General features: G+C 72.3%; 85 protein-coding genes, 2 tRNA genes and 2 pseudogenes (1 of these 89 only partly in view). 52 read left to right on the top strand and 37 right to left on the bottom strand.

Features of this window, described 5'->3' with window-relative positions:
* Window positions 1-388, top strand: the 3' portion of a protein-coding gene (locus ANAEK_RS17150; RefSeq protein WP_012527397.1) for a hypothetical protein. 71 nt of this gene lie to the left of the window's left edge; 388 of the gene's 459 nt are visible here — the last part of the coding sequence; its start codon lies beyond the left edge, outside the window; it ends in the stop codon at window positions 386-388.
* Window positions 389-401: 13 nt separating this feature from the next.
* On the opposite strand, the gene ANAEK_RS17145 is transcribed toward ANAEK_RS17150, so the two are convergent.
* Complete coding sequence (locus ANAEK_RS17145; protein ID WP_012527396.1) at window positions 402-2,663, bottom strand: type VI secretion system protein; 2,262 nt, start codon at window positions 2,661-2,663, stop codon at window positions 402-404.
* Window positions 2,664-2,728: 65 nt separating this feature from the next.
* Here ANAEK_RS17145 and ANAEK_RS17140 point away from each other — a divergent pair, with 65 nt between their 5' ends.
* Entirely contained in the window at window positions 2,729-3,094 is a 366-nt protein-coding gene (locus ANAEK_RS17140) for a TIGR02266 family protein (protein WP_012527395.1), read from the top strand.
* Between the two features lie 52 nt (window positions 3,095-3,146).
* Here the strand turns inward: ANAEK_RS17140 and ANAEK_RS17135 are convergent, their stop codons facing one another.
* Together ANAEK_RS17135 and cglC are read right to left on the bottom strand one after the other, a co-directional pair.
* Window positions 3,147-3,605, bottom strand: a complete 459-nt coding sequence (locus tag ANAEK_RS17135; protein WP_012527394.1) for a DUF192 domain-containing protein — start codon at window positions 3,603-3,605, stop codon at window positions 3,147-3,149.
* Complete coding sequence (cglC, locus tag ANAEK_RS17130; RefSeq protein WP_012527393.1) at window positions 3,602-4,021, bottom strand: adventurous gliding motility lipoprotein CglC; 420 nt, start codon at window positions 4,019-4,021, stop codon at window positions 3,602-3,604. The genes ANAEK_RS17135 and cglC overlap by 4 nt, the downstream gene beginning before the upstream one ends.
* A gap of 165 nt (window positions 4,022-4,186) precedes the next feature.
* Here cglC and ANAEK_RS17125 point away from each other — a divergent pair, with 165 nt between their 5' ends.
* The 8 genes from ANAEK_RS17125 (at window position 4,187) to cglE (ending at window position 15,602) form a co-directional block, all read left to right on the top strand.
* On the top strand, window positions 4,187-5,041 hold the full coding sequence (locus ANAEK_RS17125) for an outer membrane beta-barrel domain-containing protein (RefSeq protein WP_012527392.1): 855 nt from the start codon (window positions 4,187-4,189) through the stop codon (window positions 5,039-5,041).
* The gene (locus ANAEK_RS17120) at window positions 5,038-5,823 is read left to right on the top strand and encodes an outer membrane beta-barrel domain-containing protein (protein ID WP_012527391.1); all 786 of its coding nucleotides are present in this window, start codon (window positions 5,038-5,040) and stop codon (window positions 5,821-5,823) included. The genes ANAEK_RS17125 and ANAEK_RS17120 overlap by 4 nt, the downstream gene beginning before the upstream one ends.
* A gap of 6 nt (window positions 5,824-5,829) precedes the next feature.
* Window positions 5,830-7,572, top strand: coding sequence for an adventurous gliding motility protein GltC (gene gltC / locus ANAEK_RS17115; protein WP_012527390.1), 1,743 nt, complete (start codon window positions 5,830-5,832; stop codon window positions 7,570-7,572).
* Window positions 7,573-7,596: 24 nt separating this feature from the next.
* Window positions 7,597-11,175, top strand: coding sequence for a tetratricopeptide repeat protein (locus ANAEK_RS17110; RefSeq protein WP_012527389.1), 3,579 nt, complete (start codon window positions 7,597-7,599; stop codon window positions 11,173-11,175).
* Window positions 11,172-12,533, top strand: coding sequence for an adventurous gliding motility TPR repeat lipoprotein GltE (gltE, locus tag ANAEK_RS17105; RefSeq protein WP_012527388.1), 1,362 nt, complete (start codon window positions 11,172-11,174; stop codon window positions 12,531-12,533). Before ANAEK_RS17110 ends, gltE begins: the two co-directional genes overlap by 4 nt.
* An 89-nt stretch (window positions 12,534-12,622) precedes the next feature.
* Entirely contained in the window at window positions 12,623-12,892 is a 270-nt protein-coding gene (cglF, locus tag ANAEK_RS17100) for an adventurous gliding motility protein CglF (protein ID WP_012527387.1), read from the top strand.
* Window positions 12,893-12,922: 30 nt separating this feature from the next.
* Window positions 12,923-14,971: an adventurous gliding motility protein GltG gene (gene gltG / locus ANAEK_RS17095; protein WP_012527386.1), complete on the top strand. Its 2,049-nt coding sequence runs from the start codon at window positions 12,923-12,925 to the stop codon at window positions 14,969-14,971.
* A 13-nt stretch (window positions 14,972-14,984) separates the two neighbouring features.
* Window positions 14,985-15,602 carry an adventurous gliding motility protein CglE gene (gene cglE, locus ANAEK_RS17090; RefSeq protein ID WP_012527385.1) on the top strand — a complete coding sequence of 206 codons (618 nt, stop codon included), beginning with the start codon at window positions 14,985-14,987 and terminating at the stop codon, window positions 15,600-15,602.
* Between the two features lie 52 nt (window positions 15,603-15,654).
* Here cglE and ANAEK_RS17085 read toward each other — a convergent pair whose 3' ends face one another.
* Both ANAEK_RS17085 and ANAEK_RS17080 read right to left on the bottom strand, forming a co-directional pair.
* A complete protein-coding gene (locus ANAEK_RS17085; RefSeq protein WP_012527384.1) occupies window positions 15,655-17,328 on the bottom strand; it encodes a CotH kinase family protein in 1,674 nt (557 codons plus the stop codon).
* Window positions 17,329-17,491: 163 nt separating this feature from the next.
* Window positions 17,492-18,835, bottom strand: a complete 1,344-nt coding sequence (locus tag ANAEK_RS17080; protein WP_012527383.1) for a metallophosphoesterase — start codon at window positions 18,833-18,835, stop codon at window positions 17,492-17,494.
* 285 nt (window positions 18,836-19,120) lie between these two features.
* Between ANAEK_RS17080 and ANAEK_RS17075 the strand changes: the two genes are divergently transcribed.
* The 9 genes and pseudogenes from ANAEK_RS17075 (at window position 19,121) to ANAEK_RS17040 (ending at window position 39,307) form a co-directional block, all read left to right on the top strand.
* Window positions 19,121-20,350, top strand: coding sequence for a hypothetical protein (locus ANAEK_RS17075; protein WP_012527382.1), 1,230 nt, complete (start codon window positions 19,121-19,123; stop codon window positions 20,348-20,350).
* A 1-nt stretch (window position 20,351) separates the two neighbouring features.
* Window positions 20,352-21,023: a VTC domain-containing protein gene (locus tag ANAEK_RS17070; protein ID WP_012527381.1), complete on the top strand. Its 672-nt coding sequence runs from the start codon at window positions 20,352-20,354 to the stop codon at window positions 21,021-21,023.
* Between the two features lie 4 nt (window positions 21,024-21,027).
* Complete coding sequence (locus ANAEK_RS17065; RefSeq protein WP_012527380.1) at window positions 21,028-22,731, top strand: dTMP kinase; 1,704 nt, start codon at window positions 21,028-21,030, stop codon at window positions 22,729-22,731.
* Window positions 22,719-23,240: a DUF4956 domain-containing protein gene (locus ANAEK_RS17060; protein WP_012527379.1), complete on the top strand. Its 522-nt coding sequence runs from the start codon at window positions 22,719-22,721 to the stop codon at window positions 23,238-23,240. The genes ANAEK_RS17065 and ANAEK_RS17060 overlap by 13 nt, the downstream gene beginning before the upstream one ends.
* Window positions 23,241-24,117: 877 nt before the next feature.
* A pseudogene (locus ANAEK_RS23695) lies at window positions 24,118-26,406 on the top strand (hypothetical protein); the annotation flags it as partial.
* A 1,267-nt stretch (window positions 26,407-27,673) separates the two neighbouring features.
* Window positions 27,674-35,920, top strand: a complete 8,247-nt coding sequence (locus tag ANAEK_RS17055) for a tetratricopeptide repeat protein (protein WP_232288256.1) — start codon at window positions 27,674-27,676, stop codon at window positions 35,918-35,920.
* Between the two features lie 58 nt (window positions 35,921-35,978).
* Window positions 35,979-37,811, top strand: a complete 1,833-nt coding sequence (gene gltJ / locus ANAEK_RS17050; RefSeq protein ID WP_012527378.1) for an adventurous gliding motility protein GltJ — start codon at window positions 35,979-35,981, stop codon at window positions 37,809-37,811.
* A 180-nt stretch (window positions 37,812-37,991) separates the two neighbouring features.
* Window positions 37,992-39,113: a TIGR04552 family protein gene (locus ANAEK_RS17045; RefSeq protein ID WP_012527377.1), complete on the top strand. Its 1,122-nt coding sequence runs from the start codon at window positions 37,992-37,994 to the stop codon at window positions 39,111-39,113.
* Window positions 39,110-39,307 (top strand): hypothetical protein, encoded by a 198-nt coding sequence (locus tag ANAEK_RS17040; RefSeq protein ID WP_012527376.1) that lies wholly within the window; start codon window positions 39,110-39,112, stop codon window positions 39,305-39,307. Before ANAEK_RS17045 ends, ANAEK_RS17040 begins: the two co-directional genes overlap by 4 nt.
* A 3-nt stretch (window positions 39,308-39,310) precedes the next feature.
* On the opposite strand, the gene amrB is transcribed toward ANAEK_RS17040, so the two are convergent.
* Together amrB and ffh are read right to left on the bottom strand one after the other, a co-directional pair.
* A complete protein-coding gene (gene amrB, locus ANAEK_RS17035; protein WP_012527375.1) occupies window positions 39,311-40,210 on the bottom strand; it encodes an AmmeMemoRadiSam system protein B in 900 nt (299 codons plus the stop codon).
* A gap of 13 nt (window positions 40,211-40,223) precedes the next feature.
* Window positions 40,224-41,876, bottom strand: a complete 1,653-nt coding sequence (ffh, locus tag ANAEK_RS17030; RefSeq protein ID WP_012527374.1) for a signal recognition particle protein — start codon at window positions 41,874-41,876, stop codon at window positions 40,224-40,226.
* Between the two features lie 55 nt (window positions 41,877-41,931).
* Here ffh and ANAEK_RS17025 point away from each other — a divergent pair, with 55 nt between their 5' ends.
* Window positions 41,932-42,393 (top strand): DUF2203 domain-containing protein, encoded by a 462-nt coding sequence (locus ANAEK_RS17025; RefSeq protein WP_232288254.1) that lies wholly within the window; start codon window positions 41,932-41,934, stop codon window positions 42,391-42,393.
* Here ANAEK_RS17025 and ANAEK_RS17020 read toward each other — a convergent pair.
* The 3 genes from ANAEK_RS17020 to ANAEK_RS17010 all read right to left on the bottom strand — a co-directional run bounded on the left by ANAEK_RS17020 (window position 42,386) and on the right by ANAEK_RS17010 (window position 46,560).
* Window positions 42,386-44,407, bottom strand: a complete 2,022-nt coding sequence (locus ANAEK_RS17020; RefSeq protein WP_012527372.1) for a M48 family metallopeptidase — start codon at window positions 44,405-44,407, stop codon at window positions 42,386-42,388. The two genes, ANAEK_RS17025 and ANAEK_RS17020, sit on opposite strands and share 8 nt — an antisense overlap.
* A gap of 3 nt (window positions 44,408-44,410) precedes the next feature.
* Window positions 44,411-44,992, bottom strand: a complete 582-nt coding sequence (locus tag ANAEK_RS17015; RefSeq protein ID WP_012527371.1) for a LemA family protein — start codon at window positions 44,990-44,992, stop codon at window positions 44,411-44,413.
* 134 nt (window positions 44,993-45,126) lie between these two features.
* Entirely contained in the window at window positions 45,127-46,560 is a 1,434-nt protein-coding gene (locus tag ANAEK_RS17010) for a carboxypeptidase-like regulatory domain-containing protein (protein WP_012527370.1), read from the bottom strand.
* 340 nt (window positions 46,561-46,900) lie between these two features.
* Between ANAEK_RS17010 and ANAEK_RS17005 the strand changes: the two genes are divergently transcribed.
* Both ANAEK_RS17005 and ANAEK_RS17000 read left to right on the top strand, forming a co-directional pair.
* Complete coding sequence (locus ANAEK_RS17005; RefSeq protein WP_012527369.1) at window positions 46,901-47,104, top strand: hypothetical protein; 204 nt, start codon at window positions 46,901-46,903, stop codon at window positions 47,102-47,104.
* Window positions 47,105-47,252: 148 nt separating this feature from the next.
* On the top strand, window positions 47,253-48,851 hold the full coding sequence (locus ANAEK_RS17000) for an NAD(P)/FAD-dependent oxidoreductase (RefSeq protein ID WP_012527368.1): 1,599 nt from the start codon (window positions 47,253-47,255) through the stop codon (window positions 48,849-48,851).
* Here the strand turns inward: ANAEK_RS17000 and ANAEK_RS16995 are convergent.
* Window positions 48,787-49,533, bottom strand: coding sequence for a tetratricopeptide repeat protein (locus tag ANAEK_RS16995; protein ID WP_012527367.1), 747 nt, complete (start codon window positions 49,531-49,533; stop codon window positions 48,787-48,789). The two genes, ANAEK_RS17000 and ANAEK_RS16995, sit on opposite strands and share 65 nt — an antisense overlap.
* A gap of 72 nt (window positions 49,534-49,605) precedes the next feature.
* On the bottom strand, window positions 49,606-50,991 hold the full coding sequence (locus ANAEK_RS16990) for a cystathionine beta-synthase (protein WP_012527366.1): 1,386 nt from the start codon (window positions 50,989-50,991) through the stop codon (window positions 49,606-49,608).
* 210 nt (window positions 50,992-51,201) lie between these two features.
* On the opposite strand from ANAEK_RS16990, the gene ANAEK_RS16985 reads away from it, so the two are divergent.
* Window positions 51,202-51,804 (top strand): DUF4440 domain-containing protein, encoded by a 603-nt coding sequence (locus tag ANAEK_RS16985; RefSeq protein WP_012527365.1) that lies wholly within the window; start codon window positions 51,202-51,204, stop codon window positions 51,802-51,804.
* Window positions 51,805-51,858: 54 nt separating this feature from the next.
* On the opposite strand, the gene ANAEK_RS16980 is transcribed toward ANAEK_RS16985, so the two are convergent.
* Window positions 51,859-54,255, bottom strand: a complete 2,397-nt coding sequence (locus ANAEK_RS16980; protein WP_012527364.1) for a multicopper oxidase family protein — start codon at window positions 54,253-54,255, stop codon at window positions 51,859-51,861.
* Window positions 54,256-54,661: 406 nt separating this feature from the next.
* On the opposite strand from ANAEK_RS16980, the gene ANAEK_RS16975 reads away from it, so the two are divergent.
* Window positions 54,662-55,069, top strand: coding sequence for a CBS domain-containing protein (locus tag ANAEK_RS16975; RefSeq protein WP_232288253.1), 408 nt, complete (start codon window positions 54,662-54,664; stop codon window positions 55,067-55,069).
* Window positions 55,070-55,197: 128 nt separating this feature from the next.
* Window positions 55,198-55,566, top strand: a complete 369-nt coding sequence (locus ANAEK_RS16970) for a GFA family protein (RefSeq protein WP_012527362.1) — start codon at window positions 55,198-55,200, stop codon at window positions 55,564-55,566.
* Between the two features lie 268 nt (window positions 55,567-55,834).
* Here the strand turns inward: ANAEK_RS16970 and ANAEK_RS16965 are convergent, their stop codons facing one another.
* Both ANAEK_RS16965 and ANAEK_RS16960 read right to left on the bottom strand, forming a co-directional pair.
* Window positions 55,835-57,322, bottom strand: a complete 1,488-nt coding sequence (locus ANAEK_RS16965; protein ID WP_012527361.1) for an Ig domain-containing protein — start codon at window positions 57,320-57,322, stop codon at window positions 55,835-55,837.
* A 117-nt stretch (window positions 57,323-57,439) separates the two neighbouring features.
* Window positions 57,440-57,526 (bottom strand) — tRNA-Leu (locus ANAEK_RS16960).
* Between the two features lie 185 nt (window positions 57,527-57,711).
* Between ANAEK_RS16960 and ANAEK_RS16955 the strand changes: the two genes are divergently transcribed.
* Complete coding sequence (locus ANAEK_RS16955) at window positions 57,712-58,608, top strand: hypothetical protein (protein ID WP_012527360.1); 897 nt, start codon at window positions 57,712-57,714, stop codon at window positions 58,606-58,608.
* On the opposite strand, the gene ANAEK_RS16950 is transcribed toward ANAEK_RS16955, so the two are convergent.
* From ANAEK_RS16950 to ANAEK_RS16925, 7 genes are all read right to left on the bottom strand, one after another.
* A complete protein-coding gene (locus ANAEK_RS16950; RefSeq protein WP_012527359.1) occupies window positions 58,605-59,627 on the bottom strand; it encodes an L-erythro-3,5-diaminohexanoate dehydrogenase in 1,023 nt (340 codons plus the stop codon). The genes ANAEK_RS16955 and ANAEK_RS16950 overlap by 4 nt on opposite strands.
* Before the next feature lie 63 nt (window positions 59,628-59,690).
* Window positions 59,691-59,870, bottom strand: coding sequence for a hypothetical protein (locus tag ANAEK_RS23185; RefSeq protein ID WP_232288473.1), 180 nt, complete (start codon window positions 59,868-59,870; stop codon window positions 59,691-59,693).
* A complete protein-coding gene (gene feoB, locus ANAEK_RS16945; protein ID WP_012527357.1) occupies window positions 59,867-62,089 on the bottom strand; it encodes a ferrous iron transport protein B in 2,223 nt (740 codons plus the stop codon). The genes ANAEK_RS23185 and feoB overlap by 4 nt, the downstream gene beginning before the upstream one ends.
* Window positions 62,086-62,319, bottom strand: coding sequence for a ferrous iron transport protein A (locus tag ANAEK_RS16940; protein ID WP_012527356.1), 234 nt, complete (start codon window positions 62,317-62,319; stop codon window positions 62,086-62,088). Before ANAEK_RS16940 ends, feoB begins: the two co-directional genes overlap by 4 nt.
* Window positions 62,316-62,543 carry a FeoA family protein gene (locus ANAEK_RS16935; protein ID WP_012527355.1) on the bottom strand — a complete coding sequence of 76 codons (228 nt, stop codon included), beginning with the start codon at window positions 62,541-62,543 and terminating at the stop codon, window positions 62,316-62,318. The genes ANAEK_RS16940 and ANAEK_RS16935 overlap by 4 nt, the downstream gene beginning before the upstream one ends.
* Window positions 62,544-62,568: 25 nt before the next feature.
* Window positions 62,569-63,408, bottom strand: a complete 840-nt coding sequence (locus ANAEK_RS16930) for a hypothetical protein (protein ID WP_012527354.1) — start codon at window positions 63,406-63,408, stop codon at window positions 62,569-62,571.
* A gap of 190 nt (window positions 63,409-63,598) precedes the next feature.
* On the bottom strand, window positions 63,599-66,955 hold the full coding sequence (locus tag ANAEK_RS16925; RefSeq protein ID WP_012527353.1) for a BTAD domain-containing putative transcriptional regulator: 3,357 nt from the start codon (window positions 66,953-66,955) through the stop codon (window positions 63,599-63,601).
* 76 nt (window positions 66,956-67,031) lie between these two features.
* On the opposite strand from ANAEK_RS16925, the gene ANAEK_RS16920 reads away from it, so the two are divergent.
* The 3 genes from ANAEK_RS16920 (at window position 67,032) to ANAEK_RS16910 (ending at window position 70,513) form a co-directional block, all read left to right on the top strand.
* Window positions 67,032-68,786 (top strand): M61 family metallopeptidase, encoded by a 1,755-nt coding sequence (locus ANAEK_RS16920; RefSeq protein WP_012527352.1) that lies wholly within the window; start codon window positions 67,032-67,034, stop codon window positions 68,784-68,786.
* A 101-nt stretch (window positions 68,787-68,887) separates the two neighbouring features.
* Complete coding sequence (locus tag ANAEK_RS16915; RefSeq protein ID WP_012527351.1) at window positions 68,888-70,207, top strand: aminopeptidase P N-terminal domain-containing protein; 1,320 nt, start codon at window positions 68,888-68,890, stop codon at window positions 70,205-70,207.
* Between the two features lie 232 nt (window positions 70,208-70,439).
* Window positions 70,440-70,513: transfer RNA gene (locus ANAEK_RS16910), tRNA-Pro, on the top strand.
* A 402-nt stretch (window positions 70,514-70,915) separates the two neighbouring features.
* Here ANAEK_RS16910 and ANAEK_RS16905 read toward each other — a convergent pair.
* Window positions 70,916-71,821 carry a LysR family transcriptional regulator gene (locus tag ANAEK_RS16905; protein ID WP_012527350.1) on the bottom strand — a complete coding sequence of 302 codons (906 nt, stop codon included), beginning with the start codon at window positions 71,819-71,821 and terminating at the stop codon, window positions 70,916-70,918.
* A gap of 123 nt (window positions 71,822-71,944) precedes the next feature.
* Between ANAEK_RS16905 and ANAEK_RS16900 the strand changes: the two genes are divergently transcribed.
* The 3 genes from ANAEK_RS16900 to ANAEK_RS16890 all read left to right on the top strand — a co-directional run bounded on the left by ANAEK_RS16900 (window position 71,945) and on the right by ANAEK_RS16890 (window position 74,325).
* Entirely contained in the window at window positions 71,945-72,961 is a 1,017-nt protein-coding gene (locus ANAEK_RS16900; protein WP_012527349.1) for a zinc-dependent alcohol dehydrogenase family protein, read from the top strand.
* Between the two features lie 67 nt (window positions 72,962-73,028).
* On the top strand, window positions 73,029-73,328 hold the full coding sequence (locus ANAEK_RS16895; protein WP_012527348.1) for a hypothetical protein: 300 nt from the start codon (window positions 73,029-73,031) through the stop codon (window positions 73,326-73,328).
* Between the two features lie 70 nt (window positions 73,329-73,398).
* On the top strand, window positions 73,399-74,325 hold the full coding sequence (locus ANAEK_RS16890) for an NADP-dependent oxidoreductase (RefSeq protein WP_012527347.1): 927 nt from the start codon (window positions 73,399-73,401) through the stop codon (window positions 74,323-74,325).
* Window positions 74,326-74,493: 168 nt separating this feature from the next.
* On the opposite strand, the gene ANAEK_RS16885 is transcribed toward ANAEK_RS16890, so the two are convergent.
* Window positions 74,494-75,261, bottom strand: a complete 768-nt coding sequence (locus ANAEK_RS16885; protein WP_012527346.1) for an SDR family NAD(P)-dependent oxidoreductase — start codon at window positions 75,259-75,261, stop codon at window positions 74,494-74,496.
* A gap of 102 nt (window positions 75,262-75,363) precedes the next feature.
* Between ANAEK_RS16885 and ANAEK_RS16880 the strand changes: the two genes are divergently transcribed.
* On the top strand, window positions 75,364-76,305 hold the full coding sequence (locus ANAEK_RS16880) for a LysR family transcriptional regulator (protein WP_012527345.1): 942 nt from the start codon (window positions 75,364-75,366) through the stop codon (window positions 76,303-76,305).
* A 19-nt stretch (window positions 76,306-76,324) separates the two neighbouring features.
* Here the strand turns inward: ANAEK_RS16880 and ANAEK_RS16875 are convergent, their stop codons facing one another.
* The 5 genes from ANAEK_RS16875 to ANAEK_RS16855 all read right to left on the bottom strand — a co-directional run bounded on the left by ANAEK_RS16875 (window position 76,325) and on the right by ANAEK_RS16855 (window position 80,515).
* Window positions 76,325-77,356, bottom strand: a complete 1,032-nt coding sequence (locus ANAEK_RS16875) for an aldo/keto reductase (protein WP_012527344.1) — start codon at window positions 77,354-77,356, stop codon at window positions 76,325-76,327.
* 86 nt (window positions 77,357-77,442) lie between these two features.
* Entirely contained in the window at window positions 77,443-78,459 is a 1,017-nt protein-coding gene (locus ANAEK_RS16870) for a zinc-dependent alcohol dehydrogenase family protein (RefSeq protein WP_012527343.1), read from the bottom strand.
* 22 nt (window positions 78,460-78,481) lie between these two features.
* Window positions 78,482-78,958, bottom strand: coding sequence for a cyclophilin-like fold protein (locus ANAEK_RS16865; protein WP_041454107.1), 477 nt, complete (start codon window positions 78,956-78,958; stop codon window positions 78,482-78,484).
* Window positions 78,959-78,962: 4 nt separating this feature from the next.
* Window positions 78,963-79,511, bottom strand: a complete 549-nt coding sequence (locus ANAEK_RS16860; protein WP_232288251.1) for a cupin domain-containing protein — start codon at window positions 79,509-79,511, stop codon at window positions 78,963-78,965.
* Window positions 79,508-80,515, bottom strand: coding sequence for an NAD(P)-dependent alcohol dehydrogenase (locus ANAEK_RS16855; RefSeq protein ID WP_012527340.1), 1,008 nt, complete (start codon window positions 80,513-80,515; stop codon window positions 79,508-79,510). Before ANAEK_RS16855 ends, ANAEK_RS16860 begins: the two co-directional genes overlap by 4 nt.
* Before the next feature lie 460 nt (window positions 80,516-80,975).
* Between ANAEK_RS16855 and ANAEK_RS16850 the strand changes: the two genes are divergently transcribed.
* On the top strand, window positions 80,976-81,881 hold the full coding sequence (locus ANAEK_RS16850) for a LysR family transcriptional regulator (RefSeq protein WP_012527339.1): 906 nt from the start codon (window positions 80,976-80,978) through the stop codon (window positions 81,879-81,881).
* A 103-nt stretch (window positions 81,882-81,984) separates the two neighbouring features.
* On the opposite strand, the gene ANAEK_RS16845 is transcribed toward ANAEK_RS16850, so the two are convergent.
* Together ANAEK_RS16845 and ANAEK_RS16840 are read right to left on the bottom strand one after the other, a co-directional pair.
* A complete protein-coding gene (locus ANAEK_RS16845) occupies window positions 81,985-82,809 on the bottom strand; it encodes a nucleotidyl transferase AbiEii/AbiGii toxin family protein (protein ID WP_012527338.1) in 825 nt (274 codons plus the stop codon).
* Window positions 82,806-83,609: a type IV toxin-antitoxin system AbiEi family antitoxin gene (locus ANAEK_RS16840; RefSeq protein WP_198137445.1), complete on the bottom strand. Its 804-nt coding sequence runs from the start codon at window positions 83,607-83,609 to the stop codon at window positions 82,806-82,808. The genes ANAEK_RS16845 and ANAEK_RS16840 overlap by 4 nt, the downstream gene beginning before the upstream one ends.
* Before the next feature lie 1,050 nt (window positions 83,610-84,659).
* Here ANAEK_RS16840 and ANAEK_RS16835 point away from each other — a divergent pair.
* Window positions 84,660-85,610: a hypothetical protein gene (locus ANAEK_RS16835; RefSeq protein WP_012527336.1), complete on the top strand. Its 951-nt coding sequence runs from the start codon at window positions 84,660-84,662 to the stop codon at window positions 85,608-85,610.
* Window positions 85,611-86,022: 412 nt separating this feature from the next.
* Here ANAEK_RS16835 and ANAEK_RS16830 read toward each other — a convergent pair whose 3' ends face one another.
* Window positions 86,023-86,391 carry a hypothetical protein gene (locus ANAEK_RS16830; RefSeq protein WP_041454104.1) on the bottom strand — a complete coding sequence of 123 codons (369 nt, stop codon included), beginning with the start codon at window positions 86,389-86,391 and terminating at the stop codon, window positions 86,023-86,025.
* 489 nt (window positions 86,392-86,880) lie between these two features.
* Here ANAEK_RS16830 and ANAEK_RS16820 point away from each other — a divergent pair, with 489 nt between their 5' ends.
* From ANAEK_RS16820 to ANAEK_RS16810, 3 genes are all read left to right on the top strand, one after another.
* Window positions 86,881-90,582, top strand: a complete 3,702-nt coding sequence (locus ANAEK_RS16820) for a hypothetical protein (RefSeq protein WP_012527334.1) — start codon at window positions 86,881-86,883, stop codon at window positions 90,580-90,582.
* 336 nt (window positions 90,583-90,918) lie between these two features.
* On the top strand, window positions 90,919-91,653 hold the full coding sequence (locus tag ANAEK_RS16815) for a hypothetical protein (RefSeq protein WP_012527333.1): 735 nt from the start codon (window positions 90,919-90,921) through the stop codon (window positions 91,651-91,653).
* A gap of 221 nt (window positions 91,654-91,874) precedes the next feature.
* Entirely contained in the window at window positions 91,875-92,900 is a 1,026-nt protein-coding gene (locus tag ANAEK_RS16810; protein ID WP_198137444.1) for a PIN domain-containing protein, read from the top strand.
* Between the two features lie 89 nt (window positions 92,901-92,989).
* Here the strand turns inward: ANAEK_RS16810 and ANAEK_RS22680 are convergent, their stop codons facing one another.
* A complete protein-coding gene (locus ANAEK_RS22680) occupies window positions 92,990-93,643 on the bottom strand; it encodes a helix-turn-helix domain-containing protein (protein ID WP_012527331.1) in 654 nt (217 codons plus the stop codon).
* Between the two features lie 494 nt (window positions 93,644-94,137).
* Here ANAEK_RS22680 and ANAEK_RS16800 point away from each other — a divergent pair, with 494 nt between their 5' ends.
* From ANAEK_RS16800 to ANAEK_RS16780, 5 genes are all read left to right on the top strand, one after another.
* Entirely contained in the window at window positions 94,138-94,605 is a 468-nt protein-coding gene (locus ANAEK_RS16800) for a hypothetical protein (protein ID WP_012527330.1), read from the top strand.
* A 32-nt stretch (window positions 94,606-94,637) separates the two neighbouring features.
* Window positions 94,638-96,839 carry a helix-turn-helix transcriptional regulator gene (locus tag ANAEK_RS22675; RefSeq protein WP_012527329.1) on the top strand — a complete coding sequence of 734 codons (2,202 nt, stop codon included), beginning with the start codon at window positions 94,638-94,640 and terminating at the stop codon, window positions 96,837-96,839.
* A 501-nt stretch (window positions 96,840-97,340) separates the two neighbouring features.
* The gene (locus tag ANAEK_RS16790; RefSeq protein ID WP_012527328.1) at window positions 97,341-97,571 is read left to right on the top strand and encodes a hypothetical protein; all 231 of its coding nucleotides are present in this window, start codon (window positions 97,341-97,343) and stop codon (window positions 97,569-97,571) included.
* 289 nt (window positions 97,572-97,860) lie between these two features.
* Entirely contained in the window at window positions 97,861-98,655 is a 795-nt protein-coding gene (locus ANAEK_RS16785) for a hypothetical protein (RefSeq protein ID WP_041454101.1), read from the top strand.
* A gap of 144 nt (window positions 98,656-98,799) precedes the next feature.
* On the top strand, window positions 98,800-101,088 hold the full coding sequence (locus ANAEK_RS16780) for a hypothetical protein (RefSeq protein WP_012527326.1): 2,289 nt from the start codon (window positions 98,800-98,802) through the stop codon (window positions 101,086-101,088).
* Window positions 101,089-101,274: 186 nt separating this feature from the next.
* Here the strand turns inward: ANAEK_RS16780 and ANAEK_RS16775 are convergent, their stop codons facing one another.
* Together ANAEK_RS16775 and ANAEK_RS16770 are read right to left on the bottom strand one after the other, a co-directional pair.
* Window positions 101,275-102,702: a UvrD-helicase domain-containing protein gene (locus ANAEK_RS16775; RefSeq protein ID WP_083779849.1), complete on the bottom strand. Its 1,428-nt coding sequence runs from the start codon at window positions 102,700-102,702 to the stop codon at window positions 101,275-101,277.
* On the bottom strand, window positions 102,689-103,597 hold the full coding sequence (locus ANAEK_RS16770; protein ID WP_012527324.1) for an ATP-dependent endonuclease: 909 nt from the start codon (window positions 103,595-103,597) through the stop codon (window positions 102,689-102,691). The genes ANAEK_RS16775 and ANAEK_RS16770 overlap by 14 nt, the downstream gene beginning before the upstream one ends.
* Window positions 103,598-103,691: 94 nt before the next feature.
* Between ANAEK_RS16770 and ANAEK_RS16765 the strand changes: the two genes are divergently transcribed.
* The 3 genes from ANAEK_RS16765 to ANAEK_RS16755 are packed head-to-tail and all read left to right on the top strand — an operon-like array spanning window position 103,692 to window position 106,030.
* Window positions 103,692-104,066, top strand: coding sequence for a hypothetical protein (locus ANAEK_RS16765; protein ID WP_012527323.1), 375 nt, complete (start codon window positions 103,692-103,694; stop codon window positions 104,064-104,066).
* A 2-nt stretch (window positions 104,067-104,068) separates the two neighbouring features.
* On the top strand, window positions 104,069-104,470 hold the full coding sequence (gene tnpB, locus ANAEK_RS16760; protein WP_012527322.1) for an IS66 family insertion sequence element accessory protein TnpB: 402 nt from the start codon (window positions 104,069-104,071) through the stop codon (window positions 104,468-104,470).
* 15 nt (window positions 104,471-104,485) lie between these two features.
* Window positions 104,486-106,030 (top strand): IS66-like element ISAnsp3 family transposase, encoded by a 1,545-nt coding sequence (locus tag ANAEK_RS16755; protein WP_012527321.1) that lies wholly within the window; start codon window positions 104,486-104,488, stop codon window positions 106,028-106,030.
* A 590-nt stretch (window positions 106,031-106,620) separates the two neighbouring features.
* Here the strand turns inward: ANAEK_RS16755 and ANAEK_RS16750 are convergent.
* Window positions 106,621-107,571, bottom strand: a complete 951-nt coding sequence (locus ANAEK_RS16750) for a hypothetical protein (protein ID WP_012527320.1) — start codon at window positions 107,569-107,571, stop codon at window positions 106,621-106,623.
* A 102-nt stretch (window positions 107,572-107,673) separates the two neighbouring features.
* Here ANAEK_RS16750 and ANAEK_RS16745 point away from each other — a divergent pair, with 102 nt between their 5' ends.
* Complete coding sequence (locus ANAEK_RS16745; protein ID WP_012527319.1) at window positions 107,674-108,369, top strand: hypothetical protein; 696 nt, start codon at window positions 107,674-107,676, stop codon at window positions 108,367-108,369.
* Window positions 108,370-108,584: 215 nt separating this feature from the next.
* Window positions 108,585-109,172 carry a hypothetical protein gene (locus tag ANAEK_RS16740; RefSeq protein WP_012527318.1) on the top strand — a complete coding sequence of 196 codons (588 nt, stop codon included), beginning with the start codon at window positions 108,585-108,587 and terminating at the stop codon, window positions 109,170-109,172.
* 205 nt (window positions 109,173-109,377) lie between these two features.
* Here the strand turns inward: ANAEK_RS16740 and gcvA are convergent, their stop codons facing one another.
* Complete coding sequence (gene gcvA / locus ANAEK_RS16735) at window positions 109,378-110,289, bottom strand: transcriptional regulator GcvA (protein WP_012527317.1); 912 nt, start codon at window positions 110,287-110,289, stop codon at window positions 109,378-109,380.
* 199 nt (window positions 110,290-110,488) lie between these two features.
* On the opposite strand from gcvA, the gene ANAEK_RS16730 reads away from it, so the two are divergent.
* The 4 genes and pseudogenes from ANAEK_RS16730 (at window position 110,489) to ANAEK_RS16720 (ending at window position 115,265) form a co-directional block, all read left to right on the top strand.
* Window positions 110,489-110,770: a hypothetical protein gene (locus tag ANAEK_RS16730; RefSeq protein WP_012527316.1), complete on the top strand. Its 282-nt coding sequence runs from the start codon at window positions 110,489-110,491 to the stop codon at window positions 110,768-110,770.
* 1 nt (window position 110,771) lies between these two features.
* Window positions 110,772-110,936, top strand: a pseudogene (locus ANAEK_RS22835) (SDR family oxidoreductase); the annotation flags it as partial.
* A 59-nt stretch (window positions 110,937-110,995) separates the two neighbouring features.
* Window positions 110,996-111,955: a homocysteine S-methyltransferase family protein gene (locus ANAEK_RS16725; RefSeq protein WP_012527315.1), complete on the top strand. Its 960-nt coding sequence runs from the start codon at window positions 110,996-110,998 to the stop codon at window positions 111,953-111,955.
* 250 nt (window positions 111,956-112,205) lie between these two features.
* Window positions 112,206-115,265: an alkaline phosphatase family protein gene (locus ANAEK_RS16720; RefSeq protein ID WP_012527314.1), complete on the top strand. Its 3,060-nt coding sequence runs from the start codon at window positions 112,206-112,208 to the stop codon at window positions 115,263-115,265.
* The last annotated feature ends 78 nt before the right edge of the window (window positions 115,266-115,343 follow it).

Genomic DNA, 115,343 nt, shown 5'->3' with positions numbered 1-115,343 from the left:
GCCGCTGGCTCGCGGCGCGCGCGTGAACCTGGCGCTCGACGGCGGCCCGGCCCGCTTCACCATGGCGAGCGGCGGGCCCGCGGTGGAGGACGGCGCGGCGCCCGACCCGGACTTCACGCTCACCCTGCCGGCCGCGGCGGTGGAGCGGATCACGGGGCTGCGCTCCGACGACGTGGGCGAGTTCGGCGTGGAGTTCTTCAAGCTGGTGATCGAGCGCGACCCGGCCGTGAAGGTGCGCGTTCGGGTGGACGCGTCCACGGCGCGGCTGCTGGAGCACGGGTACCTGGGCGTGCTCGCGGTCGGCGGGATGAAGGTCGGCTGGTGGCTGCTGAAGAAGGGCGTGAAGAACCCGAAGGCGGCCATCGACCGGCTGCGCGGCGGCGTCTGATCGCGCCCGCGCGTCAGCGCGCGGCGGCTCGGTCCGCGGCCACGAACGCGCAGCGGCGCAGCCCCGCCTCCAGGCGCTCGCGCTCCGCCTCCGAGCCGGCGCGCGCCAGCGCCGCCCGGAGCGCCTCCTCGCCCGCGCCGACCTCGCCGGCGGCGCAGGCCGCCTCGCCGCCGGCCGCGCGCGCCTCGGCCGCGAGCTCGGGCGGGAGGCCGCCCGCCGCGGCGCGGGCGAGCAGGGCCGCCGCCGGCGCCGCCTCGCCGCGGATCCCGTGCGCGCGCCCGACCAGGTACGCCGCGAGCGGCGCGTCCACCGCCGCGGTGCGGGCGAGCGCGAGCGTCGCGTCGCCGAGGCCGAGCAGGTAGGGCAGGGCGGCGGCGGCGAGCCGCGGGTCGCGCAGCGCCGCGAGCTTGGCCGAGAGGAGCCGCGCCTCGCCGCGGTCCGGGCCCGCGCCGAGCGCCGCCGCCCAGCCGGCCGCGGCCGCGGCGGCGTCGCCCTGCCGCCAGCGGACGTCCGCCTCGGCGGCGGCGAGCGCGCCCTGCAGCGCACCCTGGCCCTCGCCCTGGGCCCGGGCCTCCGCGTACGCCGCGAGCGCGCCCGCGAGGTCGCCGGACCGCGCCCGCGCGTCGCCGCGCGCCTTCGCGGCCCACGGCGAGCCGGTCAGCGCGCCGGCGCGGCGGTACAGGTCGCAGGCCTCCTCGGTCCGCCCGGCGGCCGCCGCGGCGCCGGCGCCCGCCTCCAGCGCCGCCGCCTCGCGCGCGCAGCGGCGCGTGAACAGGCTGCCGCGCGCGAGCCGCGCCTCGGCCTCGCGCCGGAGCCCCTCCGGCACGGCCACGCCGTCGAGGAAGCGCTGCCACTCGTCCACCAGCGCCGGCAGCGGGCGGCCCAGCGCGGCGGCGACGTCGCCGGTGGCGTAGGCGCGCGCCACCGGCGCCGGGCCGTGCCGCGCGAGCAGGAACGCGAGGAAGCTCCCGGCCGCGGTGTACGCCCGCGCCGGCGCCTGGCTCCAGAAGCCGCCCGGGCCCACGATCGCCGGCAGGTCCGGGAGCCGGCCCTGGTCGCGCGCCGCCCGGGACCACTCGTGCACCGTCCAGGCGCCGCGCGGCACCTCGAGCGCCACCGCCAGCCCTTCCACCAGGCCCGCGGACACCAGCACGCCGGCCCGCGCCGGGACGCGCAGCGGGCCGGGCGCGAGCGCCGAGGCGACCGCGTGGACCACCTCGTGGCGCAGCACCGGGTGCGGGAGCGGCGCGTCGCCGAGGTGGATCTCGGCGCGCCAGGGCTTGGTGAAGTCGGTGCCGGCCGCGCCCACCAGGCGCCGCTTCTCCTCGGCGCTCCGGTACACGTACACCGTCACCCGCGGCGGCCGCTCGATCCCGAGCGCGCGCGCCACCTCGGCCACGTGGAACTCGCACTCCGCCAGCAGCTCGGCGGCGGCCGCCTCCGGCTTCTCCGAGGGGAGCACGAGCGTGCAGCGCGGGCCCTCGCGGACGCCGCCCAGCGCGCGCGCCACCGTCTCGCGCGAGCCGTCCAGCCCGAGCGCGGCGCGGGCGCCCCGCGCGGCGGCGACCGCGCCCGCCGCCGCGGCGAGCGCGAGCAGGACCCCGGCCAGCCGGCGCCGCGTGCGCCGCGGCCGGAGCGCGAGCTCGGCCGCCGCGGCCACCGCCGCGGCGAGCGCGGTGGCCTCGAGGGCGCCGAGCACCACCCGCCCGTCCACCCGGAGCGCCTCGTCGTAGAGCGGGCCGGGCCAGGCGCCGAGCAGCGGGCTCCAGGCGAACGCGGCCGGGCCGGCGTACGCGCCCCGGAGCGCCACGCCCAGCGCCGCCAGCACGACCAGCGCGTACAGGGCCGCGGCCGGGCCGGCGCGGCCGCGGGCCAGGAACGCGGCCGCGGCGCCCAGGGCGGCGGCGAGCAGCGCGGACGGGACGGCGAGCAGCGGGAAGAAGCCGGCGGCGGCGAGGGCGCTGCACGGCCCGAGCGCGGCCCGGAGCAGGGCGCCCGCGAGCAGCAGCCCGAGCAGGCCCGCCGCGACCGCGCCCGCCGCGGCGGCGGCGGCCGCGGGCGACGGCTCCGGGCGGGCCCGGGCGGCGCGCCCCGCCGCGATCCCGAGCCAGGGGCCGAGGACGAGCGCCGCGAGCAGCGCGCCGGCCTCGCCCAGCTCGTACCCCGGCGCGTCGAGCAGCGGGAGCGAGCCGCTCGCCAGCCCCAGCGCCGCGAGCAGCGCCGCGGCGCCGCGCACCGCGCGCCGGCGGATCAGCGCCTGGAGGAGATCGAGCATCGCGTCCCGCCGATATCGGCGCCGCCGCTACCGGCCGCGCCAGCCCCGGGATAACATGGCGCGCGATGCCGGAGAACCGCGAGCACGCGCGCGCGCCCATCGAGCTGAAGGTCGACTACAAGAAGCTGAACAGCTTCTTCGCCGACTACACGAAGAACATCTCGAAGGGCGGCACGTTCATCAAGACCCGGAAGACGCTTCCCGTCGGGACGCGCTTCGTGTTCCGGCTCGCGGTGCCGGGGCGCCCGGCGGCGTTCGAGCTGAACGGCGAGGTGGTGCACGCGAGCGCGCAGGGCGAGGAGGCGGGGATGGGCATCCGCTTCGTCTGGTCCGACGAGCGCCTCCGCGCCGACTTCGAGAGCACGGTGGAGCGCCTGATGTCCGAGAGCCTCGGGCCGCTGCTGGCGAAGCGGCTGCTGAGGAAGGGCTAGCGTCGCGGCCCGGCGCGGCCTCGCCGCGCCCGCGAGGTCACGGGCCCCGCGCTCAATACAGCACGTTCTCGAAGCGCACCCGGTCGCCGGCCTTCACGCCGTGCGCCGCGGCCCAGCCGCCGTTCACCTCGAGCACGTAGCGGCTCGGCACGCCCACGTCGCGGGGCGAGAGGGTGAGGGGCTCGGCCCGCTCCACCACGCCGACCACGCGGCCGGCGTCATCGACGAAGATCATGTCGAGGGGGATGAGCGTGTTGCGCATCCAGAACGTGTGGAGCTCGCTCTCCTCGAACACGAACAGCATCCCGGCGTCCGCGGCGAGGGAGGAGCGCTCCATGAGGCCGCGCGTGCGCGAGGCCTCGTCGCGCGCGACCTCGACGCGGACCGCGTGGCTCGCGCCGGCCGCGGTCTCGACGATGACGCGCGGGGCGGGGCGCGCCGGCTCGGGTGCCTTGGGAGAGGCACACGCCAGCGCGGCGGCGAGCACGACCACGGCGCGGGCGCCGATCACTGCCGCGGGACGACGCAGTAGGACGAGTACTGCGTCTCGCCCAGGTAGCGCTGGCGGGTCGTCTCGTCGAGGCTGGCCAGGAACGCCGGGTCGAGCACCACCTGGTCGCAGACCAGGCCGGTCTCGGACTTGTAGCAGTCCTGATCGGAGACGCACGGCTTCGAGCAGTATCCGCACGAATCACCGGAGCAGCCGCCGTACTTGGAGCCTTCCGGGGCCGGTGAGACGATGCAGATGAGGTCCTCGCAGCCGATGTTGCCGGACTCGAAGTAGTCGCCGGAAGCGGTCTGCGGGCTCGGCGGGTCGCCGCTCCCCCACGAGAGCTTGCAGCGCTCCCCGACGTTCGGGTTCTGGCAAGCGGTGAGCGCTGCGGCAGAGGCGAGCGCGGCGATCAATCGGATGACCTGGGGACGCATGATTGTGGGAATCGTTAGCACGCACCTCGCGACTCGACAAGGAAGGCTCTCGACCCGCTACAAGCGCCTACAGACGCACAGAATCACGCATTTCTGCGCGGTACGCTCCGTTGCTCCTCCCATTTGCTTTGGCTAGGATGCCCCGTGTACGTGGGACGCCATCGAATGAGAAAACATCTCGCATATGCCTGGTTGCTCGTCGTGGTGGTCCCGCTGTCCGGGGCCGCCCAGGACCTTCCAGGGCTCGATCTGAGCCAGCCACCTCCGCCCGCGAAGGACGCGGACCCGGTGCGCACGGATGACCTTCCACCGCCCAAGCCGGCCACGCCACCGCCCACCGAGGGCGCGGCGAAGGCCGAGCCGGCGCCGGTGCTGCCCTTCTCCGAGAAGGACGTGGCGCTCGGCGACAAGGTGAAGGCCGTCCAGCGCAAGGGGTTCATGAAGCGCGGGCGCTTCGAGATCGCGCCGATGTTCTCGGCCACGGTGAACGACGCGTTCTACCAGAAGCTCGGCGTCGGCCTGCGGCTCGCGTACAGCGTGCACGACTCCTTCGCCATCGCGGTGCGCGGCGCCTGCTACCGCGAGGACTGGGGCTGCGGCACCTCGCTCCGCACCGACAACGTGCGCGAGGGCAAGCTCGCCTTCCAGAGCCAGCTGCTCACCTCCGATCTGTACGGGCAGGCGATGCTGGCCGGGGTGTGGTCGCCGATCTACGGCAAGGCGGCCTTCCTCAACCAGAGCATCATCCACTTCGACCTGTTCCTCACGGCCGGCTTCGGCGCGGTGTGGACCGCGACCAGCGTCGCGCCGCGCAACGAGGGGCCGCACCTGGCCACCGACCTCGGCGGCGGCGTCCGCTTCTACCCGCGGGAGTGGATGGCGTTCGAGCTCGGCATGCTCGCGACGCTCTACCCCGATCAGCCCGTCGCCTCGGTCCCGAGCACGCTCCAGAAGGTGTTCACCGCGAACGTGGGCTTCTCGTTCTTCTTCCCGACGACGTTCGAGTACGTCCACCCATGACGACCGACGGCCTGACGATCCGATCCCTCGCCGCACGCGCGCTCGCCGCGCTCGCGCTGGCGCTCCTGCTGGCGCCGCTCGCGGCGCGGGCGCAGAGCAAGTCCGACGCCTTCGCCGGCAAGATCCCGCCGGTGTCCGGCGCGCTCTTCCAGAAGGCCGGACGGTTCGAGCTCTCCCTCACCGGCAACCTCTCCCTGAACGACGCGTTCTACGCGAAGCGCTGGGGCGGCCTGAAGCTCGGCTATCACCCGGCGGAGTGGCTCTACGTGGGCGCGGCCGTGGCGGCGGGCAGCTCCACCCGGACCGGCTCCGCGGTGGTGTGCCCCTCCAACGGCGGCTGCCAGGACGCCGCCGACACCCAGCTCTACCAGGTCCCCGGCAACCTCAAGATGGTCACGGGCCTGGAGGTGGGCTGGTCGCCGGTGTACGGCAAGCTCAACGTGTTCGCGGAGCGCGTCGCGCACTTCGACCTCTCGGTGATCGCGGGTGCCGACTGGATCTCCTACGAGGAGGTGCTGTCGGCCACGCAGGCGGAGGCGCTCGCCGTCTCGGGCGGCAAGCCCGGCACGAAGAGCACGATCGGCGGCCACGTGGGGCTCGGCTTCCGCGTGTTCTTCGCCGAGTGGATCGCCGCCCGGCTGGAGTTCAAGGACTACATCTACTCGGTCCCGGTGCCCAACTGGCAGGAGGGCGGCGCGGCCCGGGACGACATCCAGAACCAGCTGTTCACCGAGATCGGGCTGTCGTTCTTCTTCCCGTTCCACAACCGGGCGGGGCACTAGGCCACCATGGCGCGCGCCACCTCCAAGATCCTCCTCGCCGTCGCCGCCCTCGCCGCCGCTCCCGCGGCCGAGGCGCAGCTCGGCATCGATCTCACCGCGCCGGACAAGAAGCCGGCCCCTCCCGCCGCGCAGAAGCGCGACGAGTCGCTCTCGCTCCCCGCGCTCGAGCTCGGCAAGGCCGCGCCCGCCGCCGAGGCGAAGGCGCGGCTCGACGCGGCCAAGCGGCTCCTCGACGAGAAGGCCACCGAGACGGCGGCCCTCGCGTTCGACCAGATCCTGCGCGAGCCGGCGCTGGCCGCCGCGCACGACGAGGCGCGCTACCAGCTCGGCAAGTCGCTCGCGCGCATGGGCCTGCTCCACTCGGCGCTCGCCACCTTCGACGAGATCCTGGCGAAGGGCCCGAGCGGCTCGCGCTTCTACGGCTCCTCGATGGAGTGGCTGTTCTACGCGGGCAACAAGCTCAAGAACGAGCAGCCGCTGCTCTCCCGCGTGGCGAAGCACGCCCGCGACTCGTTCCCGCCCGGCTTCGAGGACCGCTTCCACTTCCTCCTCGCCAAGTACGAGTTCGAGCGCGGCCGCGCGCTCGCCGACGCCGGGCGCGCCGACGAGGCGCGCGGCGCCTGGGGCGAGGCGCGGCGGCTGGTGTCGCTGGTGCGCGAGCAGGCCGGCGCCGCGGCGCCGAAGGGCGACGCCCCGCCGAACGAGCAGGGCGACGTGTACGCGAAGGCGCGGTTCGTGGACGGCCTGGTGCTCTACGCGTCCGGCGACGACGTCGGCGCGTCCGAGGCGTTCAAGCAGGTGGTCCGCCTGACGAACCCGAAGCGCGGCCGGGCCGCCGATCCGCAGCTCCGCGAGCTCGCGTTCCTGCAGCTCGCGCGCATCCACTACCAGAACCGGCAGAACCGCTACGCGATCTTCTACTACGGGAAGATGCCGTGGGGCGGGGAGAGCTGGCTCGAGGGGCTGTGGGAGGCGTCGTACGCCCATTACCGCATCGGCGACTACGAGAAGACGCTCGGCAACCTGCTCACGCTGCAGTCGCCGTACTTCAAGGACGAGTACTTCCCCGAGTCGTACGTCCTGAAGTCCATCGTCTACTACGAGAACTGCCGCTACCCCGAGGCGCGGCGCGTGCTCGAGACGTTCGCCGGGCTGTACCAGCCGGTCTACGACGAGCTGGTGAAGACCACCGCGGCGCAGCGGCCGCCCGCGGCGTACTACGACCTGCTCGACGCGGGCGTGCGCGCCGGCGCCCTCCCGCGCCGCATCATGAAGCTCGCGTTCACCGACCAGAACGTCCGCCAGCTCGCCCAGAGCGTCGCGGAGGTCGAGGACGAGATGGACCGCGGCATCGGCGGGCGGCGCTCCGAGTTCCGCCAGTCGGCGCTGGCCAAGCGGCTGGGCGACCAGCTCCGGGCCGAGAAGGTGGCGCTGGTCGAGGAGGCCGGGGCCCGCACCCGCGCGAAGCTCGAGTGGGAGCGGGACCAGCTCCGCTCGCTGCTGGCGCAGGCGCTCCGCATCAAGATCGAGGTCTCGCGCAAGGAGCGCGAGGCGCTGGAGGGCTCGCTGGCCCGCGGCAGCCAGGTCGAGGTGGTGAAGGACCTGAAGTACTCCTCGGCCGTGTCCGACGAGCACCTGTACTGGCCGTACGAGGGCGAGTTCTGGCGCGACGAGCTCGGCACCTACTCGTACACGCTCACCCGCGGCTGCAAGGACCGCCTCTCGCGGCCCGGCACCGCCTCGAAGTAGGGCTTCACCAGGAGAGACCGAAGCATGACCCGTGCTCTCGCCCTCGGCGCCGTGGTGGTGGCGCTCGCGGCCGGTCCCGCGCGCGCCGCGGATCCGCGCCCGCAGCCCAAGGAGGCGGACCTCGGCCAGAAGCGCCAGGTCGCGCCCGACGCGTCGCTGGGCGGGAGCCTCCAGGCCGCGAAGAAGGTCGCCGAGCCGGGCGGCCCGAAGCTGGACTTCGAGACCTTCCGCAAGAAGGTCGAGGTGGACATCTCGGCCAAGCGCCGCGAGGAGATCGCCAGCCTCCAGCAGCTCATCCAGCTCGGCGGCGGGTCGGCCACCGAGACGCCGCAGTGGTACTTCCGGCTGGCCGAGCTGCTCTGGGAGGAGTCGCAGTACTTCTTCTTCGAGGCGAACCGCCGGGACGACCGCATCATCGAGATCGGCACGTCGAACCCGGGCGAGGTGGGCCGGCTGCAGGAGGAGAAGAAGGGGCTCGACCAGCAGTCGCGGCGCCTGCAGGAGCAGGCGGTGGCGCTCTACAAGGCCATCATCTCGCGCTACCCGAGCTACCCGCGCCTGGACGAGGTCCTCTACTTCCTGGGCGAGAACCTCTCCCGCCGCGACCGCAACGACCCCGACGCGCTGAAGGCGTACCGCGCCCTCATCCAGAAGTTCCCGAGCTCGCGCTACGTGCCCGACGCGTGGATGGCGTTCGGCGAGTACTACTTCGAGCGGGCCAACAAGAACGACCGCAACGGCAACCTGCGCAAGGCGCTCGAGTCCTACCGCAAGGCCGCCGAGTACCAGGAGAGCTCGGTCTACGGCTACGCGCTCTACAAGCAGGGCTGGGTCCACTACAACCTCGGCAACTGGAGCGAGGCGCTGGAGCTGTTCCGCGGGGTCATCTTCTTCGGCGAGATGCCCACGAGCACGGTGCCCGCCGACCGCAAGCTCGCGCTGGTGAAGGAGGCGCGGAAGGACTACGTCCGCACCTACAGCCACGTCGGCTCGGCCGAGGGCGCCTGGGACGACTTCCGGCGCGTCGGCGGCCAGACCGGCTGGTGGGACATGCTGAAGTCCCTGGCCGGCCTGTACTTCGACGAGGGCAAGGATCGCGACGCGGTGCTGGTCTACCACCGCATGATCCAGGAGAAGCCGCTCTCGGTGGAGGCGCCGTTCTTCCAGTCGCGCATCGTCACCTGCGCCGGCCGCATGGGGCGCAAGGACGCCGCGGTGGCCCAGGCGCACGTCTTCGTGCGGATGCTCCGCGACATCGAGGCGTCGGCCGAGGGCAAGGACCCGAAGAACGCGAAGGTGCTGAAGGACGCGCGGCGCGACGCCGAGTCCACCCTGCGCATCCTCGCGGTGCAGTACCACAACGAGTGGAAGAAGACGCGCGACGACCCGGTCGCCGGCTACGCCGCCGCCGTCTACAAGGACTACCTCGACGTCTTCCCGGGCGAGCCGCCCGCCTACGAGATGCGGTTCTTCCACGCCGAGCTGCTCTACGCGCTGGCGGACTTCGAGGCCGCCGGCGCGGAGTACGAGCGCGTGGCGCTCGCCGACGTCCAGGCGCTCAAGGCGAAGCCGCAGGCCGGGCAGCCGGCGCCGAAGCCGGGCAAGTTCTTCAAGGACGCGCTCGAGAACGCGGTGTTCGCCTACGACCTCGTCGCGAAGAAGCTCGACGAGACCGAGAAGCGCCAGCCCTCGGACCCGAAGAAGAAGCTCGCGATGGCGCCGCAGCGGCAGAAGCTGGCCGAGGCGTGCCAGCGCTACCTCGAGTACCAGCCCCGCGGCGAGAAGTGGGTGGAGGTCGCCTACAAGCTCGCGAACCTGCACTACCGCCACAACGCGTTCGGCGAGGCGAGCGACCTGTTCACGCGCATCGCGCTCGACCACCCGCAGCACGAGCTGGCCGGCTACTCCGCGAACCTGGTGCTGGACGCGTACAACCTGCTCGGCGACTGGCGCAACGTGAACGGCTGGGCGAAGCGGTTCTACGACAACCGCGCGCTCATCGCCGCCCACCCGCAGCTCAAGGACGACCTCTCCCGCGTCATCGAGCAGAGCGCGTTCAAGGTGATCGAGGAGAAGGAGAAGGCCCAGGACTTCGTGGGCGCGGCCGAGCAGTACCTCGCGTTCGCGCGCGACTGGCCCACCTCCCGCCTCGCCCCCACCGCCTACTACAACGCGTCGGTGGACTACGTCCGGGCCCACCGGCTCGACCGCGCCATGGAGATCCGCGAGCAGTTCCTGCAGCGGTACCCGACGCACACGCTCGCGCCGAAGTCGCTCTACGACAACGCCGAGGCGTACGAGGCGGTGGCGGACTTCGGGCGCGCCGCGGACCACTACGAGCGGTACTTCCAGGCCTGGCGCGCCGCCAGCCGGCGCGAGCCGCCGCCCGCCGCGAAGGGCAAGGCCAGGGCGCGCGGCAAGGCCGCCGCCGCCGTCGCCGAGGCGCCGGCCGGGCCGCCCGCGGTGTACGAGGAGAAGAAGGCGAACGACGCCATCGTGAACGCGGCGGTGTTCCGCGCCGGCCTGCGCGAGTGGGCCAAGGCCGAGGCCGCCACCCGGGCGTACCTCGACACCTGGCCGAACGGCCCCGACGCGCGGCGGATGTTCCGCTCGCTCGCCGACCTCTACGGCAAGCAGGGCCAGGCCAGCCGCGAGCTGCGCCAGCTCGAGGAGTTCCAGCTGAAGTACGCGCGCGACCCGGAGGACTGGATGGACGCGCAGCAGCGCATCGCCGCGATCCAGGAGAAGTCCGGCAACGGCGCCGCCGCGCAGCGCACCTACCAGGCCGGCTACGCCTACTGGCGGCGGAACCGGGACAAGGTGAAGGAGCGCGGCCTCGGGCTGGTGGCGCAGGCGATGTACCTCGAGCTCGAGGACGACTTCGGCAAGTACGACAAGATCACGCTCGACGTGGCGCCGAACTACCTGAAGGCCCAGCTGCAGGTGAAGGGGCGCAAGCTGAAGCAGCTCGAGGACGCCTACGGCGAGGTGGTGAAGCTGAAGCAGGCCGGCCCCGCCATCTGCGCGCTGTACAAGATCGGCCTCGGGTACGAGCGCTTCGCCCGCGCGCTCCACGCCGCGCCCATCCCCCGCGAGATCCGCGGCAACAAGGCGTTCGTGGAGGAGTACCGGGCCCAGCTCACGCAGGCGTCCGAGCCGCTCGAGCGCAAGGCGGTGGAGGGCTTCGAGCTCGCCGCGAACGCGTCGCGCGACTACGGCGTGGTGAACGCGTGCGCCCGCGACGCCTCGGCCATGCTCGCGAAGGCGAAGCCGGATCAGGCCGGCGCGGCCTCGGCCGAGGTCGTCCCGCCGGTCCCCGCGCCGCCGATCGCCGAGGCGCCGAAGGGCTACGGCATCCTGGCCGAGATCCAGCCGGTGCAGTCCCGCCCCGCGGCCGGCGCGCCGCGCGCCGCCGAGGCGCCGCTGCCGGTGCTCCGCCTCCAGCCGGCCGGTGCCCGCAGCGCCGCGGCCGAGCCCGGCGATCCGCGCCCCGGCCGCACGGCCGCCGAGCCCGCCGACGCGCGCTCCGGCCGCGCCGACGCCGAGCCGCAGCTCCCCCGCCGCAAGAAGGGCGGCGACGAGGACGAGGACCTCCTGCCGTGACCCACGCGCGCACCGCTTCCCTGCTGCTCCTGCTCGCCGCCGCCGGCTGCGCCGGCTCGCGCGCGAGCGCCCCGGCGCCGGCGTCCGGCGCCCGCCCCGCGGGGCTCCCCGCCGACGCGGCCGAGGCGCTCTCGGCGCGCGCGCAGCGGCTCTACGCCGAGGCCGTCCAGGCGCAGGAGGACCAGCGCCGGCTCAAGGTGCCCACCGACTGGGCGGTCCTCGAGCGCAAGTGGCGCGCGGTGCTCGACGCGGGCGAGGTCGCCGAGGCGCGGCACAACCTGGGCGTCGCGCTCGAGGCGCAGGGGCGCGTGGACGAGGCGCGGGCCGAGTACCAGAAGGCCCTCGCGGCGAAGCCCGGCCTGCGCCAGTCGGCGGTGAACCTGGGCGTGCTGCTCGAGAAGCAGGGCGACCTGGCCGGCGCGCAGTCGATCTACGCGGCGGTGGTGCGCGACTTCCCCGAGGACGCCCGCGCGCGCGAGCGGCTCGCCGCGATGTACCGCGACGCCGGCCAGCTCGACGAGGCGTGGCGGCTGGCCCGCGAGGCCCTGCTGCGCGACTCGCGCTCGGTGGGCGCGTACGTGGTGATGGCGCGGGTCTCGCTGCAGCGCGGCAACCTGGACGTCGCGCAGCTCATCCTGCTGCGCGCGCAGAAGCTCGCGCCCTCCGAGCCGGAGCTGCCCTTCCTCGCCGGCGAGGTGCTCGCGAAGCAGGGCGACGTCGAGGCGGCCGCCGTGCAGTGGCGCAAGGCGCTCGCCCTGGACGACGGGTACCTGCCGGCGCGCCGCGCGCTGCTCGACGCCGCCGTGAAGGGCCGCCGCTGGCCGGTGGTGGCGGAGCACGCGCAGGCCATGGTGCACGCGGATCCCAAGAACGCGGCGGCCTGGCTGGCGCTGGGCGTCGCGAAGCGCCACCAGGACAAGCCGGACGAGGCGCTCGCCGCGTACGCGAAGGCGCAGGAGGCGTCCGGCGACGCGCTGCCGGAGGTGCACCTCGCCCGCGGCGTCCTGTTCATGCGCGTGAAGAACGAGTGCGAGCCGGCGCTCGAGGAGCTCCGCGCCTACGGCCGGATGGTGGGGCCGGTGGCGTCCGCCGACTCGCCGGCGCTCAAGCTCCAGCGGGAGTGCGAGCAGATCGTGGCCGAGAACAAGCGGGCGCAGGAGGCCGCGAAGGAGATGCAGCGGGACGCGGAGCGCAAGGCGGCGGAGGCCGCCGCGCGCAAGGCCGCGGCGGCCGCGCCCGCCGTCGCGCCTGCCGCCGCCGGGGCAGGGGCGGGGGCGGGGAAGAGCGAGCCGGGGGAGCCGGGTACCGGTGCGGGCGGAGGTGCCGCGCCCACATCGCCCCCGAACCCGTCACGGTGAGCGCGAAGGTCGGTTCCGGAGCACAGCCGTTGCTACTTGCACCACCGGCCGCGGTGATAGCCTCGGCCAACGAGAATCGGGGTTCCAAGATGCGAATGCTTCTGCTCACGCTGGTGCTCGGCCTTCCCCTCGCGACGTCCGCCCAGTCGACGGGCCAGGGGGCGGCCCAGCAGCCTCAGGGCAAGGTCGAGTACGAGAAGAAGACGGTGATCAACTTCGAGGACGACACCATCGAGGGCGACCTGAAGCGGCCCGACGGCGAGTACGTGGAGTCGCGCCAGAAGGTGGACCACTCCAACCTCATCAAGATCCGCGAGGACTGGCGCGACAAGGTGATGCAGGCATCCGGCGACCTGTAGCCGGCACCCACGGCGACCACCCGGGAGACCATGGCCACCCCCATCACCCTCAAGGTGTTCCGCGGCAACGAGCTCGTGCGCAGCGAGCAGTTCAGCCGCGAGATCATCAAGATCGGACGCCTCGCGTCGGCGCACCTGGTGCTCGACGACGAGAAGGTCTCGCGCATCCACTCGGTGATCGAGGTCTCGCCGGACGGCGCCATCTCCATCATCGACATGGGCAGCGCCGAGGGGACCTTCGTCAACGGCAAGAAGGTCAGCCGCGGCGCGCTGCGCGCCGGCGACCAGATCACGCTCGGCGGCCTCCTCATCGTGGTGGAGGGCGCGGCGGCGGAGGTGCCGGCGCCGGCGAACGCGGCGGTGCCCGCGGCCGAGACGGTGAACCACGCGGTCGCCGCGCCCGCGGCGGCCCGCCCGGCCAAGGTGAACGGCAACGGCGTGAACGGTCACGGGCACGCGCACCCCGAGCTGCCGGCGCCCGCCCCCGCTGCGGCGGTCGGCGCCGCCGAGGTGGCGCCGGTCGCGGCCGCCCCGCTCGTCGCCGCGGCCGCTGCGGTCGCCGCGGCCCCCGCGACGTCGCCGCGGCCGGAGCCCGAGCCCGCCGCGGCCCCCGCGCCCGCGCCCGCGCCGCGACGGTCCGCCGAGCCGCGCCGCCGCGCCGCGCTCCGTCCCGCCGACGCCGCCGCCGCCGAGGATCTCTCGGCGGTCGCCGACCTCGGGGTCGAGCTGCGCGTGCTCTGGGGCGACACGCTGCTCGACGCCGCCACGTTCGTGCGGCCGAAGCAGCCGGTGCTGGTGGGCGACGGCGAGAAGTGCAGCCTGCGCGTGGAGGGGCTGCCGCTCGCCGAGTTCCCGATGCTCCGCTTCGAGGACGGCGACTACAAGTTCGCGTTCGGCTCCGGGATGACCGGGGTGGTGGACGAGCGCGGGCAGCGCACGGCGTTCGGCGAGCTGGTGAAGTCGCGCAAGGCCGCCAGCGACGAGAAGGTGAAGGGCGCCTACTGGATCCCGGTGCCCCGCGCCGGCGCGGTCCGCGCCGAGGTGGGCAGCCGCCTCGCCATCGAGGCGCGCCCGAAGAAGCCGGAGCCGGTGAAGCCCGTCCCGCTCTGGGACCGCGTCAACTACCGGCTGCTCAACCTGTTCCTGGTGCTGTTCTTCATCCAGTCCGGGTTCATCGTCGCGGCGAACAACTTCCCGTACGACACCGACGTCCTGGCCGACGACCTGTTCAAGAACCCGTCCCGGATGGCGAAGTTCATCATCAAGCCCCCCGAGGCGAAGCCGAAGAAGCTCGAGAAGCTCGCCGGCGGCACGCAGAAGGACGATCCGGGCGAGATGGCCGAGAAGCACAAGGGCGACGAGGGCAAGATGGGCAAGCGGGACGCGCCCAAGTCGAACGCCCGGTCCGCGCCGCGCGCCATCGACCCGAACGCCAAGGACGTCGTGAAGAGCACCGGCCTGCTCGGCGCGCTCGGGCGCGGCGGCGGCGGGCTCTCCACCGTGTTCGGCTCGGGCGGCCTGGGCGGCGACCTGAAGGGCGCGGTCGGCAACATGTTCGGACCGGTGGTCGGCGACGCGCAGGGCCTGGGCGGCCTGGGCATCCGCGGCTCCGGCTCGGGCGGCGGCGGCTCCGGCGAGACCATCGGCATCGGCGCCGTCGGCACGAAGGGCCGCGGCGGCGGGCTCGGCACGTACGGCACCGGCGTGGGCGGCCTCGGCAAGAAGGGCGACCGCGACATCAGCATCGGCACCGGCGCCGCCCAGGTCATGGGATCGATCGACAAGGAGCTGGTCCGCAAGGTCATCCAGGACCACGCCGCGCAGATCCGCTACTGCTACGAGCAGCAGCTCGCCATCAACCCGCGGCTCGCGGGCAAGGTGTCGATCAAGTGGGTCATCCAGGCCGACGGCAGCGCCACCAGCCCGCAGGTGGACTCCGGGGCGACCACGCTCGAGGACGCCAAGGTCCACGACTGCATGATGAGCCGCATCACCAGCTGGCAGTTCCCCAAGCCCAAGGGCGGCGGCATCGCCGTCATCACCTACCCCTGGATCCTCCGGTCCGCCGGCGGCGAATAGGAGGGACATCTCCGTGAAGAACATCCTCGCCATCCTGGCGCTCAGCGCGCCGCTCCTCGCCGGCGCCCAGGAGTCGGCGCCCCGGCTGCAGGAGGACCCGCGCGCCGCGCGCTTCCGCGACGTCGAGCGCGGCCTCTTCGTCGGCATGGAGGCCGGCTACATGGGCTTCACCGACACGCCCACCGAGGACCCGGCGAAGTATCCCTACGCCGGCAAGGGGGGCGGATCCGCCGGCGGCCTGATGGTCGGGCTCACGCTCGGCATGGACTTCGGCAACCGGCTCTCCATGGCCGTGTACGGGCAGGGCGGCAACCAGAAGGGCAGCTCGAGCTACGGCGCGTTCAGCCTGTTCGCCGGCGGCCTCGACCTGCGCGTGGCGCTGCTCGGCTGGACCGACCGCAACGACTGGGAGCGCTTCTACCTCTACGTGCACGGCCGCGGCGGCTACGCGAAGAGCTGGCCCGAGGGCCTGTTCAGCACGAACGACGTGGTGGTGCAGGGCGGCCCCGGCATCGAGTACTTCACGCGCCTGCGCCACTTCTCGGTGGGCCTGGCCGCGGACTACGTCTACGCGACGAAGGCGAAGGCGAGCGGGTACGCGGTCTACCCGACGGTCCGCTACACGTTCTGATCCAGGCGGCGGGCGCGCGGTCCTCGCCGCGCGCCCGCCCCGGCTCCCCCGCTCATCGCCAGGCCCACGTCTCCGCGCCGTCCGGCGTGCGCGCGTAGGTCCGCCCGCCGGGCGGCCCGTAGTAGACGGCGTCCACCGGCAGCTGGCTGGCGACGTCGAAGATCCCGACCTCGCCGCCCTCGGCCGCCACCGGGAACGGGAGCCGCAGCGTCCCGTGCGGCGGCACCACCGTGCCGGCGGGCAGCAGCGTCGCGAGCCGCTGGCGCAGGTCGCCGGTCAGGGCCAGGCCGCCCAGGTCGCGCGGCGCGTCCTCGCGGTTGTAGAGCTCGATCGCGTCCGGCGCGATCGCGTTCACGACCAGGCCTCCCTCGCCGCGGTGGCGCTCGAGCGCGATCTGCTCGCGCAGGAACCCGGTCCGGCGACGGACGTAGTCCTTCAGCACCTGCACCGAGGCGTCCGCGTGCGCCGGATCCACCCAGGGATCGGCCGGGAGCAGCCCGGCGATGAGCGCGCGCAGCCCGTCGATGCGCGGCGACGTCTCGGCCTCGGCGAACGGGCCGTCGAGCATCGCCTCCACCTCGTCGAGGATCCTGTTCCGCAGCGCCGGCCGGTCCCAGATGCGCTGGAACAGCACCACGAACGGCGGGTGCGCGCCGCCGTAGCGCGCCTCCTTGCCGGCCGCGACGCCGAGGGTGCCCGCGTCGTACAGCGTGTAGAACGGGATCGCGTAGCGGAACGGCACGCCCCACTCCACCGGGTTGTCGCGCCAGAACACCAGCTTCGCGTTGTTGAGATCCCACGGCACCCACAGCCACTTGTCGCGCGTGCGGTCGTGGACGAGGTAGCTGCCGGAGTCGTCGATGCCGGACAGGCTGATGAGGATGCCCACCGCGTAGAAGCGGAAGAAGCGCGGCAGGTCGACGTGCTGCTCCAGCCACGCCTCGATCTCTCCCTCGGGCGTGCGGTTCAGGCCGATCAGGAACGCGTCGAGGTCGTCGGAGGGCTCGCTCTCGTTCGTCTTCTTCTCCCACGGGCCCTGGTAGTGGGCGGGCGGGGTGAGCTTCAGCTCGCAGTCGCGCAGCCCGCAGCGGTAGACGTTGGCGTTCGAGTCGATGCCGTTCTCCAGGAGGAAGTGCTTCTCGTCCGGCTCCTCGAGCTCGACGTACACGCCCTGGTGCTCGCCGTTCACGTCGAGCGTCACGAACTGCGCGCGCGGCGTGGGGACGCCGGCGCCCTTCATGAGCCCGTAGGAGAACGGGTCCGACAGGTACCCGCCGTCGGGCCACTCCGCGAGCAGGTTGCGCGTGCGCTCGCCGTCGAGCGGCGCGTCCTTCGGGCGGCGCACCTTCCAGCTGTGCTTGGGGTGCTCGCGCGAGCCGTCGCCGCGCTGGCGCAGCTCCACGTCCCACCAGGCGCCGTGGTAGTGGAACCGGCCCGGCGCGTACTCCTTGCTCCACATCGTGTAGACGATGGCCGCCGTCGCGTCGTCGAACGCGAGCGCGTACGGCTCGACGCTGGTCTGCAGCGGAGGCCAGGCGGGCGCGGCGAGCGGGGCATCGGGGTTCACCGCCCCGGCGCCGCCGCCGCCACCGCCTCCGCCCGGCTGGCCGCCCGGTCCACCACCGCCCGGCTGGCCGCCCAGCGAGGCGTCGGGGAGGGGCGCGCCGTTGCAGGCGAGCAGGAGGAACGGAAGCAGGAGAACGGCGGCCGCCGAGGTGCGTCGCATGAGCACATGCAGCGCAGCGGTCGGCGCGCGGGGAAGCGGGCACGCGGGGGCTTCCCCTTCTACGGGGCGGCGCCCCGCCCGGCGGGGCGGAGCTGCGGGGGGGCCCGTGCACGCGTTCGCGGGCTCGCGCGAGCTCCCCGCGAGCGCGGCCGCGCGACGCTCGCTAGCGCTGCCGCCGCCGCCGCAGCGCCGCGGCCATGACGACCGCCAGCGGGGCGAGCAGCGCCCAGCCCGAGCCCGCGCCGGCCTGGCAGCCGACCGCCACGGCGCCGTTCGCGGGCGGCGCCTCCGGGGTGCCACCCGCGCCGCCGCCGTCCCCGCCACCGGGCGGCTGGGCAGGCAGCGGCGGGACGTCCTTCACGATGGTGAAGGTGTCGTGGATGACGCCGTCGCCGCGGATCGAGTCCACCTTCAGCGTGCCGCCCTCGAGCGTCAGCCGGAGGTGCTGGTCGATCTTCTCGCGGTACGCGGTCCAGGGCTCGGCCGGGAGGGCGAAGTCGTACAGCCAGCCGCCCGCGCCGCCGCTCGTCACGTACACCGGCGCGGCGGGGTGGTCGTAGTCCTTCTGCACCGGCTGGCCCTGCCGCGTCGGCCAGCTCCGCTCGTACAGGTGGTTGTGGCCCTGCAGCACCAGGTCCACCCCGGCGCCCTCCAGCACCCCGAGCAGCGCCGCCGGGATCTGCGGGTACACGCCGTACTTCCCGGTCGCGACCACGGGCCGGTGGATGAGGACGATCTTCCACGGGGCGCGGCTGGCGGCGAGGTCGGCGGTGAGCCAGCCGACCATGGTCTTCGCGTCGCAGCCGGCGGTGGCCGCGTCCATCGGGACGATGCAGTTCGAGTCCAGCGCGGCCACGTGCACGTCGCCCCAGTCGAACGCGTAGTAGCGCTCGCCCTGGGGTCCCTCGGGCAGCTCGAACGCGTCGAGGTACGGCTGCGCCCAGGCCTGCCGGTACTCGTGGTCCCCGAGCGCGGGCCACATCGTCACGTCCGCGAGGAGCGCCGCCATCGGGCGGAACAGCTTGGTGAGGAAGTCGGCGGTGGTGGCGTCCGGATAGGCGTTGTCGCCGACCGTCAGGATCGCCTGCGCGCCCTCCTCGCGGATGCGCGCGATGTGGTTCATCTCGGCGGGATCGCCGGTGCCGTAGTCGCCGACGACCGCGAGGATGGCGGCGCGGCCCTCGGCCGTGTCGGGCCGGCCCGGCGTGTGGAGCGTGCCGCCCGGCCGCTCGACGCCGTCCACGGTGAGCCGGTACGGCACCGCGCTCGCCGCCGGCAGCCCCTCGAGGCGGAGCAGGTGATGGGTGCCGTCGCTCGCGGCGCGCGCCGTCCCGCCGCCCGGGAGGTCCGCGACCGCCTGCACCGTCGCGGCGGCGTCGGTGTCCACCACCACCAGCGCGGAGGACGGGCCGGTCTGCTGCAGGAAGGGGCCGCGCGTCACGCTCGCGGCGAAGGCCGCCGAGGGCAGCGCGGCGAGCGCGAGGAGCAGGCGGGGGAACGAGCGCATGTGGCATCTCCGTGCGCCCGAGGGCGCGGGCCGCAGGACGGCGCTTGAGGGGATCAGCCCGTCTGAACACGCGCGGGGCGCCGCACCATTCCGTCGGGGTGCGCGCCGCGGCGATCCGGTGCCGATCGCGTGGCGGTGCGCGGGCGCGGGTGGGAACCGCGCTTCCACGATCGGCGCCGCGCGGCCGCCCTGGGGGCGGGGGAGCGTGGGCGCGGATGTACGGGCATCGCCGTTGCACCGCGGCCGGCCGTGCTCGCATACCGACCCACGCGCCGTGCGCTTCCGTTGCTGCTGCTGCTCTCCAGTCCGTGTGCCGCGCTCGCGGCGGAGGGGAGCGCCGCACCGGCGGCGCGGGGCGAGCGCGAGGTGGCGGTCGCCACGCCGGCCGCCGTGCCGGGCACCGACCGGCCCCTCGCCGGCCAGGCGGATGTGCCGGCGGCCCCGGCGACGTCCGGGGCGGCGAGCGCCCGCGAGGCCACCTACTCGCCGCCCGACGCGCCGGCCGGCACGGCGCGCGTCGAGGTGGTGCGCGCCGCCCCGCTGCCCGCGGCGCCGGCGCCTGCGCCGAGGTCCGCGCCGCCGGCGCCGGTCGCGCCGCCCCCGAGCCCGGTGGCGGAGCCGATCCGCGCCCGCCGCGAGGGGCTCCAGATCGAGGTGGGCGGGCAGGTGTTCGTCGGCGGCGCGGCGGACGCGCGCGACGGGTGGAAGCGCGACGTGGCGCTCGACCGGGCCCGCATCGAGGTGCGCGGGAGCATGCCGGGCCTGCTCACCGTCATCGAGGCGGACGTCGCCGACACGAAGCCGCTGAAGGACGCGTTCGTGCGCCTCGACGGCCCCTCCTCGACGCGGCTCACCGCCGGCCGGTTCAAGCCGCCGTTCCTCGAGCGGGAGACGGCCTCCGCGTGGAAGCTCCCGCGCATCGGGCGCGGCGTGGTGAACGACTACCTGGTGGACCGGAACGAGCTGGGCGGCCGGCGCGTCGGCGCGGTCGGCGCGCTGCGCCCGTGGGACGGCGCGGTGGAGCTGTCCGCGGGCGTGTTCCAGGGCACGCCCAACGGCGACGAGAAGCCGCCGCAGGACTACGTGGCGCGGGCCGCGGTCCGGCTCGCCGGGGCGCTCGAGCTCGGCGCCTCCGGCTACCGCGCCGGCCGCTCCACCCCGGACGTGCCCCGGCGCGAGGCGGCCTCCGCCTTCGCGGCGCTCGACGCGGGGCCGCTGGCGGTGAGCCTGGAGGGGCTCACGGGGCACATCCAGCAGGGGACGTTCACCGCCGGTCTCGGCCTGGTCGAGTACACGATCCCCCTCGGGAAGCGGCTCCGCGTCACGCCGATGGCCGGCCTGGAGGCGCTGCGACTCCGCGCGCCCGCGCAGGGCACCGGATCGTCCGCCGTGGCCGGGGCGGTGCTCGGCTTCGGGGAAGGGCTCAAGCTGAAGGTGCAGGGGGAGCGGGCGCGCCGCCCGGGGGAGACGGCGCCGGCCAACGCGATCGCCGTCCAGCTCGCGACGAGGTTCTAGCGTGGTGCCCTACGCGGAGGGACCGGTGACGCTCCTGCGGCGCGAGCACAAGGTGCTGCTCGCGCCGGGGGAGGCCCGGGACATCGCGGCGCGGCTCGGCGCCGGGGGAGCGGTCACCACCCGCGTGGCGACCGTCTACTTCGACGCGCCCGGCGCGCCGCTGGCGCTCCGGGCGCTCGCGTCGCCCGGCGACTGCGTCAAGGTGCGGGCGAAGGCCTACCTCCCGGATCGCTCCGGCCGGCCCGGGCACGTGGTGCTGGAGCTGAAGCACGAGCGGGGAGGGCTCACCACCAAGGATCGCACCTGGATGCCGCGCTCCGCGCTGGCGCGCGCGCTCGCGTGCCTGCCGTTGCCGGGGCCGCTCGCGCCGCTCGTCGCGACGTCGTACCGGCGCCGCGTGTGGCAGCCGTGCGAGGGGTGGCGCGTCACCCTCGACGACGGGCTGCGGTTCCACCCCGCCGGCTGGCCGCTGCTCGAGCCGGGCGCGCCGCCGTGGCCGGACGGGCTGCCGCCCCCGCTCGGCGCCGAGCCGCGCGCGGTGCTGGAGCTGAAGCTCGGGGCGGACGCGCCGCCGCGCTGGCTCGTCGCGCTCGTCACCGCGCGGGCCCAGCCGTACAGCAAGCTCGCCGAGGCGTTCTCGCGCGCCGCGCCGGCGCGCACGCGCAGGGCCTGACCCCATGCTCGTCTCCTTCGAAGGCATCGACGGCAGCGGCAAGACCGCGCTCTCCAACCTGGTCTGCGAGCGCCTCCGCGGCGCGGGGCGCGAGGTCGTCCACGCGCGCGAGCGCGGGGTCCTCGCCACCGCCGCGGCGCGCCGGGTGCGCGAGCTGACGCGCGACCCGCGCCTGCTCGAGCTCTCGCCGCGCGCCGAGCTGTTCCTGAACCTGGCCCGCGAGGCGCAGCAGCTCGAGGAGGTGGTGCGGCCGGCGCTGGCGCGCGGGGCGCTCTGCGTCGCCGATCGGAGCCTCCACTCGATCCTCGCCCTGGCCGTCGCCGGCCGCGGCCTCCCGCGCGCCGAGGTCGAGGCGGCGGTGCGCGCCGCCTCGGGCGGCACCTGGCCGGACCTCGCCGTCCTGGTGGACGTGGATCCCGACCTGGCGCGGCTGCGCAAGCGCGTCGGGAAGATCCTGGAGGGCCGCGCCGACGAGCCGGGCTCGAGGAAGGGCCTCGCCGGGCACGGCCTCCAGGTCCGGATCCGCGAGCACCTCGCCGCCGAGGCCGCCGGCGCGCCGGAGGCCTGGCTCCGGGTCGCGAACGAGGGGAGGTCGCTCGAGGCGCTCGCCGACCTGGTCGCGGAGGCGATCGCCGCGCGCGTGGACGGCCGCGCCCCGCGCCGGCCCCGCGCCGCGCCGCCCGTCGCGCGCCCCCGGGCGCACGCGGCCGCGCAGGCGGGGACCGGCGAGCTGGCGGAGCGGTTCGAGGCGGCGCTCGACGCGCTCGCCGCGCGCGAGCCCGCGCTCGCGGCCCACCTGCTGGCGGGCATCCCCGGCCGCGCCGCCCACGCGCGGCGGGTGGCGCTCGCCGCCCGGTGCCCGGCCGTGGTGGCGCGCGCGCTCGAGGGCCTGTCCGACCCGGAGTCGCACGCGCTGCGGTGGGCGCTGGCCGGGCGCGTCCCGGCCGACGTGGCGGCCGGCCTGGGCGCCGACGCGTCGTCGGAGGCGATGCGCCTGCGGGCCGCGCTCCTGGCGCGCGCGCCCGGGCCTGCGGTGGCCGGCCTGGTCGCGGCGGATGGACCGGAGGCCTGGGCGCTCCGCGCCGAGGCGCTGGAGCGTGGGGGGCTGGAGGGCGTGCTGCGCGGGCTGGCCGGGCTCGGCTCGGAGCGCGCCTGGGCGCTCCGCGCGGAGGGCGTCGGGCAGGGGCTGTGGGACGCGGTGGGGCGCGGCCTGGCCGGCGTGGACGGCGCGCGCGCCGACGCGATGCGCGCCGCGCTCGCCGCCCACGATGGCCTCGCCGCGCTGCGCGGCACGGTCGGGGTGGAGAGCGGCCCCGCCCGCGCGCTCCGCGAGCGGCTGTTCCCGCTCGCGCCGAAGCGCGTGCTCCGCACGCTGGCGGGCAACGCGGCGCCGTGGACCTGGCCGCTGCGCGAGCGCGCGCTCGCCGCGACCAAGGAGGCGCTCGACGCGGTGGACGGGATGGATCACCCGCGCGCCTGGGCGCTGCGGGCCGAGGGCGTCGCGCGCTGGCCCGCCACCGCGGTGTCGTCGCTCCGGCACCTCGCCGCGACCGCGCGCGGCCGGGAGATCGTCGCGGCCGCGCTGCGGGCCGCGCCGGCGAGCCTGCCGGTGCTGCGGAACGCGCACGCGGCGCTCGCGCTGGCGGCGCACGCGGCGGGCCCGGCCCCGCTCCCGCCGGCGGCGGTGGAGGCGTCATGCACCCCTTGACCCCGATCAGCGGGATCGACCTGCACACGCTGCCGCTCGGCACGGTGCTCCCGCGCATCGGCGCGGCGCTGGCGGTGGGCGTGGCGCTCGGGGTCCGGCCCTGGCGGCTGCTCCTGGGCCGGCGCCTGCCGAAGACCGAGATGGCGCAGGCGCAGATCCTGCTCTGCGCCGCCGCGGCGATCATCACCATGGTGATCGGCGACAGCGTGGCGAAGGCGTTCGGCCTGGTGGGGCTGGGCAGCTTCGTCCGGTTCCGCTCCGGGCTGAAGGACCCGCGCGACGCGGCGGTGCTGTTCCTCACCATCGGCCTGGGGATGGCGTGCGGGCACGGGACGCTCGGCCTCGCGCTCACCGCCGGCCTCGCGGCGTCGGCGGTGCTGGCGGTCCTCGACCTGCTCCCCGCCGGCGAGGCCGCGGAGGCGGACGCGCCGGGCGCCGCGCACGGCGCGCCCGCGCCGGCCGGCGAGGTCGCGCCGCGCCTCGCCGATGCGTCGCGGAAGTCGCAGTGAGGCGATCGCGGGCTGGTATCGGGCGCTATCCGCGCCGCGCGCGCGCCGCGCGGCGTCTCGCGCCGGTCGCCCGCGATCACCGCTCGTGCACGGTCGGGCGAGCGGCGGCGGAGCGCGCGATCTGCGCGGGAAACGCACCGCGGCGCCCCCAGACACGTCCCGCGGAGGGACGGTCAATGCGACCCCGTACCCTGGGTCGTCCGGGTTCCTGCCACCCCGCCCGCGACCGGGGGCGATGTAGTCAAATGCCCGTAAGGGCAAGGGAATCCGGCCGGGACAACGTTGACCCTCCTGCGAACAGCGCCCTATACTTCCGCGTCGTCAGGCGCTTTTTTCCCGCCACTCACTCCCCCGCGAAGCCACCTTGAGCGCACCCTCCCTGGACGAGCAGATCCGATCCCACGTCGAGTCGCTCGAGGCGGCCCCCGGCGACGACGAGGCGTTTCACGCGCTCGTGGGACTTTACGAGCGCGGCGCGCGCTGGGAGGAGCTGATCGCGCTCTACGAGGGGCGCGCGCGTCACGTGGCCGGACCGGGCCCGCTGCTCGCCGAGGCTGCCACCCTCGCGCACCGGAAGCTGCGCAACGTGGCCCGCGCGGAGGACCTGTACCGGCAGCTGCTCCAGCTCGAGCCGGCGCACCCCGTGGCGCTTCGCGCGCTGGTGGAGCTCCTCGAGGAGCGCGGCGACTGGGCGGGGGTGGCCGCCGCGCTGGAGCGCGAGGCGACCGCCACGGCCGACCCGGCCGCCGCCGCGGCGGTGACGCTCCGGCTGGGCAAGGTCCAGGAGGAGCGGCTCGGACGGCGGGATCGCGCCGCGCTGCTCTACGCGCGCGCGCACCGGCTCGATCCCTCGCTGGAGGAGGCGCGCGCCCGCGCCATGGAGTGCTTCGGCGCGCTCCGCCGCTTCGCGCAGGCGAAGCGGCTGCTCGACGGCGCGCGCGACGCCGGCGCCGATCCGCGCGCGCTCGCCGCCGAGTACGCGCGGCTGGGCGCCGCGCTGGTGGACGAGCCGCTCGACCACGCGCTCGCGACCGACGCGCTCATCGACGCGCTCGCGCTCGATCGCGCCGCGCCCGGCGCGGCGGCCGCGCGGGAGCGGCTGCGCGGCTTCCCGCGCGCCTGGCGCGAGGAGGCCGGCCGGCTCGAGGCGGAGGCGACGCGCGCGTCCGACCGGCGCACCGCCGCGGCGCTCCAGCTCCGGCTCGCGCAGATCCACGCCGCCTACGATCCCGAGGGCGCCGGCCGCGCGGTGGAGCGGATCGAGCGGGCCTGGGCGCTCGCGCCGGGCGCGCCGGCCGCGCTGGAGCTGCTGGAGCGGGTGCTGGCCGAGCGCGGCGATCACCGCGGCCACGCCGACGCGCTGGCGCGCCTCGCGACGCAGACCCGCGACCGCGCCGCGCAGGTCGCCCTGCACCTGGAGATGGCGCGGGTGGACCTGGTGCGCTTCGGCGACGCCGAGTCCGCGCTGGCGGCGCTGCGCCGCGCGCTGGAGCTCGATCCCGCCTGCGAGCCCGCCGCGCTGCAGGCGTTCGAGCACGAGACCGACGCGGGCCGCTTCGCGGAGGCGCTGGACGTGCTGGAGCGCCACCTCGCCGCCGCGCCGGCGAAGCCCGCCCACGCGCCGCTGCGCGTGCGCGCCGCCGCCATCGCACGCGAGAAGCTCGGCGACGCGGGCCGCGCCCGGCGCCACCTCGAGGCGGCGCTGCGCGCCGACCCCGGCCACGCCGCCGCCGCCGCCGCGCTGGCGCCGCTCCTCGCCGAGGCCGGCGAGTGGCAGCCGCTCGCGCGCGTGCTGGAGCTGTCGGCCCGCCGCGAGCGCTCCCCCGGCGAGCGGGTGCGCCTGCTCGAGCGGCTCGCGGAGATCCAGCAGGAGCGCCTGGGGCGTCCGCGCGACGCGCTGCGCACGCTGGCGGGCGCGCTCGCGCTCGACCCGGCCCGGCCGGCCACCCGCAAGGCCATGGAGGGCGCCGCCGCCCGCGCCGACGCGTTCGCGGAGCTGGCGCGCGCCTACCGCACCGCCGCGGCGGCCGCGAACGGCGACCTGAAGGCGCGCAAGACGCTGCTGCGCCGGGTGGCCGAGATCCTGGACCGCGACCTGGGCCAGCCGGAGGAGGCCGTCCGGGCCTGGCGCGCGCTGGTCGAGGTGGACCCGGAGGATCGCGGCGCGCGCGCGGCGCTGGAGTCGTGCCTGGCGCGGGCGGGCCAGCAGCAGGAGCTGGCCCGCGAGCTCGAGGCCCGGCGCGAGCACGCGGCCGGCGACGAGCGGCGCGCGCTCGGCGCGAAGCTGGCGCGGCTCTGGGCCGAGGCCGGCGAGCCGGACCGCGCCGGGGCCGCCTGGCGCGCGGTGCTCGCCGAGGGCCCGGAGGACGACGAGGCGCTGTGGGGCCTGCACGCGGCGCTCGAGGCGCAGGGCGGCGCGGCCGCGGCCGAGGAGCGGATCGCGATCCTGGCGCGGCTCGCGGCGCGCGCGCGGGGCCCCGCCGAGCGCGCCGTGATCGAGCTGGCCCGCGCCGAGGCGCTGGCCGAGCCGCTCGGGCGCCACGCCGACGCCGCCGGGGTGGCGCTGGCCGTGGTCGAGGCCGGCGGGCTCTCCCCGCCGCAGCGCGCGGAGGCGGTGGCGCTCCTGGAGCGGCTGCTGGCGCGCGGCGCGGAGCCGCTGCGCGTGGCGCAGGCGCTGGCGCGCGCGCACGCCGCCGCGGGCGACGCTTCCCGGCAGGCCGCCATGCTGGAGCGGGTGGCGAAGGAGCTGCCCGCCTCCGCCGATCCGCGCGAGCGCGCCCGCCACCTGCTCGACGCCTCCGCGGTCCGGGCCGAGCGCCTGGGCGACCGCCGCGGCGCGCTCTCCGCCGCGGCCGCGGCGCTGCGGGCCTGCCCCGACCACGCCGAGGCCCGCGCCCGCTGCGAGGCGCTGGCCCGCGAGGTCGGCGCGCACCGCGAGCTGTTCGCGCTGCTGGTCGAGGCGGCGGGCCGGCTCTCCGGGCGGCCCGAGGAGGAGGCGGCGCTCCGGATCCGCGCCGCCGCCACCGCCGAGGAGGACCTGGGCGCGTTCGACGACGCGGCCGCGCAGCTCCGGCGCGCGCTGGAGCTGCGGCCCGGCGACCCGGCGGTGCTGGCCGGGCTCACCCGCGCCGCGCTCGCGTCCGAGCGCTGGGCCGACGCCGACCGCCTGCTGGCGCAGCGCGCCGCCGCGGCGACCGGGGCCGAGCAGGTGGCGCTGCTCGCGCAGCGCGCCGAGGTGCTGCAGGAGCGGCTCGGCGACCCCGCCGCCGCCGCCGAGGCGTGCCGCGCCGCCCTGGCCCGCTGCGCCCCGGAGCAGCGCGCGCGCCTGCTGGCGCGGCTCGCCGGCGCGCTCGGGGCCGCCGGCGACGAGGCCGGGCGGGCCGAGGCGCTCGGCGACCTGTCGGCGGCCTCCCCGGAGCCGGCCGAGGCCACCCGGGCCGCGCTGGAGAGCGCGCGCATCCGCGCCGGGATGGGCGACGCGCGCGCCGCGGTGGAGCGGCTGACCGCCGCGCTGCGGGCCTCGCCCGACGACGCGGCCGCGCTCGCGGCGCTGGAGGAGCAGCTCGGGGCGGAGGATCCGGGCGCGGCGCTGATGGCGGCGCGCGCGCTGGCCGGCCAGCCGGACCCGCGCCGGCGGCTGCGGGCGCTGGAGGCCGAGGCCCGGGCGCACCCGGAGCCCGGCGGCCGCGCCGCCGCGCACCGCGCCGCCGCGCGCGTCGCGGAGCAGGAGCTGGGGCAGGCGTCGCTCGCGTTCGCCGCGCTGGCCGCGGCCGCGCGCGAGCTGCCCGGCGACGCCGAGCTGCGGGCCGAGCTGCGGCGCGTGGCCGGCGAGGCCCAGGAGTGGGAGGCCTGCGCGCGCGTGCACGACGCGCTGGTCGAGGCGGTGCCGGCCTCGGGGCGGCTCGCCGTCCTGCGCGAGCGCGCCGAGCTCGCCGAGCGCCGGCTGGACCGGGACCGCGCCGCCGCGGCCTGGGCCGAGGTCGCCGAGGCGGCGCCGGGCGATCGCGACGCGCTGGCCGCGCTGCGCCGCCTGCACCGCGCGCGCGAGCGCTGGGGCGAGCTCGCCGACGTCTGCGCCGCGCTGGCGGCCGCGCCGGAGGCCGCGCCGGCAGCGCGCGAGGACGCGCTGCGCGAGGAGGCGGCGGTCGCGGAGGCGCGCCTCGCCGATCCGGCGCGCGCGGCCGCGGCGTGGGGCGAGGTGGCGGCGCTCGCGCCGGACGACGCGGAGGCGGCGGCGGCGCTGGAGCGGCTGTACCAGCGCCTCGACCGGCCCGAGGCGCTCGCCGCCCCTGCTGGAGCGCCGCCTGGCCCGCGCGTTCGACGCGGACGCCGCCGCCCGGCTCGCCGAGCTGCGGCGCTTCCGGCTGGGCGATCCGGCCGGCGCGCTGGCCCTCCACGCCGAGCTGCTGCGCCGGGATCCCTCGCGCGCGGACGTGCGCGACGCGCTCGCCGAGCTGGCCGCGGTCCCGGGGGCGGTGGGGCGCGAGGCGCTCGACGCCGCCGACGCGTCGCTGCGCGAGGGCGGCGAGCACGCCCGGCGGGTGGCGGCGCGGGAGGCGCGGCTCGCGGCGGTGGAGGACCGCGGCGAGCGCGCCCGGCTGCACGCGGAGCTGCGCGCCATCCTGGAGCGCGACATGGGCGAGCCCGGCCTGGCCTGGGTGGCGGCCTGCCGCGCCTTCGCGGAGGGCGGGCCGTCCCGCGCCGGCGCCGAGGAGGACCTGGCGCGGCTCGCGCGCGAGACCGGCTCGGAGGACGAGCTGCCCGACGTCTACGAGCAGGCGGCGGCCGCGGCGGGGCCGGAGGAGCGGCTCGCCCTGCTCCGCCAGGCGGCCCGGCTGCGCGAGGCGCGCGCCGGCGGCCAGGGGGCCGTGGACGCGTGGAACGCGGTGCTGGCGCTCGCGCCGGACGACGCCGAGGCGCTCGAGGCCCTGGCGGCGCTGCACGAGGCGGCGCGCTCGGCGCGGGAGATCCTCGAGGTCGCGCGCCGCCGCGCCGCGCTGGCGGAGGGCGAGGAGCGGATCGGCCACCTGCTGCACGCGGCGGTGGTCGCGGACGAGCTGGGGGACGGGGGCGTGGCCGCCGAGGCCTACCGCGCGGCGCTCGACGAGGCCCCGGACCGGATCGAGGCGCTGGAGGGGCTCGCGCGCGTGCTGGAGCGGGCGCCGGGCGCGGAGCCCGGGCCGGCGACGGCGGAGCTGCTCCAGGTGCTGGAGGCGCTCGCCCGCGCCTGCGGGGCCGATCCCGATCGCCGGGTGGCGGCGCTGCTCCGGCGCGCGGCGCGCCTGGAGCGCGACCCGGATCCCCGCCGCGCGGTGGAGGGCTACGCCGAGGTGCTCGCCGAGCGCCCGCGCGAGCCGGAGGCGGTGGCCGGCCTGGAGCGCCTGCTGAAGCGCCCGGACGCGCGCGAGGGCGCGGCGCGGCTGCTCGAGGACGTGCTCCGGACCGCGGGCGACGCGGGCCGGCTGGCGGCGCTGCTCGAGGTCCGGCTGGAGGGCGCCGACGAGGCCGAGCGCGCGCCGCTGCTCGCCGAGATCGCCGCGCTGCACGAGCGGCTCGGGGACCGGCGCCGCGCGTTCGAGGCGCGGGTCCGCGAGCTGGCCGACGCGGCGCGGGCGGGGCGCGACGCCCCGTCGGCGCGGGCGGACCTGGAGCGGCTCGCGGCGGCGACCGGCGCGTGGGCGGAGCTGGCGGAGGCGCTGCGGGTGGCGCTCGCCGCCGGGCTGCCGGCGCGCGCGGCGCTGGAGGCGCGGCGGCGGCTGGCCGCGGTGTGCGCCGACCGGCTCGGCGATCTCGCCGAGGCGGCCCGGCAGTACGAGGAGGTGGCCGCGGCGGCGGTCTCCCCCGAGACGCTCGGCGCGCTGGCGCGCGTCTACCGCCGCATGGGCGCGCACCGCGAGCTGGCCGTCACGCTCTCGCGGCTCGCCGAGGTCGCGCCCGCGGCGGCGGCCCGCAAGGAACTCCTGCTCGAGGTGGCGAAGATCATGGCTGAGCAGCTCTCGGATCGCGAAGGCGCGGTGGACGCGTACCGGAAGATCCTCGCGGTGGACCCGGAGGACCCCCAGGCGCTCCGGCTGCTCGGGCGGCTGCTGGGCGCGGCCGAGCGCTGGGAGGAGCTGGTCCAGATCCTCGACCGGGAGGTGGCGCTCGCCGACCGGCAGCCCAACTTCGTCGCCGAGGCCGCCGAGCTGCGCTTCCGGCTCGGCCGCATCCGGCACCAGCGGCTGGCCGACGCGGAGGGCGCGCTGGTCGCCTACCGCGAGGTGCTGCACCGCGTGCCTCGCCACCCGGCCGCGCTGTCCGCGCTCGAGGAGCTGGCCCGCGGCACCGGGCCGGCCGCGCTCGAGGCGGCGCTGCTGCTCGAGCCGGTGTACGCGGCCGAGGGCGAGCACGGCAAGGTGGTGGAGACGCTGGAGGCGCGGGCGGCGAACGAGACCGAGCCCGCCCGGCGCGCCGCGCTGCTGCGGCGCGTGGCCGAGACGTACGGCGGGCCGCTGCGCAACGCCGAGATGGCGTTCCTGGCCGCGTCGCGCGCGCTCGCGGCGGATCCCGACGCGCCCGAGTCGCTCGAGCTGGCGGTCCGCCACGCGCAGGCGGCGGGGCTGGGCGACGAGCTGGCCGCGCTGCTGGAGGAGCACGCCGACCGGGCCCGCGAGCCGGTCGCGCGGGCCGAGTACCAGCGGCGCATCGCGCGGCTCGCGCACGGCGAGCCGGCCCGCGCGGCCGCGGCCTGGCAGAAGGTGCTCGACCTCGCGCCGGACGATCGCGAGGCGCTGGTCGGCCTGATCGACGCGCTGGAGGCGGGCGCGGATCCCGAGGCGCTGGCGCAGGCGCTGCGGCGCGGGCTGGCGGTGGAGGAGCTGCCCGAGGGCCGCGCCCACCTGCTGCGGCGGCTGGCGGCGGTGCAGGACGAGCGGCTCGGCGACGCGGCCGGCGCCATCCAGAGCCTGAAGCGCCTGCTGGAGCTGTCGCCGGACGATCGCGAGGCGCTCGGGCGGCTGGATCGCCTGTGCGTGAAGGCCGAGCGCTGGGTGGATCTCGGCGACGTGCTGGCGCGCGAGATCGCCGCCGCGGCCGAGGCCGGCGACGCGAACGTGCTCGGGGCGCTGCGGCAGCGACTGGCGGAGCTGAAGGAGCACCGGCTGCTCGATCGCGAGGGCGCGCTCGAGCTGTACGAGGAGGTGCTGCGCGCCCGGCCGGACCACCCCGAGGCGCTGGCGCGGCTCGAGGCCATGCTGCAGAAGGACCCCGGCAACGCGCGCGCCGCGGTGGCGCTGGAGCGGGCCTACGCCGCGGCCGGCGACCCGCTGCGCCAGGCGGCGGTGCTGGAGCAGCGCGCCGGCGAGCGCCCGGATCCGCAGGAGCGCAAGGCGCTCTACCTCGCGCTGGCCGAGCTGCGCGAGAAGGGGCTCGGCGATCCCTCGCTCGCGTTCCTGGCGCTGTGCAAGGCGTTCCGCGAGGACCCCGCCGACCCGGCGCTCCGCGCGCGCATGGAGGCGCTCGCGGCGCGGAGCGGCCACGAGGAGGAGCTGGCCGCCATCTACGAGGACGAGCTGGACCGGCTGCCGCCGTCCGACACCGCGCAGGTGGCCCTGCGCCTCGGCGCCCTGTACGAGGAGCACCTGGCCGAGCCGGCCCGCGCCGCCCAGTTCCTGCGGCGCGCCGCGGCGCTCGATCCCGCCGCCGCGCCGGCGGCGCTGCCCGCGCTGGAGCGCATCTACCAGAAGCTGGAGAGCTGGCCCGACCTCGCCGACGCGCTGTCGTCGCTCGCCTCCTCCGCGCACGGCGCCGAGCGCGTCCAGCTCCTGTTCCGGCTGGGGCAGCTCTGCGAGGAGCGGCTCGCCGCGCCGGATCGGGCCGCCGAGGCCTACGAGGCCGCGGTGGCGGCCGACCCGCGCCACGTGCCGTCGCTCCGGGCGCTCGAGGCGCTGTACGACGGCGCCGGCCGGCGCGAGGACCTGTTCCAGAACCTGGCGGCGCAGCGGGCCGCCGCGCAGGAGCCGGCCGCGCGCGAGCGCGTGCTGGCCCGCATGGCCGCGCTGGCGGCCGAGCTGGGCCGCCTCGACGAGGCGGTGGCGCTCTGGAAGGAGCTGCTCGGGATCCGCCCGCGCCACGAGGCGGGGCTGGCCGCGCTGGAGGACCTGTACGAGCGGCTGGAGCGCTGGCAGGACCTGGCGCAGCACCTCCGGCTGCGCGTGTCCGCGACCGTGGACCGGCGCGAGATCGCGCGCCTCAACGACAAGCTCGGGCACGTGCTCGGCACGCGCCTCGGCGACGCCGCGCAGGCGGTGCAGTCGTACAAGGCGGTGCTGGAGTCGGATCCGCGCAACCGGCGCGCGCTGGAGGCGCTGCGCGACATCCACGCCGCCCAGGGCGATCAGGACGCGCTGGTCTCGGTCTACCGGCGCCTGGTCCCGCTCCAGGAGGACGCGGCCGGGGTGAAGCGCGTCCGGCTCGAGCTCGCGGACGTGCTGCTGCGGGCCGGCCAGAAGCGCGAGGCGGTGGAGCAGGCCAAGCTCGCGTTCGACATCGAGCCGCACACGGCCGGCGACCTGGTCCGCATCGAGGAGATCTTCCGCCAGGGCGGCGCCGCCCAGGACGGCGTCCGCGCCGCCGAGGCCCGCGCCGCGCTGCTCGCGGCCGAGGGCGGCCCCGCCGAGGCGGTGCCGGCCTGGCTGGCGGTGGCCGAGCTGTGGCGGGCCCAGAAGCGGAACGACGCCGCCGCGGCGGCGCTCGACAAGGTGCTCGAGCTCGACCCGGCGAACCGCACCGCCTACGAGCAGCTCCGGGCGCTGCACGAGACGGCCGGCAACTGGCGCGCGCTGGCGCGGGTCTGCGACCTGTTCGCGCCGCACCTGCCCGACCCGGCGGAGAAGCTGGCGCTGCTGAAGGAGGTGGCCGGCGTCCACGAGAAGCGGCTCGGCCAGAAGGAGATGAGCTTCCTCGGCTGGTGCCGCGCGCTGGCCGAGGGGCCCGGCGACGCCGAGGCGCTCGCCGAGGCGGAGCGGCTGGCCGCCGAGACCGAGGCGTTCGACGAGCTCGCGGCGGTGCTGGAGCAGGTGGCGGAGGACGCGAAGGGCATGGTCCGGGCGCGCCTGCTGCTCCGCCTGGGCAAGGTGCGGGACGAGCGGCTGGACGCGCCCGAGGAGGCGGAGGCCGCCTACCGCAAGGCGCTGGAGGCCGACCCGGCCAGCCCCGAGGCGCTCGACGCGCTCACGCAGCTGTTCAAGCGGCGCGGGCGGGTGCGCGACCTCGTCATCACGCTGGAGCAGAAGCTCGAGGCGGCCGCGGGGCTGGAGGAGAAGAAGGCCACGCTGCTGGAGATGGCGCGCATCTACGACGGCGAGCTGCACGACGTCGAGGAGGCGGTGAGCGCGCTGCGGCGCGTGCTGGAGCTGGACGGCGCGGATCCGGCGGCGCTGGAGGCGCTGTCCGAGCTGCTGCGGCGCGAGCAGCGCTGGGCCGACCTGGCCGGCGTGCTGGCCCGGGCGCGCGACCTCTCCGCCTCGGACGAGGCGCGCATCGCCTACCAGCTCCAGATCGCGTCGCTGCACGAGAACGAGATCGGCGACGACGAGGCGGCGGTGGAGGGCTACCGGACCGTGCTCGGCCTGGACGACCGGAACGCCGACGCGCTGGCGGGGCTGGAGCGCCTGTACACCAAGCTCGACCGCTTCGCCGAGCTGAACCGCGTCTACGAGCGGCTCATCGCGCTCACCCAGGACCCGCGCGAGCAGGTGCGGGTGCTGTCGCGCAGCGCCGCGATCCACGACGAGAAGCTGCGCGACCCGCGCTCCGCCATAGAGAAGAACGAGGCGGTGCTGCGCATCGACGGCGCGAACGCGGTGGCCATCAAGAACCTCGAGCGGCTCTACCGCGACGAGGCGCTCTGGGACCGGCTCATCAGCGTGATGCAGCACCACGTCTCGCTGGTGCAGGACCGGCGCGAGCAGGTGACGCTCGAGGTGGCCATCGGCGAGATCTGGTGGAAGGAGCTGCAGCGGGTCGATCGCGCCGAGGCCATGCTGAGCCACGCGCTCCAGCTCGACCCCGACTCGCGCCAGGCGGTGAGCGCGCTCGGGCGCCTGTACGAGAACAGCGGCAACTGGAACCTCGCGCTCGACATGCTGCGCCGCGAGGCGCGGGTGGCCGGCGGCTCGCGCGACGCGGTGGACCTGCAGGTCCGCATGGGCGCGATCTTCGAGGACATGCTCATGGACGTGGCCGGGGCCAAGGAGGCCTACGGCCGCGCCCTGCAGCTCGACCCGGGCAACCTGCCGGCGCTGCGCGCGCTGAAGGGCATCGCGGAGCGCGAGCGCGACCGGGATCGGTACCTCGAGCTGCTGGTCGACGAGGCCCGCTACGCGACCGACGTCCAGGAGAAGACCGAGCGCTACACCGAGGCGGCGCGCGTCTACCAGGAGGAGCGCGACGACCGGGAGAGCGCGGCCCGCTACTACGAGGAGGCGCTGAAGCGGACCCCCGGCCACCTCGACGCGGCGCGCCCGCTCTCGGACATCTACGTGGCGCAGGCGCGCTGGGCCGACGCCGAGCGCGTGCTCGACGTGATCGTGGGCGTGCTCGACTCGGGCGGCGACGCGCGCGAGCTGTGCCGCCAGTGCTACCGCCAGGGCTACGTGGCGGAGAAGCTCGGGCGCATGGACAAGGCGCTCGCGTCCTACCGCCGGGCGTACGAGCTCGACGCGACCTACCTGCCCGCGCTGGAGGGCCTCGGCAACCTGCTCGTCCGGCGGGAGGAGTGGGACGAGGCGCTGCGCATCTTCACCGCGGTCATCATCCACCACCGCGACGGCCTCACCGACCTCGAGGTGGTCGAGACGCACTGGCAGATCGGCGAGATCGCCGCGAAGCTGGGGCAGCTCGACCGGGCCGCGAACGCGTTCCGCAAGGCGCTCGAGATCGACACGAACCACGAGCCGTCGCGCCGCAGCCTGGTGCGGGTGCTCGAGGCGGTGGGCGACTGGGAGGGCGCGGTGGACCAGCGGCAGCGGCTCCTGCCGCTGCTCGAGGGCAAGGCCAGGTTCGACGACTTCGTCGCCATCGGCGAGGCCTGCCGGGACAAGCTCCAGGATCCGTACCAGGCCATCGACGCGTTCCTGGGCGCCACCCGCATCGACCCCACCAGCCTGCCGGTCACCGAGGCGCTGCTCGGCCTGTACCGCGAGACGCGCCAGGGCCAGAAGGCGGCCGACGTGCTCGGGCAGATGGTGGCGCGGCCCGAGGTGCAGGCCGACCCGGTCCGCGCGGCCCGGCTCCACCTGGCGCGCGCCGAGGTGCTGCGCGACGAGGTCAAGGACGAGGACGCCGCGCTGGCCGAGCTGGAGCGCGCGCTCGATCGCAACCCGCGGCTCGTCCAGGCGTTCGCGGCCATCGAGGACGCCCTCACCCGCGGCAAGCGCTGGCAGGAGCTGGAGCAGGCGTACCTCCGGATGATCCAGCGGCTGCCCAAGACGCCGGACGTGGCGCAGGCGCGCCTGGCGCTGTGGAAGACGGTCGGCGAGCTGTACCGCAACGTGCTGCGGAACGACGACGGCGCGCGGCTCGCCTACCAGGTGGTGGCGAAGGCCGACCCGGACGACGCGGTGTCGCTGGAGCTGTACGCCGACCTCGCGGCGCGGAAGGCGGGCGAGGAGGCCGAGGCGGTGGCGGCGTACCGGCAGCTGCTGCGCGGCGGGAGCCGCACGCAGAAGCCGGCCGCGGCGCTGGTGAAGCTGCACGCCTCGCGGCGCGAGTACGACCAGGCCTACTCGGCGGCGCAGGTGCTCGTCCACCTGCTCGGCGCCACCGACGGCGAGGAGGTCCAGGTGGTGGCGCGGCTGCGCAAGTTCGCGCGCGAGCAGGCGAGCCGCCCGCTCGACGACGCGCTCTGGGCGCTGCTGCTCCACGAGCGGGTGAAGGGCCCGCTCGCGGACATCATGACGCTGCTGGCGGTCCACGCGCGCCCGATGTTCCTGCAGCGGGACAAGGACCTCGGGCTGAACCCGAAGAAGGACGAGCTCGACGTGCAGGGCTCGATGCTCTTCTTCGCCAACATGTTCAAGTACGTGGAGCGCACGCTCGGCTTCCGGGGCCTGCGGCTGTTCCGGAAGTCCGGCGCCGCGGCGAAGCTGGCCATCGTGCCCACCGACCCGGCGGGCCTGGTCGCCTCCGACGAGCTGTTCGAGGAGGCGCCGAAGAAGGAGCTGTGGTTCGCGATCGGCAAGGCGATGGCGTTCGCGCGGCCGGAGCTGTACCTCGCGCGGCTCATGCCGCACGACCAGCTCGACCTGGTGTTCCAGGCGGCGTGCTCGGTGGGCACCTCGCGCTTCGTGGTGACCGCCGATCCGCACCTGGTGGAGAAGCTGAAGCGCGAGCTGGAGCGCACGCTGCCCGAGGGCGTGCGCAAGAACACCCTCAAGCTCCTGGCCCGGAGCTACTGTGAGGTGCAGCACCCGGGCGACGTGCGGTCGTACCTGGACGGCGCGGAGCTGACCTCGAACCGCGCCGGCGCGCTGCTCGCCGGCGACCTCGAGGTGGTGCGGCGGGCGGCGGCGGCGGAGAAGCCCCAGGTCTCGAAGCTGCGGGAGGAGACCCGCCTGCGCGACCTGGCGACGTTCTGCGTCTCCGAGGAGTATGCGACGCTGCGGGAGAAGCTCGGCCTCTCCTGCGTCGTGCCGGCGTGAGCGGGGGCGTCCTTGACGGTGCGGAGCAGGCAAACCTAGGATCTGCGCGGGTTGGCACATGAAATTCGGCTGCGATCGGTGTGACGCTCAGTACATGATCTCGGACGACAAGGTCGGTCCGAGCGGCGTCAAGGTACGCTGCAAGAAGTGCGGGAACGTGATCCGGGTCCGCCGGGCCGCGGAGAACGGCGCCGTGGCGCCGGAGACGCCCGCGTCCACGACGGCCGCGGCGGCCGGCGACGGGGGCGCCGGGACCCCGCCGCCCGGCGGCGGCACCGCGCCGGAGGGCGGGCTGGACGCCGAGCTGGGCCAGGCGTTCGACCACGCGTTCGGCGACACGCCGCCGGCCGGCGTGGCGGCGCCCGGGCAGGATCCCGACGCCACCCAGGAGACCACGCCGGAGGAGCAGGCGCGCCTCGCGGCCGCCTCCGCGGCGCCGGCGCCCGAGCTGCCCGCCACCGAGTGGTACGTGGCCATCGGGCAGGCGCAGGTGGGGCCGCTGCCGCTCCTCGAGGTGAAGAAGAAGTGGGAGGGCGGCGACGTCGGCCCCGACTCGCTGGTGTGGCGGCCCGGCATGGGCGACTGGGCGGCGGTGTCCGCGGTGCCGGACCTGGCCGCGTACCTCTCGCCGGTCCCGCGGGGCGCGCGCCCGTCGCGCACGCCGGCGCCGTTCGCGGCGTCCGCCTCGGCGGGGCGCGCCGCGCCGGAGCCCGCGCCGGCCGCGTCGCCGGTGCCGGGCGCGGACGTGGACTGGAAGCCGGTGGGCGCGTCCGCGCTCGCCGCGCTCGCCAGCGACGAGCTGGCCGCCCGCGCGCCCGAGCCGGCCGCGGCGCGGCCGTCGGCCGGCGGCGTGAAGTCGCTCATGGACTCGATGGACCTGCCGGACGGCGGCGGGGTGGATCCCACCGGCGCGGTGCCGCTGCCCATCAAGGCGCTCGAGACCACCGGCGAGAAGAAGATCGAGCGGCGCTCGTCGGTGGCGCGCGGCGCGGAGGAGCTGCGGAACCGCCGCTCCGCCTCGCGCGCGGCGGTGCTCGGCGCGGTGGCGACGGTGGCGGTGGTCGCGGCCGCGGGGGCCGGCTGGTGGATCCTCGGCCGCGCGCCGGCGAGCCAGGCCGCGCCCGCGCCGGTCGCGACCGCGGCCCGCCCGGAGCCTGCCCCGGCCCCGCCCGCCGCGCAGCCCGCGGCGGCGCCGGCGCCGACGCCGCCGCCCACGCCGGCCGCCGAGCCGGTGGTCGCGAAGGCAGACGCGCCTCCGGCCGCCGCCGAGCCCGCGCCCGCGGCGGCCGCCGAGCCCGCCAAGGCGGCGCCGGCGCCCGAGCCGGCGCGCAAGGTCGCGGAGGCGCCCGCGCGGCGCGAGCCCGCCCCGGCGCGCCCGGCGCGGCGCGAGGCGCCGGAGCGCGCGGTGCGCGAGCCCACCCGCGTCGCCAAGGCGGAGCCCACCCGCGTCGCGAAGGCCGACGCTGCGCCGGCGCCCGCGCCGCGGAAGCGCGACTCCGTCCTCGACTTCGAGAGCAACGACGCCGCGCTGGACGCGGCGCTCGGCGGCACCAAGCCCGGCGCACGCTCCGTGTACGTGCCGCCCGCGCCCGGCGGCGGCGCGCTGCCGGACCGCGTCTCCGACTCGCAGGTGAACGAGACCATCCTCGGCCGCGTCTCCTCGCTGCAGCAGTGCGTGCAGGAGCAGAAGACGCGGGATCCGGCCGCGTCCGGCGTGCTGAAGATGCGCTGGGCCATCGCCCCCGACGGGTCGGTGCAGAACGCCAAGTGCGCCACGCCGGAGTACGCCTCGGGCCCGCTCGCCCAGTGCCTGTCGGGCGTGCTCCGGGGCACGAAGTTCCCGAGGTCGAAGAGCGGCCGCTCCGACGTGACGTTCCCGATCAAGTTCTAGCGGCCGATCGACGTTCACGAACAGGCGGGGATCCGCCGGACCTCGGACGGGCTCGGGGCCGGCGGGCGCTGCTCGTGGCGGCAGGCGGCCGCTCGCGTGCGGCCATCGGTGCCTTGACCCGGCCACCCCGCGCTGACATCTTCAGCCTCGCCGTTCGCGCCCCGCGACCTCCGAGGAGAGATGCCCTTCGAGCTGAAGCAGCCGAAGCAGCCGTCCGTCCCGGGCGCTCTCTACCGCCCGCTCGAGGAGATGGGGCTGGCCGAGCTGGAGGCGCTGCGGCTCGTGCTGCGCGGCGGGTCGGTGGTGGACTGGCGCCGCCTGGACTTCACCACCGCCGCCGAGGTGGACGAGTTCCTCGGCCTGAACCTGTTCGACCTGGAGGACCCGCGGGACGAGCGCCGCCTGCGCGCCATCCTGGGCCAGGCGGTCGAGTACCTGCGGCACGCGTTCGGCTACCGGGTGGCCGACCCCGTGGCCATGCCGGACGACGTGCGGGACCTGTTCCTGCTCGCCTCCGGCGTCGCCGAGCCGCGGAAGTACCGGCGCATCGCCTGCGTGGTGCTCAAGGTGATGCACGTGATCCACCACCTGGAGGCGCGCGAGCTGCTGTTCCGCACGCCCACCCGGGAGAGCGACCTCTCGGAGCGGGTGGACCGCCGCATCATGGGCGAGGCGGCCCGCATGCGGGCCGGGGGGATGCCCATCCTCGAGTTCGCCGGGAGCGTGAAGGCGCGCGGCTCGCTGGTGACGAAGCTCATCGCGAAGAAGGAGTCGGTGGCGGCGCAGATCTTCGACCGGGTGCGCTACCGGATCGTCACCGAGACCCCGGAGCAGATCGCGCCGGTGGTGCTGCACCTCACCCGGACGCTGTTCCCGTTCAACTACACCGTCCCGGGCCAGACGCAGAACAGCCTGGTCCGCTTCGTGGACCTGCTGAAGCGCCACCCGCGCGGCGCCGAGATCGGCGGCCAGCTGCAGCTCCCGCCGGACCTGGAGCGGCGCGATCCCTCCGAGCCGCGCAACGAGTTCAGCGGCCGCGGCTACCGGGTGCTGAACTTCGTGGTGGACCTGCCGGTCCGCATCGACGACCTCCTGCCGCCGCTCGATCCCATGGCGGACGAGCTGGGGCGGATCGTGTTCTCGCTGGTGGAGTTCCAGGTGGTGGATCGCGCGACCGCGATCGCGAACGAGGCGGGCGACTCGTCGCACGAGCGGTACAAGCGCCGGCAGCTCAAGCGCGTGCTCCGGCGCCTCTCGCGCGGCCTGGTGGTGCCGAAGCGCAGACGGCGAGGTGGATCATGAGGGAGCCGACCAAGAACAGCCCGCAGGACCGCGGCGAGGTCGTCATCGCCGGCGAGTGCCAGGTGTGCGGCGCCGAGGGGGACACGATCGCCGTGCCCGGCGCGCCCGCGCCGAACGCCTTCTGCCCGCGCTGCGCCATCGAGTACGGCGAGGCGGCGGGCGAGGAGGACGCCCGCGGGGGCGACGAGGGCTAGCCGTCAGCCGGCGGCCGCGGCGAAGGACACCGAGTCGACGCCGTCGGTCCACTGCTGGTAGTGGAGCAGCCGCGCGCCGGCGCCGGCCGCGCGGAGCGCCGCGTAGATCGGCGCGATGCCGCAGAGCCGCCGGCGCGCGCCGTCGCGGACCGCGTCGCGGTGGAAGCCCGCCGCGTCCCCGGCCTCCACGTAGCGGAGCGTGCGCCGGTCCGCCGCCGCGAGCGCCGCCAGCTCGGCCGGCGCGGGCGGCCGCGCGTCGCCGTAGAGGGGGCCGACGTGGGCGAGGTCGGCGGCCGCCACCCAGCACACCCGGCGCCCCGCCACCGCGCGGCCGAGCGCGCCGAGGAACGGCGCGGTCGCGGCGGCCGGGTCGGCGAGGTGGCCGATGGCGGAGCAGAGCACCGGCAGCACGGTGAACGGCCGGCGCAGCCGGTGGGCCAGGATCACCGCCTGCAGCTCCACCGAGTGCTCGTCGCGGTGCACGAGCTCGTCCCCGAGCAGCGCGTCCTCGCCGAGCGTCGTGCAGAGCGCGTCCACCAGCGCGCGGTCGGTGCGGACCGGCCCGAGCGGCGTGCCGTAGTCGAGGCGGGTGAGCGTGAACGGGCGCGGCGGGGTGGCGTGGGCGGTGCCGAAGATCACGAACAGGTCGGCCCGGCTCGCCTCGAGCGCCCGGTACGCGTGCGCGTAGCCGGCGGCGCCGCGCGCGTAGTCGATGTGCGGCGCCACCACCACGCCGGGGGGCGCGGGCGGCGCGGCCGGGGCGCCGGCAGGGAGCGCCAGCCAGCGGTCGAGCGCGCGGCGGAGCGCGCCGGGGGCGTCGGGGTAGACCGCGCCGGCGCAGGCGGGCGGGCGGAACGGCGCCGCGCGGTACGTCGAGAGCGCGCGCTGGCGGGGCAGGTCCACCACGCGCTCCGGCTCAGCGGCGGCCCTTCTTCCGGCCCTTCTTGCGCGCCTGGCGCTCGGCCTTGCGCTTCTTCTTGCGGGCCTCGCGCTCCTTCGCGCTCTCGAGCGCGATCGGCTCGGGCGCGTAGCCCATCATCCGGGCGCGGGCCATGGCGCCGGCCGACATGGGCGGCGTGTAGCCCTTGGGCAGCCCGGCCATCTGCGCGGCCATCCGCGGGTCCACCAGGCCGCCCTGCATGGCGCGCTCGACCGCGTCGGCGTCGGCGCCGAGCACGTCCTCCATGCCCTTGCCCTGCATCTTGCGGAGCTGCATGAGCTGCTTCACGCCGGGCAGCCGCGCCAGCAGGCCGGGCGCGGACCCCACCTGCTTCATCACGCCGCGCATCGCGTTGTACTGCTTGAGCAGGTCGCGGACGTCCTTCTCGGTGCGGCCGGCACCCTTCGCGATGCGCTTCACGCGCTGGTCGGTGATGGAGTCCGGGCGGAGCCGCTCGGCCTGCGTCATCGAGTCGACCATCGCCACGATGCGCGTGAGGGCGGAGTCGTCGAACTGGAAGTTCTCGGGAAGCTCCCCGAACATCGGGAACTTCTCCATGAGCTCGCCGAGCGGGCCCATCTTCCGGACCATCCGGATCTGGTTGACGAAGTCCTCGAGCGTGAAGTCGCCGGAGAGGATCTTCTGCGCCTCGGCCTCGGCGGTCTCCTCGTCGACGTGCTGCTCGAAGTCCTTCACCAGGCCGACGATGTCGCCGAAGCCCAGGATGCGGGAGGCGAGCCCCTCGGGCCGGAACTCCTCGAGGCGGTCGAGCGCCTCGCCCATGCCGAGGAACTTGATGGGCTTGCCGGTGACCTCCTTGATCGAGAGCGCCGCGCCGCCGCGGGCGTCGCCGTCGAGCTTGGTCAGGATGAAGCCGTCGATGGCGAGGCGCCGGTCGAACTCGGTCGCGGTCTTCACCGCGTCCTGGCCGATCATGGCGTCGGCGACGAGCAGGATGTTCTCGGGCGCGACGTTCGCCTTGATGTTCTCGAGCTCGGTCATCAGCTCGTCGTCGATGGCGAGCCGGCCGGCGGTGTCGTAGATGACCGCGTTGCGGTGCTCGCGCTGCGCCGCCTCGAACGCGTGGCGGCACATGTCCGGCGGCGAGACGCCCGGCTCGTGGAACACCGGCACGCCGAGCCGCTCGCCCAGCACCTTGAGCTGGTCCACGGCGGCGGGGCGGTACACGTCCGCCGCCACCAGCATGACCTGCTTGCCGTCCTTGAGGAGGCGGTTCGCGATCTTGCCGGCCGTCGTCGTCTTGCCGGAGCCCTGCAGGCCGACCATCATGATGCCGGTGGGGCGGCCGCGCTCGCCCTGGCGGAGCGAGGTGTCCACCGGGCCCATCAGCGCCTCGAGCTCGTCGTGGCAGATCTTGACGAAGTGGTCCTGGGGCGTGACGCGGAGCTGCCCCTTCTCCGTCTTCACCTTCGTCTCGACCACCTCGCCGATGGCCTTCTCGCGGACGCGGGCGACGAACCGCTTCACCACGTCGAACGAGACGTCGGCCTCGAGCAGGGAGACGCGGATGTCGCGGAGCGCGTCGTCCACGACCTCCGGGGTGATCTCGGTGCGCCCCTTCAGCTTGTTGCGGGCAGCCTTGAAGCCCTTGGATACGGTCTCGAGCACTCGGCGTGATCCTTTCGGCCCTGGTCGGGCCACGCGCCGCGCTTATAACACGGAGATGACGAGGTTTCCGCCCATGGACGAGGGCCCCCGGTACTTCACCGTCGAGGAGGCGAACGACCTCGTGTCCGACCTCGAGATCGAGTTCGGGCGGGTCGCCCAGGTGCGCGCCGACATGGTCGCGTGCGTGGAGGCGCTGGGCGGCGCAGAGGTCGCGATGGCCGTCCTGCAGCGGGGCGAGCCGGGCCCGGCCGGGCACGGGGAGGACGCGCAGCGGCTGCGCGCGCTCGCCGACCAGCTCGGCGCGGCGGTGGAGCGCATCAACGGCCTCGGGTGCCTGGTGAAGGACCTCGAGGCCGGCCTCGTGGACTTCTACTCGCTCCAGGACGGCGAGCCGGTGTTCCTGTGCTGGCAGTTCGGGGAGCCGGCGGTGTCGCACTGGCACCCGGTGGACGCGGGGTTCGCCGCCCGGCAGCCGATCGAGGGCGTGACGGTCCGGCCGCCCACGTTCTTCAACTGAGCGGGGTCCCCAGGGCGCCCGCCCCCGGCGCGGCGGCCGCCTCCAGCCCGGGCGGAAAGGGTAGGCCGAGCGAGGCAGCGACCGCCCGGACCAGCTCGGCCTCGTCCGCGGTCACCCGCCCGTCGGCCCGGACCACGGCCGAGCACGCCTCCAGCGTCGCGGACTTCACTGAAGGTGACGCCGCGTCGAGCCGGTCGAGCGCGATCTCGAGGCGCCCGAGCCCGAGCCGCTCGCGCGGGAGGACCCGCCACGGCCCGCGCGCGCCGAGCGCCCGCGCGCCCGCGTCGAGCGCGGCCTGCGCCGCGGACGCGTCGCGCCCGCCGGTCCACGCCAGGCACGAGAGCAGCTCCAGGCACTCCGGCCCGGCCTCCTCGACGGTGCGCAGGAGCGCCCGCGGCGGCGCGCCGGCGCCGCGGGAGAGGCGCCGCAGGACGGCGCGGAGCACGGCCAGCTCGTAGGGCGACACGGCGCGGTCCGCGGCGGCGAGCGCGCGGAGGTCGGCGGCGAGCGCGGTGCCCTGCGCCGGCGAGAGCGCGTCGAGCGCCGGGAGCGCCAGCGCGAGGAGCGCGTTGAGGGCGGTGCGATCCAGCCCCGAGAGCGCGGGGAGGAGCCGCTCCACCTCGGCACGGAGCGCCCGGTCGTTCCGCTCGAGGTACGCGAGCTGCGCCGCGCGCACGGGCGCAGCCGCGTCCACGAGCAGCGCGCAGGCGAGGCCGCGCGCGCCGAACGGCTCGCGCGCCGCCGCCGCGAGCGAGGGCGGAAGGCCCGAGAGCAGCCCGGCCGCGCGGGGGAGGTGGTCCGCCCGGAGCGCGGACGCGGGCGGCGCCGACGTTGGCTCCGCCGGTCCGCCCGCGAGCCCCGCCACGCCGGCGCGGGCCGGCGCCTGCGCAGAGGCCGGGGCCGCCGCAGGGCGGGGCGGCGACGCCCCCGCGGAGGCCGCCGCGGCGCGGGGAAGGGGGGCGCCGGCGAGGTGCGGCGCGATCCGGCGGATGCGCTCCTCGATGGGCGGGTGCGTGGAGAACAGGCCGGCGAGGAGGCCGCCCGAGGCGCGCGCGAAGAACAGGTGCGCCGCCTCGGCGACGTGCGGCCCGGACACCGCCGACCCCTCCGCCGCGATCTTCCGGAGCGCGCCCGCCAGGCCGTCCGGGTTGCGCGTGAACTGCACCGCCGACGCGTCCGCCAGCCACTCGCGCTGCCGCGCCACCGCGAAGCGGACCAGCCGGCCGCACAGGCTGCCCATGGCGCCGGCGACGAGCAGCCCCAGCCCGACCAGCGCGATGGCGCCGCGGTTGCGATCGCGCGAGCGGCGCGGTCCGGAGTCGACGTCGAGGAGCAGCCGCCCGAGCAGCGTCAGGAACCCGAGCCCGCCCACCGCCGCCATGAGCCGCAGGTCGATGCGCGTGTCCGCGTTCAGCACGTGCGACAGCTCGTGGGCCACCACGCCCTGCAGCTCGTCGCGGGTGAGCCGCTCCAGCGCGCCACGCGTCACCGCCACCACGCTGTGACCGGGCGTGTAGCCCGCCGCGAACGCGTTGATGCCGGCCTCGCCGCGGAGCACGTAGAGCCGCGGCACCGGCATGCCGGCGGCGAGGGCCATCTCCTCGGTCACGTTGACGAGGCGCCGCTCGGCGGGATCCTGGGTGGCGCGGTCCACCGGCGTGCCGCCCAGCAGCTCGGCCACCGCGGCGCCGCCGCCCGCCGAGAGCCGCACCGCGTGCCACGCGCCGCCCACCCCGGTGATCGCGCCGACGCCGAGCGCGGTGAGCGCGAGCAGGCCGGGCTGGAGGAGCGGCGGGCCGTACACCGCGCCGGATCCGTCCACCGCCCACCCGCCGCCGCCCGCGCCGGCGCCCAGCCCGAGCGCCACGGCGAGCGCGAGGTAGACCACCGCGATCACGGCGACGAGCGCCACCGCGAACGCGATCACGAGGACGGTGGTGCGCCGGCGGGCGTTCCGCTGGGCGGCGAAGAAGTCCAGCGTGGCCCGCCCGGCGGGCGGGGCCTGGGCGGCCATCGGCTAGAACTGCACCCGCACCGGCTCCCGCTCGGCGGCGACCTGCACCTCGAACGCGGTCGCGGGCGGGAAGCCGCCGGCGAGCAGCACGCCGGGGAACGTCTCGCGGGCGTTGTTGTACGCCATCACCGCGTCGTTGTAGGCCTGGCGCGCGAACGCGATCCGGTTCTCGGTGGAGGTCAGCTCCTCCTGCAGCGCCAGCATGTTCTGGTTGGCCTTCAGGTCCGGGTACGCCTCGGCGACGGCCATGAAGCGGGTCAGCACCCCGGCGAGCGCGCCCTCCGCGCCCGACAGCGCGGCCATCGCCGCCGGGTCGCCGGGGTTCGCCGCGGCGGCACGGGCCGCGGCGGCGGCGCCGTTCCGAGCCGCGACGACGGCCTCGAGCGTCTCGCGCTCGTGCTTCAGGTAGCCCTTGGCCGTCTCGACCAGGTTCGGGATGAGGTCGTACCGACGCTTGAGCTGGACGTCGATCTGGCTGAACGCGTTCTTGTACGCGTTCCGCCGCGTGACGAGCCCGTTGTAGATGCCGACGGCGGCGAGCGCCACCAGCACCACGAGCCCGAGCAGCACGAGCACCACGGCCATGGGTTCCCTCCTGGCGCAGCGGACGCACCGCGCGCGAACCGGAGGATGCCACAGCCGCGGGGTGGGAGGGGGTGAGACGCGCGCGGCGGCACCGGGACCGGGAGCCCGGTGCCGCGCGCGCGGCGGCCGCCGGGCTACGGGGCCGCAGGCGGGAGGTAGGTGAACACGCCGAGGAGGTCCTCGGTGCGCGACACGGCCATGCCGGCGTTGTCGTACGCGGTCACGCGCACCTGGTAGGTGCGGCCCGGCTCGAGCGCCACGCCGGCGTAGGTCGCGGAGGTGACCGCGGCGCCGAGGCGCGCCGGGGCCCACACCGGCGTGCCGAGCGAGTCGAAGACCACCACGTCGTAGCCGCCGACGGCGGACGGGTAGTCCAGCCAGTCGAACATCGGGGTGGCGGAGTCGGTGACCAGGGTCTCGCCCACGGTCCCGGTGGACGGGGAGATCCCGGGGTCGGCGAAGCTCAACGCGCCGGTGATCTTGAACGCGCCCGGCGCGCTGGTCATGACGCCGTTCTCCACCAGCACCTCGACCGGCGCGGTGCCGCCGATCCCGGAGACGTCGCGGATGTAGCCGTCGGTCCCGAACGCCGCGAGCACGGTGTACTCGCCGTCCGGCACGCCGGGGACGTTGAAGTTGGTCCCGGTGGCGTTCGTCAGCCGCACGACCAGGCCCGGGGGCGACTCGCCGCGGTCGAGCTCGACGTCGTAGGTGGCGCGGACCACCAGCACCACCGTGGTGTCGAGCGCGGCCGGCTGGTTCTGGCCGGTCGGCTGGATGTTGCCGGTCACCGCGGCGGCGGCGCGGTTCTTCACCACCAGATCCACCAGCCGGTCCTCGAGGTCGGTGAGCCCGGCCACCGGCGCCGGCTGGTAGTTCACGCCCTGCGTGTAGCCCTGCACCGTCCAGTCGCCGGCCGGCACGTTGAAGATGACGTAGTCGCCCGAGGCGTCCGCGACGCCGGTGCGGACCGTGCCGTCGGTGCGCTCGGCCACGACCAGCGCGCCGGCGGTGGCCTGCGCGGCGTTGCCGTGGAGGCGCCCGGTGCCCGCGCCGGCGGTCGGATCGAGGCCGACGTCGGTGAGCGAGGACGCCACCACCCACTGCGTGGTGGCCGCGTTCACCTCCGTCGCCGCCGAGAGGTCGACGGGCACCGCCGAGCGGATGCCGGACGGGAAGGTGGCGAACCCGTCGGCGTCGGCGCGCAGCGTCACGTGCCCGGAGACCGGCGCGAGGTTGGCGTCGCGCTCGGCCGGCACCTGCACCGAGTAGGCGCCGGTCGCGTCGGTGGTGGCAGCGGAGCCGACCGGCGCGCCGTTCACGTCGAGCGGGACCACGCGCGCGCCCTCGATCGGCCCGGCGTCCAGGCCGAGCGACAGGTCGTACACCACCCCGGTGATCACCACCGGCGACGCGCAGCGCGTGCCGACGCCCTGGACCACCTCGCAGACCAGCCCGTCGGCGCAGGCCGCCGGATCCGTCGGGTTGCAGTTCGGGTCCTTCTTGTCGGAGCCGCCGCCGCAGGCGGTGGCCGTGGCGACGGCGGCGAGGAGGAGGAGGCGCTTCATCGAGATGCTCCTTCGTGGAGGGGGAGGCGTGTCGCCGGAACGTGGGACACGCGCGATCGCGCAGTAGACCCCCGCGCTCCGGCGCAGGCCACCTGCGAATTCGGCGACGGCGTGCGTCGTCCGGGCGAGAGGTGGGCGCGCGGAGCACCTCGGCGGCGGCCCCGGCGGTCGTCGCCCCTGATGCTGCGCCCGGCCAGCGCGCGCCCGCCCCCTGCCGCGGCGCGCCGTGGGGGCGCAAGCGGACGTTCACGGACGGCGCGGTTGCGGCGGCGAGACCCGGCGGACATGGGCCTCGGGTCGCCCCGATCCCCGGGGCGGCGAGGAGCGGAAGGAGCCTCCCATGAAGCTGCTGTTCCGCGCCGCCACGGCGCTCGCGCTGCTCGGGCTCGCGTCGCCGGCGTTCCCGTGCGGCGAGAAGAAGACCACCACGGCCACGGCCACCGACGCGAAGGCGAAGACCACCGCCGTCGCCAAGGCCGAGAAGAAGGCGCAGCCGAAGACCGCGCAGGCGCCCTCCGAGAAGCCGGTCAAGGCCGCGAACTGATCGCGCCCTCCGCTCGCGGCTCGACGGGCTCGGCCCGAGCGGCTTCGAGGAGCCCAGCCGTGGCGCCCGGGCGCCCGCCCCCCGCATCGCCCGGGGCGCGGCGCCCGGTGCGGTTGCGGCCGGCGGCCCGCCCGCCTACCACCGCGGGATGGAGCCGTTCGACCTGGTGGTGGTGGGCGGCGGGCACAACGGGCTCGTGGCGGCCGCCTACGCCGCGCGCGCGGGCCAGCGGACGCTGGTGCTGGAGGCGCTCGACCGCCTCGGCGGCGCGAGCGGCGGCGACGAGCCGTGGCCGGGCTTCCGCGTCTCCACGGCCGCGTACGTGGTCAGCCTGTTCCGCCCCGAGATCGTCCGCGAGCTCGACCTCGCCCGCCACGGCTACGCGGTGCTGCCGCGGGACCCGTCCTCGTTCACGCCGCTCCCCGACGGCCGCTCGCTCCTGCTCGGCCCGGACCCGGCGCTGAACCAGCGCGAGATCGCGAAGTTCTCCCGGCGCGACGCCGAGCGCTTCCCGCGCTACGAGGCGCTGCTCGACCGGCTGGCGCGCGCCGTCGAGCCGTCGCTGCTCGAGCCGCCGCCGGATCCGTTCTCCGGCCGGCCCGGCGACCTGTGGCGGCTGGCGCGCACCGGCTGGCGGCTCTTGCGCCTCGGCAAGGACGGCCCGCGCGCGCTCGAGGTGCTGCTCGGGGCCGCGCGCCCCATCCTCGAGCGCTGGTTCGAGTCGGAGCCGCTCCGCGCCACGCTCGCCACCGACGCCATCATCGGCGCGATGGCCTCGCCCTCCACGCCGGGCACGGCGTACGTGCTGTTCCACCACGTGATGGGCGAGGTGAACGGCGCGCGCGGCGTCTGGGGCTACGTGCGCGGCGGCATGGGCGCGCTCGCCGCCGCACTGGCGGGCGCGGCACGCGCGGCCGGGGCGGAGGTTCGCACCGGCGCCCGGGTGGCGCGGGTGCGGGTGCGCGGCGGCCGGGCGGACGGGGTGGTGCTGGCGGACGGCACCGAGATCGCGGCCCGGCGCGTCGCCTCGTCGGTGGACGCGCGGCGCACGCTGCTCGGGATGGTGGGGGCGGAGCACCTCGCGCCGGAGGTGGCGGAGGCGGTGGGCGCGATCGACTACGCGAGCGCCTCGCTCAAGATCAACCTGGCGCTCTCCGAGCTCCCGCGCTTCCCGGCGGCGCCGCACGCGGGCGCCACGCCGGGCCCGCACCACCGCGGCACCATCCACATCTCGCCGACGCTCGACCACCTCGAGCGCGCGTTCGCCGACGCCGTGGCGGGCCGGCCATCCCAGGAGCCGGTGCTGGAGTGCACCATCCCCTCCGCGGTGGACCCGGCGGTCGCGCCGGCGGGCCGCCACCTCATGTCGATGTTCGTGCAGTACGCGCCGTACCGGCTGGCCGAGGGCTCCTGGGACGCGCTCAAGGAGCCGTTCGCGGATCGCTGCGTGGCGCTCCTCGACCGCTACGCGCCCGGCTTCGCCGCCTCGGTGCTGCACCGCGAGGTGCTCTCGCCGCTCGACCTGGAGCGGCGCTTCGGGCTCACCGGCGGGAACATCTTCCAGGGCGCGATGACGCCGGCGCAGCTGCTCTTCCTGCGGCCGTTCCCCGGCGGCGGTGGCTACCGCACGCCGGTGCCCGGCCTGTACCTGTGCGGCGCCGCCACGCACCCGGGCGGCGGGGTCATGGGCGCGTGCGGCCGGAACGCGGCGCGCGAGATCCTGCGGGACGCGCGGCGGGGGCGGTGACGCGCGCCGGCGGCCGCCGCGGCGCCGCGCCCCCGAGCACCGTCCGGGCCTCCGCGGCCAGGCCGGCGGCCTTCGGCTCGCCCTTGCGCGCGGCCGCGAGCAGGAACGGCGCGGCCCGCGCGCGATCCCGCGGCGCGCCCATGCGGCCGAACCAGTAGGCCTGGCCGACCAGCAGCGCCGCGCCGGCGTGCCCCTGCGTGGCGGCGCGCCGGAGCCAGCGCAGCGCGCCCGCGTCGTCGCGCGGCACGCCGGCGGCGCCCTGGCGCAGGCAGAGCGCGAGGTCCACCATCGCCTGGACCACGCCGGCCGAGGCCGCGCGGCGGAACAGGCGGATCGCGGTCGCGCGATCCCGCGGCGCGCCCTCGCCGTGCAGCAGCGCGCCGGCCAGGCTGGCGATGGCCTCGGCCTTCCCGCGCCGCGCCGCCTCGGAGAACCAGCGCACCGCGCCCTCGAGATCCCGCGGGCCGCCGCGGCCGTCGCGGAGCAGCTCGCCCAGCGCGGCCATCGCGTCCGCGAGCCCGGCCTTCGCCGCCGCCTCGTACGCGCGCCGGGCGGCGGCGTGGTCGCGCGGCGGGTCGCGCTCCAGCGAGCGGGCCAGCGAGAGCGCGGCGCGGGCGTCGCCGGCGCGCACGCGGGTGCGCAGCGCGGCGCGGCGTGCCAGCAGCTCGGCGCGCGGGTCCATCGCGCCATGGTGCCACGGGGCCGGGCGGCCCGCGAATCCGCGCCGGAGCTGGGCCGAGGCGGCCGGGGGCGGTCAGCGGGCGACGCGGCGCCGGAGCGCGCCCAGGACGTCCATGCGCGTGACCAGGCCGACGAAGCGGCCGGCGTCCATCACGATGGGCACCAGGCCCGCCGCGAACATCGGCAGGAGCGCCTGGAACGGCGTCGCGGGCGTCACCGTCTCGAGCCGGGTGGTCATGACGTCGCGGACCGGCAGCGACAGGCGGGACGGGTCGTCCACCGCGGCGAGCAGCAGGTCGGACTCGTCCACGATGCCCACCACGCGCCCGTCCTCCACCACCGGCAGCTGCGAGACGTCGTTCGCCTTCATGCGGTTCAGCGCGACGAGCAGCGGGTCACCGGGGCCGGCGGTCACCACCGCGCGGTCGGCGAAGCGGCGGGTGACGAGATCGGTGAGGTCGCCCACGGTGGGCCGGTCCGACAGCCCCTGCTCCAGCATCCAGAGGTCGTCGAACATCTTCGACAGGTACTTGTTGCCCGAGTCGCACACGAGCGTGCAGACGCGGAGCGGCCGGTCCGCGGCGCGGCAGTGGCGCAGCGCGGCCGCGAGCAGCGTGCCGGTGGACGAGCCGGCCAGGATGCCCTCGGCGCGGAGCAGGGCCCGCGCCGTCTCCAGGCTCTCGCGATCCGGGATCCGGTACGCCCGCCGGACGCGCGAGAGGTCGGCGACCGGCGGCAGGAAGTCCTCGCCGATGCCCTCCACCAGCCAGCTCCCCGCCGCTCCGATCGTGCCGGTCTCGACGTAGCCGGCGAGCACCGAGCCCTCCGGGTCGGCCAGCACCATCTCGCAGCCGGGGACCGCCTTCGCCAGGTGGCGCGAGAGGCCGGTGAGCGTGCCGCCCGAGCCGACGCCGCACACCATCGCATCGAGCCGGCCGTCGAGCTGCGCGACGATCTCCGGGCCGGTGCCGGACTCGTGCGCCGCCGGGTTGGCCGGGTTCGCGAACTGGTTGACGTAGAACGCGCCCTCCTCGCGCGCGATCCGCTCGGCCTGGTCCTGGTAGTACTCCGGGTGGCCCTTGCCCACGTCGGAGCGCGTCATCACCACCTCGGCGCCGAGCGCCTTGAGGTGCAGGATCTTCTCGCGGCTCATCTTGTCGGGGATGACCAGCGTCAGCCGGTACCCGCGCTGCGCGGCCACCAGCGCGAGGCCGAGCCCGGTGTTGCCCGCGGTCGCCTCCACCAGATGACGGCGGTCGCCGCCCAGGCTCCCATCGCGCTCGGCCGCCGCGATCATCGACAGGCCGATGCGGTCCTTGATCGAGCCGCCCGGGTTCGCGCTCTCGAGCTTCAGGAACAGCTCGCACGGCCCGGTGTCGAGGTGGCGCACGCGGACCATGGGCGTCGCGCCGATGAGCTCGAGCGCGCCGGCGGCGGGGGGCGGGGCGGGGAGGGGCATGCAGCGGCTCATCCGTCATATTGGATGACCTGTCAAGGCGGGTGCCCGCGAGGGAGCGAGCGGCGTTCCGCCCAGGGAGCGGCCGGCGCGGCGTCGTGCCGCCGTCCTTGGCGAGGCCGCCCCGCCCGGGCGAGCGCAGCCGCCACGCCGGAGGAGGATGTTGCCGGGGCGCCGCGCCCCGCGCGGCCCACGAACCCACGAGGAGGAACCATGATCCGGATCGCGCTCCTGCTGACCGTCGCACTCACCGCCGCCGCCGCCGCCGCGCAGGAGAAGACGGCGCCACCGCCCGGCGCGGATCCCATGGCCGCGTGGAAGCCGAACAAGGTCGCGCGCGAGGCCGCCGACCGGAAGGAGATCCTCGCGCTCATGAAGGCGATGGACGCCGCCGGGGTGAACGGCGACGTCGAGGCCGCGGCGACGCTCGTGCACTTCCCGGTGCTCATGGCGACCGACGACGCGAAGGGCCAGGGGAGCGCCGAGGCGTGGACCCGCGAGCAGTGGCTCGAGGTGATGAAGCCCATGTACGCGAAGCCGATGTCCGACGCGAAGGTGACGCACAACCCGACCATCCACCTGGTGAGCGACTCGCTCGCGCTGGTGGGCGACACCTGGTCGATGACCATGGGCAAGAAGAAGATGGCCGGGCGCAGCGCCGCGATGCTGGTGCGGGTGGACGGGAGCTGGCGCTTCGCCGCGATGATGGAGAGCGGCTGGGGCGACATGCCGGGGATGGACTCGGCCGCGGCCGGCGGCGCCGCCGGCAAGGAGCCGCCCGCCGGCGAGAAGGAGCCGCCCGCCGGCGGGAAGTGAGCCGTGCGGCGCAGGGCCGGCCCCGGGATGGCGCCGGCCCCCCGCCGCGCACCGTCAGTAGTCCTCGCCCATCACGTAGCTCCGGCTGGCGCCGGGGATGGGCAGGATCGTGTCCGGCCGCATCATCTCGTTGTCCTCGTGGTCGATGATGTGGCAGTGCCACACGTAGTTGAACGCGCCGCCCTGGCCGCTCGGGTCGAACGGGAACGCGGCGGTCGTGCCGACGTCGGCGCTGGTCGGCGCCCAGCGGACCACGAACCGCGTCACCGTGCCCGGCGGCACCTGCACCGTGTCCTTCCAGCCGCGCTCCTGCGCCGTGGCCGGCACCGGCACGTTCTTCAGGAACCGGGTGACGTCGGGGTTGCCGCCGAGCTTGCCGGGCGTGCCGGTGTCGTAATGCAGCGGCGGACCGTACCCCGGGCAGTAGGCGCCGGCGGTGCACACGTTCATGCCCACCATGCGCGGCTGGCCGGTGTCGGGGTCGTTCACCTGCGGGAACGCCGCCGCGTACGCCGCCGAGTACTTCGGCACGTCGAGCGCCTGCCGGTTGAGGAGCTGGAACTGCACCAGGTGCAGGTGGATGGGGTGCGAGTCGGCGGTCAGGTTCGCGATCTCCCACAGCTCCGTCTCGCCCTCCGCCGGCAGCTCGGAGTAGCGGAGCCCGCCGGCGGCGAGCTGGGTGAAGTCGCCGCGGTAGGCGGTGCCCGAGGCCGGGTCGTTGCGCGCCGAGGCGCCGCTCCACTTCGTGTTGTTGACCAGGATCTCGAGCGGGCCGCCCGGGTACGCGGTCATCACGCCGTCGATCGGGTTCACCGCGTTCACCGGCATGCCCATCACCTCGTTCAGCGTGAGGAGGCGCGTCCTCTGCGCGGTCACGCCGGCGCCGAGCGTCCCGGTGCCGAAGGACACGAGCGGCTTCACCGCGCTCGCGCCGCTGCGGATCGTGGGATCGACCGCCGGGTTCCAGCCGATCCCGCCGGCGCCGCACTGCGCCGGAGCCGGAGGACAGGCCACCCGGAACTGCATCACCTGCGAGAGGCCGCCCGCCGGCGTCGCGCCGCCGGGGTAGGGCGTCTTCGCGACGTTCTTGAGCACGAGCGTCGTGCCCACCGGCTGGCCGCCGAAGTCGATCACGACCTCGTAGCGCTCCCCGGGCATGGTCACGAGCCGCTGCGGGGCGGGCTTCAGGGCGGTCGGGTCGATCTTCTGCGCCGCGTCCACGTAGCCGCCGTCGGTGCCGATGATCCACATCGAGGGCCCGTTGACCTTGGTCTTCGGGTTGGTGAGGAACAGCTCGTAGGTGCGCGCGTTCGAGCCGTTCACGAACAGGAAGCGGTAGCGCTTCGGCTCGACCTCCAGGTACGGCCACACCGTCCCGTTCACGAGCAGCGTGTCGCCCACGAACTCCGGGTTCCAGTACGGGTGCTCGGGGTTGAGCGCCCAGAGGAGGCCGCCCTTCGTGCCGGCGGTGAAGAACAGCTCGCCGGTGGTGTCGAACATGCGGTCCTGGAGGATGAGCGGGACGATGTTCGCCGGGTTCTCCAGGCCGGCGGGGAGCTGCTGATCGGGATCGACGAGCACGTACCCGCCGGCCAGGCCGGCGTAGACGTTCAGGCGCGTCGCGCCCAGCGTGTGGTCGTGGAACCAGAGCGGGCCGGCCTCCTGCGTGTTCGGGTACCGGTAGACGGTCTCGTTCGGCGCCGGTGAGAACAGCGGGCTCGCGTACCAGGTCGGCCCGTTCATCATGCCGGTGCTGGTGAACCAGGAGTCCGGGCTGCCGTCGAGCTCGGCGGGGATCTCGCCGCCGTGGAGGTGCGGCGCCGCCGGGATCCCCATGGCGCCGTTCGCGTCGCGGTACGGGTACGTGCACACGTCGCGGAGCGCGGGCGGCATGTCGGACATGCACATCTGCATGTTCGCGTCGGCCCAGTGGAGCGTCTGGTCCACGCTGTCGGAGTACGCGATCACGTGCGTGCCGAGCGGGTTCGTCGAGATGGGATCGGGCGAGGCGGGGAGCGCGTTCACGTAGCGGACCGTGGTGGGCGCGCCACGGGTCGCCACGATCACCGGGCCGAGGTAGGTGTCCTGCGGGAGCGCGCCGGCCGCGGGACATCCGCCCAGCCGGTATCCCCAGGTCCAGGTGGCGGGCCGCTGCCCGGGGGCGAAGGTGCCGGTGGGGAGCACGTTCGTCTGGAACTCGCACATGTGGACGGCGAGCGGCGTCTCGCCGTCGTCCACCACGGTCGCGATGCGCGGGTACGCCGACCAGAGCGGCTCCGCGCTGGCCGAGAGCACCGGCAGCCGATCCACGAACGACGGGATGGCCTTCGGCGGGAGCGGCGTCTGCGGCGTGAGCGATGCGGACGGCAGCGGCTGTGCGGCGACCGGTGGCGACGCCCCCGAGACGACGGCGAGGATCGACAGCGCCAGGACGATGCGGATGCGGACCATGGTTTCCCCCCTGCGTGGACATGGCTCGGCCGCTCACCTCGCCCGGGGCGAGGTGACTGGATGCGAGACTGGTTCGGCTCCCCCCCGTCGCGACCGGCCCCCGCCGACTCCCCGCTCGCTCGCTCGGAACGTGAACGGCCGAGCCTTCTCGCACACCTGCTCACAGACCCCGGGGGAGGCCAGATGTCGCAGCGGGGCCGCGCGAACGCCCTGGACCCGGTGGGGGGGCGACGGGGTCGCAACCCCGCGGATCCCGGAGGGCCTCTTTACTGTCCGTGATGGCGCAGCCCTGATGGGGCTACCGGATCGACCGACGGGCGACCGCGCGCCCGACCATTGCCGCCCGCGCGGGCATCCGCACCGTCATCCACGGGGGAGGAGGCAAACCATGCGGGTGGAACAGGCGATGAGCCGTGCGACGGGCTGCCGGGAGAACGACTCGGTGCGCGACTGCGCGGAGCTGATGAGGGACGAGGAGATCGGGTTCGTGCCGGTGTGCAACGACGCCGGCGAGCCGGTGGGGGCGATCACCGATCGCGACCTCGCCATCCGTGTGCTCGCGGAGGGGCGCACGGCCGACGAGCAGGTGTCGAGCTGCATGACGCGGGAGGTGGTGGCCTGCCGGCTCGGCGACGACCTGAGGGACGCGGAGCAGCTCATGCGGCAGCGCCAGCTGTCGCGCGTGATGGTGTGCGACGACGACGGCCGGCTCCGCGGCGTGATCAGCCTGGCCGACATCGCCGAGGTCGAGAGCGAGCGCTCCATCGGCGACACGGTGCAGGCGGTGAAGAGCGATCAGGCGTCGATCCACTGAGTGGAGCATCGGCGCGCGGCGCGGCGGAACCGCCCCCGGGGCGGCCGCCGCGCCGTGATCGCGATGACGGTCCGTGAACGCCCGCATTCGGTGAGCGCCCGCGTCCCGACGTCTGATATGGGTCGCGCATGCCAGACACGCAGACCTACACCGGCGGCTGCCACTGCGGCGCCGTTCGCTACCAGGTCGACCTGAAGCTCGACGGCGCGATCTCCTGCAACTGCTCCATCTGCTCGAGGACCGGCACGCTCCTCGCGTTCGCGCCGGCGGCCGCGTTCCGGCTCGAGCGCGGCGACGACGCGGTCACCGACTACCAGTTCGGCAAGCGGCGCATCCACCACCTGTTCTGCCGCCACTGCGGCGTCCGCTCGTTCTCGCGCGGCGCCATGCCCGACGGCACGCCCATGGTCGCGCTGAACGTCCGCTGCCTCGACGGCGTGGACCTCGCGACCGTGCCGGTGAAGCCCTACGACGGGCGGAGCATCCCGATCGACTGAGGGCCGAGCCGGCGCGCCCGAGGCGCCGGCCTTCGCGCCACCCGCACCGATCGCGGCTTCTTCGTCCCCACGCCCTCGCGCGCGACGCTGTTCTTCCGCACGTTCCTGCCCTGGCAGCTCGTGCGCTTCGTCTGGATCAACCTGCGGATGGTCCGGATGATCGGGATCGGGCACCAACGGCCGCGCGCCGCTCCGCCCGCTGCTCGAGGCGGGCGGCGAGGGCGGCGGCGCGCGCAACGGCGCGACGAGGGCGACGCGGTGAGGTCGCTCAGAGTCCGTTGCCGAAGGTCGTCGGGAACCCGAGGGCGCGGAGCTCTGCCTCGGGGAAGGACGCTCGATTGCCGGCGTTGTCCGACAACCAGAGTTCCGTGAGGTGCCAGGTCCCGAACTCGGCATACCGCGGGACGTCGATCGTGATCTCGTAGATCCCGTCGAGGCCGTCGCCCCACACCAGGGTCGGTGTCACGCCGAGGTATGCCGTGCTGGACGGGCTGGCGAGCCCCACGAGTGCGAAGGCGGCCATGCCGGAGAGGTTGTCAGCGAGCCGAACCGTCAGCGTGACGGTCTGGGCCTGAGCGCGGGTGTCGATGATGGTTGGGGTGATCGACAGCGCGAGCAGCTGAGGCGCAGCGGTGTCGCTCACCGTGCCCACGTTGACGAACGTGGTGGGGAAGCCGAGCGCGACGAGCTCCGGTTCCGATAGCCTCCCAGCGTTGCCAGCGCGGTCCGAGACCGAGAGGTCCTCGAGGTGCCATGTCCCGGACTCGGCGTAACGGGGCACCTCGACGGTGAACGTGTAGACGCCGTCGAGCGCGTCGCCGGAGATCCTCCTCGCCCCACCTGAGAAGAAACCGGTTCCCGAGGGGCCGCGGAGCGCGACGCTGACGAACGGGCCGACGCCCGCGAGGTCGTCGACGAGGCGAGCCGTCACCGTGACGAGCTGAGCCTGCTCGGTGGTGTCGATCGTCGCGGGCGCGACGGCGAGCGCCCGCAGCTGCGGTCCCGCGGTATCGCTCGAAGCGCCCGCGTTCACGAACGTGGTGGGGAGCCCGCGGGACACGAGCTCCGTCTCGGGGAACGACCGCACGTTGCCGGCGTTGTCCGACACCTGGAGGCCCATGAGGTGCCAGGTCCCGAGCTCGGTGTATCGGGGCGCGGTGATGGTGAAGGTGTAGATCCCATCCAGCCCGTCACCCGAGGCCTGCGTCGGACTTGCGAACAGCGACTTGAACCCGGAGGGACTGCTGAACGTGACGCTGCCCCCCGACACGCCGGACAGGTCGTCGGTGAGGTGAGCGGTCAGCAGGACGACCTGGTCTTCGGTGCTGGTGTCGATGGTCGTGGGGGCGATCGACAGCGTGACCAGCTCCGGCGCCGAGGCGTCCGTTCCTTCGGCCTTGACGGTGATGCGGATGGTCGCCGTGCACGCGCCGCCGCCGTTCGCCGCCGTCACGTGGTAGCTGCCCGCGACAGCGACGGAGGTGGGGGTGCCCGAGATCACCCCGGAGCTGCGGTCGAGCGTCAGGCCCGCCGGGAGCGGGGGCCAGACGGCGTACGAGGTGACCGGCCCCCCACGGCTGCTCGGCACGTTGGGCTCGATGGCGTTCGACAGCAGATAGACGGCGGGGTTCTCCGAGTAGGCCAGCCCCGCCGGCGCCGCCGGTAGGGCCGAGGAGCTCCCATCGCACGCGCACAGCACCATCAACGCGATGGCGTGAGGAACGATCCGAACCGACGTCTGCCCGTTGCGCGGCACCGGCGCACCTCCCCGAGTGAACCTTCCTGGACGGAAGGTGTACCACACGGAGAGTGCGAAGCGCGCGCGCACCCGGGAACGTCGCATAACCGCGAGCGAATCGCCGCCCGGAGAGAGTAGGGCCGCCCGGACTCGAACCGGGACGGAGCCTCGCGGCTCCCGAGGATTTTAAGTCCCCCGCGTCTGCCATTTCGCCACGGCCCCGTGACGACGGCCGCGCGCCGCGCGGCGGCGGGATGATACCGCGGGCGGGCTAGCGCGCCAGCGGACCCGTCGAACGGGCGGCGACCGCCCGCCGCGGCCGGAGCGGGGGAACACTGCAGCCCGGGCGCTGCGTCGATCCGCGGGGCGTACGCTCAGCCTGCCTGGGGGGAGACGAGGGGGCGCACATGACGTTCCGCTCCATGCGCGGGATCCGGGGCACGGCCGCTGCGATCCTGCTGACGGTCACCGCCTGCTCGGGAGGCGGCGACGGTCACGACGGCGGCGGGAACACCATCCACGCCGGGAACGCGATCGACGTGGCGGGCCTCGGGGTGGACGCCCTCGACACCGCGCCGAGCCTGGGCGGCCTGCTCACCGACCTGGTGGTCGGCCGCATCGCGAACGACCCGCCCACGCTGTGCAACACCGGCAACTACGCGGTGACCGTCACCCCGGCGCTCCCGGTCGCGGTCGGGCACGTGTTCGCCATCACGTTCGACGACTGCGCGGACGCGAAGGGCGTGTTCCGCGGCACGGCCAGGGCCACCGTGGCCGGGCTCGCCGGCGATCCGGGCGGCACAGCCTACACGCTCGACCTGCACGCCTCCGGCCTCGACTTCACCATCCGCGAGACGACGCTCGCCGCGCACGTCACCGGCGCGCTCCGCTGCGAGCGCCAGACGGCCGCCGGCATCGTCTCGCACCACGCCGAGGCAGAGCCCGGCACGCCGCTCGTCCTGACCCTCACCGACGGCGCCGCCACGGCCGAGCTGCGGCTGACCGCGTACTCGGTGCACACCGAGACGACGCCCTCCGGCGGGGAGACGCTCGCCACCGGCGGCGACACGGCGACGTTCACCGTCACCGGGATCGACGGCGCGCTCACGGTCGCGGTCGCCGGGAGCATCGCGTGGATCGAGCCGGAGCCGCCGGGCATGGGCGAGCTGACGGTCACCGCGGCCGACGGCACCCGCGTCGCGGTGCGCCTGGCGAGCGGCGGCGCGGCGACGCTGGCCGTGGACGACGACGCGGACGGCGAGGTGGAGGCCACCGTCCCGACCGTCTGGGACTTCCTCCACTAGCGCGCGTAGCGCTGCTCGAAGAGGGCGCGCAGGCGCGGGTGGCGACGGAGCAGGTCGAGGGTGAGCTCGGCGTGGCCGGGGGCGTAGCCGTTGCCGACGAGCATGGTGACGTCCTTGCCCACCCCCTCGGCCCCCAGCGCCGCGGCGGTGAAGCTGGTCGCCATCGAGAAGAAGATCACGGTCCCGCCGTCCTTCGCGGCGAGGATGGCCGCCATCTCGGTCCCGGGGACGCTGGCGCAGTTCACCACGAGGTCGAAGCGCCCGCCCGCGCCCTCGGCCGCGGCGAGCACCGCCAGCGGGTCGGTGGCGTCCACCCGCAGCCGCGCGTCCGCGACGCCCAGCGCGCCGAGCGCGTCGAGCGCCTGCCCGGAGCGATCCGCCAGCACCACCGCGCCGTCGTCGCCCATGGAGGCGCGGGCCTGGACCGCGACGAGCGCGCCGGACTTCCCGGCGCCCAGCACCAGCACGCGCATGCCCGGGCGCACGTGCCGCGCCACCAGCGCGGGCGCGCCGCACACGTCCAGGGCAGCGAGCGCCAGGGTCTCGGGGAGATCGTCCGGCAGCCTCGCCCACAGGCCGGTCGCGAACAGGATCGCCTCGCCGTCGCACTCGACCCGGTCGATCTCCGGGCGCACCGCGCGGATGCGGTCGATCCGGAGCGGGGTGAGGGTGAGGGAGACCAGCGTCGCGATCCGGTCGCCCGCGCGCAGCGCGGCCGCGGCGGGGTGGCGCGGCCCGAGCGCGCGGACCCGGCCGATGAGCATGCCGCCCGAGCCGGTGACCGGGTTGTGCATCTTGCCGCGCGCGCGGACGATGCGGAGCACCTCGTCGCCGATGCGCCCGGGATCGCCGCCCACCGTGCCCTCGAGCTGGCGGAAGCTGGCGGCGTCCACGTTGAGCGCCTCGACGTCGATCGACAGCTCGTCCTCGCCGAGCGGCAGCGCCGGGTCGAGGACGTCGGCGCGCTGGGGGAGCACGCCCGCGGGGGAGACGACGCGGCGGAGGCCGTAGGGATCCATGGCGGCGGAGCTTAGGAGGACGCCCGCCAGGCGTCGAGGCCCGCGACGGAGCGCCGCCCGCCCTCAGCGCCCGCGCCGGCCCAGCTTCACGAGGGCGCCGCCGGGATCCGGGGGCCGCCCGCAGCCCGCGCCCGAGCAGCCGGGGCAGCCGCCGCCGCGCCGGAACGCAGAGCGCCAGAGGAGCCACACCGCCAGGCCGAGGATGACCGCCGCCGCGACGAGATCGCCGGGGCCCATGGTCACGCCCCCAGCCCGAGCGCGCGGCCGACCTGGTGGACGAGGAGCGCCACCCCCCAGGCCAGCGCGGTCTGGTACGCGAACGCGACGCCGAACCACTTCCAGCCGCCCAGCTCCTGGCGCATGGCGATCGCGACCACCACGCAGGGCATGTACAGCAGGACGAAGATCATGAAGCCGAGCGCGGTGAGCGGCGTGAACGCGCGGTGGACCGCGAGCTTGAGCGGCGTGTCCGGCGCGGTGTCGTCCTCGGCGCGGAGCGAGGTGAGGCCGAACGTGGAGCTCACGTTCGCGCCCGCCGCGCCCACCGCGGCGACGAAGGACGTCGCCAGCTCCTTCGCGTCCTCGGCGAGCGTCGGCGCCGGGCCCGCCGGCTCGGACGGCGCCTCGGGCGCGTAGATCTCGCCCATGGTGCCGACCACGATCTCCTTCGCGATGATGCCGGTGAGGAGCGAGGAGGCCGCCTCCCAGGTGCCGAAGCCGAGCGGCGCGAGCGCCGGCGCCACCGCCTGGCCCGCCTGGCCGAGCAGCGAGTCCTTCTTGCTCGCGACGCCCCACGGCAGGTTGAGCAGGAACCAGACGATCACGGACACCGCGAGGATGTACGTGCCCGCCTTGTAGAGGAAGTGCTTCCCCTTCTCCCAGGTGTGGAGGCAGAGGCTCCGCAGCGAGGGCATGCGGTAGGGCGGCAGCTCCATGATGAAGGCGGGCGCCTCGCCGCGGAACAGGGTGCGCTTGAACACCATGCCCACCCCGATCGCGAGCGCGATGCCGAGGACGTAGAGGCCCCAGATCACCGTGCCGGACCGGCCGGGGAAGAAGACGCCCACGAACAGCACGTACACGGGGAGGCGCGCGCCGCAGGACATGAGCGGCACGAGCAGCGCGGTGAGCACGCGGTCGCGGTGGCTCTCCAGCGTGCGCGTCGCGTAGATGGCCGGCACGTTGCAGCCGAACCCGAGCACCATGGGGATGAAGGACTTCCCGTGCAGGCCGATGGCGTGCATGGCCTTGTCCATCACGAACGCGGCCCGGGCCATGTAGCCAGAGGCCTCGAGCAGCGTGATGAAGAACATCATCGCGAAGATGACCGGCACGAACACCAGCACGAAGCCGACGCCCGAGACGATGCCGTCGTTCACGAGCGAGACGGTCCAGTCCGGCGCGCCCGCCGCGCCGAGCAGCGCCGCGGCCCAGCGCTTCAGCGGGCCGTTGGTGGCCGCGTCGATCCAGTCGCCGAACGGCGCAGAGAGGTCGAAGGTGAGCTTGAACACCAGCCACATGGCGGCGAGGAAGATGGGGATGCCGAGGAAGCGGTTCAGCACCACCCGGTCGATCCGCTCGGTCAGCTCGCGGCGCGGCCGGGCCGGCTGCGTCAGCACCTCGCGGGTGAGGCCGGTGGCGACGGCGTAGCGCGCCTCGGTGACCATCGCCTCCACGTCGCCGCCGTGGGCCTCCCGGAGGTGGCGGAGCGGCGCCTCGACCAGCGCCGGCGCGTCGAGGCCGGTCGCCGCCACCACCGGCGCGTCCCCCTCGATGAGCTTCAGCGCGAGCCAGCGGCGCGGGGCGCTCGCGGCGAGCGCCGGGTCGGCCTGCTCGACGGCGCGCTCCACCGCGGCGATGGCGTCCTCGAGGTCCGGGCCGTAGGACGGCGGGATGCTGCCGCGCGTGCCGGCGGCCGCGTCGGCGGTCGCGAGCACCGCGTCGAGCAGCGCCGGCAGGCCCTCCTTGCGCGTGGCGGAGGTGGGGATCACGCGGATGCCGAGCCGCTCCTCGATCCCGCGCACGTCGATGCGCAGCCCCTTCGCCTGCGCCTCGTCGTAGATGTTGAGCGCCATCACCACCGGCAGGCCCAGCTCGAGGAGCTGCACGGTGAGGTACAGGTTGCGCTCGAGGTTGGTCGCGTCCACGACGTTCACCACCACGTGCGCCCGCTCCTCGACGAGGTAGTCGCGCGCGACGCGCTCCTCCTGAGACCAGGGCGAGAGCGAGTAGGTGCCGGGGAGGTCCACCAGCCGGACGCGGCGGCCGCCGTGCTCGAACGACGCCTCCTTGCGCTCCACCGTGACGCCCGGCCAGTTCCCCACCTGCAGGCGCGAGCCGGCGAGGCCGTTCACCAGGGTGGACTTGCCGGAGTTCGGGTTGCCGGCGATGGCGATCGTCACCGCGCGCGCGGGGCCGTTCGCGGCCGCCGCGGCGTCGCGGAGCGGGCGGGCGGCGCTCACGACACCACCTCCACCGCGATGCCCTCCGCCTCCGCCTTTCGCAGCGAGAGCTGGTAGCGCTTCACCGTCACCTCGATGGGATCGCCGAGCGGCGCCACCTTCTCCACGCGGACCTCCTCGCCGGGCAGGAGGCCCATGTCCATGAGCCGGCGCCGGAGCGCGCCCGCCGCCCGGATGGCCGTGATGTGCCCCCGCTGCCCGGGGGAGAGACTCGCCAGGTTCGTCCTCATGCCGTCCTCACCGCGATGCGCATGGCCACGCCGCGATCGATCGCGAGGCGCGACTCGTCCACCTTCACCAGCACCGGGCCCGCGCCGTTCGACAGCATCCGGACGCGCTTCCCCGGCCGCAGCCCCATGTCCTCGACCCTCGCCGCGGCGGTCCCGCCGGCGGCGCACTGCACGGAGACGATCTCCGCGACCTCTCCCTCGCCCATCAGCCCGAGCGGCATCATCGGCTGGCTCCTCTTTCGCCCTCGGCTAGAAGCCGGTCTTGAGCGCGACGAGCCCGCTGGTGGACTCGACGACGTTCCGGCCCCACACGGCCCGCTGGACGCCGGCCATCAGGCGCGTGCCGCCGCTGCCGGTCAGGTTCACGCCCGCGGTCACCGCGACGCGCTGCGAGGTCACGGCGCTGCGGGCGAGGTCGTAGTTCGCCTCCACGAGCGGCTGCAGCCAGGGCAGCACGGCGTACCCGACGGCGAGGTTGCCGCAGGTGGTCGACCGGAAGGTCCCGGCGCCGCCGCCCACCGGCACGGTGAGCGCGACCTCGGCGTTGCCGGTGACCCGCCCCCAGTCCTTCGACGCGACGAGCGCGTTCCGGACGCTCCAGAAGCCCTGCGTCAGCCCCAGCGACCCCGGCGCCGCCTCGTGCCCGACGGGCGCGACGACCGCGGTGGTGAGCATGACGTCGAGCGCCCGCGGCGCCGAGGCGAGCAGGCGCCAGCGCGAGCCGAAGGTGAGGTCGGTCAGGCCGGAGCCGCGGGTCGCCATGGCGGGGTCGGAGCGATCCATCGCGTGGGCGAAGCCGCCGGTGAGCTTCAGGTCGAGGTCGTCGGTGACGCCGACCAGCGCGGTGACCGCGAACGCGTTCACGTGCGCGTGCGCCGCCTGCTCGAAGCGGCCGCCGCCGTGGTGCGTGACGGACGGGACGTAGGCCAGCTCCACCTCGCGCGTCCCCGCGCCGGCGGGCGTCGCGTCGTCGGTGGCCACCTTGCCGTGGTCGGGCGCGGGCGGGGACGGCTCGTCCGGTGCCTGGGCGCGGGCGGCGGAGGCGAGGAGGAGGGCGGCGGCGACGACGAGGGGGCGCGGGACGGGCATGCGGTGGACCTGGGCGCGGGGAGGGCTGGAGGACGGGCGCGGGCTCGTGAACGGTGAAGTTGAGAATCATTCTCATGTTCAAGATTCGGGCGTCAAGGGGTGGCCGAACGTTTGATCTGGATCAAAATGGCTGGGGCGCAGCGATTCCCGGGCCCGCGGGGCCGCGCGAGCGCGCAACCGCCCGCGACCGCTAGGCGTCCGCGTCCACCCGCACCAGCGCGTCGAGCGCCTTCAGGTCGTCCGGCAGCGCGCCGCCGAGCCGCGCCTCCAGCCGGACGCAGCGCGCGGCGTCGTAGCGCTGCCCGCCGGCGAGGAACGCGAACCGCGCCTGCGCCAGCGCCGCCCGCGCGTCGTCGGTGCGCCCCTGGCCCGCGAGCACCCGCGCGCGCGCCAGGCGCGCCACCGCCGCGAGCCCGCGGCCCCCGCGCTGCCGCGCGATCTCCTCGAGCGACAGCACCTCGAGGTCCGCGTCGGGGATCCGGCCGCGCGCCAGCGCCACCCGCACCGCCTCCGGCCGGAACGCCGCGTCGCAGGCCAGGCAGTCGCCGTGGCGGGCGGCGGTCTCGCTCGCCTCGTGGAGCGCGTCCTCCGCCGCCGCGGTGAGCCCGGAGGCGAGCCGGTGGCGCACCTCGGCGGCGTGGATGCGGGTGAGCGCGTGCCGGCGCAGCGAGGACCGCTCCGCCACCACCACCGCCTCACCCAGCACCGACCGCGCCTCCTCGAGGTGCCCGAGCACCGTGAGCAGCAGGCCCAGCCGCTCGAGCGCGAGCGCCTCGCCGAGCGCCGAGCCCACCGAGCGGAACCCGTCCAGCGCGGCGCGGATGGCGAGCTCGGCCGCCTCGAGCTGGCCGGCGGCGAGCGCGAACGTGCCCTCGCCGAGCCGGCCCGCCGCCTGGGCCTCCGGGGCCTCGCGCAGCCGGGCCCGGTCCACCAGCAGCCCCGCGCCGCGCGCCAGCTCGGCGCAGGCGAGATCACCGAGCAGATCGCGGTCCCAGAGCACGAGGTGGAGATCGAGCGGGTGCTCCGGGGCGGCGTCCTGCGCGCGCCGGTCGGCCAGCCCCACCGCATCGGACTCGTCCTCGGGCGTGGACGCCTCCCCGAGCATGCCGCGCGCCAGCGCGGAGAGATCGTGGCTGCGGGCGAGCAGGTCCGCGTCGCCGGCGCGCCCGGCGGCCTCGGCGCAAGCGCGGGCCGACTCGCGCGCCTCGGCGTACTGCCCGCGGTGCCAGTCGAGCTGCGCGCGCAGGTGGAGGAGCGGCGCCGGCTCGTCGCCCGCCGGCTCCAGCCCCGCCGCCACCTCGGCGAGGGCGGAGTCGATCCGCCCCGCGGCAGCGTGCGCGATGGCGGCGAGCCGGTGGCTCCGGGCGCGCACGTCGGGCCGTCCCGCCCCACCCGTGCCGGCGAGGAGGGCCGCGTCGCCGAAGCTGCGGGCCGCGCCCGACACCTCGCCCAGCTCGAGCTGCACCCGCCCCATCGCCTCGAGCAGCTCGAGCCGCAGCGCCGGATCCGGGCTCGCCTGGCCGGCCAGCAGCTCGAGCGCCTCCGCGTAGAACGCGACCGCCTCGCGCAGGCCGGCCCGCGCCGCGGCGCGGTGCCCGGCGGCCACCAGGTGGCGCAGCGCACGCTCCGGCTGGCCGGCCTCGCGCCGGTGGCGCGCCAGCGCCTCGGAGGGCGGCTCGTGCCCGGCGCTCGCCTCGAGCGCGTCGGCGAGGGCGCCGTGCAGCGCCGCGCGCCGGGTCGGCTCCAGCCCGGCCAGGATCGCGTCGCGCACCATCCCGTGGTGGAAGTGGTACCCGCTGCCGTCCTCGTCGAGGAGGCCGTGCTCCAGGCACGCCTCCAGCGCGCCCACCGCCTCGTGCGCGGTGAGGCCGGTGACCGGCCGCACCAGCTCGAAGTCGAAGCGCTGCCCCGCGACCGCCGCGGCCGCGAGCAGCCCCTCCACCCGCGGCCCGAGCCGCGCCACCCGCGCGCGCAGGCCCGCCCGCGGCTCCGCGGGGACCTGGTGGCCGGTCTCGCGCTGCGCGCGCACCGCCTCCTCCACCAGGAACGGGCAGCCGTCGGTGACCCGGTACACCTGCTCCACCAGCGCGTCCGGCGGGACCCCGCCCACGAGATCGGCCACCTGCTCGCGGGTGGCGACCAGGCCGAGCCGCGGCACGCGGATGCCGCGCGCCAGCCGCCCGCCGTCGAGGTGCGACAGCGCCATCTGGATGGGCGTGCCCGCGTGGATGCGGTCCTCGCGGCAGGTGCCCACGATCATGAGGCGCTGCGCGCCGGCGTGGAGCGCGAGGTGGTGGAGCAGGTTGAGCGAGGACTCGTCGGCGTCGTGCAGCTCGTCGAGCAGCAGGTACACCGGCCGGCCCTCGCCCAGCGTGGCGAGGCCGCGGGTCACCGCGTCGAACACCCGCAGGCGCACCGCCTCCGCCGAGGCCCGGCCGTCGAAGTTCGCGTCGGCGAACGGGTCGGCGACGCCCTGGGCCAGCCGGCACTCCTCGCGGAACAGGTCGGCGAACAGGCCGTACGGCACGCCCGCGCCCTGCGCGCCGGCCACGCACGAGAGCACCACCGCGCCGCGGGACTGCGCGATGCGCGCGCCCTCCACCGCGAGCCGCGTCTTCCCCACGCCGCGCTCGCCGAGCAGGACCAGCGTGCCGCTGCCGCGCTCCACCAGCGACTCGAACAGGAGCAGGATCGCGCCGCGCCCGCGCACCGGCGGCGGGTCCACCGTGCCGAGCAGCCGCCGCGCCGCGCGGCGCACGCCGTCGAGCGCCGGGCGCGCCTGCGGGTGGCCCACCTCGCCGCGCTGGATCGCCTGGCGCAGCAGCCGCGTGTCGTCGGACACCGCCACGCCCGCGGTGCGGAGCGCGCCCTCGCAGGCGTCGTACTGCCGCAGCGCCTCCGCGCGCCGCCCCGACTCCGCGAGCAGGCGCATGAGCTGGCGGTGCGCGTCCTCCGCGGCCGGGTCCACCTCGAGGAGCCGCCGCAGCAGCGGGATCGCCTGGGCCGCCGCGCCGGCCTCCGCGTGCGCGCGGGCGAGCGGGTAGGCCGCCTCGACGAAGCGTGCCCGCAGCACGGCGCGGCGGGCCGAGAGCCAGGGCACCTCGCGCTCGCCCGGGCAGAGGTCGCCGCGGTAGAGCGAGACTGCCTCCGCCAGCCGCTCGCGGCCGCCGTCGGCGATGGCCTGCTCGAACGCGTCCACGTCCACCCAGACGTCCGGCCGCATCCGCACCTGGCCGCGCTCGATGTCGACCCACCGTCCGCCCAGGATCTGGCGCAGGTCGTAGAGCGCGCGGTGCAGGTTGTTCGCGCCGCTGGCCGGGTCCTTGTCCGGCCAGAGCGCGTCGATGGCCTGGTCGCGGCCGAGCGCGCGCCCCGGGGTGAGCGCGACGAGCTGGAGCAGGTCGGCCGGGCGGCGGCGACGCCAGGCGTGCGCGGGGATGGGCGCGTCCTCCCGGACCGCCTCGAACCGTCCGAGCAGGTAGAGCCGCAGCAGCGGCGACGATGGCTCGCCGGGCCGGGCTCCGCCTCGATGGACCTGGGTTTCCACCGCCGCGTCTCCCCAGGGGGAACGTACCAAGAAGCCCCCGCGGCGGACTTGATCCCGGGCTACATTCGGCGGCTGCATGCGCTACCGCCTCTCGATGCCCGAGCCCCACGGCCACCTGTTCCACGTCGAGGTGCACCTCGAGCGCCCCGGCCCGTCCGCCGAGCTGCGCTTCCCGGTCTGGACGCCCGGCAGCTACCTGGTCCGCGAGTACGCGCGCCACGTGGAGGGGCTCGCCGCCGAGGACGGCAGCGGGCGAGCGCTCGCCGTGGAGCGGCTCGACAAGCACCGGGTCCGCGTCGCCTGCGGCAACGCGACGCAGCTCGTGCTCCGCTACCGCGTCTACGCGAACGACCTCACCGTCCGGACCTGTCACCTCGACGGCACGCACGGCTACCTGAACGGCGCCGCGGTGTTCCCGTGGGTCCCCGGGCGCGAGCGCGAGCCGCACCTGCTCGAGGTCGTCCCGCCCGCCGGCTGGTCGGTCGCGACCACGCTCGAGGGCGGCCCGACGACGTTCACGGCCCGGGACTACGACGAGCTGGCCGACTCGCCGGTGGAGATCGGCACGCACCGGCTGGTCCGGTTCGAGGCGCTCGGGAAGCCGCACCAGATCGCGCTCTGGGGGCGCGGGCACGTGAACGGGGAGCGGCTCGCCGAGGACGCGCGCCGCATCGTGGAGGCGCACGGGAAGCTCATGGGCGGCGAGCTGCCCTACGATCGCTACCTCTTCATCGTGCACGTCACCGACAAGCGGCGCGGCGGGCTCGAGCACGCGCGCTCGACCACGCTCAACGTGGCGCGCGGCGGCTTCTTCCCGCGCGACGCGTACGTGGAGACGCTCGGGCTGTTCTCGCACGAGTACTTCCACCTGTGGAACGTGAAGCGGCTCCGCCCCGCCGCGTTCGTGCCGTTCGACTACGGGCGCGAGCAGTACACGCGGCTCCTGTGGTGGTTCGAGGGCGCGACCAGCTACTACGAGCAGCTCGCGCTGGTGCGCGCCGGGATCCTGTCGCCGAAGAAGTGGCTCGAGAACCTCGGCCAGGCGCTCACCAGCCTCGAGCGCACGCCCGGCGCCGGCAAGATGAGCGTCGAGGAGGCGAGCTTCCTCGCCTGGGTGAAGCACTACCGGCCCGACGAGAACTCGCCCAACAGCGCCATCTCCTACTACCTGAAGGGCGAGCTGGTGGCGCTCGCGCTCGACCTCGCGCTCCGACGCGCCGGGCACTCGCTCGACGCGCTCCTGCGGACGCTGTACGCGCGCTTCGCCGAGGGCGGCGTGCCCGAGGACGGCGTGGAGCGGGTCGCCGCGGAGCTGCTCGGCGAGGCGTCCGCGCGGGCGTTCTTCGACCGGTGGGTGCGCGGGACCGCGCCGCTCCAGCCCGACCTCGACCTCGTCGGCCTCGCGCTCCGCCGGCGCGCCGCGAGCGGCTTCGAGGACAAGGGCGGCAAGCCCGCCGGCAACGGCAACCACGATGACCGCCCGCCCGCCGGCTGGCTCGGCGCCGACCTCGCGACGTCGCCCAAGCTCGCGGTGCGGAGCGTGCGCGAGGGCAGCCCCGCCTGGCGCGCCGGGCTCTACGCCGAGGACGAGGTCGTCGCCGAGGACGGCTTCCGGGTGGACGCCGGCGCGCTGTGGAACCGGCTCTGCGAGGTGGGGGAGGGCGGGGCCGTGCGGCTCACCGTGTTCCGCCGCGACGAGCTGGTCGAGGTGCCCGTGACGCTCGGGAAGGCGCCCGAGGACACCCTCTGGCTCGAGCCCGCCGCCGCGCCGTCGGACGCGCAGAAGGCCGCGTTCGAGGCCTGGGCCGGTGCGCCGTTCCCGGCCCGCTGAAGCCCCCGCGCCCGCCACTCCCCGGGGCGCCGCGCCCCGGCCGGCCGTGCCCTGATCACGGCCCGAGCCTGCCCCCGGGGGCTGGGTTATAAGGGTCCGCCATGGCCCACGACCCCAGCATCCACGCCGCCCGCCGCGCCCGCGTCTTCGAGGAGATGGAGAAGCGAGGCGGCGGCGTGATGGTGCTCCCCGCCGCCGACGAGAAGGTCCGCAACCAGGACTCCGAGTACCTGTTCCGCCAGGACTCCGACTACGCGTGGACCGTCGGCCTCGACGAGCCCACCGGCTGCGCCGTGCTGCTCGCGCGCGGCGGCGAGCGGAAGCTCGTGCTGTTCGTGCGGCCGCGGGATCGCGAGAAGGAGATCTGGACCGGGCGCCGCGCCGGGGTGGAGGGCGCGAAGGAGCAGTACGGCGCCGACGAGGCGTACGTCGTCTCCGAGCTGGACGAGAAGCTGCCCCGGCTCGTCGAGGGCGCGCGGACGCTCTGGTACCGCATCGGCTTCGACGCCGCGTGGGACGCGCGGCTCTCGCGCATCCTCACCGAGCTGCGCGGTGCCGCCCGCCTCGGCAAGCTGCCGCCCGAGGCGGTCGTCGATCCCGGCCGCATCGTCCACGAGCTGCGGCTCGTGAAGACGCCCGACGAGATCGCGAAGCTCCGCCGCGCCGCCGAGATCTCCGCCGAGGCGCACATGGCCGCGATGCGCGACGGCCTGCCCGGCCGCCGCGAGTACCAGGTGCAGTCGGAGATCGAGTACGCGTTCCGCCGCCGCGGCGGGAGCGGCCCCGGCTACGGGACCATCGTGGCCGCCGGCGTGAACTCGACCATCCTCCACTACCGCGCCGGCGACGCCGTGCTGAAGGACGGCGACGTGTGCCTCGTGGACGCCGGCGGCGAGTACCAGTGGTACACCGCCGACGTGACCCGCACGTTCCCCGTGTCCGGCGAGTTCTCCCCCGCGCAGGCCGAGCTGTACGGGCTCTGCCTCGAGGTGCAGAAGCGCGCCGTCGCGTCCGTGAAGCCCGGCCTCACGCTCGACGCCATCCACGACCAGACCGTCCGCGAGCTGACCGACGGCCTCATCGGCCTCGGCCTGCTGAAGGGGAGCGTGGACGAGCGCATCGCCGACAAGTCGTTCCGGAAGTACTACATGCACCGGACCAGCCACTGGCTCGGCATGGACGTGCACGACGTCGGCGACTACTACGTCGACGGCAAGTCGCGCCCGCTCGTGCCCGGCATGGTGCTGACCATCGAGCCCGGCCTGTACGTCGCCGAGGACGACCAGGACGCCCCCGCCGCGCTGCGCGGCGTCGGCATCCGCATCGAGGACGACGTGCTCGTCACCGAGGACGGCCACGCGAACCTGACCGAGGCCGTGCCGAAGGAAGTCGGCGAGATGGAGGCGGTCTGCGTGAGGTAGGGGGTTCCGGCTTCCCGCGCCGCTCGCCCTTAGCCTCGTCGAAGGGTCTGCGGGCGCGTAGGTTCGGGCGCCCGAAACGCCTGCAGTGCAGCCGTTCCAGCACCCCAGGGCTTTTCTGTCTCCGCCGCGGAGAAGCCCCTTGACACCCTCTCGGCCGTCCAGTAGATACGCGGCCTTACGTCGGACCGAGGCCCTCCCGAGGCCCTGGTGAAGCACCGGCGTCCTGCAGCATCGGGGAGTGGCTCAGCCTGGTAGAGCACTTGGTTCGGGACCAAGGGGTCGCAGGTTCAAATCCTGTCTCCCCGACTCAGCAACCGCCCGTCACTTGGATACTTTCCGGGTGACGGGCGTTGTGTTTCCGGGCTGCGGGGTGCGTTCCGGGGTGCGCTTTCCGCAGTGCAGCCCTGCGGACGACCCGACGGACCTCCGCAGCGCTCCTCATGGAGAAGCTCCACCGGAGGTGGGCCGGGGCGGCGTCCGTGCGCTCGCGGATTCGGCGGAGTGGTTCCGGGCGCTCGGGCGCGACGCCGCCATCGAGCATGTACTGGCGCTCGCCGCGCGAGTCATGGGCGTGCGGGTCCGGGATCGCCACGTCAGACTGCCAGGGAGCCGAGGCGCACCTCGCGACATGAAGGAGCTCTTGCGCCGGCTGGACGCGGCGCGAGCCATCGGACCGTGCCGAGAGCTGGCACGCGGTAGCTCGCAGGGTCAGCCCCGCACCGCTGCGGGGAGCCGGTCCGCCAGAGCGTCCAGGGCGACACGCACCCGCGAGGCAACGTGGGGGGGCTTGGGCCAGACCGCATAGAAGTCGAAGACCAGGGGCGGAACATCGGCGAGCACCCCCACGAGCTTCTTCCGGCGTACGCGTTCAGCGACGAGCCAGCGCGGGAGCCATGCGAGCCCGAGGCCAGCCTCGGCCGCGTCAGCGATCGCCTCGAGGTCGTCGAGGCGCAAGCGGCCCCTGGGCGTGACCTCGCGCTCTCGTCCTTCGGCCAGCGGGAAGCGCCACGACGAGGCCCTGCCACCACGCACGTAAGCGATGACCTCGTGCGTCGCCAGGTCATCGAGCGTGCGCGGAATCCCTCGCGCGCGAAGGTAGGCCGGCGCCGCGCAGACGGTCATGGGTTGGCCCATCAGCCTGCGCGCCATGGTTCCCGTACTGTCCTGAAGCGGACCCCTGCGCACGGCGATGTCGATGCCGTCGGCGACGAGGTCGATCAAGCGATCGCTGAGCGACAGCTCCACCTCGAGCTTAGGGTGCTGCCGCGCAAGATCGAGCAGGATGGGCGCGACGCATCTCCTGCCAAGTAGCACCGGAGCGCTCACGCGGAGGCGGCCGGCAGGCTCCCGCCGGCCGGAGTCCAGCGCCGCTTCGGCGGCCTCCATCTCGGCGAGGGCGTTGACGGCCCGCTCGAACAAGGCCTGTCCGTCCTCGGTCAGGCGCTGGGTTCGCGTGGTGCGCTGGATGAGCTGCACCCCGAGGCGCCCCTCCAGCCTGCTCACGATCTTGCCCACCGCGGACCGCGTCAAGCCCAGGCGCGAGGCGGCGGCGGCGAAGCTCCCAGCCTCGGCGACCTCGACGAAGGCCGCAACCCCACTCAGTCGATCGAGCATAGGGGAATCATTGTAGCGGAAATGGATACTAAGAGCGTCCGATCTTGACCCACCGCGGACGATTGCGACCGTATAGCTTCATCCACGAACTCGGCAGCGACGAGGCCGCTGGAGGCGAAAACCATGCGAGGAGCAGTTCTCTACGGGGCGGGCGATGTGCGGTTCGAGGAGCGCGAGGCCCCGAGGATCACGAAGCCGACGGACGCCATCATCCGGATCGCGGCCACCTGCGTGTGCGGGTCGGACCTGTGGGACTACCGCGGCATCAACCCGGTCGCCCAGCCGACTCCGATGGGGCACGAGTACTGCGGCATCGTCGAGGAGGTGGGCCGCGCGGTGAGGTCGGTCAAGCCGGGCCAGTTCGTGATCGGATCGTTCTTCGCCTCCGACAATGCCTGCCCCAGCTGTGAGGTTGGCTACCAGTCGTCCTGCCAGCACCGGGAGTTCGTGGGCGGAGCGCAGGCGGGCCGGCTGCGGGTCCCGCTGGCGGACGGGACGCTGGTCGCCACACCGGGAGTTCCCTCGGAGGACCTGGTCCCGAGCCTGCTGGCGCTCTCTGACGTCATGGGCACGGGCTGGTTCGCCGCAGAGGCGGCCAACGTGAAGCGGGGGGCGACGGTCGCGGTGGTCGGGGACGGCGCTGTTGGCCTCCTCGGAGTGCTCTCGGCCAAGCAGATGGGAGCCGAGCGCATCATCGCCATGAGCCGCCACGACTCGCGGCAGAAGCTCGCTCTGGAGTTCGGCGCGACGGACATCGTGACCGAGCGCGGTGAGGGGGGCGTGGCTCGCATCAAGGAGCTGACCAAGGGGGTTGGCGCCGACGCGGTGCTGGAGTGCGTCGGCTCGCAGGAGTCGATGATGCAGGCGATCGGCTCGACGCGCCCGGGAGGCTCCATCGGATTCGTCGGCCTTCCGCACGGGGTCGCGCTCGACGGCCAGCAGCTGTTCTTCGCTCACGTCCGCCTGCACGGCGGACCCGCCCCGGTGCGCCGCTACTTGCCCGAGCTGATCGACCTGGTGCTGAACCACAAGATCAATCCCGGCAAGGTGTTCGACCTGACCCTGCCGCTCGACCAGGTGTCGGAAGGTTACCGGGCAATGGACGAGCGGCGCGCGATCAAGGCGCTCCTGCGCCCGTAGAGACCAGCGGACGTCCATCTGTCGCTTTCGCAATAGCAGCACATCCCATCACCGAAGGAGCACACCCATGAAGATCCTCTGCCTCGATCGCCCGCTTCCGGGCGCCACGCTCGAGAAGTACCAGCCGCATCTCCTGGACGAGGTGCGTCACACGTGGCAGGCGTACAAGAACGGTGTCGTGCGCGACATCTACTTCCGCCAGGATCGGCCGGGCGTGGCCATTTTCCTCGAGTGCGCGAGCACCGACGAAGCTCTGAAGGCGCTCGCCGACCTGCCTCTCGTCAAGGCGGGCCTCCTCGAGTTCGAAGCGATCCCGCTGGGCCCCTTCGTCAACTGGGAGCTGCTCTTCGCGCCCACCAACCGGTGAGTGGCGGCGAGACCGCCGATCCAGCCGGCGCAATTGTGCTCCTGAGGAGCCCGAGCGCGGAGGTCGTCTCATGCGTGCTGTCGTCATGCGGTCGTACGGTGGTCCCGAGGTGCTGCGCGTAGAGGAGATCGAGCGGCCGGAGCCGTTGCCGACGGAGGTGCTGGTCCGGGTCCGCGCCATCGGGACCAACCCCGTCGACACCTACGTTCGCTCCGGGGCATTCCCGCTCCTGAAGCCCCCGGCCATCCTGGGCTGGGACATCTCGGGCGTCGTTGAGGAGGTCACGCCGGGCGTCAATCGGTTCCAGGCTGGCGACGAGGTGTTCGGGATGCCGCTGTTCCCGCGCGCCGCAGGGGCATATGCCGAGTACGTCGCCGCGCCCGCGCGCCAACTGGCGCGCAAGCCCGCGGGGCTCGATCACGTTCAGGCCGCCTGTCTGCCACTGGCGGGCCTCACGGCGTGGCAGGCGCTCGTCGATGCCGCGGACGTGCAGCCCGGGCAACGTGTCCTCATCCACGCCGCCGGCGGTGGGGTCGGCCATCTCGCGGTGCAGATCGCCAAGGCCCGGGGGGCGCACGTCATCGCCACCGCCAGCCGCTCCAAGCACGAGTTCGTGCGCAACCTCGGCGCCGACGAGATCATCGACTACCGCGGGACCGACTTCACCACGGCCGTGAAGGGCGTGGATGTAGCGTTCGACCTCGTCGCTGGCGAGTACGGCCCGCGCACGCTTCAGGTGCTCCGGCCGGGCGGGCTACTGGTGACGATCGATCGCGCCAACGCGGCCCTCGCTGCGCGCGCTGCGGCCACCGGTCGGCGCTATGCGGGGATGACCGTCGAGCCCGACCAGGTGGGGCTCCAGAGGCTGGTCGAGCTGGTCGAGAACGGCCGGCTGCGTGTCCACGTGGACCAGGTGTTTCCGTTCGAGGAGGCGGAGCGCGCGCACGCCCTGTACGCCCGGGGCGGCGTGACCGGGAAGATCGCCCTGACGACTTGACGCCGCACGCGCTGAGAAGGACCAACCGGATCGCGCCGCCATTGGGGTAACTGTTCGGCGGTGGACGGATTGAGATAGAGGGGGCGCGCCCGTCCCGTCGACCACGCGGCCCTGCCTCTCCTGGCCCAGGGCCGGTGAGTCGTCTCGACGAGGTGCGATCCGTTCCCTTCAGAGCATCATCCCGCCCGAGAACTCGATGCGCTGGCCGGTGATCCAGTTGCTCTCCGGCGCGAGCAGCATGGCCACGGCGCCGCCGATGTCGTCGGGGAGCCCGACGCGGCCGAGCGCGGTCTGGGCGGCGATGCCCCGGTTCAGCTCGGGATTGTCACGGACGACTCCACCGCCGAAGTCGGTCTCGATGGCGCCGGGCGCGATCGCGTTCACGGCGATCCGGCGCGGCCCGAGCTCCTTCGCGAGGTAGCGGGTCAGTACCTCGATGCCGCCCTTCATGGTCGCGTACGCGGCGTACCCCGGGAGGCTGAACCGGGCGAGGCCGGTCGAGACGTTGAGGATCCGCCCGCCGTCCGCGATGAGCGGGAGGAGCCGCTGGGTGAGGAAGAACGGCCCTCTGAGATGGATCTTCATGAGCTGGTCGAACTGCTCCTCCGTGGTCTGCGCGAAGGGCGCGTGGAGCCCGACGCCCGCGTTGTTCACGAGGAAGTCGAACCGATCGCGGTCCCAGACAAGGCGTAGCGCCGATCGGACGGCCTCCACGAAGGCGGGGAAGCCGTCGGCGTCGGCAACGTCGAGCGGCAGGGCGACGGACTTGCGGCCGCGGCGCGTGATCTCGGCGACGAGCGCCTGCGCCTCGTCCGAGCCCGTGCGGTAGGTGACGATCAGGTCGGTGCCGTGATCGGCGAGGTGAAGGGCCATGCTGCGGCCGAGTCCCCGGCTGCCGCCGGTGACGAGGGCGATTCGGCTGGTTGGTGCGTTCATGGGGGCCTCTCGAGTGCGATCGATGACGAGACCAACCTAGATTCCCGGGGGACAGTTGCGAAACGGGCGCCCGCTCGACACACTGTTTCGAGGAACGAAACGATGGCCATGGATCTCGAGACCGTGCGCGCGTTCGTGAAGGTGGCCGAGCTCACCAGCTTCACCCAGGCCGCGGATCACCTGGGCGTGTCGAAGTCGCGCGTGTCCCTGCGGGTCCGCGCGCTCGAGGACGAGCTCGGGACGCATCTCCTACAGCGCACGACGCGCGCGGTCCGTCTCTCTCCCGACGGCGAACGATTCCTCGCGCGCGCCCGCCGGCTCCTCGCCGACGCGGAGGAGGTCGCGGGGATGTTCCAGGCGCCACGGGCGCTGCGCGGCACGCTGCGCGTCGATCTCCCCATCAACTTCGCGCGGCAGCACGTGATCCCGCGGTTGCCCGAGTTCCTGGCCGCGCACCCTCACCTGGAGGTGCAGCTCAGCACCACGGACCGGCGCGTCGACGTGGTGCGGGACGGGTTCGACTGCGTGCTCCGGATCGGAGCGCTCGCCGACTCGGGGCTCGTCGCCCGGCGGCTCGGCGTCCTGCGGATGGTCAACTGCGCCAGCCCGGCGTACCTCCTCAGGCACGGCACGCCCCGCGACCTCGCCGATCTCGATCGCCACGTGCTCGTCCACTACTCGGGCCGGTTCGGCGCCGACGCGCCCGGGTTCGAGTACCGCGACGGCGACCGCTACAAGGAGCGGCCCATGCGCGCGGTCGTCACGGTCAACGCCGCCGACGCCTACCTCGCCGCGTGCATCGCAGGGCTCGGCATCATCCAGGCGCCTCGGATCGGGATGGCGAGCCTCGCCGAGGGCACGCTCGTCGAGATCCTCCCCGCGTTCACCTGTGCGCCGATGCCCGTCTCGCTCGTCCACGCGCACGGCGGGAACGTCCCGCAGCGCGTGCGGGCGTTCATGACCTGGCTCGCGCGGGTCCTCGAGCCGCACCTCGACCGTCCGGCGCGGGTTGAGCTTCCAGCGCGCCACGAGCGCGAGCGATAGGGCGTAGTTGGATTGCGGGTTACCCAGCCAGCGGGTCCTCGCCTAGCCATTCGGGGTGCCGCTGCGTGCCGTCGAAGCGCGTGCTGGTCTTGTATAGCTCGTACTTGCCTTCCAAGGCGGCGGACCTGGTGCGCTTCAGAAGGCTTGCGACCTCGGACGTCGTGAGCGGCTTGAAGGTGCGGACGGCTTCGAGGGCCTGGTCGAGGATCGTCTGACTGTCGATGCCGGTGATCTGCACAGCGATAGGCAGATTCAGGCAGTAGTGCAGCGCCTCGATGGGCGTGACGGTGTTGCTGTGGAGGATGTAGGGGTGGCCGAAGGCCTTCATGCCGAGTGGCGCAACACCTTCGCGAATAAGCACGGGCAGCACTTCGCGCTCGAAGCTGCGGAAGTGCGCATCCATCACGTTGAGCGGCAACTGCACGGCGTCGAAGTGGAACTTGTGCTTTCGGGCGTGGTCGAGCAGACGCAAGTGCACAGACGGATCCTTGTGGCCTGTGAAACCGATATAGCGGACCTTGCCGGCTTTCTGAGCTTCCACCATGGCTTCGAACGCACCGCCTTCGGCGAAGATGCGATCAGGATCTTCGAGGCGGATGACCTCGTGGAACTGCATGAGGTCGACACGATCGGTCTGCAGACGCTGGAGACATGCGTCGATCTGCCGCGCGGCTTCCGCCTTGGTACGGCCATCGATCTTGTCCATCAGGAAGACCTTCTGACGGTAGCCGTCCTTGAGAGCTTTGCCCATGCGAACTTGGCTCGCGCCTTCGTTGTAGTCCCAGCAGTTGTCCATGAAGGTGATGCCGCGGTCGATGGCTTGGCGGATGAGCTGAATCGAGTCGTGCTCGGAAATGGCAGGCTGGCCGATGTGCCAGCCACCCAGGCCAATGACGGAGACGCGTGCGCCTGTGCGGCCGAGGGGGCGGTAGATCATTCCATCGTTGCCGCGACTCGTGTCTGCGTGAACTTCGGGCGAGAGCAGGTGCCCCGCGGCCAACCCGGCCACCATGGCGATGCCTTGCTTAGTGAATTGGCGTCGGGAGATCATCTGTCAGTCCTCCTCTGAAATCTGCGAGTGTCCGTTCTCGTTATTGGTCTTGGCTCCTGTTCTTAATGTGTGCGAAGTGAGCACCATTATGGCCGCAGCAGTGTCTTGATCGCGCGACGCTCATCCATGGCGCGGTAGCCCTCCGCGACCTGCTCAAGAGGCAGCGTCAGGTCGAAGACCTTGCCGGGATTGATCTTCCGCTTCCACACGAGGTCGATCAGCTCGGGCAGGTAGCGGCGCACGGGGGCCGGGCCACCGTGGAGGTGGACGTGCGCGAAGAACAGCTCCTGCCCGTCGAGCTGAACGCCGTGCGGAACGCCGACGTAGCTCACGTATCCGCCCGGGCGGGTGGACCGGATCGCCTGCATCATCGACTCCTGCGTTCCGACGCACTCCAGCACGGAATCGGCTCCGAGTCCGTCGGTCAACTCCTTGATACGGGCGATGCCCGCGTCACCCCGCTCCGCAACGATGTCGGTCGCGCCGAACTCGCGGGCGAGCTTCTGCCGTGACGGGTGACGGCTCATCGCGATGATCCGCCGGGCGCCCATCTGCTTGGCGGAGAGGACCGCCAGAAGACCGACCGCGCCGTCGCCGACGACCACCACGGTCACGCCCGGCCTGACGTTGGCCGCGTCCGCCGCGAACCAGCCGGTGCCCATGACGTCCGAGAGCGTCAGCAGGCTCGGGATGAGGTCATCCGGGGGAAGGCCCGGTGTGGCGACCAGGGTGCCGTCCGCGAGCGGGACGCGCAGCCGGCCCGCCTGCGCGCCGCCGACGAGCTCGCGATGGACGCAGGACGTCTGGTACCCCGCGCGGCAGATCGGGCAGGTGTTGTCCGATGCGAAGAACGAGCCGATGACGAACTGGCCCGGCTTGATCGTCTTCACCGCGCTGCCGACCTCCTCGACGATCCCGCAGTACTCGTGCCCGAACGGCGTGGGCTGCGTCACCGGCTGGATGCCGCGGTAGGGCCAGAGGTCGGACCCGCACACGCACGTGGCCGACATCCTGATGATCGCGTCCGTCGGCTTCGTGATCCTCGGCTCGTCGCGCTCCTCGAAACGCACGTCGCGCGGCGCATACAGAACGGCTCCTCGCATGTGAGATCTCCTGTCTCGAGCGTCACTTCACGAGCTCGATGGTTACCTTCACCGGATCGCGCCCGCTGAGCACCTCGACGCCGGAGTCCAGCTTCCCGAGCGTGACGAGCCCGCTCGAGTAGCCGAAGTCCTTGTAGAAGAGGGCCAGGTTCCCCCAGGGCGCGTAGTAGGCGAGGTCGCCGATCGAAGGATCGCTGCCTGCCGGCGCTCCCTTCGTGGACAACCGTCTCGGCAAATCACTGATCTTCTCGGTGCCCGAGTAGTCCTTCAGCGTCAAGGTCAACGGGAGCATGGAGGCGAAGTCCCTCGCGGACTCGGTATCCGCGAGCGTGCCCGTGATGACCTTCCCTTCGAAGTTGATGCGGATCTTCATGCCGCTCACCTTCCGTGGCATAGCCGCCGGCAGTTCCACGCGAGTGCCGTGGGTCGCACCCTCGTTCGCGCCGGCGGCGGCGTGGATCGTCATGGCGACAGCGAGGGCGAGGGCGAGCGGGATCACGGCTTCAGTTCTTGGGGGTGACCGCTGCTCCGTATTGCTCGTCGGTGACCTTCTCCATCCACTCGACGACCTTCCCGTCGAGCTGCTCCTGGACGGCGAGGTGTGTCATCGCGGTGGTCGGCGATGCTCCGTGCCAGTGCTTCACCCCGGGCGGGGTCCACACCACGTCCCCCGCCCGGATCTCCTCGACCGGCCCGCCCCACCGCTGCACGCGGCCCACGCCCGACGTCACGATCAGGATCTGACCGAGAGGATGCGTGTGCCACGCGCTCCGAGCGCACGGCTCGAAGGTCACGTACGCGCCCGAGGCGCGCGACGGCGCGTTCACCGGGAAGAGCGGATCGATACGGACCGTGCCGGTGAAGTACTCGGCCGGCCCCTTCTGCGATCCCTGGGTGCCGGAGCGTGTGATCTGCATGTCGTGTGAGCCTCCCCCCGGCGCCGTCGGCGGAGCGCCGCTCGCTGAAGTCGCCCGGACCTCACCTGTCCCGGCGGACGGTGACGCCAGGACAGACACGGCCGCGAGCACGACGAGCAGCTTCACGATGTTCACGCCTTCTTTCCGGTGGTCAGGTCGATGACGAACCGGTAGCGCGCGTCCTTGCTGACCACGCGGTCGCATGCTTGGTTGATCTGCTCTGGGCGGATCAGCTCGATGTCGGCCTTGATGCCTCGCGCCGCGCAGTAGTCGACGACTTGCTGGGTCTCGGCGATGCCGCCGATCACCGAGCCCGCGAGGCTCTTGCGTCCGAAGGCCATGGACATCCCGATCAGCCCGCCCTGGAGCTGATTGAGCGCGCCGACGTTGACCAGGGTCCCATCGAGGGCGAGCAGGTCCATGAACGGCTGCATCGGGTACGACTCCGGAACGGTGGAGATGAGCAGGTCGAAGCGGTTCGCGAGCCGCTTCATCCCGGCGGCGTCGCTCCAGAGCACGGCTTCCTGCGCGCCCAGCCGCCGCGCGTCCGCGATCTTGCCGGGCGAGGTCGTGAGCACGGTGACCTCGGCCTTTCGCGCCGCGGCGAGCTTCACCGCCATGTGACCGAGCCCGCCGAGCCCGATCACGCCCACCCGCTGCCGGGAAGAGAGCTTCCAGTGCTGCATCGGCGAGAATGTGGTGATGCCTGCGCAGAGCAGCGGCGCCGTGGCCGCCAGGTCGGCTCCCGGGGGGATCCGGATCACGAATCGCTCCGAGACGACCATCTTCTCCGAGTAGCCGCCCAACGTGTTCTCGCCCGTGGCGCGATCTGGCGCGTTGTACGTGAAGGTGGCGCCCTTCAGGCAGTTCTGCTCGCGATCGGCGAGGCAGTTCTCGCAGGTGCCGCACGAATCGACCATGCAACCGACGCCGCCGATGTCGCCGACCTTGAACTTGGTCACTGCGTTGCCGACCGCCTGGACCCGGCCGATGATCTCGTGGCCGGGCACGCAGGGGTACACCGTCGGGAAGCTGCTCCACTCGTTGCGCGCCTGGTGGATGTCGGAGTGGCAGATCCCGCAGTACAAGACGTCCAGTAGAACGTCGTTTGGACCCACGGCGCGCCGCTTGATCTGCATGGGTCCCAGAGGACCAGAGGCGCTCGTGGTGCCGTACGCTCTGGCGGTGAATGGGCCGCTGGCGACGGGCGGCTTCGCTGCGTCGTCTGCACGGGTCGCGACGCCTCCCACCAGCGGCGCGGCGGCCAAGGCCACCCCGGCCTTGAGGATGTCACGCCGGCCCGGCATCGTGGGGCCGTGGCCGTGGTCGGTACGTGAGTCGGGCATTGGTTACTCCTTCAGTCGAGAGTGGCCGCCTTGGTCAGGATGTGCTCCGACGCACGGTACAGTTACGCTCCGAGCGCGGAGGCCACTAGACGCGTCGCAAGCGACGGCCTGGTGAGCAGCGGTTGACAATGCGGTGGGCCCGCTCCATCACCTGGGGGCACCTTCGAGGGGCGCGGCGCATGGTCGATGACCGTGGGTGCGCGCCACGGACGCTGGTCCCGTCGCGAGAGTGCGTCAACGGGGGTTCCTGCAGATGAACACCGCTCTCTTTCCACAGCTCCAGGCATTCCTTGCGGTGGCACGGCTGCGGAGCTTCAGCCGCGCGGCGCGCGAGCTCGGCGTCACCAGGTCCGCGGTGAGTCATGCGGTGCAGCTGCTCGAAGAGCAGCTTCGGGTCGTGCTCTTGACCCGCACGACGCGCAGCGTTTCGGTGACCGACACCGGGCGCCGCCTCATGGAGAGCGCCGGGCCGGCATTCGGACAGGTGGTCGCCGCCCTCGGCGAGGTGTCCGCGAAGCCCGGAGAGGTGGTCGGCCGCGTGCGGCTTTCGGTACCACGGTTGGCGGTGCCCTTCGTGATCGACCCGGTGCTGCCCACCTTTCGCGCGCGTCACCCTCGCATTGAGGTCGACATCGCCATCTCGGACCGCCTGGTCGACATCGTCGCGGAAGGCTTCGACGCGGGAGTACGGAGCAGCGACGTGATCGAACGCGACATGGTGCAGGTTCGTCTCACGGATTCCTTCCGCTTCGTGGTGGTGGGCACACCCGACTATCTCGCACGCCACGGTACGCCCCAGCGTCCCAAGGACCTCCTGGGGCACGAGTGCCTCACGTTCCGCTCGCAGACGACCGGGGCGCTCTACGCCTGGGAGCTCGAGCGGGGCCGCCGGACGTGGCGAGTGCCGGTGCGCGGGGGAGTGGTCACCGACGACGGCCTGCTGGCAGTGTCGTTGGCGGAGAAGGGCATGGGGCTCGCTTACGCCTTTGAGCCGATGGTGCAGGAGCAGTTGCGCACGGGGCGGCTGCAGCGGGTGCTCGAGCCCTATGCAGCCACGATCGCCGGCTTCTTCCTGTACTTCCCGAGTCGATCGCAGCGCTCCGCACCGCTGCGCCTTTTCGTCGCCGCCGCCAGGGAGCTGGCCGCGCGCTCGACGTGAAGGGGTGCGAGCGGCGATGCGGACACATTCCTGGCACGCCTCCGCCGTACGGGGCGACCTAATTGCCGCGGCTTGGTCGTGTCGTCGTTAGGCGGGCGGGCGATCAACGGCGCGTGTCGCTGCCTCTCCAGCCATCGCCAGGGAGATGCGCCACGACCCCGCGGAGCACGGACCACAAGGCAGCCTCGAGATCCCAGCGATGACCTGCAGCGAGCAGCGGGGTGATGTCCCCCGTGAACGCCGCATCGCGCTGCTTGAGGGCGAGGTTGCGCTCGAACAAGGCCCTCGAGACTCGCTCCCCTTGCGCCTCCATGTACCGGGAGAAGCACGCGACGACGCGCTCCGGATCGACGGAGGGCTGTCCGAGCGCGAGGGCGAGGTCGAAGAGATCGCGACCCTTCTTCCGCTGGTAGAGGGCGCGGAGCTTCGTGCCGAGCAGCTCGTCGAGCTCGAACGTGCAGACGTTCGCGCCGCCGGCGAACCAGCGCGACGCGACTTCGAACCGGATGTGCCGGTGGCCGAGGACGGTGAAGTGCTCGCGCGAGTTGATCTCGACCTTGAGCTTCATCGGCAGGGGCGGCACGTCCTCCGATTCGAAGCGATACGTCAAGGTGACTCGGCCTTCCGACTGCTTCCAGCGGGGCGCTCCGAGCCACGCGTCGAGCGCGGCGCGCGCTTCAGCGAGCACGGCGCCGATCGGGCCCGCGTCGATCTGCACGAGGTCGATGTCTTCCGAGTACCGGGCCGCCGGCCGAAGGTGGAGCTTGTAGAGTGCCGTCCCGCCCCGGAACGCGAGCGAGCGCGCGACGAGGGGCCTCGAGAACAGCTCGACGAGCGCGCGGCAGATGACGAGGTCCTGCTCGACCTGGACGTCCGCGACCCAGGGGGCGTGGGCGCGCCATTCCGTGATGAAGTCTCGTGGGATCACGTCTCTGCCTCGATGCTTGCGTTCACCTCGAGCCGCCACCGGGTGGAACGCTCCTTTGTGCGGCGCGATCCCGTGGCGAGCGGGACGTACTCACGAGCGCGTTCGCGGACGACGTGAGCGAGCGGCTCGGCGCGATCGCCACCGCCGACGAGCTCGAGGACGTAGCCGAGGCGCTGGGTCCAAGGCACTGGTACCGCGCGCGCCGCCTCCGCGAGCTTCACAGGATCGAGCCTGTCGACCAGCTCCGAGAGGACCGTCGCGACGGCGTCGAGCCCGCCCGCGTGGGCTGGGTAGCCCACGAGGTCGAGGGCGGTCGCCTCGGGCGTGGAGACGCGGATCGTTCCGCGAGGGGTGTTGTGCAGGTCGACGGGCACGCTCGCCGCCGCCCTTCGTGCGATGAACGCGACGCGCACCTCGCCGCAGGAGATCGCGGGCCGGGGCCGCTCGACCATGACCTGGAACTGCTGAGGGCGGTGGTGTGCCGAGCCGTGGTACTGAGCGGCCGAGAGCAGGCCGACGTAGTACGTGAGTCCGCGGGTGGCCATGAGTTGCGGGACGAACTGCTCCGGTGGAAGGCAGCCGAGGCGCCGGTACTCCGGCGGCAGGATGACGTGGAACCCTCGCTGGGGCGAGGCGATGGCTCTCTTCTCCGCAAGCCGGCGCAGAGCAGCCCGCGCCGCGACGAGCGAAATCTCCAACGAGCGGGCCGCCTCGCGGGTCGTGAAATGGTAGCGGCCGTTCGCGGCCAGCTCGGTGATGTACTGGGCGGCGCTGGCCATCGCGGGTCCGGTTTCGATCAAGGAACGTAACGTATTGCGTTACGTTACTCAACCGATTCCGGCAACGGCCTGCCCATCAACTTCGGGACCAAGGGGTCGCAGGTTCAAATCCTGTCTCCCGTCAGCAACCGCCCGTCACTTGGAGACTTTCCGGGTGACGGGCGTTGTGTTTCCGGGCTCCGGGGTGCGTTCCGGGGTGCGCTTTGGCGGCGTCCCCCACGGCCGAGAGTCGCTTTGAGTACGACGCGTGCGGGGCGACGAGGTTCACGGCCCTGCCCGCGGACGCGTGCCACCGGGCTGGCGCATGTGGCGCATCGGCGGCCGCGTGCTTCAGCCCTGCGACGCGTGCGGTGGCGACGGTTCCTACATCGCCAACTTGTGAAGGCGTGTCCCCGGAGTCGCGGTTTCGAAGTGCACGCGGAGTGAGGCGTGCCACCGGGGCGCAGGGAAGAGCCGCACGACGCATCGGCGATGCCGACGCGGGCGCTCGCACGCGACGACGCATGCCGCTTCCGGATTCCTGGCGCCAGCGGCACGGGGTGGAGGTCACCCTGCACGCGACGGGAACCGGGGCAGGCGCACGTCGAGCGCATCGCCGCCGAGATGGCCAGGGCGAGGTGGGCCATCCCGTCCGTCCAGGGGGGCGATCGGGAGTCGGAGCTGCTCGTCCGGGACCTGCTCGCGTTCGCGCCCGCGTCGCACTGCCCCGATCGCCTCGCCGCGCTCGTGCTGGCGTCGATCGCCTGCGAACACGAGTTGGAGGTCGGCGAGGGCGGCTACGTCGAGCGCCGACGTCCAGCGCGAGCGCGACGCTGGACATCTACAGGACCGGCGCGCTCTCGCTCGAGGCGGTCGAGCAACTTCAGGCGGCCGCGCGGGCGTTCCTCGCGGACGACCTGGGCCAGCGGCCACGGCTCGACTCAAGACCGACCGCGTCGAGCCGGCCGACCTCTCCCCCGGCGCCCGCCGAGGTGCGACCAGCGGCCGAGGGGGCCGGCGCGGCGATCATCCCGATCCGAGGGTAGGGCTGCGGGCTGCAGGGGCGTCCCCGACGTGCTAGTCAGGACGAGCATGACGACCGTCCCTTGGGCGAAGTTCGCGGTCGGGGCGACTGCCCCGACGCCGAGGTGGGTGGAGCCCGACTGCCAGCGGCTAACGACTGTGTCGCATGTTGCTCATGTGCCCGCAGCGATTCGAATCATCGAGGACGGGAAGTTGCGCGCCGATCTCGTCTACGACAAGAGCAAGCTGAACACGGAGCGGATTCGTGTCGTGTGGCTCTCGCCGAATGACTGGCACAACGCAGGCGGATTTCGCTACGGGAACGTGCGGTTCACGTTTGACTGGAAGTCGATCGTGGACGGCAAGCGCGCGTTCTGGGTTGAGAGCATCGCCTACGGAATCGAGGCGTGCAGGATCCTGCTGACGGACAAGGACTACAGTGGGCGCCTCGTCGCTTACGACCCGAAGAACGGCGACGGTCCGTGGTCCCTCGACTCCGAGGGGCAGCATCTCTGGAACGGGAAGTTCTGCCTGGAGATCATGGTCGAGGGAGACGTGCCGCTGGACTCCGGGACCAACATCGATTTCGTTCAGCACCACGACAAGCGATGCTGCATCGATCCGAAGACGTGTCCGTACCGGGGATGGTCAGACGACGCGGGCGGCGCAGAGTTCCTCGCCGTCGTTGCCGCCAACCGACCGACAGAGACGGTTGGAGGGCTCGTCGAAGATCGCGGCAAGGGCCCTGTGGCCTCGGGGGCTGTATACGGCGCCGCATCCAAACTCCTCTTGCGGTGTAGCCGGATAAAGGTTGCAGAATGGGGCTCAGTGGGCGCCGACGATGGCGTCGCTCCATGGATCGCCCGTTCGCTGCTCAGGACGCTGGCGAACGAGGAGTTCAAGGCCGACCGAGCAGCGATCGCCGCGATGTTTCGCAGCGCCAACGACGCCGAGGTCGCGATCGCTCGGGCCCTCGCGAAGACGATCGGACTACCCAGCGAGAAGACGCTGATGGACTAGAGCTCGAGGAGCGCAAGATGGCGGCCGAGGTGTTCGAGCCGGACACAAGCGCGAGGCCGCGCGCCCGCCGCCGTTTCCTCTAGCGCTCTAGCCCCAGACGGTCCTGATCGTCGTGCCGTCCCGGCGGTAACCTGAATACTCCCCGCTCTTGAAGTAGTCCCGCACGTCCTTGCGCCTTGCGCCCTTCGCAGCTTGCTCGTAGTTCCCGTGCATCAGCGTGTTGCGGACCTCGGTGATGGCTTTGATGGCCTGCTCGCGCGTCCACGTCGAAAGTATCTGGCCCGTGGGTCGCTCAGCACAACGTCGATGCGGTTGAGAAAGGCTCGCATCCGCGAGATCAGTATGGGTACGGGGTTGCTCGTCTCGTCGCTCATACGTGATCCGACCTACACCACGCGACCCACGGCGGAAGTCACGCGAACTGTCCTGACCCGACCCACTCACGAACATCAGCGATGAGCTTGGCGAGCTCGGGGAAGATCAGGAGGGACCCGTGCACCACGTCTACGGTGACGGGTTCGATGCTCTTCGGATGACCGGCGTCATTTCGCGCGAGGCGAAGATGCGCAGTGAACGAGGACCAATAGCTGGTGAACCGCTCTTGTAGCCCCGTCGGCATCGCATTCACGCGGGCTGTGAGCTCGCTTTCCAGTGCGTCCAGCACCCGCTTGATCCGCCAGTCGGTCAGATCCCGGCTGAGCTTCACCCCAAGTGCCACGAGACGGCCCACCAGCTCGTCGCGTAGTTCGAGCGCCAGAGACTCACCGGCTGCTCCGATCATAACGGCAGAAGCCTTGTGACATCCAGAGTTGTACGTTGCGAGGGCCTCCGTCACGTACGACCACGACACGGACGTCTTCGCGACGCACGACTCGAGCACAGCGAGGTACCCGTCGGGATTCGCAGGGTCTCTGCTCCAGCCCTGAAGCATCTTGCGTCCGCGTTCGGTTAGATGGGCCCACGGCGGCTTCGAGTTGGCCACGTCGTAGCCCACGCGAGAACGCCCGTGCGCATCAGCTCGTGCCAGTACGTGAGGATGGCCTGCTCCTCGTCGATGGAACGCGCACCCAAGCGCCTCTTCACCTCTGGCAGAACGACGCCGGACTGGAGTTGGTCGCCGGAGTAGGCTGCGATCACGTCCATCATGACTTGCCGCAGATCGCCTTTCATTCGATCCTCCAGTCCACACCACATGCGGAAGCACGGAAACGCTTTGCCCAGCTCGTCGTGATCGCCCCTCAACGGCGGGAACGATCTCGTAGAGACCCCGATGGTATCGCTCGACTCGCAAGAACTCTCAGCATTTCCCGAGTTGCTTCAGCCGTATGATGCTGAGGCAACTCTGGCTCGAATCGCTGGACTTCTTGCCTGCCCTACGCTTCAAGCGAACACCATTCGCATCGAAACGCTCGTCCACCTCGCGGTTCTTCACTGCCGCGGGACTAGGCGCCCTACGCCGACCGAACTGCGAAAGTGGCTGAGTCGCACGCTCGGCGGCACGCAGATCGCGATGCTGGAGGACCCTGCCGAGGACGTCTTCATAACGAACGTCGAGGCGCCACAAGGAAACTTCCGGCTCTTCGAGGGAATCTGGGAGGCGAACGCCTACTTTGTCCAGGTTGTGCTCGAGACCCTCGCCTCCGAAGGCGCCCCCCAAGCGTGCAAGGATCTCCTTCCGCCCGCGCTGGCCCTCCTCCGCATCAGTGAATGCATAGCGGAGCGTCTGTCTCTCCCGCGTTGGCGGCTCGCGCCCTCTAAGCCCAAGGGAGACGTTACCGTGCCCCGGCCGACGGTCGTCGAGACTCTTGCGCGCGCCGTCACGTTTACCCCAGCCGATCTGGTCGCGCTCGGCGTGACTAGAGAGTCCCTTATCCCGTTCGTCTTCAGGAATGAAGACCGGGACGGCTTGGCATCACAGACAACGGGGCACACTTCGCTGGAGAGACGCCCTCTCGTTTCGTTCGCAGAGCGCATAGTATTTGCGCTGCCGCACTGTGCGAGCCCCGCAGTTCGACGGTTCGTTCTCGAAAGCCTGCATTGCAGCGGCCATCTGCGTGCATTCTCGAGTGCGATGGGCCGCAAACAGGCCCGCCAACTTCATCGCGACGCTCTCCGAGAGTTCCAGGGCACCGCCGAGCCCCTTGAATCGCCTCCGGCAGATGGCCGCATGCCATCCCTCCACGGCTGGCTAATTCGTTACGACCTCGGTCGCTACCTGCATGTCGTGCTGCTGCACGACAACATGTCTGAGCTCGCGGAAGGCGGCTTGTCCACCTTCCGTGAGTATCCCGAGGAGATCCGCGAGTCCCTCGAGAAGTACCTCAGCAAAGTGGCCGAACACTGCCGCGAGTTGCCGGAGTTTGCGCGAGGTGTGACGTTGCTCGTGACCGGAGGATTGGGCCGCGGTTTCGCGCTGGGACTAGTGGACTGGCCGGCAGGCTGGCACATGGCGGTGGTGCGTCTCGCGGACCTGCTGATAATGGCCGACGAACTCGGCGAGCCAGTCAGGCGGTTTATCAAGTGCATAGAGCAGCGAGATTGGGCCGAGTCGAAAGGTGTCGCCTTCATCAACATGAACGGCGACTACAACTTCTACTGTCACTGGCGCCAGCTCAAGTGCCAGCTGGTGCCGCGAGAGCTTCCGGTCGCAGACGGGTCCGGCGTCGTGATCGCGACGGACATGGTGCGCCCTGTTCGAGAGGAGGTACGGAACCTTCTCGACCGGCACGTAGCCCGCACCGCTTCCGGCGCGTATTCGCCCGTAATGCGCCTCGGTAGAGATACCTACTTCACCTCGATGCACAAACGGCCGATCTACGCCAGCATCGGCCATCTCATGGCTGGGACGCTCGGCGGCGTCGTGGAGACACGTCGAGGCTCAAGTTGGCTGTTGGTGATTCCGCCAGAGCAGGGTGAGTTGCTTCACCGCGTCTTCTACGAACTGTGGTCCGGCTTCATGAACTTCCACGAGAGAGTCGTCGTGGACGTAGAGAGCCGCTTCCCCGGAGCGCCACGTGGACCCGTAGAGGTCCAACTTGACTTCAGTTCGGTTCGCGCGCCGGACGAGTCTCGTACCGCTCCGACGTCGTTCAACGTTACAGAACCCCAGCTTGACGTTGATCTCGCAGCGAGAACGGTACGAATCGCCTTCCCGTCCGACTTCCTGACCCTGTTCGAGCAGGCAGCCAATGCTGGTGAGCGGAGCATTCTACGGAGCATCGCGCACGCGCTGGTCTCTCTCCACGGCGGAACCAGCTCAGCGGATGATGCGCAGTTCATCGATGCGTTGCTGGACCGCGTCCTGGTCGGTGATGCAGCTCGCGTTCTCCACATGTTCCGAACGCACTATCCGATCGAGCACCTGCTGTCACGTCGGGGGCAGCAACCACGATTTCTTTCGCACGAAGACTTCGTGTTCTCGAAGCTCCAGCTTTGGGAGGGCTGCATCCCACCGAGCACACCGGCGTCCAGCTCCATCACGGGTACCGAACCATGCAACTCGTTCCTGCATAAGGTGGTGGAGAAGACCTGGCACGCTATTCGCGGCATTCTGCGCCAACTCGACCGAGCCGCGGTCATTAGAGAAGCGCTTGCAGTACACGAGGCCGTCAACAACGACCGAGACCACTGGAGGAGAACGGCGCAGGCGGTGATCGCCATCTACTCCTCGGCTGAGGACGTCTTTTCGGTGGCGGAAGCCCGTGAGAAGGATCGAAACCAGATCGCCCTCGCAGCTCGCACGGTACTCGAGATGGCACTATGCGAATGTCCGGAGGCGGGCGGCCGGCGCGCATCACGCCACGACATGGACGAACTGTTTGCGAAGGCGGCCGTGATGATCGAAGCGGCCACCGACTCGGACGCCGTTCACGGGGGGCTCAGCGACGCTCGAGTGTTCCTGCATCCGAACGGAGAGTACGAGATCGACCGTTCATTCCAGAAAACGGTCATTCGGCCGTTTGTAGCCGGTCACTTCCGCGAGGAATTCGAGGACGCGGCAGGCGAGTACCCTCGACTGTATCGGCAACGTGACCCTGACCATCGGGCTCGCGCCGATAACGCGTTCTCGCGGGACTTCTCGATGGCCTTTGAAGCGGAGTATGGGCTGACTACGAGTGAGGCCATCGAAGGTTGGGCGAAGCTGCTCGATGCTGCCGTAGAAGCTGACAGCGTCATCGTCGAGACCACGGTGGGAGCAGTGCGCAACCGGCTTGTTTCCGTCGCGAACCTATCTCCACGCGCCGCCGAGTCATTCATGCGTGCTTTTTCGCTTTACGGTCGCGAGTCGTGGGAAGTGCCACCCGCTGGCTTCAAGACCAAAGACCTTCACCCGTGGAGGTACCGCCGAAGACTCTCGGTCTCCACGAAGCCCATCCTCGCATTTGGAGCCGGCGATGGTGACAAGGTGTTCTACGGGGCCGCTACGCTTAGAACCAGCATCGGATACCTGCTGAGCAGTTCCGAAGAAGGGCGGTTCCCTCCCGAATTCTTCGCCTCCAAGGAGATGAAGCGGTACGTCGGATCCGTCAACGATGAACGCGGCCGCGCTTTCACGCTGAGCGTTGCGGAGACAATTCGAGGCCAGGGATGGCTGGCGCGCACTGAGGTGCAGATGACCGAATTGGGCGCCTCAGCCGAATTCGGCGACATCGACGTTCTTGCCTGGAAACCCGGGTCCCGCGTGCAACTGATCGAGTGCAAGCGCTTGCGCCTTGCACGTACGGTCGCCGAGATCGCCGAAATCTGCGGTCGCTTCCGAGGTGAGGCGAAGGACGAACTGGCGAAGCACGTTCGGCGCGCAGAGTGGATCGCTCGTTCGCCTGCGTGCTTGTCGCGAATCGTGGGCTTCACGCCGAGTGCCCGCCAAATACGCACGAGACTCGTAACTGACACTCACGTGCCGATGATGTACCTGCGCTCCTTGCCGCTACGGCCTGAGAACATCGGGCCGTTGGAACACGCCGCGTCTTAAGTGTCTTGCCAATCGGAACCCAACCCGTCCCGGCAAGAGTAGTTGACGTCGTTCACCGCCGAACATGGCGCATGCGTCTCATCGGCGACCGCGTGATTCACTTTGTGATCGGTGCCGTGGTGGGCGACGGAGCCTTCATCGGCAGGCCGGGCGCTGCTCCAGAGGTCCGTTGCGAAGTCACCAATAGTGATAGAGGCCGACTGAGTGATGAATGCTGCCGATCACCAGGACAGCCACTACGAGGCTGTCTCTGCCCGCGGGAGCCCGACGCGGTCCCGACACCGAGCGTTGAGCCAGGGCGCGACAGCCCGCCAAGTCGCGGTGTACGATGAGGCATTGACGCGACCGCAGAAGAAGGAACTCGAGCAGCACATCGCCCGCGCGTTCATCGAGGCGGCTCGGTTGGGTGCCGAGCCCGTTCACGGCGACCGGCCAGATGTGCATCTCCAGTTCGATGGCGGCGACCGTATCGGACTTGAGATCACCGAGTTGACAGATCCCGACCTGAAAGCGTCCTCGGCTGCCATGAAGCGGCTCGGGATCGAGGCCCGGAAGCTGCTAGGCAACGCACGTGTGTTCGTCCACATCCGCTGGCGAGTCGAGGCGTGGCTGAACCCGAAAGACACCAAGAGAGCTGCGAACCAGCTGGTAGCTCTGGTGCGAGAAATCATGCGTCACCGGAAGGTCAAGCGGTTTGGACGCCGGCGCATGCTGAAGCGGTACGAGGCGCTGCAACAGGTCGAGGATGTGCTGCTCTTCCCCGACGAGGATGGGCCGAAGGTATCCGCCACCTCCGAGACGTGGAGCGCGCGCCGCTTACCGGAGGTCGTACAGGCGCGCCTCAACGAGAAGGAGACGAAGCTCGCGTCGTACCGAGCGGCGATCGGGGCGCCACAATGGATCGTGATCGCTACTGGTTCCGAGCGGTCTCAGCACGTGATGCCGCAGGTGCTGCCCGCGAACCACGTGTACGCGTCTTCGTTCGATCGTGCGTTCCTGCTGGACGTCCCGATCCGCCAGCTGTGGGAGCTGAACCTCTCGCGGGCTTCCGCCGGACCCACGCCAAGCTGAGCCGTTCAGCGACCGTATGAAATCCAGCACCTCGGTGGGCCCGATGAAGGAGCGCCGAGTGTGGTTCGTCGATTCGCCGCTCCTCGTTGGACCCCCGCGGTACGCACGCGAGATGCCACGGGTCGCGACGTGCCCGTCGCCGGGTTGGCGGGGGATGGATCGCGCTCGCCACGACCGGCCGGTTCCGTCGATGATCGCGGCCAGGGGGTCATATGCACAAGATGCTGATCGACACCTGCGTCTGGCTCGACCTCGCGAAGGAGCCGAAGCAGACGCCTGCGCTCGGCGTCATCGAGCAACTGGTCCGGCGCGGGCTCCTGACGCTGATCGTGCCGCGAGTGCTCCTCGATGAGTTTCGCCGCAACCGCGACCGCGTGGCGAGGGAGAGCGCCCGCAGTCTTGCGACCCACTTCCGCGTCGTGAAGGATGCAGTGACGCGCGCGGGCGGCGACAAGCGGCGACTCCGAGGAGTTCTCGCGCACCTCGACAACGTCGATCACAAGATTCCGCTCGTCGGCAGCGCTGCGGAGGGCGTCCTCGACCGGATCGAGACGTTGCTGACGGCGACGCCAGCGATGGAATCCTCCGACGCGGCGAAGCTGCTCGCCTTGCAGCGCGCGTTGGACAAGAAGGCACCGTTCCATCATCCCAAGAACGCGATGGCCGACGCCCTGCTCATCGAGGCTTACGCGGAATGCGTCCGGGATCGTGCTGCGTCCGGGACGTGGTTCTCGTTTATCACGCACAACAAGAGCGACTTCAGCGCGGAGAACGGCGACCAGCGTCTGCCTCACCCGGACTTTGCGGCGTACTTCTCCCGCACCAAGTCGCGGTACTTCATCAACCTCCCCGCTGCCCTTCGCCGGGTCGAGCCGTCTATGGTGAGCGACATCTTGGTGGAGGAGTCGTGGTCGCGGGAGCCGCGAACGCTGGCGGAGATCCTCGAAGCAGAGGACTTGCTGTTCCACCAGGTCTGGTACAACCGGCACTGGAACCTGCGGATCGGCGTTGAGCGGGGTGAGATCAAGGTTGTCGAGAAAGAGACGTACCCGCGTCCGCCTGGCGCTCCCGAGACGGTCCAGCGCGACGTGTGGCAGGGCGCGCTCAAGTCCGCCAAGCGTGTCGAGCAGCGCTACGGGAAGAAGAACCTCGGCCCGTGGGACGACTTCGAGTGGGGCATGATCAACGGGAAGCTCTCGGCGCTCCGGTGGATCCTGGGCGACGAGTGGGACTTCCTCGACACATGAGGCCGCCTGACGCGCAGGAGAAGGTAGGGTTCCCGGACTTCGCCGTGTGACTCCGTCGCGGCGGACCTACGAGCCCGTCGCCGGGCGGATCAGGCGAGCGGCGCCTTCTTACCCCAGGCCAGCGCGGTCTTGGGGTCGTCCGCGCGCGACACCATCACGCAGCAAACGCTGATCGAGAAGGGCGCCCCGTCACCGACGCGCACTTGGCGGTGATGTGATCCGATCGCCACGACGAGGTTAAGCGGGCGCAGGTCGCTCTCCATGAACGCCATCAGGTTCTTCTCGCCCTCGCGCCGCGGGATGTCGGGGCGCATCCCCCAAAGATCGATCCAGTCCTCGAGGAGCTGCCGGAACGTCGCGACGGCGTCCTCTTCCGCATCGTTCTTCAGATCGACGTGCTGAAACAGCATCCCGTCCGCGCCGTCGAGGTGGGGCGAGAGCTGCGAGGCTCGCTCGACGATGGCGAGCTCGATGATGTCGTACTCCTCGTGGAACTTCTTCACATGCCCGGCGGCCTGCTCGAGGATGTGCGCCCACTCGTCGGGCGTGCGACGCAGATCCTCCACCTCGACACCGAGCGCTACGGCGAGCGTGATCAGGGTGTCCGCCGTGGGCAACACCTCCCCGCTCTCCACCCGCTGGATCGTGCGGACAGGCTTCTTCGACTTCGCGGCGAGGTCTTCCTGTGTCCAGCCCATCGCCTCGCGCAGGGTCTTCACGTTCGTGCCGATGATCGCGTTCATGGTTCCTCCTGGTTGTGAGGAGGAGCCTGCTCGACCGCGCTCTCGGCGCCCACGACGGGAGGACGACACGGGCACGACACTACCGCGGCATCACCGCGCGGAGCGGCTGCAGCGCGCGTGACAGCTTCCCCCAGCGCAACCTGGGCGCAACCTCTCGAGCGATCGCCCAGAAAGATGAAGGCCCCGAGGCGGGTCGCTTGAGACTTTCCCGCGAGCGCCTTTCCGCGTCTTGATGACGTCGGCGAAAAACGGCATCTCGAGTGCCTGTCGGTTCATGCGTTGCCTCCTAGGCCCCCAATACGGGGGGTATGCCCGGAGGCCCGCGCACGCCCCTGATGGGGCGATTCCTTCTACACAAGTGTACGCAGTTCGGCATGTTAGATGCGTATAAAGCATCTGCATGATGAATCAGCATAATAAATGACGGGGGCGGTGCTATCATGCGCTTGTTCGGCAACTGAGCCGGCGTCCAACCAAGCGAAAGGAAGCAAGTCATGAATCGGTATCTGCTCGGCACCACCAACGGCATCAGCGCCCACTCTGACCCGGAGGCGTTCCTCGACGGCTTCGACTCCGCCCTCGCCTCAGGCGGCAAGTTCGCCGTGCAGGTCGGGGAGTCCGCCTCGTTCATCCTCACGCAGATGAACGCCGCCCTCAGGAAGCATGGCATCGAGATCAGGCTCGACGTGAACTCCGATCCCGACGCCTCGGACTACATCGTGAATGCGATGCTCGGCGGCGCGGTCGGCGCCGTGACCGGGATCGGTGCCGGGGCGGCACTTTGGACGGTCGCCCGCGTCGCGGCGGCCGGGACGCCCATCGGCCCCTTCCTCCTGGCGGGCGGCCTCATCGGCCTCGTGACTGGCGCCGTGGGAGGGGTCGCGGTCACGCACTGGGGCCTCCGCGTCCGCTTCCACAAGGTGACGGGCGCGCTCGAGATGGTGTTCTCGCCGGTCCGGTAGAGAATGGGCCGCACGTCAGGGAGGAGGGCGCCGTGATTCCCGATCTGAAGAAGCTCCGCGAGCAGGCGAAGATGACGCAGAAGGATCTCGCCGATCGAATCGGTATCGACCAGTCGCAGGTGAGCCGGTACGAAGCGGACCCAGACGGAATCAACGGCGCCCTCCTGTTGAAGTGGCTCGACGCCGTCGGCATGCGAGTAGTCATTGGGGACGACACGGGACCCGGATCGATTTCCTCCGGCGTCGAGGCCGGCGAGCCCTTCGCCGAGTTGCGTGCCCGGCTAGATCTCCTCGCGGACTACTGCGGCATCTCGGGAAGGAGCGCATCCGATCTCGGGGGCGCGCTTCCGGACTCCGCCGAACTGGCGCGGCTCGTCCAGACCCTAAGGCGCAAGCCCACGATCGGGATGTTCGGCCGTTTCGACGCCGGAAAGTCTCGGACGGCGAATGGGCTTCTGGGGAAGGAGTACCTCCCGACCGCCTTCCAGCCGGCAACGAAACTCGTGACGCTGGTGCGGCACCTCGAAGATAGGCCGAACGGGATCCGGGAAGAGGTCTGGATCATGGGGCCCAAGTTCGAGCTCGATAAAGCAAACGACGCCGAGCACTGCAAGGCCAACCGCGTCGTCGCCGGCAACCTCGAGACGCTGAGAGAATACGGTACCTACGGGGGGCGATACGAGGCGGAGAACGCTTCAGCGGCGCTCGTGTTCGTAGACGCGCCGATGCTGAGAACCTGCAGCGTTGTGGATCTTCCGGGATTTCGGAACGAGCGCGATGGCGCCGACACCGACGCAAAGCGCGCAGAGGCTGCGTTCGGCCTTGCGGACGTCATCATTTACGTGTCCATGGCCACAGGCTTCCTTGATGGCGCAGACCTCAGTTACCTGTCGTATCTCATCCGAGCGCTGCCCGCGTTCGAGGCGAGGGATCCGAAGTTTCCCGTGCTCGGGAACCTCTTCATTGTCGCGACCCACGCGCATCCGGGAATTCGAGAGTCCGACCTAGCGGACCTCCAGGACAAGGCAGCCAAGAGGCTCTTCCTGCATATCAAGGACACATCGCTCAAGGAGCGAAGCGAGGCAGTTGGTAAGACGATCACGCTGGAGGACGTGCGCTCACGAATCTTTCCGTTCTGGGCCGAGACGCCTTCGCGGCGCCGCGACCTCCGAGACAAGCTAACGGAAACCCTGAAGGACCACCTCCCGCGCGCGTTCCGGGACAATGCGAACCTGCGCGTGTCCGAGTTCCGGACTAGGGCGAACCAGCAAGTCGGCGAACAAATCCGCGCTTACGAAGCGATGCTCGCGGACTTGGCTTCGGCGAAGCGGAAGTTCGAGGAGCTGAACGCAGCCGAGCCCGAGCGCAAGAAGCGCGTCCAGAAGAAGCACGCGCGAGTCGAGGCGGCCATCACATCGGCGAAGTCCGCCAGCGGTGCCGAGTGGAATCGTGCGTACGCTGCGGTTGCGAACGCTGAGTACTTGGAGAGGCTCATCGAGAACAGGTTCTCGAAGCTCGACGACGGAAAGAACGAAGCCAAGCGATACGCGGCGAGCTACGTGATGGAGATCCTCCAGGGGCGGCTCGGCCAGATCACCGAGAAACACTCGACCCCGCTCGCGTCCGAAATTGAAGGGTTTCTTGGAACGTATACCGATGACCAGGGACGCCTGCCTCATGTCGACGTTCCCTTCGATGCTCGTGGCGCCTTCGTAGGTGGCGTTGCCGGTGCCGGGGTTGTCGGCGCCCTCGCAGCCTGGGCCGCCTCCTTTGGAAATCTGGGCGCCTACATCCTCGCGGCGAAGGCGGTGTCGGCGCTGAGTGCTCTCGGCATCAGCGTGTCTGGCGGAACGGCGGGCGCGATGGCGGCCATCTCCGCACTGGGCGGCCCCGTCACGCTGGCCATCGGAATCTTCGTGCTCGCGGGGATCGCAGCGTGGGCGCTCTTTGGTGAGTCGTGGGAGTCTCGCCTCGCGAAGCGACTCGAGAAGGAGCTCGAAGCGCAGCGCACGAAAGAGAGGCTCGACGCGAGCCTCACGAAGTTCTGGGACGACACCTTCGGAGGGTTTCGGAAGGCAGCTGACGCGGTCGAGCGTAAGTACGAGGATCAGCTTCGGCACCTTCGGTCGCTCGTCGAGACGCCGCAGCATTCGCGAGCTGAAGTCGAGAAGGCGCTTTCAGCCGCACGCGAGCTCCTCGGTTTTTTCGGCAACATGCCGTGGAGGGTTGTGTAGAGCCCAGCACACGGGGACGGGCGGCGTCCGGCAGAGAGCAGCCTTGAGAGAGGCGGCTCTGCGCATGAACGCGCCTGTCCCTGCCAGTGGAACCGTTACGCCGCGAGCTGGCTTCTGATGATGCGAAGTGCGGAGCGCTTGAGTGGAGACGATCGCCAGGAAGCGCGGGAACCTCGACCGCCTCAGGCGCGATGACTGGTTGTCTCCGTCAGCCCCGGAGTCCATCAAGGTTGCTCACTGGGTCCACGAGGCGGTTCGCATGCGTGTGGGGCTCGCCCAGGTGGACGCCTGGGAGCAGTCACGGCGGAACGGAGGACGCGCGGCTGACGCGGGAAAGCGCGCCGCACGGCAACTACCGCCTGCGCTGCCTCACTCCGCCGATCGGATCGCACATGGCGGCCGAGTTACAGTCGGCGCTGCACACGGGTTCACCGCGAAAGTCGGACCGCGCATAGCGTGTTTCCGCCCCGAGCGCGACGTGGACGGCTACACTTGCACGCCATGTTCAAGGTGACGCTGAGCGTGACGGTCCCGAACCTAGACAAGCACTGGATAAGCATTCCTTGTCCAGTGTGCGACATGGAGACGCCTGTCACTCTTGGCGCCGTCCGGCTCGGCGACGTGGTTGTGTGCCGCGGCTGCCATGCCAACATCCGGTTGCAGGACCACCTCGGCGCGCTTCACCGCTTCGAACGTCGTTTCGTCAAAATGCTTCAGAGCATGGAGATGTAACCACATGGATCCCCGTCTCGTTCAGAGAACGAGGTACCTGCTGCAGGCACGCGTTCGGCGCGCGAAGTCTTGCCCGGCACCGCTCTTCCCTTCAGCGTGTCTGCACCTTGTCGAATGGGTGCAACATCATCCGATCCTGTCTGCGATAACGGCCGAGCTTCGAGCTGCTAGCGCCCAGTTCGACGCAGGTATAGCGCAAGCCGAAAAGGTCGGTCGGGGGGAGGCGCACAGCCTAGATCCCATCAGGGCCGCATCGCTGAGCGAGCATGCCGCGCTCTGCCTGCGAGTCATGGATTCCATCGCGAATGCGGGTCGCCACCAAGGCGATCAGCCCCGCGTGCCGGGTGATGACGAGGGCATCCCACACCGCGAACTACTGAACGCGCTCTCCGCCCTCGTGTACGGGGACTTCAGCCCGAAGGAAGATGAGTCTATCGAACGCCTACGCGACATCGCCGTTGATGGCCTTTACGAGTTTCTGGACGAGGGTGTCGACTCGCGAAACGCGATCATGGGGCTGCTCATCAAGTACAAGCAGCGCTCGGAATGGTTTCACCGCGCTCGGCTACGAGCGCTCGCAAAAGAGGGGGTTGAGCGTCGACGACCCGGTGAAGAGTCACTCGCGGTCGACTTGCAGGAGTACGTGTTCGATCAAGGCGTCGAATTCAGCATTGAGCCGACCTCCGCGAGTGGCGAGGCAGATCTGGTGCTCCGCGATGTAGACGGGTCGCATGTCGTGCTCGATGCCAAATACATCTCCGCGGGCGCGCCGCCCTCAGTCTTCAAAGACAAGCTTGCGCGCGGATTCCATCAGATAGCCCGGTACTGCAACGACTTCCACGAGCCGGCAGGATACCTCGTCGTGTTCATCGCGGACGAAAAGCTTCCACGGCTCCCTGTCGAGCTAAGCGACGGTTTCGAATACATCACCGTGAAGGGGCGACAGGTCTACTACGTTCCAGTAATCATCGCGGATGCGCCAAGCGCCAGTCGCGCTGGAGTCGCGCAAGAGGTGCCGGTGACGCTTGACGACATCGTGAACGTGCCGACCGATGTTGTGTCAGCGCCTCCTGCCGAAAACTGAACGGCTCGATTGTGTGCTTGTAGGCCGGTGCGGCAGCGCGCGGACTGCCACAGATTGCGTCGCATTGACGGCGCGCAGCTAGAGAGCGTGTCTCGAGGTAGCGTTCGGGGACGTGAATAACGATTCGTGACCTAGGGGGACAGGATGGCGGGCGAGCGCGAGAAGTGGGAAACGACGGTAGGGCGTCGGATCAGAACGGCATGGTCCCGTCTCACGCGGGTCGCCGCCCGGCAGCACGCTACGGCGCTGCATCGCCTCTACTTGGCTCAGTCCAAATGGGGTGCCTGGAAGGCGCGAAACGTCTTCAAGATGTCAGTTGCCGCGGTGGCCTTCGCGATGGGGGCAACAGCGTGGTTGATGCGCCCGCTTCGCGGTCGGGTCGAAGGCTACTTTGCGATCGAAGCGAGGCTCGCAGGCCTGCAGACCCTGCTCGTAACCATCGGCAGCGCGTTGATCGGCGCCGCAGCCCTCGCGTTCACGCTGATCTTGTTCGCTCTGCAAGTAAACATCGAGCGGATGCCATATGGGTTGTTTCGGAGGCTCAGCGCAGACGGGAGGCTCATTGCATCGTTCGGGGCATCCTTCCTGCTGTCGATGAGTGTAGCGGGATGTTCCCTGCTGAACGGTGGCCGATGGCTCCCGGTGATGACTCTCGGGGCAGCTTGGGCCACCGCTGCCATCGTGGTCTTGCTCCTCTACGCCTACCGGCGGGCTCTGCAACTGATCAACCCAGCGCAGCAGTTGGTATTCGTGGTCCGCGACGCGACGGGTGACCTCAAGACTTGGGCGCGTCGTGCGAAGCGAGCCGCACCACTGCTTGAGGTTCCCGATGCACCGGCGGATGTGGCGCCAAGTACTGGTCGGTTGTCGCGTGATACGGCGAGAGCTGCGTACTTCACGATCAACAGTCACTGGACCGACGGCGCGCGGCAGGCGCTCAAGTACGCAGCGTCGCTGTCACGGTACTACGCGGATCGTGGAGATCACGATGTCGCGGGCGCCGCGCTACACGCGATGGTTGCGATCAACGCCGTGTACGTGGAAGCAAAAGGGAGGACCTTCTACCCAACAATTCCGTTCTTCGGCCCCGATCTCTCGACAGACGCGTTCATTAACGCAACACTCGAACACCTTCGAGTCGAGTGTCGAGCCGCTGTGGCGCGTGGCGACGAAGCGCAGATCGAAAACACGTTTCGAGCAATGGCGGCGGTGGCAGCGTTGTATGTCCAGATCGACTACGGGTCAGAAACTGCGACGAAGTTCCATGCGATGCTCGCGGCTGGGTACTTGGCGGACGCGGTTCGCGAGGTCGTGACCCGCTCCATGCCTGATGTCGAGATGCAAGGCGTTCGGCTGATGGGCGACGTCAGCTTGCTCGCCGCGCAGCGTGGCGAAGTCACGGAGGGAACGCAGCTGGTTCTGAAAATCGGTGAGATCGCACGCGCCGCGCTACCTGCGGACGCAACGCGGGCCGTGGTGCCTACCTGCGTCCAGCAGTTCGCGCGTGTGTCCATGGCTCTGCTGCGGGCTGAGTCGCCCGACATGCGCTTTGCGATTCGATCGGTCAGGGAAGCCCTGGTACCGCTCGCGGCCGCGGTTCTTGCCCAGCCGGATGCGCCGGTTATGAATGTTCATGGTTCGTATCTAGGGCCATACTTCTCGAGCACCAGCACTCAAGGGCTGCGCGCGTCGCTCGTGGCTCTTGGGAACCAGCTTCTGGACGCAAACGCTGAAGATCCTCGCGCGCGAGCCTCTATCCACAACATCGCTACTTGGGCTGACGATTGGGAGCGTGCGTACAAGGACCTGTTCGTCGCTGCCCTACGCCGCGGCTCGATGCTGGCGTTGGAGTTGCTACAGTGGGCTCACGGCGTAGCGGATGTACTCTTTGCGCTCTCGAATGCACCCGCGTGTCCGCACGACCTTCGGAACGAACTTCGAAATTCGGGAGCGTTTCTTGTGGCAGCACTGGGGTGGGTTCCCGACGACCGAGAGGCAGTGCTACTCGTCGAAGGGTTCCGAGTCCACGAAATGTTGTTCGACGTGGCGCTTGAAGCGCACCGACGCTCGTGTGCTGACGCGTGGAACCGGATCGCTGACGTGCTGCTCGGATGGGCATTCAAGGCGGGCAGGCATGAGGCAGGGTGGCACAGCCTCGAGAACGGGCTCTCCACGCTGGCGGTGCTCATTGTCGACGCGGATGCAGATCCGACTCGGTTCTTAGACAAGATCTCGGAGCACGTTGCGCAGCAGAATGCGCCGGCGCGGGAAGAACGCGACCGGGCCGCTCGAGGTATTCGAAGGCGCTCCGCGAACTTGCATGAACGACACTGGGGGTTGCGGGTTCAGCACGTCGCTGAGCAGGTGGACTTAGGAAAGCTTCGCCGCGTGCTTGAGGACGTAGCGGCGCGACTTGTGCCTGCTACGCCGTAGCAGCGCGTCTGCTCCGAAACGCTGGGCCGAAACGGGTGCTGACCCGAAGGCACGAGCTGCAGCGGCTCGGCACCGGCGTCGTTGGTGTTCCCTTCTGTCCGAGCGCGTAGAAACGAGCCCCGGTGACGCGCGATAAGTGGCGGATCCCGTACCGAGACGTGCGCAAATGGCCCGGAGATTGCCGGGTCACAGCGTCGGCTTTGAGAACCTCACGCGCGAATCTTCGGACAGGACGACGAGCTCCGTCGCGGCGCGCGTCATCGCGACGTAGAAGTTCTTCGCCCCCTCGCCCGGGAAACGCGGATTCTCGAACTCGTTCGCGTTTAGGACGAGTGCGTTGTCGAACTCGAGTCCCTTGATCAGCAGGGTCCTCGAGACGAGTCGCTGATCGAGGCGGCGCCCACCGAACCTTGCTCGGTTCCGGGCAGCCCACGCGGCAGCCCGGAGATTGGGGTGCTCTCCGCGGCCGTACTCGTTGATCGCGCGACCGAGCTCGTCCCAGAGCTCGCGCCTGAACGGCTTAGCGCCGGGAGTCGCCTCGATCGCGTCCATCGCGACTCGCACGGCCTCGAAATCGGCAGTCTCCGCAACGCGAACCAGCGCTGCGGCGACGGCTGCGTTCGATCGGTACCGAGCCGGCATGGGCAGCTCGCCCTTCGAGAGGACCGCGTCGATCGGCGCGAGCGATGTCGACACCTTCGTCAGGCACTCCATCGCGAAATCGAGGACCCGCTTCGCGCGCGCGCTTCCGCGAAGTCGGTCCAGATCCTCAGCAACGGCGAGGAGTGCCGAGCAGTCCATCTCCTCCATCGAGGCGTACAGCCCTCCGACGCTCCTGGCGAACGCGTGACTGTCGTTCGGCCACTTCCGGATCGCGACCGTGCTGCCCGTCAGCCGCATCGCCCGCATTGCTTCCTTGCGTTGAGCGTCCTCGGAGTGCTGCACCCAGCGCACGGGGGCGTCAGTGAAGTCCAGAGCGTCGCCTGACGCCAGTACGTCGCGAGCGCCGAGCAGCCAGCGACCGAGCGGCTCGTTGTGGCCTTTCCACCGCCACGGTTCGTCGAGATCGAACAGGAGCGGGAACTCGGGAGCTATGTCGCGCTGCCAGCTCAGCGTGCGCCCGGCGAATGCGAAGATGCCCTGAAGCGGGTCTCCGAGGATGCGGCACGGCAGGAGCGCGGCGAGTGCGAGAATGACCCGATGCTGCCGGTCGTTGCAGTCCTGGTACTCATCGATGAATACGCTCGAGTAGGAAGCCTGGACTACTCGACGGATCGCGCGGATCTCCAGCAACGCGGCCGCTCCGTCATACACGGCGTTCCATTCCCCGCGAGTCGGTTCTGGGGTGACCAGTCCCGAGCGGGCCGGGTATGCCGCTGCCATCCGCAGGCACCACCCGGCGATCGTGTCCACCCGCGCGCAGTCCCGACGAACGCCACGTCGAGCGAGTCGCTCGCGCAGCGCTCTCACGCCTGCGTGCGTGTGCGTGAGCACGAGAGCCCGTCCCGAGGGGGTCGCCTCGACGGCACGCACGATCAGCTCAGTCTTGCCGCAGCCAGCCGGAGCAACCACGGAGGCGCACTCTGCTCGGGCGAGCAGTTCACCCTTTGTCATACGCCCACGTCTCGATCTCGGCGAGCGCTGTGGCGGTTGGAGCTTCCATGCCGGCCGCGAGCTCTTGCGCAACGATCTCGCCGAGTCGCTCGCCGAACTCGATGTTCTTGAACCACTTCGAGTCCCTCGCCGCGCCAGCGATCGCGGCGCGAAGCTCGGGCTTGGACTTACCGGCCACCTTCCAGTCGGAGAACGAGGGTGGGAGGGACGGGCGCACGTTCAGCTGGGCCGAGATCGTGTCTAGAACGCTTGCTGCGCCCCTGAGCTCGAAGGCGAGATCGAGGACCCGCTGAACACCTTTCGCCGAGACATCGGCGAGAACCCGCTCCTCTGTAGACTTCGCGTCCTCCCACTCGACGATGGTGACGTTGGCCTCCACCGCCGCGCGCGATTCGTCCGCGCCGAGCGCCCTGTCACTGTCGCGAAAGAGCAGCGTTCTGTATCCGAGCTTGCCGAGCTCCGTTGCGACGCGTGGCGCACAGGAACCTCCGCCATCGACCAGCGTGACGCCATGATGCTCGATCGGTGCTTCGCCGTGATGTTTCAGCCACTGTAGCTTCACGGAGCGGAGTAGGCCGACCTCCGTCTTTCCCTCGCATACGATGATGCTACGAGCGAGGAAGGCGTCCGGGGCGCGCCGTACGACGTCCTGCAGTTCGCGCGAAGGCGTGCGAAGCGTAACTTCGCTTGGGCCGTGCCGGGCGATCGCGAGATCGCCAGCCGAGAGTTCCACGACCGCGACAGCGGAGTGGGTTGTCAGGAACACCTGCCCTTGCGGTGCACCGCCTTCTTGCATGTCCGGGCGCAGCGCGCGAAGGAAGTGGCGGAGGCGGTGCGGCTCGAGCCCATGCTCCACCTCGTCGACGAGTACGATCGCGCCTTCTGGAATGGACATCTTCTGAATGGCGAGACGTAACCGCCCGCCGAAGCCCGGCTGGCAGCCATAGCTCGAGGGCGAGATCCTCCGCGTTCTTTCGCCGGAGGAGCCGATGGCCGACCAGGACCGGGAGCGCTGGACAAAGCTCGTCGCGGACTTCGAGACAAGCGACCTGACGCAGCGCGAGTTCGCTTCAGAGCGCGGGATCTCGTTCAGCAACCTGCGCAACTGGATCTACCGGCTGCGCAAGGAGTCGCGCCCGCTCGTCGAGGCGGCGCCGGCGTCATCGGGTCAAGTCCCAGGGCGGGCTCCGGCCAAGGAGCGCTCGCGTCTCGTGCCGGTCCGCGTGGTAGCGTCCGCGCCGAAGGCGCGGTTGGTCGAGCCGAGCTCGTCGCTGCTCGAGCTGGCGCTCCCGACCGGCGTCGTCGTGCGATTTCCGCCCGGCACCGAGCCTGCGTACCTCCGCGCCCTCGTCACGGCGCTGTAGCCGTGATCACGATTCCGCGGTCGGTCCGCATCTTCATCGGCTCGACCCCGATCGACATGCGGAAGTCGATCGATGGGCTGATGGCGATCGTGCAGGGCGAACTCCGCCAGGACGCGTACTCCGGTCACCTCTTCGTCTTCGTGTCGCGTCGCTGCGACCGGGTGAAGATCCTCACCTGGGACAAGGGCGGGTTCGTCCTCGTGTACAAGCGGCTGGAGCGCGGCCAGTTCAAGCTGCCTCACATGGACTCGTCCACGATGGCCGTCGAGATCGACGCGACGCAGCTCGCGATGCTGCTCGACGGGATCGACTTCGGCCGCGTTCGGCGGCCCGAGCACTGGCAGCCCCCGTCCCACTCGGATCGTCCCGGTGGTCGTCCCATGGACAAGCCCGCTCCGGCGTGATCTTTACGCTTGTGAATGGGCGGCGAGCATCGCTGCGAGTGGCGTGACGAGGCCGAGAGCCTCTCGTCTCAGCTCGCGGCCGCGCACGACACGATCTCCGCTCAGGCCCAAACCATCCGGCAGCAGAGCGAGTCGATCGCGAAGCTGAGCGACCAGCTCACCTCCGTGCAGGCGACCGTCGAGAAGCTGCAGCGCCATGTCTTCGGCGCCCGGTCCGAGAAGATGCCCTCGGTCGCGAAGGAGATTCGCGATCCAGCTCGCGCCGAGGCGGACCGGATCGCCGCGCTCCGAACCCGCCGCGAGAACGCCGAGAAGAAGCGCCAGCTCGTGACGCGGAAGATCGAGCACACGGTCCGCGAGGATCAGAAGGTCTGCCCGAAATGCGGCGGTCACGACTTCAGCCGACTCGGCGGCGGCGAGACGACCGAGATGTACGAGCTCGTCCCGTCGCGCGTCGAACGCCAGATCCATGTCCAGGAGAAGCTCCGCTGCCGCTGCGGCGAAGCGATCATCACGGCCAACCCGCCGGCGAAAGTGTACGACAAAGCTCGCTTCGGCCCGGCCTTCATGGCGCAGGTCGTCGTCTCGAAGTGCGCCGACTCGTTGCCGCTGTACCGCCAGGCGAAGGCGTACCGCCGCGCGGGCGTGCAGGTCGACGACTCGACATTGGGCGAGCTCTTCCACCGAGTCGCGGTCGCCACGAAGCCGCTGTCGCAGCGCCTGCTTCAGCTCGTCGCCAAGAAGGAGATCGTGCTCGCGGACGAGACCACGCAGCGCGTGCAGGCCAAGGGCAAGACGCGCACCGCCTGGCTGTGGAGCTTCATCGCGCGCGACGAAGCCGACAAGGAGATGATCTCGTACGTCTACTCGCGGAGCCGCTCGGGCGAGACGCCGCTCCGCGTGCTCGGCGACACACTCGGCAAGCTCGTGGCAGACGCGTACTCCGGCTACAACAAGGTGACGCTGCCCGGCGGCCGCGAGCGCGCCGGCTGTCTCGCGCACCTTCGCCGCAAGTTCTTCGAGGCGCTGTCGACCGCGCCGGACGCCGCGAAGCTGGCGATGGACTTCATCCTCGAGGTCTACAAGGTGGAGCGCGCCGCGCTCGACGCGGACCTGCTCGGCACCGACGAGCACTTCGAGATGCGGCAGACCGCGAGCCGAGCCCTGATGAACGACTTCCGGGCGTGGCTGGACGCCGAGCAGTCGCGTCATCCGCCGAAGAGCCCGATTGGCGAGGCGATCGGCTACGCGCTCGGCCAGTGGAACGCGCTCACGCTCTTCCTCACCGACCCGCGCCTGCCGATCGACAACAACGCCTCCGAGCGCGCGCTGCGCGTGGCAGCGCTGGGGCGCAAGAACTTCCTCTTCGTCGGGCACGACGAAGCCGGCGACAACCTCGCCGGCCTCTACTCGCTCATCGCGACGTGCGAGGCGAGCCAGGTGAACCCGGTCGACTATCTCGCCGACGTCCTGCTGCGCGTCCAGAGCCACCCGGCTTCGCGCATCGACGAGCTGCTGCCACACAACTGGACGCCGCCCAGAGCCGAGCCGTCGACCTGACGGCGGTCGGCGGCGAACACGAACACGGACCAGGAGGTGAACGAGGCCGCGGAGCGGTGGCGCGCGACAGCTACGTCAAGACGCGGTTGCCCGGGCGGTTACCCCGGTGCGAAGTGGAGTCTGCGACGGCCCGAGGAGTTTCGATACGTTGCGAGTCCGCTTGACCCGGTGCGAACCGGTGCGAACCGCCCTTCGCGGATTCGGGACCAAGGGGTCGCAGGTTCAAATCCTGTCTTCCCGACTCAGAAGGCCGCGACTTCGTACGGGAAACCGGCGGGTCGCGGCCTTCGTCGTTTGCATCGCGGAACGCTGGTAGAACGCGGCTCGCCGATACCCGCGCTCCGGCGCGAGCTGCTCGACTCGCCCCGGAGGTCGTCGGCCCCGCGGTGTACGTATGTGTCGTCGTGAGCCGGACGTCGCGGTGCCGCATGATCCGCTGGACGCGGTGGAGCGGGACGCCCGAGTGGAGCAGCAGCGTCGCCTCGTGCGGGCGTCATGTGCCGGAGCGGGACCGCCGCGGTCGGGTCACGTCCAGGAAGTTCGCGTACCAGGTGGCGCGCTTCCAATAGACGCTGGCCATCCCTGGTCTCCTATGGAACGGGCCCTGAGGACGAGGGAGCGGGTACGGGCGCGCGGATGTAGCCCTCGGCGTCGACGCGCGCGACGTTCGCAACCTTGCCTTCGCAGTCGTAGTCGATCCGGGAGTTCCCGAACACGTCGACGTCCGCAGAGCAGAACCAGACGAACGGCGGATGCAGGACGACGTCTCCTCGCTTCGGTTGGACTCCCGTGTCGGTCGGCGCTCCGCATGCCGCGCGCACCGACGCGCGCGGCATGCCGGCGATGACGACGCACGCATCGTCGTCGGCGCTCCTGACGTCCCATTCGCGGACCGCGAAGCGCATGGCTGAGTAGGTCCCGATGGCAGCCGAGACGAGCAGCAGCGCGGTGACAATCGCTCTGTGGCCGACTGCGGACGCAGGCTCATCGCTGCGACTGAACGGCCTCGTCCACCTCTCTACCAGTGCGGCCGCGACGATGAGCGGGACCACCGCGAGGGGGAGCAGGACAGCGGCGCCGACGAGCCCGTAGATCCCGAGAAGCGGAATCGTCCAGAGCGCATCCGCCTCGCGAGTGAGCGCCGCAACCGCGGGTAGCGCTGCAACGACAAAGGCTACGCCGAAGTAGCCCACGACTGAAAGGATCGCCACCTTGGCGGACCGAGACAGCGGAGTGCCAACGAGCCGCCGCGCGCGCCAGCCGATGAGCCCTCCGATCACGAGGCTCCCGACGACGGTCGCGATGACCACCGTGGGTAGCCCCAGTGCGCCCACGCCGGCGTAGTCGGCAATGAACTCCAGGACGCTCTGCTGGACTGTCCACTCGGACGGCCTCGTCCCCCACCCGTGAAATGCCAGGAACGCGGAGAACGCTGCCCCGCTGAGGAGCAGCGCCAGGCCCGCGGCGGCGCTGCCGGAAAGGAAGGCGCCTCGCTGGGTTGCCTGGTCGCCGTCGCGGGAGGTGTGCTTGGAGAAGTTCATGACGCTCAGTCCGTCGCGAGCCATGCCTGCCGGCCCCTGGAGCGTCGCCCGGCACTCGGGGTGCGTGCCACGCCCCGTCACTCAGGGTAGCATCGGTACACGATGCTTCGGTATCGCGAGTACGCGGAGTACACGACGACGCGGCAGTCCCGCTTCTGGACTGCCTTCGCGAACGCGCTGGGGTTTGTCGTCTTGCCGCCGATACGGCTGCTCTGCCGCGTGTTTCCGCCACTCCGCCGTGCCGTGAACAACACCCCCGGCGGGCGCATGGGCGCCGCGTTCCGGGCACGGGAAGGTGGTGACCACCGGGGCGCGTTCCTCACCGCGATGGAGGGATTGGGCAAGTGCCGGTTCGCCACCGACATGGACCCCGGAGAATTCATGGCGGACTTGAACTGGTGGATGTTCATGGACCTGGCCTCGACCGAGGCGGAGCACCTCGGAGACGCCGACCGAGTTCAGGTCGCCCAGGTCCTCGACGCCGCTCCTGCGCCGGGCGGGATGTTCGCGGCGAAGAGCCTTTGCCGCGTCAGCGTGTGGCGATGGAAGGCCGGCGACCGGGACGGCGCCATCAAGCTCGCCCGGTTGGCCGTGCTCGCGGACGCCTCGTGGGTTCACACGCACGTCTTGCTCGGCTGGTTCGGCCTCGTGTCCGGGAGCTTCGACCCGCTTCCTCATCTACGGGAGGCGCTTCGCGTAGACCCGTCCTGCGGTGAGTCCATCCGCACCAACGCGGACCTGGCTGCCGCTCCGGGGCTGTTGAAGTCGCTCGGCTTGGCTGACGGGCCGCCGTCGTGACGGGGAGGAAACGCAGAAGGAAGAAACGATCGCGACGACCGAAGGTGAAGACCACGACCAGCAGTCGCGCCCCGGCAACGGCGTGAATGCCTTGCAGGCGCACCTGTTCGTCATGCGGCCCGTTGGGCCCGTACTCGCGAGCCGGCCGGGGCTGCCCTGGTAGGCGCTGCCGACGCATCCAGAGGACGTGCTTCGACGCTAGGAGAGGGGAAGGGATGCGGAGCGACGACCTGCCACGGTTGGTGTTCCTCGGGTACCAGGTGAAGATGCCGTGGACCCCTGCTCCGGAGTGGGACCCGGACAAGAAGACGGGCGTGGTCGACGTGTGCAGCGTGAGTGATTGCCTCGCGAAGCGCCCGCCTGAGTGGATTCAGCATTGGACGCACAACCGAGCATGGTCCTACTCGACCCGCGAGGCGGCGCTGGAAACCATACCCGCCGACGATGGCGACAAATACAACCTGTTCGCCTACTGGGCTGCCCTCCGCACCTTCATCGACGGAGCCTGGAGGGACTTGCGGGCGGATGACCTCTTCGGTGCCGACCTTCCGGACTTGCCTGCCGGTCCAGGCCCGACGCACTGTGACGTGCTCGGGTTCGACGTCGTGTGCTGGGATATGGGCCAGGATCTGACCCACTCGCCGCTATCTTGCAACCTGCTCGCGCGGGAAGTCAGGGTGAACCGCTACTGCCTCGTGGACGACCTGGCCGAGGCGCTCCGACTCGTTGCGGCGTTCACGAATGAGAACTGCGAACCTGGCCCTTATCTCGCTGTACGTGTGGCTCGCGTCGCGCGTGGATGAGGTCAGGGCGCTCGCCCAGCGGCAAGAAGTGCGGCGCGGTCGGCTGGATCGACCCCGGACCGCGCACCGAAAGTCGCTGCGCTCGATCATCGCGTGAACGGTCGCGCGGCATCCGCCGAGCCGCGCCGCGACCTCGCGGGCGGCCGGCCGCAGCGACTTCGCCGCCGCCGACAGCGACAGCCTCGCCGAATCCCCCGGCTCGCCTTCACCGCCCGGCCGCCTCACGCTCGAGCCAGTCGCGAAACGCGATCACCTTCGGCAGCGTGGCGCACTGGGGCCGGTAGACGACGAAGTAGGCCAGCACCGAGGGGAACTTCACCTCGGGGAACAGGCGGACGAGCCGTCCGGCCGCGAGGTCGTCGCGCGCCATGATGCTGCGGGCCAGCGCCACGCCGTGACCATCGATGGCGGCCTGGAGCACCGCGGCGGAGTTGTTGATGCGCAGGCCTCGCTTCGTCTCCACGTCCTTCACGCCCGCCTTCTCGAGCCAGGCATCCCAGGTCGCGAACCCGGAGCGGGCATCCACGGAGCGGTCGTGGATGAGGCGTAGCCCCGCGAGCTCCGACGGCCGGCGCAGGCGCCGGCGGCCGAGGAGCGTCGGCGAGCACACGGGATAGACCTCCTCGTCCAGGAGCTTGTCGGAGACGAGGCCGGGCCAGCCGCCCGGGCCGTAGCGCACGCCGATGTCGACCCCTCGCGCCGCGAAGTCGAGCAGTTCGGCGCTCACGTCGAGCCGCACGTCGAGGTCCGGCCACGCCTCGTGGAAGTGTTCGAGCCGCGGCAGGAGCCACTTGGCTGCGAACGCTGGGCTGACGGTCACGGTCAGCACGCCGCTGGACGAGACGTCCTTCAGCCGCGCCACGCCGACGCCGAGGCGCTCGAACCCGGCGCGGATGTCCGGGAGCGCCCGCTGGGCTGCCTCGGTGAGGGCGAGCCGCTTGCGCCCGCTCACGCCGCGGTGGAACAGCGGCGTACCGAGCACCTCCTCGAGGCTCCGCACGAGCTGTCCGACGGCTGCAGGGGTCACGTGGAGCTCGGCGGCCGCGGCGGAGAAGCTCCCGTGCCGGGCGGCTGCCTCGAAGGCACGCAGGGCGTTGAGGTGTTCGGGGGCGCTCATGGACGCTCAAGTTCTTCTTTGCGACCGCCCAAGAAACCCTCGATTGCGACCCCGGGCGCTCGGGACGATGACTCGCGCCTCGGCTGCGGCGGAGAGGCGGTTCGCCCCTCCTACCAGAGCCGAAGGCGGCCGTCGACCGTGCCCCCTGGACGGCATAGCCCTGCTTTCGCGCGGCACGGAGCATGGAACGGAGAACCCCATGGCCTACCTGCAGATCACCCTGAAGATCGCTCCCGCCAACCGGCCGGCCGCGGCCGGCGTGTACCGGCGCTACAAGGCGCCCTTCCTCGAGACCATCCCCGGCGCGAAGTCGAAGGACCTCCTCGTCCGCGACGAGGACGTGCAGGTGCTGCACGGGTTCGAGACGGCGCGGCAGGCGAGCGCCTACCTCGAGTCCTCCCTGTTCAACGCCGACGTGGTGACCGCGCTGGAGCCGCTCCTCGAGGCGGCGCCGGAGGTGCGCATCTACGAGGTCGCCTGAGGCGCTGCAGGGGTTCAACGCGTTCCATCCGAGCGGCCGCGTCGGCCGGCCCGAGGACGTCGCGCACACCGTGGCTCACGTGCTGTCGAACGAGGCCTCCTGGATCACCGGCGCCGTGTGGGACGTCGACGGCGGCGTCATGGCGGGCCGGAACAAGTACAACTGAGCAGGACCGGGAGGCACCGAAGCCCGGGCCCGGGTGGTGCTGACCATGGGAGAACGCGGATGACGGTCGTGGCGAGGCACGCGGCGTTTCTTCGTGCGCTGGCGGAGGCGCCGCTGCTCCTCGCCGAAGGCTCGGTCGTCGAGCGCGTGCGCCGTCACCCCGGCGGCCTGCTCGACCCGCACGTCGCGAACGCAGGCCTCCTCTTCCGTCCCGATGGACGCGAGGTGCTCGCCGGCATCTACCGCGATTATCGCCACATCGGCCTTCGCCACGGCATGCCGACGCTGCTCCTGACCCCGACCTGGCGCGCGAACGCGGAGCGCCTCGAGCGCGCGGGCCTCGCCGGCCGGGATGTGTTCGGCGAGGCCGTGGGCCTGCTCTCTGCCTTGCGCGACGAGGCCGGCGCGCCAGGGGCGAGCGTCTTCATCGGCGGGCTCGTCGGGTGTCGGGGTGACGCGTACCTGCCAGCTCAGGCCCTTCCGCGCGAGGAGGCGGCGGCCTTCCACGCGCCGCACGTGGAGGCGCTCGCGCAGGCGGGCGTGGACTTCCTCGTGGCGCAGACGTTGCCAGCCGTGTCGGAGGCCGAGGGGCTCGCGCTGGCGATGGGGCGCACGGGGGCGCCGTTCCTCCTGAGCTTCGTGCTGCGTTCGACCGGGACGCTCCTCGACGGAACCCCGCTGCGCGAGGCGGTGGCGCGCATCGACGCGCTGCCCGGCGCCAGGCCCGCGGCGTACATGGTGAACTGCGTCCACGCGTCGGTCTTCCGGACGGCGTTCGCGCTCGAGCTCTCCTCGGCGCCATGGCTCGCGACGCGCGTCGTCGGCCTTCAGGCGAACACGTCTCGCCTCTCCCCCGAGGAGCTCGAGGGGCGCGCGGAGCTCGACACCGAATCGCCGGCCGCCTTCGCGCGAGAGATGGCCCGCGTCCACGCGGAGCTCGGGATGCGTTTGCTCGGAGGGTGCTGCGGCACCGACGAGCGGCACATCGCTGCGCTCGCGGACCTCCTGACGTCCCGCTGATAGCGTCAGACTGCTCGAAGCCCGCGGGTAACCGGCGGCGCCGAGCGGACACCCGCGCGCAGGGACGTGATGCGAACGTACCCCGTACTCATGGGCGAACGGATCGCGGGGCCCGCCGCACGGTGGGAACGCGGGATCGCGAAATGCGATCACTTACGGTGTGACCCCGCATGACCTGGGTTCGCGCGATTGAAGAGGCCCGGCGGCATGTCCATGGTGGTGGCCCCTCACTGTCGGTCGCAGGCTCGCCATGGAAATTCGCAGCCACGGATATCTGCACTACACGACGTACGAGACCGAGGGAAATCAAGCTCGCGTCCTCGGTCACTCCTCGCGCGAGCAGACCCAAGCCGCGATCGCGCCCTTCACCGAGTTCTCGCTGCGGTTCTACGGGCTCGGACGGGGCATCCAGATCGGCATCCGGGCATACCCGGTGCGAGGCAGCGAGGCGCGCATGGCGCGTGTGCGCAGCGCCGCGGCTGGCGCCGTCGCGGGGAACGGGACGCCGCCCGCGCTCGCGGGAGAGGGTCCAGCGCCAACAGGTACCCTGGCGAGGATCCGGGTGCCCGGGCGGGGGATCGGCGGCGGCACGGTCGATCCGTTCGGTCATCCGATCGCGCCGCCCGTCGAACCGCCGGAGCCGCCCGGCGGCGGCGGCGGCGGCGGCGGCGTGATGCAGGCCGCCGTTCAAGTCCAGCTCTTCGCGCCCGGGCTGGAAGACCCGGTGCAGGTCTGGAACCTGCCCGCGGAGGTCACGAGCCAGCTGCGCCAGGTCACCTTCGATCCACCCGGCTTTCCGAGCCCGGACGCGCCCGCGCGACGGATCGGCTGGTGGCGCGTCACGGTGACTCCGCAGGGTCCCGGGCCGGCCACGATCTACGTCGAAGCGCATACGACGATCGGGCGGGTCCCGTTCCGCACGAAGCGCATCCCGGTCCGGCTCTTCAACAGCCTGTTTCGTGTCGCGATCGAGGCGATGGTTCCCCGTGTCGTCATCGAAGGCGGCGAGCTCCAGGTCTCGATGGGGAAGGAGCTCGCAGAGCTGCTCGGCGTGTCGCCGGAGATCTACAAGAAGGACATCCCGGTGGTCTCTTCGAGCGCGAGGCTCGTGTCGCTGAAGATCACCGCCGAGTCCGGGCGCAAGCTGAAGGACGTCGCCCGGGAGCGCGGACGCATGTCGCCGCGGCTCGACCGAGTGAAGGACGACGACGTCGCGCTCCGCATCCAGGCCGCGTTCGAGAACGCCTCCGCGTCGATCTTCGGCGTGGACCTGGCGACGCTCGAAGGGCAGTTCGGCGAGCTCTTCCTCGCCTTCGACCATTCGTTCACCGAGCTGACGCCGGCGGCCTTCGTGGCCGTGGACTTCTTCCCGCCGCTCGAGATGGCGTACGACGCGTACGTGCAGATCAAGGGCGTCCTGCTCGACATGGGGAACGTGGGGCCCTCGGCCAAGGAGGCGGTGAACGAGTTCATCGAGCTCTACTTCCGCTATCCGACCGACTGGCAGATCCTGGGCTACCTGCGCCTCGTGCTCGGCCGTGCCATCGGTCAGCGCGCGGTGGTGGACGCGGTGTCGTTCGGCGCCGAGGCGTGGCAGGTCCGCTACTTCGACGATCCGGTGTTGCCGCCGGAGGACGCGCCATGGCGGCCATGGCGGCCGGGCATGGGTGACGCGATGGGCGGACTGTCGGGCGGCCTGGACCTCCCGGCGGCCGAGCCGGGCGCTCCGTCGCCCACGCCGGGCGAGCCTGCACCTGCCGATCCGGCGCCGTCGAGCGACCCGCTGGGCACCTTCCCACCGGAGTTCCACGTCGAGGCCGGCGATGCGCTCGAGCGATTGGATCGCCACCAGACGCTGGTGGTGATCATGATGGAGAACCGCTCGTACGATCACATGCTCGGGGGCCTCGCGGCCGCGCGGCCACGTGCCGAGGGCGGCTACGACGGCCCGCCGTCCAGCGCGAGCAGCGCCTCCGCGGGCGGCTTCCTCGACAAGGTGCCGCTCGTGGCCACTCGCAAGATCGGGATGGGCACGCAGATTCCGGTGAGCCCGAGCCACCACTACTTCGAGCACGGCGAGGACCACGTCCACACCGGCGGCGTGGATACGGGGGAAGCGCACTATCCCGTCCCGTTCCAGATCGGCGACGGCACCGACGCCACGGCCGGGTCCGGCGCCATGGCGGGGTTCGCGCGCGACCTCCTGCGGCGCACCGATTCCCCGCAGCTCGCGATGACGATGTACGGCGAGGCGGACCTTCCGGTCTATTACAAGCTCGCAGACGAGTTCTGCGTGTGCGACCGGTGGTTCTGCGCCCACCCGGGCCCGACCTGGCCGAACCGGTTCGCCACCATCCTGGGATCCATCCCCGAGCTCGACAACTTCGAGATCGACGACCCGCGCATCGGGTTCCTTCGGCAGCGTTCGATCTTCGACGTGTTGACGGATCATGGCATCGAGTGGCGCGTGTTCGAGAGCGATCTCTCGCTCGTTCGCATGTTCGATCGCTACCGCCTCGACGATCGGCACGTCGTGCCGATCGACGATCCGGCGGACGGGCTCGACGCGACGCTGCGCTCGCTCCTGCCGCTGCCGCGGGTGATGTTCGTCGAGCCGAACTTCGTGGACATCCCGCCGGTCAACACGGCGAACGACGACCATCCCATCGCCGACCTGGCGGCGGGGCAGGCCTTCATCGCCCGGGTGTGTGACGCGATCTGGTCGTCGGGGCACTTCCGGGATTGCCTGGTGCTCATCACCTACGACGAGCACGGCGGCTTCTACGATCACGTGCCGCCGCCGGGCACGGCGAAGGCGCCGCCCACGCCCCTCGGACCCAGGAGCAAGCTCCATCCCGACGGACCGGAATACCTCGGGCCGCGCGTGCCCACGTTCATCCTCTCGCCCTACGTGAGCGCCGCAAAGGCGGAGAAGACGCTCTTCGAGCACACCTGCATCCTGAAGACGATCCTCGTGCACAACCGCGAGCACCTTCCGCGCAGCGTCTTCGCCACGTTCGGCGACCGCGTCAACGCCGCCGCGCACCTCGGGCAGGCGCTGGACCTCGCGCGCGCCCGGCAGGCGCCGCAGCCGTTCGACGCGAAGCGCAGGCGCCCCACCGGCGGCCGCGGCTTGCACGACATCGTCGCGGGCACAGACCTGCTCGCGACGGACGCCGGCGGAATGCCGGGCATCGCGAAGCTCCCGCCGCGCTCGGTGACGGTCGTTCAGCGGACCGACGTGGAGCTACCCGTCGAGCCGCGCGACTTTCACGCGGGGCTGCGCGGGGTCTTGAAGCCGCGGCGCTGAGGGTCTAGGGGACGGTGTGCCCACCACCCACGGCCAGGGCTTGCCCGATCACGAAGGTTGCACGAAAGCTGCAAAGCA

Source organism: Anaeromyxobacter sp. K, assembly GCF_000020805.1.
GTDB classification, from domain to species: domain Bacteria; phylum Myxococcota; class Myxococcia; order Myxococcales; family Anaeromyxobacteraceae; genus Anaeromyxobacter; species Anaeromyxobacter dehalogenans.
Note: the sequence above shows the minus strand (reverse complement) of the source record. Positions and strands in the feature narration are given on the sequence as shown.

Bases quoted from the DNA above. Each gene is read 5' to 3' on its own strand.
- ANAEK_RS17145 (WP_012527396.1), bottom strand. From the start codon at position 2,663: ATGCTCGATCTCCTCCAGGCGCTGATCCGCCGGCGCGCGGTGCGCGGC.
- ANAEK_RS17140 (WP_012527395.1), top strand. From the start codon at position 2,729: ATGCCGGAGAACCGCGAGCACGCGCGCGCGCCCATCGAGCTGAAGGTC.
- cglC (WP_012527393.1), bottom strand. From the start codon at position 4,021: ATGCGTCCCCAGGTCATCCGATTGATCGCCGCGCTCGCCTCTGCCGCA.
- ANAEK_RS17125 (WP_012527392.1), top strand. From the start codon at position 4,187: ATGAGAAAACATCTCGCATATGCCTGGTTGCTCGTCGTGGTGGTCCCG.
- ANAEK_RS17120 (WP_012527391.1), top strand. From the start codon at position 5,038: ATGACGACCGACGGCCTGACGATCCGATCCCTCGCCGCACGCGCGCTC.
- gltC (WP_012527390.1), top strand. From the start codon at position 5,830: ATGGCGCGCGCCACCTCCAAGATCCTCCTCGCCGTCGCCGCCCTCGCC.
- ANAEK_RS17110 (WP_012527389.1), top strand. From the start codon at position 7,597: ATGACCCGTGCTCTCGCCCTCGGCGCCGTGGTGGTGGCGCTCGCGGCC.
- cglF (WP_012527387.1), top strand. From the start codon at position 12,623: ATGCGAATGCTTCTGCTCACGCTGGTGCTCGGCCTTCCCCTCGCGACG.
- gltG (WP_012527386.1), top strand. From the start codon at position 12,923: ATGGCCACCCCCATCACCCTCAAGGTGTTCCGCGGCAACGAGCTCGTG.
- ANAEK_RS17085 (WP_012527384.1), bottom strand. From the start codon at position 17,328: ATGCGACGCACCTCGGCGGCCGCCGTTCTCCTGCTTCCGTTCCTCCTG.
- ANAEK_RS17080 (WP_012527383.1), bottom strand. From the start codon at position 18,835: ATGCGCTCGTTCCCCCGCCTGCTCCTCGCGCTCGCCGCGCTGCCCTCG.
- ANAEK_RS17065 (WP_012527380.1), top strand. From the start codon at position 21,028: ATGCTCGTCTCCTTCGAAGGCATCGACGGCAGCGGCAAGACCGCGCTC.
- ANAEK_RS17060 (WP_012527379.1), top strand. From the start codon at position 22,719: ATGCACCCCTTGACCCCGATCAGCGGGATCGACCTGCACACGCTGCCG.
- gltJ (WP_012527378.1), top strand. From the start codon at position 35,979: ATGAAATTCGGCTGCGATCGGTGTGACGCTCAGTACATGATCTCGGAC.
- ANAEK_RS17045 (WP_012527377.1), top strand. From the start codon at position 37,992: ATGCCCTTCGAGCTGAAGCAGCCGAAGCAGCCGTCCGTCCCGGGCGCT.
- ANAEK_RS17040 (WP_012527376.1), top strand. From the start codon at position 39,110: ATGAGGGAGCCGACCAAGAACAGCCCGCAGGACCGCGGCGAGGTCGTC.
- ANAEK_RS17025 (WP_232288254.1), top strand. From the start codon at position 41,932: ATGACGAGGTTTCCGCCCATGGACGAGGGCCCCCGGTACTTCACCGTC.
- ANAEK_RS17020 (WP_012527372.1), bottom strand. From the start codon at position 44,407: ATGGCCGCCCAGGCCCCGCCCGCCGGGCGGGCCACGCTGGACTTCTTC.
- ANAEK_RS17015 (WP_012527371.1), bottom strand. From the start codon at position 44,992: ATGGCCGTGGTGCTCGTGCTGCTCGGGCTCGTGGTGCTGGTGGCGCTC.
- ANAEK_RS17010 (WP_012527370.1), bottom strand. From the start codon at position 46,560: ATGAAGCGCCTCCTCCTCCTCGCCGCCGTCGCCACGGCCACCGCCTGC.
- ANAEK_RS17005 (WP_012527369.1), top strand. From the start codon at position 46,901: ATGAAGCTGCTGTTCCGCGCCGCCACGGCGCTCGCGCTGCTCGGGCTC.
- ANAEK_RS17000 (WP_012527368.1), top strand. From the start codon at position 47,253: ATGGAGCCGTTCGACCTGGTGGTGGTGGGCGGCGGGCACAACGGGCTC.
- ANAEK_RS16995 (WP_012527367.1), bottom strand. From the start codon at position 49,533: ATGGACCCGCGCGCCGAGCTGCTGGCACGCCGCGCCGCGCTGCGCACC.
- ANAEK_RS16990 (WP_012527366.1), bottom strand. From the start codon at position 50,991: ATGCCCCTCCCCGCCCCGCCCCCCGCCGCCGGCGCGCTCGAGCTCATC.
- ANAEK_RS16985 (WP_012527365.1), top strand. From the start codon at position 51,202: ATGATCCGGATCGCGCTCCTGCTGACCGTCGCACTCACCGCCGCCGCC.
- ANAEK_RS16980 (WP_012527364.1), bottom strand. From the start codon at position 54,255: ATGGTCCGCATCCGCATCGTCCTGGCGCTGTCGATCCTCGCCGTCGTC.
- ANAEK_RS16975 (WP_232288253.1), top strand. From the start codon at position 54,662: ATGAGCCGTGCGACGGGCTGCCGGGAGAACGACTCGGTGCGCGACTGC.
- ANAEK_RS16970 (WP_012527362.1), top strand. From the start codon at position 55,198: ATGCCAGACACGCAGACCTACACCGGCGGCTGCCACTGCGGCGCCGTT.
- ANAEK_RS16955 (WP_012527360.1), top strand. From the start codon at position 57,712: ATGACGTTCCGCTCCATGCGCGGGATCCGGGGCACGGCCGCTGCGATC.
- ANAEK_RS16950 (WP_012527359.1), bottom strand. From the start codon at position 59,627: ATGGATCCCTACGGCCTCCGCCGCGTCGTCTCCCCCGCGGGCGTGCTC.
- ANAEK_RS16940 (WP_012527356.1), bottom strand. From the start codon at position 62,319: ATGAGGACGAACCTGGCGAGTCTCTCCCCCGGGCAGCGGGGGCACATC.
- ANAEK_RS16935 (WP_012527355.1), bottom strand. From the start codon at position 62,543: ATGATGCCGCTCGGGCTGATGGGCGAGGGAGAGGTCGCGGAGATCGTC.
- ANAEK_RS16930 (WP_012527354.1), bottom strand. From the start codon at position 63,408: ATGCCCGTCCCGCGCCCCCTCGTCGTCGCCGCCGCCCTCCTCCTCGCC.
- ANAEK_RS16920 (WP_012527352.1), top strand. From the start codon at position 67,032: ATGCGCTACCGCCTCTCGATGCCCGAGCCCCACGGCCACCTGTTCCAC.
- ANAEK_RS16915 (WP_012527351.1), top strand. From the start codon at position 68,888: ATGGCCCACGACCCCAGCATCCACGCCGCCCGCCGCGCCCGCGTCTTC.
- ANAEK_RS16905 (WP_012527350.1), bottom strand. From the start codon at position 71,821: ATGCTCGATCGACTGAGTGGGGTTGCGGCCTTCGTCGAGGTCGCCGAG.
- ANAEK_RS16900 (WP_012527349.1), top strand. From the start codon at position 71,945: ATGCGAGGAGCAGTTCTCTACGGGGCGGGCGATGTGCGGTTCGAGGAG.
- ANAEK_RS16895 (WP_012527348.1), top strand. From the start codon at position 73,029: ATGAAGATCCTCTGCCTCGATCGCCCGCTTCCGGGCGCCACGCTCGAG.
- ANAEK_RS16890 (WP_012527347.1), top strand. From the start codon at position 73,399: ATGCGTGCTGTCGTCATGCGGTCGTACGGTGGTCCCGAGGTGCTGCGC.
- ANAEK_RS16885 (WP_012527346.1), bottom strand. From the start codon at position 75,261: ATGAACGCACCAACCAGCCGAATCGCCCTCGTCACCGGCGGCAGCCGG.
- ANAEK_RS16880 (WP_012527345.1), top strand. From the start codon at position 75,364: ATGGCCATGGATCTCGAGACCGTGCGCGCGTTCGTGAAGGTGGCCGAG.
- ANAEK_RS16875 (WP_012527344.1), bottom strand. From the start codon at position 77,356: ATGATCTCCCGACGCCAATTCACTAAGCAAGGCATCGCCATGGTGGCC.
- ANAEK_RS16870 (WP_012527343.1), bottom strand. From the start codon at position 78,459: ATGCGAGGAGCCGTTCTGTATGCGCCGCGCGACGTGCGTTTCGAGGAG.
- ANAEK_RS16855 (WP_012527340.1), bottom strand. From the start codon at position 80,515: ATGCAGATCAAGCGGCGCGCCGTGGGTCCAAACGACGTTCTACTGGAC.
- ANAEK_RS16850 (WP_012527339.1), top strand. From the start codon at position 80,976: ATGAACACCGCTCTCTTTCCACAGCTCCAGGCATTCCTTGCGGTGGCA.
- ANAEK_RS16835 (WP_012527336.1), top strand. From the start codon at position 84,660: ATGACGACCGTCCCTTGGGCGAAGTTCGCGGTCGGGGCGACTGCCCCG.
- ANAEK_RS16830 (WP_041454104.1), bottom strand. From the start codon at position 86,391: ATGATCGGAGCAGCCGGTGAGTCTCTGGCGCTCGAACTACGCGACGAG.
- ANAEK_RS16820 (WP_012527334.1), top strand. From the start codon at position 86,881: ATGGTATCGCTCGACTCGCAAGAACTCTCAGCATTTCCCGAGTTGCTT.
- ANAEK_RS16810 (WP_198137444.1), top strand. From the start codon at position 91,875: ATGCTGATCGACACCTGCGTCTGGCTCGACCTCGCGAAGGAGCCGAAG.
- ANAEK_RS22680 (WP_012527331.1), bottom strand. From the start codon at position 93,643: ATGAACGCGATCATCGGCACGAACGTGAAGACCCTGCGCGAGGCGATG.
- ANAEK_RS16800 (WP_012527330.1), top strand. From the start codon at position 94,138: ATGAATCGGTATCTGCTCGGCACCACCAACGGCATCAGCGCCCACTCT.
- ANAEK_RS16790 (WP_012527328.1), top strand. From the start codon at position 97,341: ATGTTCAAGGTGACGCTGAGCGTGACGGTCCCGAACCTAGACAAGCAC.
- ANAEK_RS16785 (WP_041454101.1), top strand. From the start codon at position 97,861: ATGGATTCCATCGCGAATGCGGGTCGCCACCAAGGCGATCAGCCCCGC.
- ANAEK_RS16780 (WP_012527326.1), top strand. From the start codon at position 98,800: ATGGCGGGCGAGCGCGAGAAGTGGGAAACGACGGTAGGGCGTCGGATC.
- ANAEK_RS16775 (WP_083779849.1), bottom strand. From the start codon at position 102,702: ATGACAAAGGGTGAACTGCTCGCCCGAGCAGAGTGCGCCTCCGTGGTT.
- ANAEK_RS16770 (WP_012527324.1), bottom strand. From the start codon at position 103,597: ATGTCCATTCCAGAAGGCGCGATCGTACTCGTCGACGAGGTGGAGCAT.
- ANAEK_RS16765 (WP_012527323.1), top strand. From the start codon at position 103,692: ATGGCCGACCAGGACCGGGAGCGCTGGACAAAGCTCGTCGCGGACTTC.
- ANAEK_RS16755 (WP_012527321.1), top strand. From the start codon at position 104,486: ATGGGCGGCGAGCATCGCTGCGAGTGGCGTGACGAGGCCGAGAGCCTC.
- ANAEK_RS16750 (WP_012527320.1), bottom strand. From the start codon at position 107,571: ATGAACTTCTCCAAGCACACCTCCCGCGACGGCGACCAGGCAACCCAG.
- ANAEK_RS16745 (WP_012527319.1), top strand. From the start codon at position 107,674: ATGCTTCGGTATCGCGAGTACGCGGAGTACACGACGACGCGGCAGTCC.
- ANAEK_RS16740 (WP_012527318.1), top strand. From the start codon at position 108,585: ATGCGGAGCGACGACCTGCCACGGTTGGTGTTCCTCGGGTACCAGGTG.
- gcvA (WP_012527317.1), bottom strand. From the start codon at position 110,289: ATGAGCGCCCCCGAACACCTCAACGCCCTGCGTGCCTTCGAGGCAGCC.
- ANAEK_RS16730 (WP_012527316.1), top strand. From the start codon at position 110,489: ATGGCCTACCTGCAGATCACCCTGAAGATCGCTCCCGCCAACCGGCCG.
- ANAEK_RS16725 (WP_012527315.1), top strand. From the start codon at position 110,996: ATGACGGTCGTGGCGAGGCACGCGGCGTTTCTTCGTGCGCTGGCGGAG.
- ANAEK_RS16720 (WP_012527314.1), top strand. From the start codon at position 112,206: ATGGAAATTCGCAGCCACGGATATCTGCACTACACGACGTACGAGACC.